Raw genomic sequence first — 110,608 nt, forward strand, 5'->3', positions numbered from 1 at the left:
AAGAGCGATCTCTATGTCAGCCCCACCTCGATGGCGCAGTTCCCGACCGGTCCGCTGCTGCCCGCCGGCCTGGTCGACCAGATCGCGGCGGTGCCCGGCGTCGCCGCGGTCAGCCCGTCGCAGATGGCCTTCGCCACCCTCGGCACCGGACGGGTGATGCTGCAAGGCTTTTCGCCGTCGGCCCGCGACACTCGAATGTCCATGCTGACCGACGAGGTCGCCGCGCGCCTGTCCGCCGGTGCGGGCGTGGCGATCTCGCGCGATATCGCGAAGTCGCTCGGCATCGGCGTCGGCGCGCGGTTGACCCTGCCCACCCCGACCGGCGAGCGCAGCGTCACTGTGCTGCAGGTGATTCCGTACTTCTCGGCCGTGTCCGGAGTCGTCATGATGGACCTCGACCAGCTGCGCACCTGGTACGAGCGCCCCGGCGAGACGATGGTCGCCGTGGAGTTCGCGCCCGGCGCGGACCGGGCCGCGGTGCGCGCGGCCGTCCGGCGGCTGGTACCGCCGGAGATCACCGTGGACACCGGGGCCGAGGCGGTGACCGCCGCCGCCTCCAGCATTCGGCAGGGCTCGGCGATGAGCAACGCCATCCTCTGGATCGTGGTGCTGGTGGCCACGGTCGCCCTGCTGAACACGCTCATGCTGTCGGTGCTCGAACGCCGCAGGGAACTCGGCGTGCTGCGGGCCATGGGCACCACCCGCCGGTTCCTCATGCGCTCGGTGCTGGCCGAGGCGGCCGGGATCGGAACGGTCGGCGCCGCACTGGGTCTCGTGGTCGGCGTCGCCGTCCAGTACCTGGCCACGATCGCCATGGCGCACGCGCTCACCATCGACATCGTCTACCGGCCGAGTCCGATGCTGCTGGTCTACGGTTCGCTCGCGCTGGCCCTCGCGCTGCTCGGCTCGATACCGCCCGCCCTGCGCGCGGCGCGGATGCCGATCGTGGAGGCATTGGCCGTCGACTGAAAGGCGTTGGCTACAAGGGCAACTGGGCGAACCACGACTTGAACTTCGACTGGGTCAAGCCGAAACCGGAGTCCGGTTGGGAGTCGGTGAGCGTCACCTTGGCGTAGAACAGGTAGCTCGATCGCGCCGGGTCGGATTCGAAGCTGACGACCAGGAATCCGTCCGGGAAGCCGCTGCCGGACTTCTGCCATCGATAGGTGGTGTAGGACTTGCCGCCGTTGCGCTCGGTCGACTTGGTGTTCGACGGCAGCGCGCGCGCCGCCGCCGCGGCGTCCTCGGGCGAGGCGAAGGCGACGGCGATGAAGTCGGGCTCGTTGATGGGCACGCCCCAGCAGTTCCAGCCGGTCTGCCACTTCGGGAAGGCGGGCACGTCGTCGTCGCTGGACACCTTGTTGTCGGACTTGGCCGTCTGCAGGAAGCAGGTCTTGTCGTGATAGCCCTTGCCGCTGCCGAATCCGAACTGGGTGTCCACACCCTGCGGCAGGATCTCCGGGAACGCCTTGGCGACGGTCGACGGCTCCGCGGGCGTGCCCGCCGCGGGCGGCTTGCCGAAGTCCAGCGGTGACGCCGAATCCGACTTTCCCAGTGTCGCTATCGCGACGCCCGCCCCGACGAGCACGACCACCACGATCAGCGCGATCGCCACGATGAGGCCGGTGTTCGAGCGACGAGCGGGCGGCGGGTATGCGGGGCCGGGTGGGGCGTAGCCCATCGGCTGCGGGAAGCCTTGCCCGACACCGGAATTAGGCGGCGAGTAGCCGCCCACCTGATTGACCTGCGAATACGGCTGCCCGACAGCGGCATTCGACGGCGCGGCCGCATAGCCGCCGGACGGCGGGAACTGCTGCCCCGCACCTCGAGTGGACGGGTACTGCGGCGGCGCGGTGTAGGCCGGGGCCGCTGTCGCGAGCGGCGTCGCGTACGAGGGCGCGGAGGCCGGGTACTGTCCCTGGCTCGGCGGCGGAGCCACCATCGTCGGCGCGGGCTGCGGGATGTATGGCAGCTGTGGCGTCTGACCGGAGAGGGCTTGCCGTGCGGCAGCGGCGAACTCGGCGCAGGACGCGAAACGGTGATCGGGGCGTTTGGCCATCGCCACCGCGATGACCGTGTCCAGCGCCTGCGGCAGGCCGGCCCGGCGCGCGGTCGCGGACGGCGGCGGCAACTGCAGGTGCCCGCGGATGATGTCGGCGGGGGCGGGCGCGTCGAACGGCGCGATCCCGGTGAGCAGCCAGTACAGCGCGCACGCGAGCGAGTACTGGTCGGAGCGGTGATCGAGGTGCGCGCCGGTCATCTGCTCCGGCGAGGCGTAGGCCAGCGTCGCGGTGAACATGCCGGTCTGCGTCAGGTGCGTGGAATCCTCACGCAGCCGGGCGATTCCGAAATCGGTGAGGAACACCCGCTCGCGATGGCCGCCGGTGGACCGGGCCAGCATGATGTTCGCCGGTTTCACGTCGCGGTGCAGCACCCCCATGCCGTGCGCGTAATCCAGTGCGCCCGCGACACCTTCGATGATCTGCACCGCGCGCTCGGGCGGCAGGTTGCGCGGATCGACCGTCGCCGCGTCGACCCCGTCGACGTACTGCATGGAGATCCACAGCTGATCGTCCTCGGTGCCCCGGTCATACACCGCGACGATATTGGGGTGATCGAGCTGCGCGGCCAGGTCGGCCTCCCGCTCGAACCGCGCCCGCACCTCGGTGTCGGTGAACAACTCGCGATTGAGCAACTTCAGCGCGGTCTGCCGGGGCAGCCTGGGATGGCGGGCCAGATACACCGATCCCATGCCGCCCTGGCCGAGCAGCTTCTCGATGGTGAATCCCGCGAAAACCTCACCGCTGGTCAGCAACGCATTCCCTTCAGGTCGACCGCGGCCCCCGGATGTCACGTCCGAGCGCGTCATACAGAGCTTGGAGCATAGCGGGTAACCCTGTGGCCACGCGGTTTCGAATTCTCAGGGAAAATCGGTGAAACTATGGAGGAGACCAGACGGCCTCACGCCCGGTTACCGATCGGGTCGACCCGATGAGCTAAATTTTGCACCGCCGACTGACAGCGATGACACGCAATGATGGTGGTGGGGAGGACGCGTGGTGAAGTCGACGGGAACAGGCTCCGCGCTGCGCGGTCTGCTGCGCGGCACCGCTGTGGTCGCAGTGCTCGGGCTGACCTCGTGCGCGCTGTTCCCCGGCGACCGGCACCACGCGGACCGGCCTGCCGTGGTCGTCGACACCGCCGGATCGTTTCGCCCCGGGCTCTCGGTCTCCATCCCCGACTCGCTCGCCGCCGACTTCACCCAGCTGCAACCCACTCTCGGCGGTCAGGTCGGCCTGGCGATCATGCCGGTCGGCGGCGGCCGGATGACCATCTTCGGCGACTGGACCAGCGGCATCGCCTGGTCCACCATCAAGGTCCCGCTGGCCATCGCCGCACTGCGGCACGACTCGGACACCAGCATCTTCGAAGACGCCGAGGCCGCGATCACAGTGTCGGACAACGATGCGGCGGAAGAACTCTGGCAATCGCTCGGCGACGGCATGGCGGCCGCGCAGGCGGTGCAGGAGGTGCTCGACGAGGCGGGCGACTCCACCACCGGCGTGGCCGGGCCGCGAACCAAGCTGGACTACACGGCTTTCGGGCAGACCGAGTGGACGCTGGCGAACCAGGTGCGCTTCGCCTCCCGGCTGCCGTGCCTGCCGCAGACCTTCAAGGTGACCGAGCTGATGTCGGAGATCACGCCCGACCAGGCTTGGGGGCTGGGCACTTTGGCGGGCTCGGCGTTCAAGGGCGGCTGGGGGCCGGACGACGACACCGGCATCTACACGGTCCGCCAATTCGGCGTGGTGCCGACGCAATCCGGGATGGTCGCCGTCGCCCTTGCGGCACAGGCCGATTCGGGCACCTACGACGACGCCACCGCCATCCTGAGCCGGATGGCCGTGCTGCTCGGCCGGCACCTGTCCGAGCTGCGCGGCGGCACCTGCGCGCAGTGAGCGTAGTGGTGCCCGAGACGCACTCCGCCACCGCGTGCTCCGACTTTCAGCACTGCGTGTTCCCACGCACCAGCGCTGCGCGTTCCGGCAGCGCCGCACGCCGCTCGGCCGGCAGCACTGCTCGGCTCAGCCGGGAGTGACCAGCCCCGATTCGTAGGCCAGCACCACCGCTTGCGCGCGATCACGCAGGTTCAGCTTCGAGAACACCTTGGAGACATGCGTTTTCACGGTCTGCTCGGCGACGAACAAGGACTCCGCGATCTCGGTGTTCGACATCCCCTTGGCGATCAACTCGAGCACCTCGCGCTCGCGCGGCGTCAGCGAGGCCAGCGCGGGCGCCGGCTTGGCGCGGGTGGCCGAGCGGCGACGGGTGACGTCGGCGATGAGCCGCCGGGTGACCGTCGGGGCGAGCAGCGCCTGACCGTCGGCGACCACCCGGACCGCGCGCACGAGCTCCTCGGCGGGCGCGTCCTTGAGCAGGAAGCCGCTCGCGCCGATGCTCAGCGCCTCGTACACGTAGTCGTCGATGTCGAACGTGGTGAGCATCAGCACCCGCACCGGCGGGTCGAATCCGGCGGCCAGGATGTGCCGCGCCGCGTCGAGCCCGTTCATCTCCGGCATGCGCACGTCCATCAGAACCACGTCGGGCCGCAGCCGTTTGGCCTCGGCGACCGCGATCTTCCCGTCCGACGCGTCCCCGACCACGCTGATGTCGGTCTGGGCGGCGAGCAGGGCACCGAAGCCCTGCCGCACCATCGCCTGGTCGTCGGCGATCAATACGGTTATTGCCACGGACCTACCCTAAGCGGACCCGCCCGAGGTCAGCGAGACGGATCAGTTTCCGGCCCCACCGAGCAGCACCGAGTCGAGGGTCACCGACATGTTCAGCGGAATGCGCGCGTGCACCTCGAATCCGCCGTCCTCCAGCGGGCCCGCGGTGAGCTCGCCGCCGACGGCGACGGCCCTGGCCTGCATGCCCGCGATGCCGTGGCCCCCGTTGCCGACGGGCCGGGCCACCGTGGCGGTCGCGCCGTTGCGGACGATGAGCTCCACGATCGGCCCGACGCGCAGGTGCACCTGGATCGGCGCCTCCGGCGCGTGCCGTGACGCGTTCGACAGCGACTCCTGGGTGATCCGGTACAGCGCGAGGCCCGCGCCGTCGGGGACGGTCTCCAACTGTCCGTCGATCGTCCACGCGATCCGCACGCCGGCGCGCAGCGCGCCCTCGAACAGCCCGGGCACGTCGACGGCCTTGGGCTGCGGGGTGTGCTCGGGGGCCTGGCCGTCGCTGCGCAGCACGCCGAGCATGCCGCGGATCTCGTTGAGCGCCTCGCGGGCGGTGGCGCCGATGGACTCGAATTCCGCACGGGCGGCGGGGGTTACGCCCTCGACCCGGTACGGCGCGGTCTGCGCCTGCACCACCACCAGCGACATGTGGTGGGCCACCACGTCGTGCAGGTCGCGGGCGATGCGCGCCTTCTCCTCCAGGATCGCCCGCCTGGCCCGCTCGACCTCGGTCTCCTCCTCCTGCTGCACCAGCTGCCTGCGCGACTGCAACAGCCACCGCACGAGCAGGCCGAACAACACCACCGCGCCGAGCGCGATCGGCCAACCCCACACCGAACTGGCCAGGTCGCCGCCCTCGTTCGACATCGTGGTGCCGAGCAGCAGCGAGGTCGCGATCCAGGCGACGCCGATGATCGGCACCGTCGCCCGCACCGCCACCGCGAGCAGCAGCACGAACAGCGACAGGATGTGCACGACCTGCATCGGCATGTCGTTGTTCGGCTGGTGCGGGATGGCCAGCGAGATCAGCATGCCCGAGCCCGCGGAGATCGCCCAGCCGAGCGCCGGGTTGACCCGCACGAGCAGGACGGGGAAGGCGGCGAGCGCCGCGAGGAACGGCTGCACCGCGATCGGCACCGCGTGGGTGACGTGCAGCGTCGGCCACGCCACGGTGAAGAAGATGAGGGCGACGAGCACCGTCGTGGCGTCGAACCACATTCGCCCGTTCATCCGCTTGCGCTGGGCACGGATCTGCTGCTTCATAGCTACGACCCTAGAAAGTCCAGCGTGCTGCCACGTCATACCCCCGGGTGATTTCGCACCCCGTACCCAGGTGCGAGGCCGCGACCGGGCTCACCCGCGAGCGGTGGCACCGAAACCGGTCTCCGGCGTGAGGCCCGCGAGCGGGGCGGATTCCTAGCGTCTAGCCCATGAGCACACCGACCACCGCACGGCCCGCGACGACGCGGCCGGCACCGGCCGCAGGCGCCGCCGATTCCGCCACCGCCACAACCGGTTTCGTGACGCGCCGGGCCGCCGCGCTGACCGCGGCGGCCCTGACCACCATGGCCGCCACCGTGTTCCTCGCGCCCGCCCCGCACGCCGCGGCGGCGAGCGCGTCCGCGCCGGTGGAGAGCGCCTTGGCCGGCGCGGCGATCACCGAGCTGACCTCGGGCGGACCCGGATCGCTTGCCGCCATCCCGGACGACTTCCCCGCCGAGTTCGGCTACCGGCCGAGCACCCTCGACGGACTGGTGGTGAACCCGCAGGGCGACTGCTCGTCGCCGGTGACGCTGCCCGCGGAGTTCGAGACCGCGTGCAAGGCGCACGACCTCGGCTACGACCTGCTGCGCTACGCCGAGCAGCGCGGCCAGACGCTCGGCCCGTGGGCGCGGCAGGCGCTGGACAGCACCCTCGATCGGCACATGCACGAGTCGTGCGAGAGCCGGGTCGATCCGTTCTCGCGGGCCCGATGCAACGCCATGGCCACCATCGCGAGCACCTTCGTCGACCTGAACTCGCGGCGTCAGGGCTACGGCGCCCCGATCGCCGAGTCGGGCTTCGGCCTGGCTCAGGCGGGCTCGGCGAGCAGCTGGCAGTTGCTCGGGGTGATCGGCGCGGGAGTGGCCGGCCTCGGCGCGGTGCTCACGATGCGGAACAAGAAGCGGACTCGGCCGAACCCGATGCGGGTCGGCACGGCGGCACTGGGGGTTCAGGCATGACCAGCACACTGTCCCGACCGGCCGACGCCCCGGCCGACGGAGCCGCTTTCGGCTTCGAGGATTCGCGCGAACGAACACCGTTGCGCCGGGCCGACTCTCACTGGCGGCAGCGGGTCACCGCGGCGGCGCAACGGTTCTCACGGCCCCGCGTCGGCACGACGCTCGCGATCGGGGCGGGCACGCTGGCTTCGCTCGCGCCCGGTCTGCTGCCGCGTACGCCGGGCGCGCAGGCGATCCTGACCGGATTGCTCGTCGCGCTGGCGCTGGGCATAGCGGGGATCGTTCGATTCACGCTGCGGCGCTGCGGTTTCGACACCGATCGCCGGCTGTCGCGGCTTCGACGGCCCGCGCTGGTGGCGACGTCGGCCTTGGTCGTCGGCGCGGTCGCCCATGCGTGGCATTGGCAGAACATGGTGCGGGCGGCGATGAACACGGCCGCCGTCGGGGCCGACTACTGGCCCCGGTGGCTGATCGAGTCGGCGCTGATCGTAGGCGTGTTCGCCGGGATCGCCCGAGCGACGGGCTGGGCACTGCGCACACTGGGCTGGGCGCGCGGGGTTTCGCTCGCCGCGGTGGCGACGGCGTTCCTGTACCTCGTCGCGGCCCCGGCGCTGGTCGGGTGGCGGCAGGCGTCCTACGCCAGTGCCAATGCCGAACTGGATCCGGCTCTGGTGCAACCCTTCTCGGACACCAGCTCGGGCGGAGCGGGCTCCGAGGTGAGCTGGGCGTCGCTCGGCGCGGAGGGGCGCAAGTTCGTCAGCGGCCCGGGCCCGGCCCGGGTCTACGTCGGGGTGGAGTCGGCGCCCGACCTGGATTCCCGTGTCGCGCTGGCCGTTCGGGAGCTGGAGCGTTCCGGCGCCTTCCAGCGCTCGAACCTGGTGGTGATGGTGCCGACCGGCTCGGGCTGGATCGACGGCAACGCCGTGCGGGGCCTCGATCAGCGCTTCGGCGGCGACGTCGCGCTCGTCGGCCTGCAGTACTCCTACGCGCCGAGCTGGGTGACCTTCGTCTTCGGCCGCGACGAGGCGGTCGCCGCCGCGCGGGCGCTGTTCACCGCCGTCGAGCACCGGATCCGCGCGCTAGAGCACAAGCCCGCGCTCTACGTCTACGGACAGAGCCTCGGCGCCCTCGGCGGCAGCTCGGTCTTCGCCGACGACGCGGATCAGAATCGCCGCACCTGCGCCGCGCTGTGGGCCGGGCCGCCCGCCGGACAGGTGCACCGCGCCGGGGCGACCGTGCTGAGCAACAGCTCGGACCCGGTGGTGCACTGGTCCCCCGCGCTGCTGTGGCGCGCGCCGGACCTGACCGGCGCCCGCACGGACGCTCCACGGCCGCAATGGCTTCCGGTGGTCAGCTTCGTACAGACGACCGCCGACCTGCTCGCGGCCCTCGACGCGCCCGCCGGCCACGGCCACCGCTACGGCGTAGACCAGGGCACCGCCATGGGCACCTGCTGACGACGCCCGCGGCATAGAACATGTTCTAATTGTGCCCATGGCATTCGTCATCGACGTGACCGTAGACATCGACGCGCCCGCCGAACTCGTCTGGCAGGTGATCACCGACTTCGACCGCTACGGCGAGTGGAACCCCTTCGTCAGCGAATGCCGCAGCTCGCTGGTCCCCGGCGAGCCGATCGACATGCTGGTGCACCTCGGCTCTCGCCCGCGCCGTCAGCGCGAGTACATCCGCTCGCACACTCCGGGCCGCGAGCTGAGCTACGCGATGAAGCCGGTTCCGTTCGGCGCGCTGCACAGTCTGCGCTCACACACCGTCACCCCACTCGACGACGACCGCACCCGCTACGAGTCCCACTTCGAACTCGACGGCTGGCTGCACCCGCTCGTGGTGGCATTGCTCGGCAAGCACCTCCGGCGCGGCTTCGCGGGCATGACGGCGGGCGTCGAGGAACGGGCCGAGTCGCTCCGCGCGGGTTGACCCGCGCAGGCGGGCATGACCAACCCGAGCGCGGCGGCTGATTCCTTCCGCCTTGCACACCACGAGAACGTGTGCAGGAGCGCATTTTTCTATGGTCAGGCGCGCAGGAAGGCCAGCGCCGCGTCGAGTGCCGCGTCGGCGTAGGACTCCGTGAGGCCGCCGAGACCGAGGGACCAGCGGCTTTGGATGGGGCCGAGGAGTAGATCGGTGGCCAGTTCGAGGTCGAGGTCCTGGCGCAGTTCGCCGGACCGCACGCCGGCGGCCAAGCGGTCGGCGATGGCGGCGCGCTCGGGGAGCAGCAGGCGCTCGCGGTAGGCGGCGCCGATCTCGGGGTCCTGCTGGATCTCGATGTAGAGCGCGCGCAGGAACGACTCGAAACCGGGGTCGGTGAGCGCGGCGACCGAGCCGCGCAGCAGGGCGCGCAGATCGGCGGCGATATCGCCGGTGTCGGGGAGCGCGAGACCCTCTGGGCCCGAGTCGAGTTCGAGCATGGCGTCGAAGACGACCGCGCCCTTGGACGGCCACCAGCGATAGATGGTCTGTTTGCCGACTCCGGCGCGGGCGGCGATGGCCTCGACGCTGAGTTTCGCGTAGGGCAGTTCACGGATGAGCTCGGTGGCGGCGGCGAGAATCGCGGCGCGGGCGCGTTCGCTGCGGCGCGCGGCGCTGGGCGTGGCGGGCATGTGGTCAGGGTAACAGCAACGAGACGATACGTCTCGTATTGACATCCGGGCGCCGGCTAGGCATGATCGTCCAACGAGACGGGGCGTCTCGCGACGAAAGGATCATCCGCATGACCAGAACATGGTTCATCACCGGCGCCAACCGCGGACTCGGCCGGGCCTTCACCGTGGCCGCGCTCGCCGAGGGTGACCGCGTCGTCGCGACCGCTCGCGACCCGCGCTCCATGGCCGACCTCACCGATGAGCGACTCACCGTGCTGCCCTTGGACGTTCGCGACCGCGACGGCGTGATCGCCACCGTCGACAAGGCTTTCGCGCTGACGGGCGCCATCGACGTGATCGTCAACAACGCGGGCTACGGCCTGGTCGGCGCGATCGAGGAACTCACCGAGGCCCAGATCCGCGACCAGATGGACACCAATTTCTATGGCGCGCTGTGGGTTTCCCAGGCGGCCGTGCCGCACCTGCGCGCACAGGGCTCCGGCCACATCGTGCAGATCTCGACCGTCGGCGCGGTCGGCAGCCTGCCGCTGTTCGGCCTGTACAACGCCAGCAAGTGGGCGCTGGAGGGCTTCAGCGCCTCGCTCGCCGACGAGTTGCGCCCGTTCGGCATCGCGGTCACCCTCGCCCAGATGGGCGGCTTCGACACCGACTGGGCCAAGACGAGCATGAAGTTCGGCACGGCGCTGCCCGCCTACGAACAGGTGCGCACCGGCATTCTCGGCATGCCGGACTACCCGGACCCGAGCGCGCCGCCGCCCGCGTCCGACTACGAGTCCGAGTGGAAGGAGGCGGCACCGGAGGTCGGCGCGGCCGGACTCATCGCGCTGGTGAACGAGGCCGATCCGCCGGTCCGCAAGATCATCGGACCCGGCGCGCACCAGATGGTCGCGATGGCACTGGACCAGCGCCGCCAGGACTACTTGAAGGACCCGGAATTCACCTGGCCGGCCTGACGATTCGGGTTCGGCCGATCGCACGGCGTCCGGATTCGCTTGGCGGCCTGATGATTCGGATCGCTCTGGCCGTCTCACGATCCAGTGCACCGGGTGGGCACTTCACCTACTTCGTCGGGACTTCACAGCCGGTTTCGGTGCGAAGTCCCGACGAGGAGGTGCGAAGCCCGTCAGGCGATGGGGCCCCGGGCCGCCTCATAGGCCGCGCCGACGCGGTAAAGCCGGTCGTCGGCCAGGGCCGGGGCCATGATCTGGAAGCCGACCGGGAGCCCGTCGTCCTTGCTCAGGCCGGACGGGACCGACATCGCTGGGTGGCCCGCCAGGTTGGTCGGCAGGGTGCACAGGTCGGACAGGTACATGGCCAGCGGGTCGTCGACCTTCTCGCCCAGCTTCCACGGCGTGAACGGGCTCGTCGGCGAGACCAGCACGTCGACCTGCTCGTAGGCCTTGTCGAAGTCGCGCGCGATCAGCGTGCGAACCTTCAGCGCCTGGCCGTAGTAGGCGTCGTAGTAGCCGGCCGACAGCGCGTAGGTGCCGATCATGATGCGGCGCTTCACTTCCGGGCCGAAGCCTGCGGCCCGGGTGGCCGCCATGACCTGCTCGGCGCTGTGCGACCCGTCGTCGCCCACGCGCAGCCCGTAGCGCATCGCGTCGAAGCGCGCCAGGTTCGACGACACCTCCGACGGCATCACCAGGTAGTAGGCGGACAGGCCGTATTCGAAGTGCGGACAGGACACCTCGATCACCTCGGCGCCGAGATCCTTCAGCACCGCGACGGCGGCGTCGAACGACTCGAGGACGCCCGGCTGGTAGCTGTCGGAGTGAAGTTCCTTCACCACACCGACTTTCACGCCGCTGAGGTCGCCTTTGGCGCCCTCGCGGGCCGCCGCGACGACCGGCGGCACGGGCACGTCGCGCGAGGTGGAGTCGCGCGGGTCGTAACCGGCGATCACCTCGTGCAGCAGCGCGGTGTCCAGCACCGTCCGGCCGCAGGGTCCGCCCTGATCCAGCGAGGACGCGCACGCGACCAGGCCGTAGCGCGAGACCGTGCCGTAGGTCGGCTTGGTGCCGACGGTCGCCGTCACCGCGGCGGGCTGGCGGATCGAGCCGCCGGTGTCGGTGCCGATGGCCAGCGGGGCCTGGTTCGAGGCCAGCGCGGCCGCGGAGCCGCCGCCGGAGCCGCCGGGGATGCGCGTGGTGTCCCACGGGTTGCGGGTCGGGCCGTAGGCGGAGTTCTCGGTGGACGAACCCATCGCGAACTCGTCCATGTTGGTCTTGCCGAGGATGGGGATGCCCGCCGCGCGCAGCCGGGCGGTCAGCGTCGCGTCGTAGGGCGACACCCAGCCCTCGAGGATCTTCGACCCACAGGTGGTCGGCATGTCGGTGGTGGTGAAAACGTCCTTGAGCGCCAACGGAACTCCGGCCAGCGGCGAGGCGGGCGCGGTGCCGGCGGCGAGCGCGGAGTCCACCGCGGCCGCGGCCTCGAGCGCCTGCTCCCCCGCCACGTGCAGGAAGGCGTGGTACTCGCCGTCGACCTCGGCGATCCGATCCAGATGCGCGCGGGTGACCTCCACCGAGGACACCTCGCCGCCGTGGATCTTGCCGGCGAGCTCCGCGGCGGAAAGCCCGGTCAGCTCAGTCATTCTGCCTCTCCCAAGATCTGCGGAACCACGAACTTCTGGTCCTCGGCCGCGGGCGCGCCGGACAGCGCCTGACCCGGCGTCAGGCAGGGCACGACCACGTCGGGCCGGGTCACGTTCGTCGTCGGATTCGGGGACGCGGTGGCCGGGACATCGGCGGCGGCGACCTCGGAGATGGATCGCACGTGGCTCAGGATCGAATCCAGCTGGCCGGCGAACTGATCGAGTTCGGCTTCGGACAGCGCGAGCCGGGACAGCCGGGCGAGGTGTGCTACCTCGTCACGGGAGATGGCGGGCACCGCGGGACCCCTTTCGGCTTCGGTTTCAACAGTTCACATCGCGTGACCACGACGTAATCGCGTAGACAAGCACCGCTCTCGCAGACAAGCCACACAACCCGTACAGCCTAGCCAGTGACGGTGCGGCCGCAGCCGCCGCCCATGTCGGAGCTCGGCGGTAGGCTGGTCTCGCGGCGCACGGCACCGATTCGGTCGCGCCTTGTGCCGATCTCCACCGGCGCGGTCCGACGACACGGTTTCGCGAACTAGCTCGACACGCCGTATTGTCACGAAATCGCCGCGTGGCGTACATCACTGGTGTTACTTCGGGTCGATAACCCGGCCCCAGGGGTGTAAGTATTGCGTGACCCGGGTATCCGTTCAGAGCCTCGGCCGCCCTAGGAAAGGAACGCACGTGTCGTATCTGCTCCGCGTGCAACTTCCGGATCGACCGGGAAGCCTCGGCGCTCTCGCGCTCGCCCTCGGCTCCGTCGGCGCCGACATCCTCTCGTTGGACGTGGTGGAGCGCGGGGCCGGTTTCGCCGTGGACGATCTCGTGGTCGAGGTGCCGCAGGGCGCGCTGCCCGACACGTTGATCACCGCCGCCGAGTCGATCGGCGACGTGCGCGTCGACTCCATCCGCCCGTACTCCGGCGTGCTGGACACCCACCGCGAACTCGAACTCATCGACCAGGTCGCCAGCGCCAAGGACGACCGGCTGCAGGTGCTCGTCGACGGCGTGCCGAGGGTGCTGCGCGTCGGCTGGAGCACCATCATCGACATGGGCCCGCAGGGCGCCTACCGCGTGGTCGGCAGCCCGAGTGCGCCGGAGACACAGGCGGGTTCGGCACCGTGGATGCCGCTGGAGAAGCCGGCCATTCTCGACCCGGAGTCCGAGTGGGTGCCCGAGATCTGGCGCGACATGGACACCAAACTCGCCGCCGCGCCGCTCGGCAACACCGGCAAGGTGCTGCTGCTCGGCCGCCCCGGCGGCCCCGATTTCCGCCCGTCGGAGGTCGCGCGCCTCGGCTACCTCGCAGGCATCGTCGCCACCGTTCTCGGCTGAGTCGTTCGTTTCAGGCCGCCAGGTCCAGCCGCAGGACGGTGAGGAGTTCGCCTGCGGGAGTACGCCAATCGCGCTCGGGGGCGCGCACGAAACCGAAGCGGTCGTAGATGCGGCGGGCATCGGTCATGGCCGGCATCGTGGTAAGCGCTACGGCACCGAAGTTTTCGGCCCTCGCGGTGTCGATCACGGTGCGTACCAACGCCGTTCCCGCCCCCAGTCCGCGGGCCGTCTTGGCCACGGCGAGCATGCGGAACTCGAGCTCGCCGGGCAGCGCGATCTCCGCGTAGGGCGTGCCGGGCCGGGCGACGGTGAGCGAGCCGACGACTCGATCGGCGTGCGTGGCCACCAGGATCTGCGCGGACGCGCCGCGGTGCGCGGTGTCGGCCAGCTCGGCCGCGTACGGGCTACCCGGGCGGACGAAACCCTCGCCGACATAGACCTCGACTGTCAGCTCCGCCACCGCCGCGTACTCGTCCGCGCGGGCCGTGCGGATCACCAAGCCCGCGTTCCCCGCGCCGCTACCTGCCTTGTCCATACCCGGCATCGTGCCATTCGACGTAGAACGGTCTACGTCACACATGCACCTCAGGAACCGAGACCGGCCCCGACGATGCGCCAGCGCTCCGGCTTGCCCGCCGGGTACGCGACGGTGAGGACGTCGCCGATCGCCGGCCAGGCGTTCACGTCCCAGGCGAAGCGGCCGTAGACGACGGCGCCCTGCACCGTGGGGCCGGTCACGTTGCCGGTGATGGTCACGTACTGCTCGCCGGTCAGGTCGTGCGGCCGCGGGCTCACTCCGGTGATGTAGAGCGTTCCGGTCTCCGCCTGCGCGGGCGGTCGCGTACCGCGCCCGCGCAGATAGATCGCGACCGTACCGACCAGGGCGACGATCATGATCAGCAGCATTCCGAACTCCAGCATGCCCGCCATGCTATTGCCCTCGGCGGACGAACCCGCGCCTACACTGCGGCGATCTCGCTGGCGCCGTGCTCGGTGCGGCGCACCTGCCAGACGGCGCTGCGGGTGCGCGACGAGCGGCCGTTGCCCCGATCGATCAGGGCGCGGTTGTTCGTGGTGTAGATCAGTTGGGCGCCACGGGAATTGGTCTCCGGGTTCTGGAACAGCTGGATCAGGCGGTCGGTCTCCTCGGCGGGCAGGTGCGCGCCGAGGTCGTCGACGGCCAGGACGCGGCCGGAGTCGAGCGCGTCGAGCATGGTGGGCAGGGCGCGCAGCAGCGACAGCGTCGCGGTGGATTCGTCGGTGATGTCGAAGGGGTTGTCGATGCCGTCGTGCACGAGGCCGAGGCCGACGCCGCGCCGGGCGACCATCCGCGCGTACAGGGCGTCCCTGGCGGCCTGCATATTGGTCAGCTCGCGCTCGAGCAGCACGGGTGTGAGTCCGTTCTCCCGCAGCAGCCGGTCGGCGACGTCGGGCGAGGTGGCGCACAGGTCGATCTGCTCGGCGAGCGCGGCGATGTCGGCGTCGAGGTCGCGCAGGTAGTCCGCGTACATGGGGTCGTTGTCCGCGATGAGCAGGTCGGTGAGGCCGAGCCCGGCGGTGCGCAGCAGCAGGAGCAGGCGGGCCGCGTTCTCCGGCGAGCGGGAGAGGTGGCCGCCGAGCCGATGCGCGACGGCGGCCGGATCGGCCGCGCCGAGTTGCACCTCCAGCATCGACTCGAACCAGCGGTAGGCGGGCACCAGCGCGTCGGCGTACATCTGCCCGGCGAGGCTGAGCAGCAAGGCATTCGGGCGCACCAGCGGAACCAGCGCGGCGATCCCGTAGCGGGCCGCCTCGAACATCGGACCGATCTTGATCTGTTCTCCGTTGCGCTCGAACACGATTCGCTTGCGCGAGCGCGGCTGCGTGTGCAACCACTCGGCCGTCACGTCGGCGTTGTCGAGCCGGAAGCCGTAAGTGTAGGGCACCCCCTCCGCGACGAACGACGCCACGAATTCCGAAGGGCGATCGGCAAACCCGAGGTGCGGCGACCGCACGGGGCCTGCATAGGGATCCCAGCCGGTCACCGAGTGCAGCACCGCGTCGCGCATCTGCGCGAGCGCGTCGATCAGGTTCGTCTTGCCCGCCGCGGCGGCGCCGTGGATCGCGGTCACCGGCACCGCCACCGGGCCGCCGCCCTTGGTCAGCCGGAGTTCCTGCTCCTCGGCCAGCGATCTGTGATTGGTCACCTGAAAACTGCGCAGCATCCCGCCATCCTGTCGTCTCCGCTGCGCCGCCTCGACAGCAGGGCCGAGCGTCGGCGCCCGCCGTCGGCGGCCGGAGCGCGCCGATCCCCCTACGAAGACGCTGGTGACGGGTTAGCATGCAGGACGCCACGACTCGTTCGTGTGCCGTCGGAAACGTTCGAAACTGATGGGTAACGATAGGTATGACGGTTCGTAGTCTCGTAGTCCGAAGCTCCGTCGCCGCCGCCCTCGGGTTGGGGTCGATGGTGGTCGTCGCGCCGCAGGCCATCGCCGATACCTGCGCGGACGGCACGGCGCGCATCTTCGCCGCCAACTCGGAGCCACGCTGCCAGACCGGCACCGCGAGCTACAGCACCGAGACGATCACGAAGGTGTGCTCGATGAACGGGGCCGATGTGGTCGCCGAGGCGACCTACCTGACCTCGAGGAAGAAGACCGTCACCACCACCCTCGAGCTGAGCAACGGACGCTGTGGCCGGCTCGAGGTCTCCGGTCAGCAGAGCGTCACCGTTACGGTGACGCCGAACTGAGCCTGCGGCAAGCTCTTGCGCACCCGGGTTCACCCCGGGGACGCCGTCCTTCCCTCGGTGGTGTCAGCGCCCACGCAGCAGCAGCGCGCTGTCGCCGAACTCGTGCCAGAGATACCCCGTGTCCAGCGCCGCCGAGTAGGCCTCGTGCACGGTCGCCTCACCCGCCACCGCCACCAGCAGGTCCAGGTGTGAGGCGCCGGGCGCGTGCCAGCCGGTGATGAGGCCGTCGACCGCGCGGGCGGGATGGTCGGCGCCGAGGACGAGTTCGGTCCAGCCGCTCGCGGCGTGGACGCGGCCCGCGGGGTCGGCCGCGCTCTCCAAGGCCCGGGTGACCGTGGTGCCGACGGCGATGACGCGTCCGCCCGCGGCCTTGGCGTCGTTCACGGCGCGGGCGGTCGAGTCCGGCACGACGAAGCGTTCGGGGCTCGGCGGCTCGCCCGCCTCCGGCGAGGACACCCCGGTGTGCAGGGTGATCGGCGCGAGGCCGACGCCGGCGGCGATCAGGTCGAGCACGAGGCGCTCGGTGAACGGCCTTGCCGCGCTGGGCATCTCCGCGCTGCCGGGAATGCGGCCGAAGACGGTCGAGTGGTAGGACGCGGACCAGCGTTGCGGCACATAGGAATAGGTGATCGGGTAGCCGTAGACCTCCAGCAGGCGGCGCGGATCGACGGTGAGGTCGGCGATCCACAGGCGGCGCCCACCGGGCAGCCAGGGTTCGCGAAGGGTGGCACGCGCGCCCTCCGGTAGGCGAATGGTCGTGCCCGCCGAGAGCTCGTCGGTGGGATAGGGCGTCCGCGTGGTGGTGCGGACCTCGACCACCCAACCGCCGTCGTCCAGCCACGTCGCGAAGTGCAGGGCGATCGGCCCGTCGGCCATCCGGCCGTCGACGGCGGCGGCCAGCGTCGCCGAATTGTTCACCACTACAAGGTCTCCCGGCCGCAGGTGCGCGGGAAGTTCGCGAAAACGCGCGTGCGTGAGACCATCTCCGGCGACGAGCAGGCGGACCTCGTCGCGGGCAAGCCCGCGCGCCTCCGGCGGAGCGACCGCATTGCGTTCGGGCGGCAGGACGAAAGAGCGCCGCGCCAGCGTGACCGTCATGCGACGCGCCCCGCCGCGAAATCGGTTGCGGCATACCGCGCGTTCTTCGGTCTCTCGTGCAGCAGGCGCAGCAGCGCGGGCACCACCGTGTCGGGCTCCGGCCGGTCGGAGATGTCGTCGCCGGGGAAGGCGGCCTGGTGCATCTCGGTCCGCATATCGCCGGGGTCGAACGCGTAGATGGACAGCTCGGGATGCTCCGCGGCGAGGATGGCAGTGAGCTGATCGAGCGCGGCCTTGGACGAACCGTAGCCGCCCCATGCGGGGTACGGCTCGACTGCGGCGTCGGAGCTGATGTTCACGACGCTGCCGCCCGGCGTGAGCAGCGGCAAGGCGAGCTGTAGCACCGCGAGTGGGGCGAGAACGTTGGTGCGGTAGACCAATTCGAGTTCATCCAGCGGATATTCGGCGAGCCGGACGAGCGGGCTGGGGCCGAGCCTGCTGGCGTTGTTCACGATCAGCGCGAGTTCGCCTGCGTCGCTTATTGTTTCAGCCAACCGAGCACGGTGCGCCGGATCGGTCACATCGCCGGGAACCGCGACGAATGGGACGCCCAGCTCCTCGGACACCCGCGCGAGCCGCTCGGCGCGACGGCCGGTGCCGATGACTCGCCACCCGCGTTGGACGAGTGCGCGGGTGAGCGCCAGCCCGAACCCGGCGGACGCGCCGGTGATCAGTGCGGTGGGACGCGCCATGAGAACCTCCTGGTAGTTGCCTACCGCTCAATCCTCATACCTGAAGTGAACTTCAGGTCAAGCACCGTTCGCCGACAGCGGATTCCACCGGCGCGCTTACTCTTCCGCCTCCTGCGCAGGCGTCACCGCCGCGGGCCCCGACTCCAGCAGCAGCCGGAAGCCCGCCTCGTCGAGGATCGGCACGCCCAGTTCCTCCGCCTTCGCGGCCTTGGTCCCGGGCGAGTCACCGACCACCAGGAACGACGTCTTCTTCGACACCGACCCGGCGGCCTTGCCGCCGCGAATCAGAATGGCCTCCTTCGCGCCCTCGCGGGTGAACCCGTCGAGCGAGCCGGTCACCACGATCGTCAGGCCCTCCAGGGTCCGCTCGATGGTCTCGTCGCGTTCGTCGACCATGCGCACGCCCGCCGCCCGCCACTTGTCCACGATCACGCGATGCCAGTCGACGCCGAACCACTCCGCGACCGCGGCGGCGATGGTGGGCCCGACACCCTCGGCGGCAGCGAGCTCCTCGACCGACGCGTCCTGGATCCGGTCCAGGCTGCCGAACTCGCGGGCGAGCACCCGGGCCGCGGTGGGCCCGACGTGCCGGATGGACAGCGCGACCAGCACCCGCCACAGCGGCCGATCCTTGGCCTCGGCCAGCGCCTCGAGCAGCCGCCCGCCGTTGGCGGTGAGCCCGCCCTCCTTGTTGGTGAACAGCGTCGTGGTGAGCAGGGCCGCCTCGTCGAGGTCGAACAGGTCGCCCTCGTCGGCGATCGCGTGCGACTTCAGCAGGTCGACGGCGGCCTCGGCGCCCAGTGCGTCGATGTCCATCGCGTTGCGACTGGCGACGTGGAAGACGCGCTCGCGCAGCTGCGCCGGGCAGAACTGCTGGTTGGGGCAGCGGATATCGGCGTCGCCGACCTTCTGCGGGGCCAATTCCGTGCCGCATTCCGGACAGTGCGTCGGCATCACGAATTCGCGCTCCTCGCCGGTGCGCGCGTCGACCACGGGGCCGAGCACCTCCGGGATCACGTCGCCCGCCTTGCGAATCGTGACCGTGTCGCCGATGAGCACGCCCTTGCGCTTGACCTCCGAGGCGTTGTGCAGGGTGGCCAGCGAGACCGTCGAACCCGCGATGGAGACCGGCTCCATCACCGCGAACGGGGTGACCCTGCCGGTGCGGCCGACGTTCACCTCGATGTTCAGCAGCTTGGTCGTCGCCTCCTCCGGCGGGTACTTGTAGGCGATGGCCCAGCGCGGGGCGCGCGAGGTGGCGCCGAGGCGACGCTGCAGCGCCATCTCGTCGACCTTGATCACCTGGCCGTCGATCTCGTGCTCGATGTCGTGGCGGTGTTCGCCCCAGTACTGAACGCGTTCGATGACGGCGTCGATGCCCTGCACCAACCTGGTGTGCTCGGACACCGGCAGACCCCACGCGGTCAAGGCGCGGTAGGCCTCGTGCTGGGAGGCCGGGGTGTAGCCCTCGATGCGGCCGAAGCCGTGGCAGATCATGCGCAGCCTGCGGCGCGCGGTGACCGCCGGGTCCTTCTGCCGCAGCGAGCCCGCGGCGGTGTTGCGCGGATTGGCGTAGGGCGGTTTGCCGTCGGCCACGATCGCGGCGTTGAGTGTCTCGAAGTCCTCGAGTCGCATGTACACCTCGCCGCGGACCTCGAGCAGGGACGGGATCGGGAACTCGTCGGTGGGCGTGAGCTCGCCGGGGATATCCTCGATGGTGCGGGCGTTGAGGGTGACGTCCTCGCCGGTGCGGCTGTCGCCGCGGGTGGCGCCGCGCACCAGCCTGCCGTTCTCGTAGATCAGGTTCAGCGCGACGCCGTCGATCTTCACCTCGCACAGATAGTGCAGGTCCGGCCCCGTCTCGGCCGCCACCCGGCCCGCCCACGCACGCAGCTCGTCGACGGTGAACACATTGTCCAGCGACAGCATCCGCTCGAGATGCTCGACCGCGGCGAAGTCACTCGCGAACCCGCCGCCGACCAACTGCGTCGGCGAGTCCGGCGTCCGCAGATCGGGATGCGCGTCCTCCATAGCCTGCAGCCGCCGCAGCAACGCGTCGAACTCGCCATCGGTGATGATCGGCGCATCCCGCACGTAGTACCGGAACTGATGCTCCCGCACCTCATCAGCCAGCCGCTGCCACTCGACGCGCTCCCGCGCCGACGCCTCCCCCTCACTCCCCACACCACTCTCACTCACCCACCGCACACTAGCGCAGCCCCCCGACAACCCCCACGCTCATTCCCGCACGTCGCCGCAGGTCGACGCCTTATCCGAGTACGCTGCCGCGATCGGGCACCCTATTCGGCGCGCCGCACGAAATCAGGCCGCATCATCAAATCGGCCACCGCGGCACCCAATTCACGCCGCGCCCACGCCGCTAACCGGTCTCGTATTTCAGTAGTACTCGCAGCCGGACTGCCGCCGAGCCACCTCCGTCTGGCCATGGACAACAACGCGGCCCCGGCCGTCGCCACGTCCGAGTCGACCGCGAAAGCGACGAAGGCCGCCACGGTCTGAGCTTCGATCAGATCCGGACACCGCTCTAGCTCACGAATGAGAGGGTGATCATCGGTGACCAGCACCTCCGCGTGCGCGTATACCGCAGCGGCGACGACGTGCCGGTCTTTCCGATTGACCAGCTTCGGAACGTCTGCTTCGAACCCTTTGGGCCACTCGACCTGAGCGTCCGGAAACGCCTTCGTCATGGCACCGAACAGCGCGGAGCGGCCGGTGTCGCTCATGGAGTCCGGCAGATGACGGCCGACTTCGGCCAAAACCTCCGCACTCCAGCGAACCTCGTAGAGTTCCGCCTCCGCCAGTGATAGGAGGACATCGCGGTGGCGGGCTCCGACGAGGACGTTCGCGTCGAGAAAGGCTCGAAACGGCACCGGCCGACTCTACTCAGAACTGGTCGTCGTACAGCTCCGATTGCCGGGAAATGTTCGCGACCTCGTCGAGTGCCGCGCGCTGTTCTCGCTTGCGCTGATCTCGGTAGTCGAGGAGAGCCCGCAGCGGTATCCGGCGGTGCGTGCCGCGGTACTCGGCCGGCAGGGTTCCATCATCGACCAAACGGCACACATACGTCCGCGACAGACCGAGCAGTTCGGCGGCGGCGGAGGTCGTGACCAGCTCGTCGACCGTTCCGATGGCAACGCCCCGGCCGGCGCTGAGGTGATCGAGGATCGCGAGGAACGCGTCGCGCACACGCGCCGGAACCTCCATCGGCACACCGTCGATGACGACGGTCGATTCAGCCGCACCACGGGTACGCACGGATGCCAGGGCCTCCCGTAAGCCGTCGCGAACCGCACGAGAAAGATCCGGTTCCAGGTGAGACACCGTCATCACATACCTCCTCCCGGCCGAGTTGCCACCCGCCAACAATGCACCCTAAACGACATAAACGCAACTACCCGATCGGCGCGACAGCCGTAGCCTCGAGGATTCACACTGGATGACGCGTCAGCTCGGCGGGGGTGCGCCGAACAGGGGCGGCTGGTCAGGCTGGTTCGAAGGTGAGGGAGTCGGGGTCTTCGGCGTAGGCGCGGGCTACCTCGGTGGTGAGGGTGAGGGCTTTGCGGGACCAGGCGAGGGGGGTGGGGGCCAGGCCGCAGGCGGGGGTGACGAGGATTCGGGTGGCGAGGGTGGGGCGGGAGAAGCCGAGGCGGTCGATGAGGCGGACGCCGGGTTCGGCGATGTCGCGCCAGGTGGGTGGGGTGGCGGGGGCGGTGGTCGGAGTCAGGCCGAGGGCAAGCTGTTTGCCGGAGTCGAGGAGTTCGCCGATGCTGTCGAGGTCGCGGGTGCCGATGGTGGCGACGTCGAAACCGATTGCGGCGGCGGCGCTTCCGCGCAGGAAGGCGAGGGCGGGCGGCTCGGCGCAGCTGTGCACCAGCACGGGTGCGGACTGGCTCGCGATCATCGCGTCGAGGATGGCCAGCGCCTCGGGTTCGGGGATCGCGGGGACGCTGTCGAGCAGGCTGACGCCGCGCAGCGAACCGTCGAGTACCGCGGTGAGCGACGGTTCGTCCAGTTGCAGAACGATATCCGCGCCGAGCCGCCGGCGAACCTCGGCGACATGGTTCGCCACCCCCTCGGCGAGGGACTCCGAAAGATCGCGCAGCGCACCGGGATCGGTGATCGCGAGGTGACCGCTCGGCAGCTCGACCTGCGCCGCGAGCGTCAGCGGCCCGGCCGCCTGCACCTTGATCGGCCGCCCGCTGCCCGCCGAACCGGTTGTCTCCCAAGCCTCTTCGAGCGCATCGAGGTCCCCGCGCAGCAGGTCGCGAGCGCGCCGGGACACCGCGCCCGGCCGAGGGGCGAGCCGATACCCGCGGGTGGTGGTGTCGAACCGCATGTCGACCAGCAGAGCCGACATGCGGCCGATCATGTCCGCGCCCACTCCGCGCCCCGGAAGCTCCACCAGATGCGGCAGGTCGGGCAGTTCACCGAGGATGGTGGTCGCGGCCTCGCGCGCGTCGGTGCCCGGCCACGATCCGACGCCGGTCGCGATGCCGCCGCGCAAAGGGCTCGGCGCATCGGTGACGGGCTGATCCTCGGCGTCGCTCACTGGGTCGATTTCCGTGCCTCTCGCGTTGTGGTGCACCGTTGTCCGCTTCCATCGATCGTAGTGCGCGCACCCGAGCCGACTCGGGACCCGATCAGTCTGCGCGCCAAGCTGATTCGCCGATCACCCGCGAATCGTCGTCGCAGGACACGGCATCGCGGCGCGAGGCGGTTTCATCGTGTTGCGGCGGCCTCGGTTTGGCTGCCGATCGGCGCGCTGCCGGCACCGCCGGTCGCCGAGATCGTACCGCTGCCGATCACCATGTCCCCCAGCTCATCCGGCCGATACAGCACCACCGCCTGACCGCGCGCGACACCGGTCAGCGGCTCACGCAACCGCACGGACAGCCCGTCCCCGACCGCCTCCGCGATCGCGGGCGCCGTCCCGCCGTGCGCGCGCACCTGCGCGACGCACTCGATCGGCCCGTCCGGCGCGACGCCGGAGGTCCAGATCGCGCGCTCGGCCCCGATGGTCCACACGTGCAGGTCCTCGACCGAGCCGACCCGCACGGTGCCCGAGTCCGGATCGATGCCGGTCACGTAGCGCGGCTTGCCGTCGGCGGCCGGCCCGGGCAGCCCGAGCCCCTTGCGCTGGCCGATGGTGAACCCGTGCACGCCTTCGTGTTCGGCGAGCTTCGTGCCGTCGGCGTCGACCACGGCGCCGGGCCGGATGCCGATCTTCGCGCCGAGGAACGCCTGAGTGTCGCCGGAGGGAATGAAGCAGATGTCGTGGCTGTCCGGCTTGTTCGCGACGGCCAGCCCGCGCTCGGCGGCCTCCTCGCGGATCCGCGGCTTCGGGGTGTCGCCGACGGGGAACATGGCGCGGGCGAGCTGCTGCGCGTTCAGCACCGCGAGCACGTAGGACTGGTCCTTGTCGGCGTCGACGGCCCGGCGCAGCACGCCGTCCTCGAGCCGCGCGTAGTGACCGGTGACCACGGCGTCGAAGCCGAGCGCGAGGGCGCGGTCGGCCAGCGCGGAGAACTTGATCTTCTCGTTGCAGCGCAGGCACGGGTTCGGCGTCTCGCCTGCCGCGTAGGCGGCGACGAAATCGTCGATCACGTCCTCCTTGAAGCGATCGGCGAAATCCCAGACGTAGAACGGGATTCCGAGCACGTCGGCGGCCCGCCTGGCATCGCCCGCGTCCTCTTTCGAGCAGCAGCCACGCGACCCGGTGCGCAGCGTGCCCGGCGACGCGGACAGCGCCAGGTGCACGCCGACCACCTCATGACCGGCGTCGACCGCGCGCGCCGCCGCCACCGCCGAGTCGACACCACCACTCATCGCGGCGAGTACCCGCATCAGACACCTCCCTTCGCACCGGCCAGACCCGCGGCCCTGGCCCGTTCCACAACCTGGGGCAGCACCTCGAGCAACGCGTCCACATCGGCGCGAGTCGAGGTGTGCCCCAACGAAAAACGCAGCGACCCCCTGGCCTGCCACGGTTCGACGCCCATCGCGATCAACACGTGACTCGGCGACGCGACGCCCGCGGTACACGCCGAGCCGGTCGAACACTCGATCCCGGCCGCGTCGAGCAGCATAAGCAGCGAATCCCCTTCGCAGCCCGGGAAAGTGAAGTGCACGTTGCCGGGCAGCCGCCGCTCACCGGGCGGGCCGTTCAGCACCGCGTCGGGTTCGACGGCGCGCACGCCGTCGATCAGCGCGTCCCGCAGTTCAGTTAATTCCGCTGTGCGCGTAGATAGTTCGATCGCCGCCTGGTGCAGCGCGGTGGCGAGGCCGACCGCGGCCGCGGTATCCGAGGTGCCCGAACGCAGGTCGCGCTCGTGCCCGCCGCCGTGCAGCAGCGGCACGCAGGGCACCTGCCTGCCGAGCAGCAGCAGGCCGATGCCGTGCGGCCCGCCGACCTTGTGCCCGGCGAAGCTGGCCGCGGACAACCCGCTCGCGGCGAAGTCGATCGGCAGCTGGGCCGCGGCCTGCACCGCGTCGCTGTGCATCGGCACGTCGAATTCCTGTGCCACCGTGGCCAATTCGCCGATCGGCTGAACGGTGCCGACCTCGTTGTTGGCCCACATGATGGTCACCAGCGCGACGTCGTCGGGGTCGGCCGCCAGCGCGGCGCGCAGCGTGCGCGGCGAGACGACGCCCTCGGCGTCCACCGGCAGCCAGGTCACCCTGGCGCCCTCGTGCCGCTCCAGCCACTCGACCGCGTCGATCACCGCGTGATGCTCGACCGAGCTGACGATGATCCTGGTCCGGCGCGGGTCGGCAGCCCTGCGCGCCCAGAAGATGCCCTTCACCGCCAAATTGTCGCTCTCGGTCCCGCCGGAGGTGAAGATGACCTCCGAGGGCCGGGCGCCCAGATCGGCGGCGATCGACTCGCGCGCCTCCTCCAGCGTCCGCCGGGCCGCGCGGCCGGAACCGTGCAGCGACGACGCGTTGCCCGCCATGGCGAGCGCAGCCGTCATCGCCTCGATGGCGGCGGGCAACATCGGTGTGGTGGCCGCATGATCGAGGTAGACCGTATGGGCGGCCCCACCGTGGACCGGACCCGAGAAACCCGCCTTCATGACCAATCAAGCCTATCCCAGCGTTGACCTGCGCATCTTGGGGGTGCCCCCTCGCTGCCTACGTTTCACCTTCGATGCGCAACCCCTTTGTCGCCTTCCGATATTCCCGCCTGTCCGCGCGTTCGAGCGATCGACCAGCGTGTCCCGTGTCGCGCGCACAACCTCTTTCGCGGCGTCGACTCGCTGACGCACACCCCCGCGAGTGAGACCTGCGTCTCTTCTCGACCGACCGCAGGGTCGCGATGTCACAGCCGACCAGGCCGCGTCGTCTACCCAGCAACCACGCAGGAACGCTGCGGAGAGAACAAAGGGAAACCAATGAACGTCGCTTACTACATCGTCGGTGTGCTCGCAGCCCTGTGGATCGGGTTCTCGGGCTACTCGCTGGCCACCAAGAAGCAGTTCGTCGTGGAGCCGCTCGAGCAGTACGGCGTGCCGCGCTCGCGGTGGAACTGGCTGGCACTGGCCAAGGCGGCCGGCGCGCTCGGCCTGATCGTCGGCTTCTTCCTCCCCGCCATCGGAGTCGCCGCCGCGATCTGCTTGATCGCCTACTTCCTCGGCGCCTCGGCGACCGCGATCCGGGCCCGCTCATACCAGACCGCCGTCTTCCCGGTCCTGTACCTCGTCCCCGCCGCCGCGACCCTGATCCTGCAACTCGCTCGGTGACGCGAGAACCACCAGCACAACAGCCGCAGGCCAATGGCCCGCGGCTGTTGGCCGTCGGCCGAACTGTTCTCGGCACTCGCCGACGTCGTCCGCCATCTCGAGATCCCGCACCGTCGGCAGGAACCACGCAAGGCGACGGCGAATCGACGTCTCGCTATTCGGCTGTGGCGTCCGCCCGCCGCTCCCGCCGCAGCATGGGCCGCCGACGATTCGGCCTGCGGATCTCCGGCGCGTCGGCGGCGATCGACGGGTCCTGCACGCGGGTGTTCCCCGCCGCGATCCACCCGGCAGCCACGCCGTGCCGCGACAGTTCGGCCCCGCGGATCGCGGCCTCGCAGCGACGGGCCAGATCGCGGCGATCGGCGCCCGGCTGCTGCACCGGCTCGAGCACGACCTCGGCGACCATGCCGCGCGAGCGCAGGACCCGGCGGGCGGATGAGGCGAAGCTGTCATCCCCGACGAAACCCGGTACCGTGCACTGGTTTCCGTGCCGATCCAGGTAGCGCAGCCGCACCGGCTGCACCGGGGTCGCGGTGTCGATCGCGGCCTGGAACAGCGCGGGCCGCATGCGGCCGTACGCCCGGCCGCACCAGGTGGTCCCCTCGGGGAACACCGCGATCCGGTCGCCCGCCGCGAGCCGGGCGCCGACCTGGGCCACCACGCCGGGCAGCGCGCGCAGCCGCTCCCGCTCGATCGGGATGACCCGCATCAGCGTCGCCAGCTTGCCGAGCACCGGCCAGTCGACCATGTCCGCGCGCGCGACGAAGCCGAGCGGCTGCACCGCGGCGAGCGCGACGATATCGGTCCAGCCGATGTGCCCGACGACGACCATGACGCCCGTGCCCGATGGCCCGTAAACGCAACGCGCGGTGCCGCCCTCATCGACAGCACCGCGCGCGTTCGGGTCGATCCGGCGATCGACGGTCCGCAATTCCATTCCGAGACAACGCAATAGCGTCCGCGCGTACCCCCGCTGAACGGTCTCGCGCTTGCCTTGCGGCGTAACCACATTCACCACCGGGAAGCTGATCAGCAACCCGGCGACGCCGAGCAGCCTGCCGATGGCCCGGCCTGCACCGATCTCATCGACCGTCTCTATGCAGCCGGGCCCGCAGGGGCTCGACGGCATCCACGCGTGTGCGGTGGCCTGTGCGGACGGCGCGTCGAAGACCACGATCCTCACCGTCCCCCGTCGAAAGTCGCTGCGGCATCCTGTAATCGGTTGAGGTAGCGGGTGTTGATGGTGTCGAGGCCGAGGATCGCGACGAAGTCGGCGACGCCGAAGTCCGGGTCGTGGGCGGGTTCGCCGCAGATCTCCGCGCCGAGGCGCAGATAGCCGCGCAGCAGCGGCGGCAGCTTCGGGCGCGCGGGCGGGGTCAGGTCGTCGAGGGTCTTGCCGTCGACGAGCACCGGCCGCAACGGGTGCACCCGCTGTTCCGGATCCGAGCCGTGCCTGCCCAGGAGCAGGTCGCGCACGCCGCGCACGTTCACGCCGGGTTCATCGGCGGGGCTGTCCTGCATCGGCACCGACACGCAGCCCATCACCCAGTCGTAGCCGGTGAGCTGGATGTAGTGCAGGATGCCCGCCCACATCAGCGTCAGCACCGAGCCGTTGCGGTGGTCGGGAACCACACAGGCGCGGCCCATTTCGACGATCCGCCGGCCCGCCGGGTCCAGCTGGGTCAGATCGAACTCTGTGGCCGTGTAATAGCCGCCTGCCGCGGCGACCCGGTCCGGCGGCAGCATCCGGTAGCAGCCGACGAAATCCTCGGTGAGTTCGTCGCGGACCAGCAGGTGGTCGCAGTGCTCATCGAATCGGTCGGCATCCAGACCCGTGCCGTCGTCGGGAATGTGGAATCCGGGCTCGCCGGCGAACACGCCGTAGCGCAGGCGCTGCGCCGCCGCGCGGTGCTCGGCGTCGGACGAGACGACCAGCGAGTACCGTGACCGTTCCACCCCGGAGTGCGTCGAGCGCGCCGGGGCTGTCAACACGGACGTAATAGTCATATCGCTGATGAAGCCAGCCCGACACTGCGCCGGAGCGACCTCGAAGTGTCGCCCGGATGCCGGTTCGGTGAACGCGACCGAGATCACACTCGGCGTTCATCGCGGCGTCGCGCGCTGTTCGCGCCGGGGCGTTTCCGGCCCTCGGCGCGAGCATGGTCGGATACGCGAAAGCCGCATCGCGCGGATGCGGCTTCCACTGATGAACGGGCGCTAAGCCGCCGTTCTCTCCGATACTCGTGACGGCTCGGCGGTCTTGGCCACCTCGGCGAAACCGGGGCGGCCAGTGCCGATGAAGGCGACGAGCCAGGAGGCGACCGCGGCGAAGCGGTTGCGGAACCCGACCAGATAGAACAGGTGCACCGCGAGCCACATGACCCAGGCGATGAGGCCGCGGAAGGTGATCTTGTCGTTCAACTTGGTCACCGCGCTGAACCGGCTGATCACCGCCATGCTGCCCTTGTCCCAGTACTTGAACGGGGTGCCCGGCTGCTTCTTGCGGCGAATGATGTCGGCGGCGTGCCTGCCCTCCTGCATGGCCACCGGCGACTGGCCGGGGTAGCCGTTCAGAGAGGTCATGTCGCCGATCGCGTAGATGTCGGCGTAGCCGCCGACGGTGAGGTCGGGATTGATCAAAAGCCGTCCGGCACGGTCGGTTTCGACGCCGGTGGCCTCGGCGAGGACCTTGGCGAACCCGCCGACCTGCACACCCGCCGACCAGACGATCGTCTCCGCCGCGATGCCGCGCTCGACGCCGCTCTTGTCCTTGACGGTGACCTTGCCGTGCTCGATGTCGGTGACGAAGGTGCCGAGCAGCACGTCGACGCCGGTGCGGGTCAACGACTTCTTCGCGTACTCCGACAGCCCGCCGCCGAACGGGGGCAGCACCTCGCCCGCGCCCTCGACCAGGGTGACCGAGACCTCTTGGTGGTAGTACCTTTTCGCGAGTTCCTTGAGCTGGCCGGCGACCTCGACGCCCGTGGCGCCCGCGCCGACGACCACGAAGCTCAGCAGCCTGCGCCTGGTCTCCTCATCGGCGCCCTGCGCCTCAGCGAAGACCCGCTGAATCTGCGCGCGCAGCAGTTTCGCGTCGTCGATGGTCTTGAGGGAGAACGTCTTCTCCGCGAAATCGTCGCGGCCGAAGTAGGACTGGCTGGCGCCGGTCGCGGCGATCAGCGAGCCGTAGCGGATGCGGCGCTGCTCGCCGTCGTGCTCATAGGTGACGATCGCCTTGTCGGGGTCGATCGCGACCACCTTGCCGAGGCGCACGTCGGCCTCGCGGTGGCGGCGCAGAATGGAGGCGATCGGCGGCGCGATCTCCTCCGATGCCAGCACACCGGTCGCTACCTGGTACAACAACGGTTGGAACAGGTGCTCCGGCGTGCTGGAGATCAGCACGTAATCGATACCCGACTTGGCAAGTTGCTTCGCGGCGGAGAGCCCGCCGAACCCCGACCCGACGATGACGACACCCGCGGTTTCGATTCCCGCATCCACGTACTGCATGACAGCCTCCTTCTCTCATTACCAACCGTCATCGGGAACGAAGATATTTCAGGAGTTAGGGCGCATAATTCAGATGACTATTATCTCGATCCGTCATTAATCGGAGGCGCTGTGGAACTTCGGCAGCTCACCTACTTCGTCGCCGTCTGCGAGGAGCTCAGCTTCAGCGGGGCGGCGGCGCGATGCTTCATCTCCCAGTCGGCGATCAGTCATCAGATCTCCCGGCTCGAGCGCGACCTCGGCGTGCAACTGTTCGAGCGCTCGACAAGATCAGTGGTGGCCACCGACGCCACCGCACGGCTACTTCCCCTTGCGAAGCAGATGCTGAGCCTCGAGTCCGCCATCCGGGCCGCGGTGCGGACGGTCGGCCCGCGGATCCGGCTCGCCGCGAACATGTCCTTCGCGACGCGCTCGCTCTCGGCGATCGCCGGCGCCCGCGCGACCCATCCCGAGGCGGAGATCGAGTTCGTGATCAAGCCGTTCCGGCAGCGCATCACCGCGGTGGCCGACGGCGACTGCGATCTCGCGCTCATCCGCGGCAGCGTCGACCAGCCGGGGCTCGAGGTCGAGCAGCTGTGGGTGGAGGATCTGGTGATCGCGACGTCGAGCGCGCACCCGCTCGCCACCCGGGAGACGGTGACGCTGTCGGATCTGAGCCGGTACCCCTTGCTGCTACCGCCGGAGCAGGAACAGGTGCTGCTGCACACCGTGATTCGGTCCGCGTTCGCCGAACTGCCCACCGGGCCGACCTTCGGCCCCCCGATTCCGCCCGACCACACCGCGACCATGGAACTGATCAACCGGCCCGACGCGTGGACGGTGCTCTACGCGGAGAGCCCGACCGAGGGGCTGGTGGTATTGAAACTGGCCGAGCACAAGTTGCGGATTCCGGTGTCGGCGGTGCTGCGCAGCGATGTCCGGCGATCGCCGATCCTGACCACCCTGCTGTCGGCGCTGCACCGCACCTGAGCGACCCCGAGCGCGGCTCGGGGTCGCTTGTCGCTCAAGCGTTCTCGCGGGCGAAGCTTCGCGCGCCGATCACCATGAGTACCAGGGCCACCACCACGGTGATGCCGGTGCCGAGATAGACGTCGGCGCTGCCGAAGTCACCGCGGAACAGTGCCCGCGCGGCATCCACCGTGTGCGAGAAGGGATTCGCCTTCGCGATATTCCGCAACCAGGTCGGCCCGACCGCCATCGGCAGCAGGATGCCGGACAGCAGCATGACCGGCAGCGTCACGCTGTTGAGCACGGAGGCGAGCGTGCCCTCGTTCCTGGCCCACAGGCCGAGCGCGTAGGACGCGGCCGCCAGGCCGGCGGCCATCACCGCGATCAACAGCACCGAGAGCACCAAACCCGTTGGGTCCGGGCGCAAACCGAACGCCAGCACCGCGACGCCGACCAGCACCAGGGCCTGGACGATCAGCACGACCATGTCCTTGAGCACCCGCCCGAGCAGCAGCGCGCCGCGGTCCGCCGGCGTGACCCGTTGCCGCTCAACGACTCCCGCGCGCAGCTCGGAGATGATGTTGAAGCCGGCGTAGAGCGAACCCATCAGGCCCGTCTGGATAACCAGTGCGGGCGTGAGGATTTTCCACGAGTCGACGTCGCCGAGCGCGGGGCCGAGGCCGTTGATCAGCGGGCCGAACAGCACCAGATACAGGACCGGTTGGGACAGGCCGATGATCACCCACATCGGGTTGCGCAGGTTGGTCCGCAGCTGGGACCAGAAGATCAGGCCGGTGTCGTGAGCGAACCTCATGCTGGATTCCCTTCGCGCAGTGATCGTCCGGTGATGGTGAGGAAGACGTCGTCGAGGCTCGGGCGTTTCACGGTGACCGCGCCGGCCGTGATGCCGCGCTCGTCCAGGGCGCGCAGCAGGGGGACGACGGCGGCGTCGCCGCGCTCGACCGTCAGGTGCAGCAGCGTCGCGCCCGCGTGCTCCGCCCGGACACGTGAGCGCACGTCGAGCACCGCCTCGGCCACCTCTAGCGCGAGATCGGCCTGCCCGTCGGCGATTTCGAGGCTGACCACGTCGCCGGAGATGCGGCGCTTGAGTTCGTCCGGGGAGCCCTCGGCCACGATGCCGCCGTGGTCCATGACCAGCAGCCGATCGCACAGCGCGTCGGCCTCCTCCAGGTAGTGCGTGGTGAGCACGACCGTGGTGCCTCGATCCCGCAGTCCGCGAGTGTGTTCCCACAGGTTGGCCCGGCTCTGCGGGTCGAGGCCGCTGGTCGGCTCGTCCAGGAAGATGAGGGTCGGGCCGTGCACGAGGCCGAGCGCGATGTCGACGCGGCGGCGCTGGCCGCCGGACAGTTGAGCGCACTTGCGGCCGGCCAGTCCGTCCAGGTCCAGTGCCTCGAGCAGTTGCTCGGCGCTGCGCACGGCTTCCGCCTTGCCGAGGCCGAAAAGCCTTGCCTGGAGGACCAATTCGTCGATGACGAGTTCGAGGTCGTTGGTCGTGCCGCCCTGCGCGACGTACCCGATGCGGGCGCGCACGGCCCTCGGCTCGGTGCGCAGGTCGGCGCCGGCGATGGTCGCCTCGCCCGCGGTCGGGGCGATCAGCGTGCTGAGCATCCGCAGGGTGGTGGTCTTGCCCGCGCCGTTCGGGCCGAGCAGGCCGAGGATCTCGCCGTCGTGCACGGCGAAGTCGACGCCCTTGACCGCCTCGACGGGGCCGGTTCTGGTCTTGAAGGTTCGAGCGAGGCCACGCGCCTCGATGACCGCGGTGCGGGTGCGGTCACGGGCGGTGTCGATCGTTTTCATACCGCTGACGGTAGGAAGGATCGACCCGATAGTCAAGCTTTACTATTCAGGCTTGATTAGGATTGGCGCGGCGCTTCGTCGCGCGGCGTTTTCGGGTCGAAGTTGCCGTCCCACACATCGAGTACCCCGGATTCGATGCGCTCCAACGTCTTTCGCGACCACTCCAGGTCGGCCCTGAGGTGCGCGGCCTGTAGCGCCATCGCGTCGGCCACGTGATACGGCTCGGCCTCGGCCGGGTCGCCGGTGCCCGCCAGGATCCGCGTCACCTCGCGCTCCGCGAAGAGCAACTCGGCCTCGAACTTCAGAATCCGGCTGCGCAACGCGGCCACCACGTCCTCCTTCGGGGCCGCCGGGAACAGCGAAACCGCCGCGAAATACGGGTTTTTCGGCTGCTCGGCGGAGAACAGCGACTCCCGCAGCATCTCCCCGAACTCCTTCTCCCCCTCCGGCGTCAAGCGGTAGGTCGTCCGCTCCGGCCGAGCCCCCTCCTGCCCCACCCCCTCCACCGCGATCAACCCATCCCGCTGCAGCGTATTCAACGCCCCATAGATCGACCCCGGCTTCACATTCGCCCAATCCTCCGCATGCCAAGACAACAACTCCCGCCGAACGTCATACCCATGCACCGGCTGCAACAACCGAACAATCGCCAGCACCAACATCCGAGTAGTAGGCACACCCATACCCGCAGGCTATCCCACCCCCAACCCACCCCCCGAAACGCAAACGGCCCCGGGCGAATACCCGGGGCCGTTCGGTCACGCCGGACCTATGTCGGCTGTCGTGCGACCGATGGCGGAGTGGCTCAGGCCTGCCGGTCCGCGAAACTCGCGTCCACATTGATCGCCCCGGTAAGCCGCCAAACACCACGTTCGAATATCAGATCACCCGACACGACGATCGGCTGCCTGCTCTGATGCGCACGGATCGCCCGCAGATATTCGTTGCCGGTCAGCGAGACATGCACCTTTCGAGGACGGCCGTCCACATGAGTGGACAACACAATGCTGCTGACCTCCTGATCGTCACCGAAATCGTCACGATTGAGCGTGCGCACTTGTGCGGAAACGGCACAGCCGGTGAGCCATCGTCATGTGGCGGCATTGGCTCACCCAGACGACTTGTCGCGGCGGCCCTCATCATCGTGAACAGCGCCTCCAGCGTCGTCTCCGCCTGCCGGAACGGGATTGTCGTCGGTCATCTCTTGGTCGAGTCGCACGAAGAAGAGATCGCCACGATGCGATCGGCCAGCTGGGCGGCGTCCCAATCGTAGATAGTGGCAAGGGCTTGCAGAGTGTCGCGAAACCGCCCGGGAAAGTCGACATAGTCGGTAGCCAACGGCAGCATGACACGGCCGAGCAGGCCGTCCTTCCCCGGAAGCCGCCAAATCTCCTTCACACCTTGATCCCGCACCTCGAGTTGCCAATCGTGGCTCGCAAGATACTGAGAGACGGCAGGAGGCGACAAAGTCGACGCAACCTCTTGAAGAGCGTCAAGCGGAACCTTGTTCACCACTGACCCCCTTCGCCGATTACCCGCATGATGCCCTCGAGACTGCCCACGTCGAACAAGGTGCTTCTGGGCAGTGCGGATGACGCCGACTCCATGACAACGCTTCCACTCTCATCGACGTCGACCATGCGGCCCCTCCCGTTGCTACCAGCACTTGCCCCGCCTACGACCTCGCAAACAATAGCTGGCTGGCGATTCACCCGACAACGAACAGTGGCCCCGACCGGGTTACCAGTCGGGGCCACTGTTTCGGTGTGCGCGAGGCGCTCAGCCCTTGTGGGACTTGACCGCTTCGGTCAGTTGGGGGGCTACGTTGAAGAGGTCGCCGACGATGCCGTAGTCGGCGATGTCGAAGATGGGGGCCTCTTCGTCCTTGTTGACGGCGACGATGGTCTTCGAGGTCTGCATGCCGGCCCGGTGCTGGATGGCGCCGGAGATGCCGAGGGCGATGTAGAGCTGCGGGGAGACGGTCTTGCCGGTCTGGCCGACCTGGAACTGGCCGGGGTAGTAGCCGGAGTCGACGGCGGCGCGCGAGGCGCCGACGGCGGCGCCGAGGGAGTCGGCCAGCGCCTCGACGACGGAGAAGTTGTCGGCGGAACCGACGCCGCGACCACCGGAGACGACGATGGACGCCTCGGTGAGCTCGGGACGGTCACCGGCGACGACCGGCTCGCGCGAGGTCACCTTGACCACGCCTTCTTCCTGCGCGGGCACCTCGACGGTGACCTTCTCGCCCGCGCCGGCCTGCGCGGACGCCTCGATCGCGCCGGGGCGCACCGAGATGACCGGCACGTCGCCGTTGGCCTTGGCGTCGACGGTGAACGCGCCACCGAAGATGGAGTGCACGGCGGTGCCGTCGGACTTCACGTCGATGACGTCGACGAGCAGGCCGGAGCCGATACGGGCGGCGAGGCGGCCCGACACCTCCTTGCCGTCGGCCGAGGCCGCGACGATGACGGCGGCCGGGGAGACCTGCTCGGTCAGCGCGGCGAGCACGTCGATTTTCGGGGTGAGCAGGTAGTTCTCCACATCGTCGGACTCGGCGATGTAGATCTTCTCCGCACCCGCCGCGGCGAGCGCGTCGGCCAGCTTCTCGCCGGTGCCGGCGGCGCCGAGCACGACGGCGGCCGGCTCGCCCAGGTTGCGGGCGGCGGTCAGGAGCTCGGTGCTGACCTTCTTCAGCGCACCGTCTGCGTGCTCGACGAGCACAAGTACTTCTGCCATTTGTGTTCTCTCCTAAGCAGTCTCAGGTCCAGGGCGAGACGGGCGACGATCGCGAAGCGCTCGTCCCGCCCGGCCGCGTGCGGGCGGACCCGCACTGGCGCAGCGGAATCAGATGATCTTCTGACCGACGAGGTACTGGGCGATCTTGGTGCCGCCGTCGCCTTCGTCCGCGATCTTCTCGCCCGCGGTGCGCGGCGGCTTCGGGGTGGCCGCGGTGACGGTGGTGCCCGCGTTCGCGACACCGACGGTCGAGGCGTCGACGCCCAGATCGGCCAGCGTGAAGGTCTGCACTTCCTTCTTCTTCGCGGCCATGATGCCCTTGAAGGACGGGAAGCGCGGCTCGTTGATCTTCTCGGTCACGCTGACGATGGCGGGGAGGGTGGCCTCCAGCTTGAAAACGCCATCGTCGGTCTCGCGCTCGCCGGTGACCTTGTCGCCGTCGATGGTGAGCTTGCGCAGGTGGGTCAGCTGCGGCAGACCCAGGTACTCGGCGATGATGGCCGGCACGGCACCCGCGCGACCGTCGGTCGCCTCGTTGCCCGCGATGACCAGCTCGACGCCCTCCACCTGGCCGAGCGCGCTCGCCAGCACCCACGCGGTCTGCACGGCGTCGGAGCCGTGGATCGCGGGGTCGTTGATGTGGATGGCCTTGTCGGCGCCCATGGACAGCGCCTTGCGGATGGCCTCGGTGGCCCGGTCGGGACCGGCGGCCAGCACGGTGACCTCGCCGCCCTGCGCCTCCTTGATCAGCAGCGCTTCCTCGACGGCGCGCTCGTTGATCTCGTCGAGGACGGCGTCGGCCGCTTCGCGATCGAGGGTGTAGTCACCGTCGGTCAGCTTGCGCTCGGACCAGGTGTCGGGAACCTGCTTGATGAGTACGACGATGTTCGGCATCGGTCTTCGTCGACCTCCTGTTCTGGTTACACGTATGAAGTGGTCGCACGAGCGGCGCCGTACGTCCGTGTGAGTAGCTCAGGGCGTGACACTACCCTACGTTAAGTTACCCGTGGGTAACTTATCCGCTTCTCTCTCACAACGCCAGACCCGGCGATATCGTGCCGGGTCGGAGGCCGCCCCGGCGACCCGCGCCGCGCGGCGCATCGTGACTGGGTAGAGCCGTCCCGGTGACCGGGTGCGGGTATTCCGCGAACACTCGGTACCAGTAACGTCGGAACGATGAGCGAGGCTGTGATCCCTGCCGCACTGCACGACCCGACGGGCATGACCGGCGCCCCCGAGACGACCGTCGAGGCCGTCGAACCGCTGCCGTTGACCGGCGAGCGCACCGTCCCCGGCATCGCCGAGGAGAACTATTGGTTCCGCAGGCACGAGATCGCCTACGCCCGCCTGCTCGACCGCTGCGCCGGAAAAACCGTGCTGGAGGCCGGATCCGGCGAGGGCTACGGCGCGGACATGATCGCCTCGGTGGCAGGCAAGGTGACCGGCGTCGACTACGACACCGGCGCGGTCGAGCACGTGCGCGCGCGGTACCCGCGCGTGGAGATGATCCAGGGCAATCTCGCCGCCCTGCCGCTCGACGACGCCTCGGTCGACGTCGTCGTGAATTTTCAAGTCATCGAACATCTTTGGGACCAAGCTCAGTTCCTCCGGGAGTGCCTGCGGGTACTGCGGCCCGGCGGCGAGCTGCTGATCAGCACGCCGAACCGCATCACCTTCTCGCCGGGTCGCGATACCCCGCTCAACCCGTTCCACACCCGCGAGTTGAACGCCGCCGAGCTGACCGAGCTGCTGGTCGAGGCAGGCTTCGAGGTCGAGCGAATGATCGGCGTGCACCACGGCCCCGGCCTGAAAGCGTTGGACGCCAAGCACGGTGGGTCGTTCATCGACGCGCAGATCGAGCGCGCGCTGGCCGGCGAGCCGTGGCCCGCCGAGCTCACCGCCGACGTCGCGGCCGTCACCATCGACGACTTCGTGCTGATCGCCGAGGACATCGACGCGAGCCTCGACCTGGTCGCCATCGCGGTGAAGCCTTGAGCAGCAACGCTGTTCCCGGCCAGTTCACCCTGGTCCTGCACTCACACCTGCCCTGGCTGGCCCACCACGGCCGCTGGCCGGTCGGCGAGGAGTGGCTCTACCAATCCTGGGCGGCGTCCTATCTTCCCGTCGCCGAGGTGCTGAGAACCCTTGCCGCCGAAGGGCGTTCACACCTGCTGAGCCTCGGCATCACACCGGTGCTCGCGGCCCAGCTCGACGATCCGCACTGCCTGTCCGGCATGCACCACTGGCTCGGCAACTGGCAGCTGCGCGCCGACGAGGCGGCGACGGCGGGCAACGTCGCGCTCGGCCGTCACGAACATCGTTTGGCCACAGCGGCTTTGGCGGATTTCGAGCAGCGCTGGCGGCACGGCGCCGCCCCGGTCTGGCGCGAGCTCATCGACGCCGACACGATCGAGCTGCTGGGCGGCCCGCTGGCCCACCCGTTTCAGCCGCTGCTGGAGCCGCGACTGCGCCAGTTCCAGCTCGCCGAGGGCCTGGGCGACGCGCGGCACCGCTGGGGCCACACACCCACCGGCATCTGGGCTCCCGAGTGCGGCTACACGCCGGGCATGGAGGTCGGCTACGACGCCGCCGGTGTGACCCATTTCATGGTCGACGGACCCGCGCTGCGCGGCGATACGACCCTGGGGCGGCCGGTCCGCGACGCCGAGGTGATCGCGTTCGGGCGCGACCTCCAGGTGAGCTACCGGGTGTGGTCGCCGAAGTCCGGTTATCCGGGACAGAGCGCTTACCGTGACTTTCATCACTATGACCACGCGACCGGCCTCAAACCGTCGCGGGTCACCGGCAAGACCGTGGCGGGTCCGGACAAGGCCCCCTACGACCCGGAGCTCGCGGCCGCGGCGATCGTGCGCGACGTCGACGACTTCGTTCGCACGGTGCGCGAGCGGCTGATCAGCGAATCCGCGCGGATCGGCCGACCCGCGCTGGTGGTCGCCGCGTTCGACACCGAACTGTTCGGCCACTGGTGGCACGAGGGTCCGCAGTGGTTGGCCCAGGTGTTGCGGGCGCTGCCGGAGGCGGGCGTCACCGTCGGCACGCTGGCCGACGCGCGGGAACGCGGATTCGTCGGCGAGCCGGTGCCGCTGGCGGATTCGTCCTGGGGTTCCGGCAAGGACTGGCGGGTCTGGGCCGGTGATCAGGTGCGCGACCTGGTCGAACTCAACGACGACATCGTGCGGCTCACCCTCGACACGGTCGACAAGATGCGCGCCACAGAGCCCGCGCTGCGCGACCACGTCGCCGACCAGTTGCTGCGCGAGGCCATCCTCACCGTGTCGAGCGACTGGGCGTTCATGGTCAGCAAGGACTCCGCGGCAGGCTACGCGCGCGACCGGGCGCATCAGCACGCGCACGCCGTGCGGGAGATCGCCGCCGCCGTCGGAACGGGTCAACTCGCGAAAGCACAGCAGTTGGCGGCAGGATGGGGGGCGGCTGACGGACTCTTCCCCGGTGTGGACGCGCGACGACTCGGGAGCGCCGGGTCCGGAGGCTTCGCCGCGGCCGTCGAGCACGCCGCGTCCAGCGCAGAAGGACATGCATGAAGATCTTGATGGTGTCGTGGGAGTACCCGCCGGTCGTGGTCGGCGGGCTGGGCAGGCACGTGCATCACCTGGCGACCGAACTGGCGGCCGCGGGCCACGAGGTGGTCGTGCTCGCCCGCCGCCCCTCCGGCACCGACTCCTCGACCCACCCCACCCACTCCTTCATCGCCGAGGGCGTGCTGGTGGTCGCGGTCGCGGAGGACCCGCCAGTCTTCGACTTCGGCGAGGACATGCTGGCCTGGACGCTGGCCATGGGGCACGCGATGGTGCGCGCGGGCATCGCGCTGGGCAAGCCGGGCATCGGCGACGGCTGGGCGCCCGACGTGGTGCACGCGCACGACTGGCTGGTCGCCCACCCCGGCATCGCGCTGGCCGAGTACTACGACGTGCCGCTGGTCTCGACCATCCACGCCACCGAGGCGGGGCGGCACAGCGGCTGGGTCGCGGGCAAGGTGAACCGGCAGGTGCACTCCGTCGAGTGGTGGCTCGCCAACGAATCCGACGCGCTGATCACCTGCTCGTCCTCGATGCAGGACGAGGTGGAGCGGCTCTACGGCCCGGAGCGCGTGCCGATGACGGTGATCCGCAACGGAATCGACGTGGGCGCGTGGACCTTTCGGCCGCGTGCCCCGCGCACGGGCCCGCCGCGGCTGCTCTATGTCGGCCGGCTCGAATACGAGAAGGGCGTGCAGGACGCGATCGCCGCGCTGCCGCGCATCCGTCGCGCGCACCCCGGCACGACGCTCACCATCGCCGGCGTCGGCACCCAGTTCGAGTGGCTGCGGGAGCGCGCCCGCGTGCACCGGGTCGCCCGCGCGGTGAACTTCGCCGGTCAGCTCGACCACTCCGAGCTCCTCGGCTGGCTGCACGGGGCCGACGCCATCGTGCTGCCGAGCCGCTACGAGCCCTTCGGCATCGTCGCGCTGGAGGCCGCGGCCGCGGGCACGCCGCTGATCACGTCGTCCGCGGGCGGGCTCGGCGAGGCGGTCATCGACGGCGTCACCGGCGCGTCGTTCGCCCCCGCCGACGTCGACGGCCTGGTCGAGGCGGCCCGCGCCACCCTCGACGACCCCGCCGCCGCCCAGGACCGGGCCTACGCCGCCCGGGAACGCCTGACCGCCGATTTCGCGTGGGACGTGGTGGCCGCGGAGACCGCGCAGGTCTATCAGTCCGCCAAGCGTCGCGTGCGCAACCCGCTCGGGCGTCCGACGATCGTCGAGCGTCCGCTTCCCGAGCGCGACCCGAAGTAGGCCGACTCGCCGCCGCGCGTGAAACCGTATCCAGCGCAACGGTTTACACCGACTGGTCGGAACCGTCGGTGCGCACGACCGCCCGCGGTCAGCGCTCAGGCTTGAACACGAACAGCTCGCCGATGCGCGTGGCGACGATGACCTCGCCCTTGGGCCCGATCGAGGTGCCGGTGGTGCTGCCCTGTGCCTGGGGCAGGACGTCGGAGTCGATGGTGGAGCCGGTCTTGGTGTCGAAGGTGATGAGGTTGAGGCCCTCGCCGATCGCCGCCGCGGTGTAGCCGGTGCCGCCCGCGGTCTGCACGGGCGTGCCACGCAGGTCGAGATCCTTACGCTCCCAAGCGATCTCGGGCGCGTCGCCCCGGTCGCGCAGGGCGAGCAGGTAGCCCTCGTCGCCGGACGGGATGATCAGGCCGTCGCCGGACACCGAGATGCCCCCGCGCGGAGCCCAATCCAGCGGCTGCACCCACTTGGTGCGTCCGTCGGCGGCGTCGACGGCGATCAACCGCTTGCTGTTGTCGCCGACGTAGACGGTCTTGCCGTCGGCGGACAGGGTCGGGCTGGTGGCGCTGCCGCCGGACAGCAGGTCGGCGCTCCACTCCTGCTGAATCTTGTTGTCCGCGTAGCGCAGAGCCACCAAGGCGGCGGTCGGCTTGCCCGGCTGCCAGACCGTGACGAAGAAGCGTCCGGTGTCCGCGTCGACGGCCGAGATGTTGGCGACCGGGCACTGCGGCTCACCCACCCGGCACTCGTCGAGGCCCTGGCCGGCGGCGGGCCAGTCCAGGCTCGGATGGTCCAGGAAGTCCGGCTGGCCGAGCAGCTGCACCGTGGAGACGACGCGCTGGCCGGTCTGCCGGGAGAGCACGTCGACCTGGCCGGTTTGGGTGACGGTCAACAGGTTTCCGTCGCCGGTGAACTGGGTGGAGATCGGGGTGCCCGCCACCGGCGTGCGCCAGCGGGGCTGCCCGAGGTAGTTGAAGGACATCACCGCGCCGACGTTGTCGTGGTCGTCGCCGATGTAGACATTGGTCATGCCGTCCACCACCGACGGCGTCGCGATCGCGGTCGGGCCGAGCGCGTTGCAGAAGCGCTTGCGGCCGGTGGCCATCTGGAACGAGTAGATGGTGCAGGTCGGCGTGTTCGTGGTCAGAAACATCTGGCCGTCGGGGCCGATGGTGACCGGCTCGGCGATCGGGCCGCCGATCGGGCGCGACCAGCTCAGCGCCACCTTCTTCGCGCCGACCACCGGGCTCGTCCCGCCGTTGCGGCCGTCGTGATACGCGGCGGGCCAGCCCTTGCCGGGGCCGACGGCGATGTCGTCGACGTCGGTGCCGCACCCGGCCACTGCCAGCGCGCCGACCGCGGCCAGCGACGCGAGGACCCGCACCCGGGACGGTCGCCACATGGAACTAGCCAGTACGCCGCTTCGCACCTGCTGCACTCCTGTCGTCGTTTCCGCTCGCACGAGACTAAAGCGTGCCGACCCACAGCTCGGGAGCGACCCGGTTCGGGTGTAGGCGTGTGGATTCGGGAGCGCCGCCCGCGGCGCCGCAGTCACTGTACGGTAGGCCGCCGCGCGCGGGCGCGCGTCCCGCCGTTGCGGTTCGCGCGGCCCGTACCCGCGTGCGCGGATCGCGCTCGAACGCGCCCGTTATGCTCTATCCGTCGCCGCCGCGGTGGCGACGAGCCGTAGGACCACGACAGGAGAACCGTTCGTGACGAGCATGTGGGGCGCACCGTTGCGCTCGCGCTGGCGGGGGTCGCGCCGCCGGGATCCGCAGCAGGCGCGCTTTCTGACCATGGCGTCGCTGCGCTGGGTGCTCGCGAACCGCGCGTACACGCCCTGGTACCTGGTGCGTTACTACCGGCTGCTCAAGTTCCGGCTGGCCAATCCGCACATCGTGCTGCGCGGCATGGTCTTCCTCGGCAAACGGGTGGAGATCCACGCGACCCCCGAGTTCGGCCGGATGGAGATCGGCCGCTGGGTGCACATCGGCGACGGCAACGCCATCCGCTGCCACGAGGGCTCGCTGCGCATCGGCGACAAGGTGGTGTTCGGCAAGGACAACGTCGTCAACACCTACCTCGACATCGAGATCGGCGAGTCGACCCTGGTCGCCGACTGGTGCTACATCTGCGACTTCGACCACAAGATGGACGACATCACGCTGCCCATCAAGGATCAGGGCATCGTGAAGAGCCCGGTGCGGATCGGCCCCGACACGTGGATCGCCGCCAAGGTGACGGTGCTGCGCGAGACTCGCGTCGGGCGCGGCTGCGTGCTGGGCGCGCACGCCGTCGTCAAGGGGGAGATCCCGGACTACAGCATCGCGGTCGGCGCGCCGGCCAAGGTCGTCAAGAATCGCAAGGCCGCCTGGGAGGCCAGCGCCGAGGAGCGCGCGAAATACCTTGCGGCCCTGGAGGATATCGAGCGTAAGAAGAACGGCGCGAAGACCGCTTAGCGCGGCGTTCCACCCTCCGCCGCCTCGAATCGCGGCGGCTGTCGGGCCGCTTCGGTAGGTTCTGCGGCTATGAATCGCTATGCCGCACTGTTGCGGGGAATCGCGCCCAGCAATCCGAACATGAGCAACGAGAAGCTGCGCGGCGTGTTCGAGGGGCTCGGCTTCGAGAAGGTCGCCTCGGTGCTCGCCAGCGGCAATATCGTCTTCCGCAGCGAGGAGACCGACGTCGGCGAGCTGGAGGAGCGGATTCAGCAGGCGCTCAACGCCGAACTCGGCATCGCGGGCGGCACGATCATCCGCAGCCACGACGAGTTGCGCGCCCTGCTCGACACCGACCCGTTCCCCGGCCTCACCCACGGCCGCGGGACCTACCTCGTCGCGACCTTCCTCAAGAACCGCACGACGAAGCCGCCCAAGCTGCCCGGCCAGCCCGACCCGCTCACCCGGGTCGTCGGCTTCGACAAGGCCTGCGCCGCCTTCCTCGCCGTCATCGACAACAGCGAGCCCGGCAAGACCCCCGACTTCATGAGCTGGCTCGAGCAGACCTACGGCAAGGACATCACCACCCGCACCTGGCTCACGGTGCAGCGCGTGGTCAAGAAGATGGAGGTCTGACGGCGGTGCAGAGGAACGCCGTCGGCGTGCGGCCGATTCGCGTGATCACCAGGGTGAACGGCTGCGTCCCTTGCGGTTTGAGGGTGCGGCGGAGTTTGTCGGGATCGACGTCGACGCCGCGAACCAGGATCTCCAGCGGCCCGCAGTCGTGGCGGCGGAGCTCGGCGCGCAGGGTCTTCTCGCGGTAGTCGAGTCGATCCACCACGCGGAAACCGCGGGTTCCCGGCGGGACGGTGTCGCCCGTCAGATAGGCGATACGCGGATCCAATTGCCACAGACCGTGTTTCGCGGCGTAATGCCGGACCAATCCGGCGCGGACGACCGCGCCGTCGGGATCGATGATCCAGTCACCCGGGGCCCGCTCCGGAATCTCGTCGGGCTCGGCGTCGGTGAGGGTGAAAGACGTTCCGGCCGAAGATATTACCGACGCGCGACGGGTGACCGCCGGATCGGCCAGACCCGCCGACCACAGGCACGCCTCGCGCACCGCGCCGTCGAGGGAGACGACCTCGACCTCGCCCGGCCAGTCCAGTCGGTCGAAATCCAGTCCGGGAGCGCACTTCACGGCGATATCGCGGCCGGGGTAGGCGGCCAGCAGGTCGGGCAGCGGCGGCTGGAGCTTGGCCGGGTCGTGGGTGCGTTTACCGTCCGCACGCCGCGCCGGATCGGCGACGACGACGGTGCCCGTGCTGACCGACACGAGGGCATCCGCCTTGGCCAGCAATACATTTCGGCGCCCGGCGAGATTGTGCGCGGCCATCGACAGCCGCGCGTCATCCAGGTCGCTGCCGATGACCGCGGGGCACACCTGGGACAGCTCGGCCAGTTCCGCGCCGATCGAGCACGTCACGTCGTGCACGGCCCGCCCGGCCAACCGGGCGGCCCGCCGCCGGGCGACCAGCGTCGGGGTCGCCTGCTGCAGGGCGTCGTCGGTGAACAACCAGTTCCCCGCGTCGGCGAGCTTCGCGCCCGCCTTGCGCCGCAGGCGCACCGTTTCGACGAGCGCCGCCGCCCGGTCACCGTGTGTGCGCCGCACCCGCTCCAGATCGCGCAGGTGCGTCGCCTGGGTCAGCTCCAGCCGGTCCACCTCGGTCAGCGCGGCAGCGCCCGCCGGACTGCCGAGGAAGGACACATCCGCCCGGCTGAAGCCGTAGCCCACTACTTACTTGGCGGAGGCGCTGAGTTCACCCGCCCCGCCGGCTCCGCCGGCTTCCATCCCCCTGGGCTTCACGCCGGTGATCATCGCGTTGTAGAAGAACTGCCGCGGCACCACCCGGCGCATGACGTTCTCGTCCAGCCAGCTCAGCCGCAGCCACGCCTTGTACATGGCCATCCGGTAGCCCATGGTGAGCTTCTCATCCGGCACGGCGGCCTCGAAGGTCCGCACCGGCCAGCCCCACAGGGCGGCGGCGAACTCCTCGGTGCTGGCCTTCACGTCGACGGCGCCTGCCGAGGTCGCCATCCGCTCCAGCTCGGACGGGTCGAACGTGTGCAGGTCGACGACCGCCTCGAGCGCCGCGGCCCGCGAGGACTCGTCGAGCTCGGTCTGCGGACGCCGCCACCCGGACAGCTGCGGCAGCTTGGTGACGGTCGTGGTGGCCTTCCAGGTGATCCGGCCGAGCCAGCGCGCGTAGAAGTTGCCCGCGGTGGTCGGCTCGCCCGCGAAGACGAAGCGCCCGCCCGGCTTGAGCACGCGCAGGCACTCCTTGAGCGCGAGCTCGACGTCCGGGATGTGGTGCAGCACCGCGTGGCCGCACACGAGATCGAAGGTGTCGTCCTCGTACGGGATGGTCTCCGCGTCGGCGACCCGGCCGTCGACGTCGAGGCCGAGGTTCTCCGCGTTGCGCAGCGCGACCTTCACCATGCCCGGCGACAGGTCGGTGACGGAGCCGGACTTGGCGACGCCGCCCTGCATCAGGTTCAGCAGGAAGAAGCCGGTGCCGCAGCCGAGTTCGAGCGCGCGCTCGTACGGCAGCGGGGCGGGGCCGACGGCCGCGTCGAACCGGCCGCGGGCGTAGTCGATGCAGCGTTCGTCGTAGGAGATCGACCATTTGTCGTCGTAGGTCTCGGCTTCCCAGTCGTGATAGAGCACCTGGGCGAGCTTCGTATCCTTGCGAGCTGCTTCGACCTCCGCCTCGGTGGCGTGCGGGTTAGGCGCGGGGTCGTCGGGACGTACCGTCATGGAGGCCAACCTTACATAAACACTCCGATCCGCCGCGCCGTCGACCCTCGGTTTGCGGCCGCCACTGGACCGACGGCCAAATAGGAACGTGTTCCTATCTGGTCGTCTTCGACAATCCGCTGCTCAGCACCTCGCACACGGCGCCGGGAAGATCGGGTCGGACACCGCTCAGCGACCGACGAAAGCCGCCGAACCGGGCCCGTCGGCGAGGTAGGACTCGGTGCCGATCCGGCGGTCCTCGGTGGCGAACAAACCTGACCATTCGGTCTGCGCGCGATCCAGTCCGTGCGGCCCCGCCTCGAACACGGCCTTCGCCGCGGCGAGTGCCCGCGCCGGGCCGTCGACGTACCGCCGCGCCCAGCTCAACGCCGAGGTGTAGACGTCGTCGGGCGCGACGACCTCGTCGACGAGTCCTAGCGCGTGAGCCTCCTCGGCCTCCACGAAGCGACCGCTGTAGACGAGATCCTTGGCCGGTCCCGGACCGATCAGCAGGGACAGCCGTCGAATCCCGGCGAGCGGGATGAGTCCGGCCTTGATCTGCGGCAGACCGAGCTTGACGTTGTCGCCGATGATCCGCCGGTCCGCGCCGAGCGCGAGCTCGAGCCCGCCGCCGAGGCAGTAGCCGGTGATCGCGGCGACCGTCGGCTGCGGCAGCCGGGCGAGGCAGCCGAGATGGCGCTGCAGATCGCTCGCCATCGCGCCGGCCTGGTCGCGGCTCAAAGCGGCCAGTTCGGTCAGGTCGTCGCCCGCCGAGAAGACCCGCTCGTCGCCGTAGAGCATGACCGCCGCGACCGTCGGGTCCTCGGCGACCGTCTCGGCCGCCTCCGCCAGCTCCCGCACCAGCTGCGCGTTCAGCAGGTTCATCGGCGGGCGGGCGATCCGCAGGACGGCGACGCGGCGCGCGGCATCGCCCTCGAGCAGATCCAGGGTCACGAATTCGGCCATGGGGCCTCACGCTACCGGGTCACGGACCGGCGCCTCACCGGCGGACGGATCCCTTGAGCCTGCTCGCATCCGGCAGATCGGCGAAGTAGCGCTGACCGTCCGGGAAGCTCAGCTTCTGCTGCCCGGCGACGTCGTCGAGGACCGGCATGATCGGCTCGATCACCACGTCGGCGGCGAGAATCTCGGCGGTGGAAGCGAATTCGCTGAGCGCCCGCAGCTGCGCCCAGGTGGGCGGCAGCAGGATGTCGGTGCCCGCCCGCCACCGGTCCAGCGCCTCGGCGGGCGTGCGCCACTGGACCTCCGCCGCCTCGGAGGTGGCGCCGTCGGCCGCCTGCCCCTCGGGCAGCACGGCGACGAAGAACCGGGTGTCGTAGCGGCGCGGCTCGACCACCGGGGTGATCCAATTCGCCCAGGGCCGAAGCAGATCCGCGCGCAGCACGAGCCGCTCGGCGGCGAGGAACCCGGCCAGCGACAGCTCGCGCCGCTCCAGCTTGCCGCGCGCCTCGCGGTAGCCCGCGGTGTCGCACACGACGCTGTCGGCGGTCGGACCGGCCAGCAGCACACCGCATTCCTCGAACGTCTCGCGCACGGCGGCGCAGACCAGCGCCTTGGCCCTCGGCTCGGTGACGTCGAAACGCTCTGCCCACCAGGCGGGTTCGGGCCCGGCCCACTCGATGTCGGCGGTGCCGTCGGCGGGATCGACGCCGCCGCCGGGGAATACGGTCATCCCCGCCGCGAACGCCATCGCGCCGACCCGGCGCTGCAGGAAGATTTCTGGGCCTGCGGCGCCGTCGCGCACCAGCATCACCGTCGACGCGTCCTTGGGCGCCCGGGGCTGAGAGTCAGGCTGCGCGTTTATCTCACTCACCCCTGCACCCTAACGCGCGCTTGGTAGGCGTCCGCGGGGCGGCGGGTCAGCGGGTGCGGTGCTTTCCGGCCCGGCGGGCGCGGCGGGCGAAGTAGCGGCCGTCGACCTTGTCGAGCGCGATGGCCTGACGGAAGGCGTCGCTGAGGTTCTCCGAGGTCAGCACGTCGGTGAGCAGACCCTGCGCGACGACCTCCCCCTCGTTGAGCAGCAGGCCGTGGGTGAAGCCGGGCGGAATCTCCTCGACGTGATGGGTGACCAGGACGATGGCGGGCGAGTCCGGGTCGGCGGCGAGATCGCCGAGCCGTTCCACCAGTTCCTCGCGGCCGCCGAGGTCCAGGCCCGCGGCCGGTTCGTCGAGCAGCAGCAGTTCGGGGTCGGTCATCAGCGCGCGGGCGATCATCACCCGTTTGCGCTCGCCCTCCGAGAGGGTGCCGTAGGTGCGATCCGAAAGATGTTCCGCCCCCAGGCTTTCCAGCATGTCGACGGCGCGGTCGGTGTCGACGTCGTCGTACCGCTCGCGCCAGCGACCGAGCACCGCGTAGCCCGCCGACACCACCAGATCGCTGACCTTCTCATCGCGCGGCACCCGGCCCGCCACCGCGGCGGAGGACAGGCCGATCCGCGGGCGCAGCTCGCTGATGTCGACCTTGCCGAGCACCTCACCGAGCAGGTGGGCGACGCCCGAGGTCGGGTGCATCTCGGCGGCGGCCATGCGGAGCAGGGAGGTCTTGCCCGCGCCGTTGGGGCCGAGCACGACCCAGCGTTCGTCGAGCTCGACCTGCCAGGTGACCGGGCCGACGAGCGTGTGGCCCGAGCGGCGAACGGTGACGTCGGTGAAGTCGATGAGCAGATCGGGATCCGGTTGCGGCACGCGGTCCATCTTGGCCCACCCGCCCGCCTGCTCGCCAACGCGGGCGGGTGCGAAAAGCGTGTCGCCGGCGTTCAGCGGCGGCGGTCCAGCGCGAAGAGATCGCGAAGCCGCTGGTCGTCGGGTTGGTCCGGATGATGATGGTCCTCATCGTCGGACTTGTGTAGGAGCCGGGCCACGATGAGGGCCAAGGGAACCGACAGGAGCACCCAGAGGGCGAGAATCACCAGCAGCGTCGTCATAGCTGGTCCTTCCTTCGGTCGGCAAGGACACGATGCCGATACAACGAGCTTCCGCCTGCGGAGTCCGGCGAGGGTAGGGCACAACGTCCTCGGTGAAGTTGCTCAAAAGGCATACCCCGATCGCACCCGCGCAACGCGCATTCCACGCAGGCGTTTTTCCGGTGATACGGCCTCGGGCGTCCGCGCTCGCGCAGCGCCGGCGAGCGCTGCCCGGCGCACCCTCACGACGATCGAGCGGGCACCGCGATCACCGTCATCGAGCCGGGCGCCACCTCGGTGAACCCGGCGTCGCGCACCGCCACCGCCGTGCCGCGCGCGACCTCATCAGCCAACGCCCTCCATTGTCGCGCATCGGCTTCCCTTACGGAGCAACAAAATTCCCGCTCCGCCCAACGCAGGGCGTCCCGCTCGCTCAGCGCGCCCGCCAGCAACATGCTGGCGTGGCCGACCTGTGCGGCGGCCTTGCCCAGCGTCATGCCCAGTGCCGAATTCACCCAGAGCACCGGCAGTTCCGGGTCCGGCGGCCCCGGATCGTCGTGGTCTAGGTCAGTGCCGCCGATCTGCAGGCGCTTGATCCGGGCATCGACGTCACCGACCGGTCCCGGCACGAGCGCGCGGGCCTGCGCGCCGTCGACCTCGACCGTGACGCCGTCCACCTCGTTCGCCGCGCGCCACTGGGCGCCGCGGGCCCGCCGGGTCACCTTGCGGATGCGCGAGCGCTTCCAGGCCAGATAGCGCTGCGCCCATTCGCCTTCCGGGCCGACCCGCTCGTCCAGGCACAGCGCGACCGACGCGGTCGCCGCCGCAGCGAGCAGCGCGCTGCGCGGCGGCGGGTCGACCTTGGGCAGGTGCAACACGATCTGCATGGCCTGCACCAGGGCCGGATCGTCGGGGTCGCCCGCGCCGCCGTAGCCGCGCGCGAGCTCCGCGTGCCTGGCGCGGAACCCCGCCACATCGAATTCGGCCGGGCTCGCCATGGCGTCCCGGACTTCGGCACCGCTGTCCGGGATGCTCGACATCACTCCACCTTGATCGTCAACGAAAACTTTTGCGCGGGTTCGATACCCTGCTCCCACGGCCGCAGATAGTCCATGGAGAGCGTGGTGATACCCGGGGCCTTACCGACGAAGGTCCAGACCGAACCGCCGCCGGAGCCGGGCGCGACCGGCACGTTCGGGTCCGGCTTGAAACCCGGATCGCCTTGCGCCTGAAGCAGATTCGTGTCCAGCCCGGCGATCTGCCACATATATCCGGTCGACGGGTTCGCGGGCAGCGTCACCACGAGGGTCTGCCCGACGGCGACCCGGCGTTCCTGTCCGTCGTCGGCCTCGGTCGCCGTCACCGGGGCCGGATCCTGACCCGAGGTGGGCGCGGCCGAGGAGCTGGTCTTCCCGTTCGACGAGCCGTTGTCGCCGCACCCGGCGACCGCCAATCCGAGCAGCAGCACAAGCAGAGATTTCCGCAACGCACCCTCCGATTCACGCCGACGATCTGGTCCGCGTCAGCCTACCGACGTCGCACGAGGGACCGGATCGGTGGCACCGGACATGCCGTGGCAGCGTGTCGATCGGCCTCGTGCTCGGCCTCGAAAAATTGGCAGTCGAGCTGTCGCCCCCGCCTAGTAGCATCGGCCCGGCAAAGGTCATCGGCGAAAGGGGTTCTGCACATGGACGACAGTCGCGAACGTGATCAGTTCGCCCGCATCACACTTCACTCGCGGGTGGAACACGATCGGCTACTCGTCGAACAGTACGAGAGCGGCCTTGTCTTCCGTCGCACGCAAATCGAGGACGGCCGCCATGAACTCGGCAAACTCGATGAGCGGTTGGGAGCCTGACATGACTGCCGCCATGAGCATCCGGGACGTACAAGAAGCGATGTCCGCGGACTACAACCGCTGGATGGGCCGCGTCGCCGAACTGGCGGACCAGGCCGCCACCGCAGGCGACGACTGGAACGAGCACGCGTTCCGCCATTATTTGGAGTCGCTGGAATACCTACCGAAACCGTGGACGCTGCCCTGGCCGGACAATCCGTGGCCGACGGGTCACTGATCGAGGGGCACGCGGCGGAGTAGTCCGTCGCGGGCGTCGGCCGCCTCCACCTCGTGCCGGGTGACGCCGAGGACGTAGAGCACCGCGTCCAGGAAGGGGTGCGACAGGGCGGCGTCCGCGATCTCGCGCAGGGCGGGCTTGGCGTTGAAGGCGACGCCCAAGCCGGCCGCGTTGAGCATGTCGATGTCGTTGGCGCCGTCGCCCACCGCGACGGTCTGCTCCATCGGCACCCCGGCCTCGGCCGCGAACTTGCGCAGAGCGGTCGCCTTGGCGGCGCGGTCGACGATCTCGCCGACGACCCGGCCGGTCAGCTTGCCGTCCTTGATCTCCAACGTATTGGCCTGGACGAAGTCCAGCTCGAGCTCGTGCGCCAGCGGCTCGATGACCTGACGGAATCCCCCGGACACCACGCCGCAGCGGAAGCCGAGCCGCCGCAGGGTGCGAATGGTGGTGCGCGCACCGGGGGTCAGCTCGATCCGCTCGGCCACCTCCTCGATCACCGACTCGTCCAGTCCGTCGAGCGTCGCGACCCGCTGCCGCAGCGACTCGCCGAAGTCGATCTCGCCGCGCATGGCCGCCTCGGTGACCTTGCGGACCTCGTCCTCGACGCCCGCGTGCGCGGCGAGCATCTCGATCACCTCGCCCTGGATCAGCGTCGAGTCGACGTCGAAGACGATGAGGCGCTTGGCCCGCCGGGCCAGTCCGGCCCGCTCCACCGCCACGTCGACCCGTTCGGCCACCGCGACCTCGGCCAGCGCCGTACGCAGCCGGGAGTCGGTGTCGGCGCCGGTGTCGGTCGCGGTGACCAGCAGCTCCATCCCGGTGACCGGATAGTCGGCGATTCCGCGAATGGTGTCGATATTCGCGCCGAGCGCGGCCAGCTGCCGCGACACCGCGCTGAACGCGTGCGCGGTCACCGGCGCGCCGAGGATGACCACCGCGTGGGTGGACATCGGCTGCCTGCCGATGGCGGCGTCGACCTCCACGTCGACGTGCATGCCGACGGTGTTCATCGCCTCTTCGAGCTCTTCCTGCAGCGACTCGGCGTCGCCCGGACAGGTGACCAGCACGCCGAGGGTCAGCCGGCCGCGGATGACGACCTGCTCGACGTCGAGCAGGCTCACATGGTGCCGCGACATGGCCGCGAGCAGCACGGACGTCACGCCGGGGCGGTCGGGTCCGGTGACGGTGACGAGAACGGTGGTGTCGGCCAACTGAAGTACTCCAGGCTAGAAGTTGCGCTTGACCTCGTTGTCACGTCGCTGTCGGTACTGCACAAACGAGTGTGCACCCGCCGTGACCAGCAGGTGCACACTCGTCGTTGTCTCTTGTTCCTACTTGGTCGCCGCCACGGCGCCTTCGTGAACGTCGGTGGCGTGCTTACCCGAACCCCAGCCGACGTGCGCCTCGGCGCGCATCCGGTCGACCATGTGCGGGTAGTGCAGCTCGAAGGCCGGCCGCTCGGAGCGGATGCGCGGCAGCTCGTAGAAGTTGTGCCGCGGCGGCGGGCAGGTGGTCGCCCACTCCAGCGAGTTGCCGTAGCCCCACGGATCGTCCACCGTGACGACCTCGCCGTACCGGAAGCTCTTGAAGACGTTCCAGACGAACGGCAGCATCGAGGCGCCGAGGATGAACGCGCCGATGGTCGAGATGGTGTTCAGCGTGGTGAAGCCGTCGCTGGGCAGGTAGTCGGCGTAGCGACGCGGCATGCCCTCGGCGCCCAGCCAGTGCTGCACCAGGAAGGTGGTGTGGAAGCCGACGAAGGTCGCCCAGAAGTGCCACTTGCCGAAGCGCTCGTCCATCATCCGGCCGGTGATCTTCGGGAACCAGAAGTAGATGCCGGCGAAGGTGGCGAACACGATGGTGCCGAACAGCACGTAATGGAAGTGCGCCACAACGAAATACGAGTCGGTGACGTGGAAGTCCAGCGGCGGGCTGGCCAGGATGACGCCGGACAGACCACCGAAGAGGAAGGTCACCAGGAAGCCGAGCGACCACAGCATCGGCGTCTCGAAGGTCAACTGGCCGCGCCACATGGTGCCGATCCAGTTGAAGAACTTCACGCCGGTCGGCACCGCGATGAGGAAGGTCATGAACGAGAAGTACGGCAGCAGAACGGCGCCGGTGGCGTACATGTGGTGCGCCCACACCGCGATCGACAGCGCGGCGATGCCGAGCGTCGCGTACACCAGCGTGGTGTAGCCGAAGATCGGCTTGCGCGAGAACACCGGGAAAATTTCGGAGACGATGCCGAAGAACGGCAGCGCGATGATGTACACCTCGGGGTGCCCGAAGAACCAGAACAGGTGCTGGTAGAGCAGGACGCCGCCGGTCGCCGGGTCGTAGATGTGGCCGCCGAGGTGCCGGTCGTAGGCCAGGCCGAACAGCGCGGCGGTGAGCAGCGGGAAGGCGAGCAGGACGAGCACGCTGGTGACGGCGATGTTCCAGGTGAAGATGGGCATCCGGAACATGGTCATGCCGGGAGCGCGCAGGCAGACGACGGTGGTCAGCATGTTGACGCCGCCGAGGATGGTGCCGAGACCGGAGACTGCGAGGCCGAGGATCCACAGGTCGGCGCCGACGCCGGGCGAGTGCAGGATGTCGGTCAGCGGGGTGTAGGCGGTCCAGCCGAAGTCGGCGGCGCCGCCGGGGGTGATGAAGCCCGCGGTCGCCATCGAGGCGCCGAACAGGTACAGCCAGTAGCTGAACGCGTTCAGGCGCGGGAAGGCGACGTCGGGAGCGCCGATCTGCAGCGGGAGCACGATGTTGGCGAAGCCGAACACGATCGCGGTCGCGTAGAACAGCAGCATGATCGTGCCGTGCATGGTGAACAGCTGGTTGAACTGCTCGGGCGAGAGGAACTGCAGGCCGGGGCGCGCCAGCTCGGCGCGCATCAGCAGCGCCATCAGTCCGCCGATCATGAAGAAGCTGGTCGCGGTCACCAGGTACATCACCCCGAGCACCTTGGGGTCGGTGGTGGTGACCATCTTGTAGAGAAAAGAACCCTTCGGCCCGGTTCGTGCCGGATACGGCCGAGTCGCTTCCAACTGCTGGACTGGCTGAGGCTCTACCGCAGTCACTGATCCTCCTGAAGGTGCCTTTAGGTCGCTCCGCAGGCTCCGCTGCTCGCATCCGTGCCCATGTCGGGACAGACGACAGTTCGCTTGCGCTTCTGGAATCGTAAACCGTGCTGCCGCAGCGATCCGCACGGGTCCTACTCTGTGTCGTATTTCGTTGGTCGGGCTAGACCGACGGCATGGCGTTTCGGCGGTCCGGCCGGCTCGACGGCAGCGATGAGTTTCGTGTCTGGCCGACGTCTGTATCGGTGACCAGTCTTGCATCCAGTGTCCAGGAGACAGCCATGACCGAACAGAACCAGCCCAAGCCCGGCGATCCCTGCTGGGTGGAGCTCTACACCTCCGACGTCGACCGCAGCATCGCCTTCTACGGCGAGCTGTTCGGCTGGACCGCCGAGCGCGCCCCCGAGGAGCTCGGCGGCTACGTCACCTTCCGCAAGAACGGCCTCGCGGTGGCGGGGGCCATGGGGCACAACGAGGGTGACACCGACGCATCCGAGCAGTGGACCGTCTATCTCGCGAGCGACGACCTCCAGGCCACCGCGGACAAGACGGTCGCGCAGGGCGGGACGGTGCTCGTGCCGCCGATGCCGGTCGGCGATATCGGCGCCATGGCCGTCATCGGCGACGCGGGCGGGGCGGGCCTCGGTGTGTGGCAGGCGGGCGTCTTCGGCGGCTTCGAGACCGTCGCGCTGGTCACCGGCGGACGCTGGGGCGACAGTCACGGCACACCCGCCTGGTTCGAGCTGCACACCCGCGCCTACGACGCCGCGCTCGCCTTCTACCGCGACGTCTTCGGCTGGCAGGACGTCTTCTCTGTCTCCGACGCACCGGGCTTCCGCTACAGCACTATTCATGCGCAGAGCCCCATGCTCGGCGGCGTCCTCGACGCCTCCGCCTTCCTGCCCGACGGCGCGCCCGACAGCTGGGGCGTCTATTTCGGCGCCGACGATGTGGACAAGGCCGTCGCGAGGGTGGTCGAGCTGGGCGGCTCGGTGCTGAATCCTCCGGAGGACAGCCAATTCGGCCGCCTGGCAACGGTTGCCGACGTCACCGGCGCCCGGTTCAGCCTCGGCGGCGACAAGGCCTGACCACGCGGGCGCTGACCTCTCCCGCTTCGGCGCCGGGCACGCATGTACCCTCACCCGCATGCCGCTGAGCGCCTTCGTTCGCATCCGAAACCGCACAGCTTCACCCCGATCCGGCACCGCTGCACCGCGATCCGGCACCGCCGGCGTGGCGCGGCGCCGGACCGTCGCCGTCGCGGCGTTGTGCGCGACCGTCGTCGCGGCGGGCTGCGGCGGCAAGGCCGACGACGCGAGCAGCATCGTGCGCACCACCACGAATATCGCGGGGGCGGGCGTCGTCGGGCTGGAGCGCGACACCAGCAAGGCGTGCGCACTGCCCAGCGCGCCCGATCCGGCCGCGGGCAAGACCCGTTCGGTCACCCACGCGGCCGGCGTCTCCGAGGTGCCCGCCGACCCGCAGCGCATCGTCGTGCTCACCACCTCGGCCCTGGACGCGGTGTGCGCGGTCGGCCTGTGGGAGCGCGTCGTCGGCGCGGTCACCATGGAGGGGCCGAACCCGCAGCCCGCCTACCTCGGCACCGGAGTGCTGAAGATCCCCGGCGTCGGCACGGCCGCACAGCCCGACCCGGCGCTCATCGCCGACCTGCACCCCGACCTCATCCTCGGCGATATCCCCACCGCCACAGCGAGTTTCGACACGCTGCGGGCCATCGCGCCGACCGTGCTGGTCGGCGCTAACAACAGCTGGCAGGCCGAGTTCACCGCGCTCGCAGCGGGTTTGGGCCGCCGCGCGGCCGCGGACGCCGCGCTCGACGACTACCGCACCGCGGCCGCCGACGCCGGCAACGCGGTCGCCGCCCACCAGACCCAGGCCTCGATCATCCGATTCACCGCCGACACCGACCAGGTGCAGGGCGACAACAGCTTCGCCGGTCAGGTGGTCGGCGACGCGGGCGTGCAGCGGCCCACCGCCCAGCGCGGCCCGTCCTTCGACGTCACCCCCGACCAGTTCGCCACCAAGGTGGAGGGCGACCTCATCTACGTGATCCTCGCGGGCGAGGAGGGCAAGCGGCACGGCGAGTCGGTGATGCGCGGCGAGGAATGGAAAGCGCTCGGCGCCGCGACCGACAAACGCGTCTTCGCCGTGGACGACACCGTCTGGCACGGCAACGGCCTCACCGCCGCCCGCGCGCTGCTCGCCGATCTCACCGGCACGCTCAACGGCTTCGTCACCGATTGAGCCCGCTCCCCCTTGGGTGAGGTTTTCCGCACCCTGGGAGGTACCACCACCAGCGCTTGGGTTGCTGTCGAAAGGCCCGCTCGTAGCCGAGATTTAGAGGTACGCAACGCCTCATCACCGCGACTACGAGGGACGACCACCATGCACACGACGACCGAATCGCTCGCCGACAACCTCCGCCGGCTGCCCCTCGCGCGGCCCGTCGCCGAGGTCGATCCGCACGCGGTCGTGGCGTCCACCGCCGACTGCGTGCTCACCTACGGCGAGCTCGATCGCTGGTCCAACCGGCTGGCCAGGCTGCTGCTCGGGATCGGCGCCGACGCCGACTCGCGCGTCGCCATCGCCATCTCCGACGAGATCGAGTCCGTCGTCGCCGAGCGCGCCATCGTCAAGCTCGGCGCCACGCCGGTGCCCGCGGCAGCCGAAACGTTCCTGGGCGGCACCGCGTTCGGCGTGACCGTCAAGGCCCGGCGCGGCGAGCTCAGCGACGCCATCTCCTGGCTGGTGCTGGACGACCGTTCGACCTTGCAGCGCTACCTCGCCGGCTCGGACGCGCCCCTCACCGAACTCGAGCAGCTGCCCCGGTCGGCCTGATCCGGCGGCGCGTCCGACGACGTTCGGGCGCGCCGTCGCACGTTTGCTGAGCAATCTCCATCGGTGCACACGTCATCGGTTCAGAATGAATCTTGTCGCGAGCTGTGCGGCAGGGTACTACCACTTCCGCGCTGGCAGGCGGCGACTCCGCCGCAGCTGCGGGCGGTGAAAACGTAGGACTTTTCATGCAACAGCCTCCCCTCTCCCCCTTCGAGCCCGGCACGGCTCTGCCCGACGGCGCCTTCGCGCTCTCGGCGGCGCAGCGCGGCATCTGGTTCGCCCAGCACATCGCCGGCGACACTCCGATATCGATCGCCCAGTACGTCGAGTTGCAGGGGCCGATCGACCTCGACCTGCTCGCCGCCGCCGCCCGTCAGGCGGGCCGGGAGTTCGGCACCGGATACCTACGGCTGCTCGAGGTCGACGGCCATCCGTATCAATTCGTGGACACCACCCTCGACGACAACCTGGGCACGCTGGACCTGCGCGACGAACGCGATCCCGAGGCCGCCGCGCACGCGTGGATGCGGGCCGAGTACGAGGCGCCGCTGGACCTGACCGGGGATCGGCTGGTGCGCGTCGCGATGCTGCGGCTGGCCGAGGACCGCTGGTTCTGGTACTCGCGGATCCATCACCTCGTGCTGGACGGCATGGGCGCGCTGACCATGGTGCAGCGCACGGGCGAGCTGTACAACGCGGCGGTCGAGGGCAAGGAGCCGCCCGCCGCGAAGGCCGAGGACCTGCGCAGGATCGTCGAGGCCGATTCGGCGTACCGCGACTCGGAGCGTTTCGGCTCGGATCGGGAGTACTGGCGCGAGCATCTCGCGGGGATGGCCGACCCGGTGAGCCTGGCCGGCCGGACCGCCGAGGTGGACGCGCACCCGAGCCGGGTCTCCGGCGCGCTGCCGCGCGAGACCGCGGCGCTGCTGGACGCCGTCGCGGACGCGGCCGGGTCCGGCGTCGCGCCGACCGTGGTCGCGGCCTTCGGCGCGTACCTCGCCGCCATGACCGGCGCGTCGGAAGTCGTGCTGAGCCTTCCTGTTTCGGCGCGGACCACGGCGGTGCTGCGCCGCTCCGGCGGGATGATCGCCAATGTCGTTCCGCTTCGCCTGCGACTGACCCCGGCCACGACGGTCGGCGAGGTGATCCGGGCCGCGCAGGGCGAGTTGACCGGCGCGCTGCGGCGGCAGCGTTACCGGCAGGAGGACATCGTCCGCGATCTCGGCTGGTCGATGGACGAGGCCGCGTCGTTCGGGCCGTCGGTGAACTTGATGATGGTGGACACCAGGATTCAACTCGGCGCGGTCACCGGCCGGCTGCATGTGCTCACGTCCGGGTTGATCGATGACCTGTTCGTCAATGTGTACCCCGGTGTCGGCGGCGAGAGCACCCACATCGATTTCCAGGGCAACGGAAACCTCTACAGCGACGCCGAATTGGCGGCGCAGCATCGTCGGTTCCTGGCGTTTCTGCACGCGTTCCTCACGGCGGGGACCGAGGCGGCTCTCTCCACCGTGCCGGTCGTGTCCGATGAAGAGCAGGCGGAACTGGTGCCTGCCCGCGGCCCCGAGGGCGGCGCGCCCCGCACACTGCCCGAGATCCTCTCGGCCGGTGCGACTTTCGATCCCGACTCGGTGGCGATCCGCGCCGGGACGGCGGTACTCACCTACCGACGAGTCGACGAACACACCAACCGGCTGGCCAGGCTGCTCATCGCGGCAGGGGCCGGACCTGAACGCGCCGTGGCCATTTCGATCCCGCGCTCGGCGGAGTCGGTGCTGGCGATGATCGCGGTGGCCAAGACCGGCGCGGCGTTCGTGCCGATCGATCCGACCTACCCGGCCGACCGGATCGAGCACATGGTCGGCGACAGCGGCGTCGTCGCGGGTATGACGGTCGCGGCCGCGCGGAAGTCGTTGCCCGACAGCGTCGATTGGCTGGTACTCGACGACGAAGCGACCGTACGCGCGGTGCGCGAACAGGACGCGGCACGTATCACCGACGCCCAGCGGCTCGCCGCCATGCACCTCGACCAGGTCGCGTACGTCATCTACACCTCCGGATCGACCGGCTTGCCCAAGGGCGTGCTGGTTTCTCATCGTGGACTGGCGAATCTGGCCGTCGGCTCGGCCGCCGGATTCGGCGTCACCCCCGATGCCGTGGTGGCGCACGCCGTTTCGCCGAGCTTCGACATCTCGGTCGAGGAGATTGTGGTGACCCTCGCCACCGGTGCCACGCTCGCCGTCGTGCCGCCCGCCGCCTACGCCGGCGAGGAGTTGGCCGCGGTGCTGCGCGCCCACCGCGTCACGCACCTGAATGTCACGCCGGCGGTTGTCGGCTCGCTGGATCCCGCGACGCTGCCCGACCTGCGCACGATCATCGTCGGCGGCGACGCGTGCCCGCCCGGACTGGCGGCCGAGTGGCCGGGGCGCACAGTGTTGAACGGGTACGGGCCCACCGAGACCACGGTGACCGTGACATTGAGCGAGGCGCTGGCGCCCGACGCGCCGGTCACCATCGGCGGCCTCGTGCGCGGCGTCTCCGCGGTCGTGCTCGACCCCTGGTTGCGTCCCGTTCCCCCGGGCACCGTCGGCGAGCTGTATCTCGCCGGGGTCGGGCTCGCGCGCGGCTATCACCGGCGCAACGGGCTCACGGCGGAACGTTTCGTTGCCAACCCATACGCGAGCGGCACTCGGATGTATCGCACCGGTGATCTGGTGCGCTGGATCCGCTCCGGCGACCGTTGGGAGCTGGAGTACCAGGGCCGCAGCGACTTCCAGGTGAAGGTCCGAGGCTTCCGCATCGAGCTCGGCGAGATCGACGCGGCGCTGGGACGACATCCGGATATCGACTTCGCCATCACCCTCGGCGTGGAGACCGGTGCGGGCGCGACCGCACTGGTGTCGTACGTGGTGCCGAAACCCGGCGCCGAAGTGCACCCCGAGGCGCTGAAAGCCGCTGCCGGGGAGTCTCTTCCGGCCTACATGGTGCCCGCCGTGGTGACCGTGCTCGACAGTGTTCCGCTCACCCCGCTCGGCAAGGTCGACCGGAAAGCCCTGCCCGCACCGGATTTCAGTGCCCGGACGGTCGTCGGTCGCGCGCCGTCCACCCCACGCGAGGAGGCGCTCGCCGCGCTGTTCGCCGAGGTGCTCGGGCTGGAGACGGTCGGGGTGGACGAGAGCTTCTTCGCGCTCGGCGGCGACAGCATCGTGTCCATTCAGCTGGTGTCGCGGGCGAAAGCCGCCGGCCTCGGGTTCAGCGCGCGAGATGTGTTCGAGCGCAAGACCGTTGCCGCCCTGGCCGCCGTCGCCACCGAGGTGCGGGCGCAGGTGGTGCACGAACTGCCCGGCGGTGGGGTCGGCGCGGTCGCGCTCACGCCGATCGTGCACGCCATGCTGGAGCAGGGCGACGCCTGGGCACGGTTCAGCCAGGCGGTGCTGATCGGGCTGCCTGCCGGGTTCGGACGCGGGCGGCTCGTCGCGGCCGTGCAGGCGCTGCTCGACCACCATGATCTGCTGCGTTCCCGATTGCGGCGGGAGGCAGGCGGCTGGGCGTGGACGGTGGCCGAGCGGGGCGCCGTCGACGCCGAATCACTGATCGAGATGGTGGCCGACGGCGCTGCCGCGCGGGAACGCGAACTACAGCGCGCCGCGGACCTGCTCGACCCGGCCGTCGGGGTCGTCGCGCGCTTCGTGCTCATCGAGGAGCCCGGACCCGTGCTCTGGCTCGTCCTGCACCACCTGGTGACCGACGGTGTCTCCTGGCGCATCCTGCTGCCGGACCTGGCCACCGCCGCCATGGGCGGTGTTCTCGCGCCGGTCGGCACCTCGTTCCGGCGCTGGGCGCACGGGCAGGCCGAGCAGGCCCGCGAGCGCGCCGGCGAGCTGCCGATCTGGCGGGACATCCTGGCCACGCCCGATCCGCCGCTCGGCAGCGACCGCCTCGATCCGGCCGTCGATGTCGTCGCGTCCATGGCCTGTCACCGATCCGTCGTTCCCCCGGCGGTGGCGGAGATCGTGTTGGGCACCGCGCCCGACCGATTTCATTGCGGCGCAGACGATGTGCTGCTCGCCGCGCTCGCCATGGCGGTCGGCCGGTGGCGCGGGCGCACCGCGACCCTGTTCACCCTCGAGGGGCACGGGCGCGCGGAGGAGATCCTGCCCGGCGCGGACGTCGCGCGCACGGTGGGCTGGTTCACCAGCGTGTATCCGGTCGCTGTCGACCTGGCGGGCCTCGATCTCGCCGAGGCGTTCGCCGCGGGTCCGGCGGCGGGAGCCGCCATCAAGGCCATCAAGGAACAGCTGCGGAGGGTGCCGGACAAAGGCATCGGGTTCGGCATGCTGCGCTATCTCGACGCCGAATGCGCTGCGGCGCTGGCGGATAGCCCGACCCCGCAGATCAGCTTCAACTATCTGGGCCGCGCGACCACCGGCACCGAGGCGGAACCCTGGCTGCCGCGACACTTCGCGGCCACGCAGGACGATCGCGCGCCGCTGGCCGCCGTCGTCGACCTGAACGCCGTCCGCACCGACGCGGGCCTGGAGGTCACCTGGGCCTACGCGTCACGGTTGCTCGACGCGGACGACGTCGCTCGGCTCGCCGAGCTCTGGACCGAGGCCTTGCGCGCGCTCGCCGAGCACGCCGAGTCCGCGGGCGCGGGCGGCCGCACACCGTCCGACTTCGATCTCGTCACTGTGACGCAGCGCCAGATCGACGCCTGGGAGCGCGACTATCCGAATCTCGCTGACGTATGGCCACTTTCGCCACTCCAGTACGGTCTGCTGTTCCACGCGCTGTACGACTCGGACACCGCCGACGGCTACACCGTCCAGTCCCTGCTCACCCTGGCCGGCACCGTCGACGCGGACCGGCTGCGCGCGGCCGCACAGGCTTTGGTGGCCCGGCACGAGAACTTGCGCGTCGCGTACGTGGAGACCGACGACGGTCCGCGGCAGTTGGTCCTCACCGATGCCGAAATGCCCTGGCATTACGTCGATCTCAGCAATATCGAGGACGCCGATGTCCGGCGACGGGAACTAGACCGGGTGATCGCGCTCGACGCCCGGACCCGCTTCGAGCTGGACCGCCCGCCGCTGGTGCGCTGCACCCTCATCCGGACCGCCGCCGACGCGTACCGGTTCGTGCTCACCAATCACCATCTGGTGCTGGACGGCTGGTCGACGCCGCTGCTGGTGCGCGAACTGCTCGCGCTCTACGTCACCTCGGGCGACGCGTCCGCGCTGCCGCCCGCGCGTTCCTATCGCGAGTTCCTGTCGTGGTTGGCCGAGCGCGACGACGCCGAATCCGTTGCCGCATGGGCACAGTCACTCGCGGGCATCGATACGCCGACCCGCGCCGTTGCGACGCTGGCCGGCATCGAGTCGACCGAGACCGGGATGCTGTCCACCGACCTCTCCGCCGACACCGTCGCCTGCCTCGAGGCGACGGCCCGAGAATCCGGCGCGACCGTCAACACTCTCGTGCAAGCCGGCTGGGCGATGCTGCTCGCCATGCTGACCGGGCGCACCGACGTGGTGTTCGGCGGCACGGTCTCCGGCCGGCCGCCGGAGCTGGCCGGCGTCGAGGAGATGGTCGGCCTGTTCATCAACACCCTGCCCGTGCGGGTGCGGCTCGACCCGGCGGAGAAGGTGGTCGACCTGCTCGCCCGCCTGCAGGCGGAGCAGGCGCGGCTGATGGACCACCAGCACGTGGGGCTCGCGGCGATCCACCAGGCCGTCGGGCTGGCCGAATTGTTCGACACCCTCACCGTTTTCGAGTCCTACCCGATCGAGCGGGAAGCCCTCTCGCAGGCGCTGGACATCGCGGGCATGCGGGTGCTCGACGTCGAAGGCACCGACGCGACGCCGTACCCGTTGAACCTCATGGTGATTCCGCTGCACGGCCCGGACGGACGCGACACCCTGCGCGTCAGCCTGAAATTCATGGCCGATCAGCTCGATCCGGCGGCGGCGCGACCGCTGCTCGACCGGTTCGTCCGGCTGCTCCGGCAACTGGCCGACAATCCGCGCGCCCTCGTCTCGCAGGTGCAGTACTGCGACGACGCGGAACGTGCCGCGCTGCTTCCTGTTCGCGGGCCGGAGTCGCTGCCCGTGCGCACGCTGCCGGAGATCCTGGCCGCGGGCGCGGCGATCGACGGCGACGCCATCGCGGTCAGCGCGGGCGAGCTCACCATGTCCTACGGCGAGCTCGACGCCTGGTCGAATCGCTTCGCGCGGCTGCTGCTGAGCCGGGGCGTCGGGCGCGAGGTGTTCGTCGTGCTCGCCCTGACCCGATCGCTGGAGTCGGTGGTCGCGGTGTGGGCGCTGGCCAAATCCGGCGCGGCGTTCGCGCCGCTCGACCCGAACTACCCCGTCGAGCGGATCGAGCACATGCTCACCGACTCCAGGGCGCCCATCGGCGTGACGGTCACCGCGACCGGCGAGACGCTGCCGGGCAGCATCGACTGGCTGCTGCTCGACGATCTCAACACCATCCGCCGCGTCATGACGGTCTCCGACGCGCCCATCACCGACGAGGAGCGCGGCGGTCCGATCGATGTCGACCAGACGGCGTATCTCATCTACACCTCGGGCTCCACCGGCAAGCCCAAGGCCGTGCTGCTCAGCCATCGCGGAGTCGCGAATCTGGTCTCGACACAACGCGACTCGCTCGACCTCGATCCGACGGCGAGCGCGTTGCAGGTCGCCTCGCCCAGCTTCGACGCCTCGGTCTTCGAGCTGCTCACCGCGCACGGCGTGGGCGGCCGGCTGGTGGTCTCCCCGCCGGACGTCTACGGCGGCGCGGAGCTGGAGCGGCTGCTACGCGCCGAACGGGTGACCCACGCGGTGATCACGCCGTCCGCGCTGGCCACCATGGACCCGGCGGGCCTCGGCCACCTGCGGGTGCTGTCGGTGGCCGGCGAGGCCGCGACGCCGGAGCTGATCGAGCGCTGGTCGGCCGGCCGTCGCATGGTGAACCTCTACGGCCCGACGGAGTTCAGCATTTGGGCCACGGGGCCGGCGGAACTCGTTGCGGGCGAGGCGATCACCATCGGCGGGCCGATTCGCGGCGCGGCGACCATGGTGCTCGACACCTGGCTGCGCCCGGTGCCCGTCGGCGTCGCGGGTGAGCTGTACCTGGCGGGGCCCGCGCTGGCCCGCGGCTACTTCAACCGCTTCGCCATGACCGCCAGCCGATTCGTCGCCGACCCGTTCGGCGAGCCGGGCGAACGCATGTACCGAACCGGCGACATGGTGCGCTGGGTCGCGGGCGGCGACGGCTACGAACTGGAGTACCTGGGCCGCAGCGATTTCCAGGTCAAGATTCGCGGCCTGCGGATCGAGCTCGGCGAGATCGACGCGGTCCTCTCGCGCGACGAGCAGGTCGAGTACGCGGTCACCATCGGCCGCGCCGGGCCTGCCGGTGCGACGGTGCTGGTGTCGTATGTGCTGCCCGCCGAGGGCGTCGAACTGGACACCGAGCGGCTCAGGGAGCGGATCGCCGCCGAGCTGCCGGGGTACATGGTGCCCGGCTATCTCGTTGTGCTCGAGACGGTTCCGCTGACGCCGGTCGGCAAGCTGGACCGCGCGGCCCTTCCGGTGCCGGACTTCTCGGACGACCACCGGCCCTACCTCGCGCCGCGCACGCCGGTGGAGCGGGCGGTGGCCGAGGTGTTCGGCGAGGTGCTCGGGCGGGAGCGGGTCGGCGTCGATCAGTCCTTCTTCGAGCTCGGCGGTGACTCGCTCAGCGCGACCAAGGTGGTCGCCCGGGTCAACTCCGCCCTCGGTTCGACCATCGCCCTGCGCGATCTGTTCGACGCGCCCACCGTCGCCCTGCTGTCGGCGCGGATCGTCCCGGCCACCGACGGCAAGCCGGGACGCTTCGCGCTCGCGCCGCGGATCCGGCCGGACCGCATTCCGCTCTCCCCCGCGCAGCAGCGGATGTGGGTGATGAACCGGCTCGACCCCGCGTCGCCCGCGTACAACATCGCCGTGGCGTTGCGGCTGACCGGTGTGCTCGACGTCGACGCGATGCGCGGGGCGCTGGCGGATGTGGTGCGGCGGCACGAGAGTCTGCGCACGATCTACCCGGCCGACGCGACGGGTCCGCGTCAGGTGATCATGGATACCGCAGCGGTCGCGCCCGCGCTGTCCGTCGTCGGGACCGAAGACGGGGCGGCGCTGCGTGATCGGATCAATGCCTTGGCGGGCAAGGGATTCGACATCAGCCAGGAACCGCCGTTACGGGTGGGGTTGTTCCGGGTCGAAGCGGATTCGACTGTGAGAGAGCAGCGTTCAAGTTCGCTCGGTACCGGACCGGTGTCGTCGGGTGCGCTCGTCGGCGCTCCCGCGGTGGCGTCCGGCGCATCGGCGGGCCGGCCCGCCGTGGCGTCCGGCCGTTCCGCGAACGCGGTCACCGACGCGCCCGCTGTGCACGTTGTCGTGCTGGTGGTGCACCACATCAGCGCCGATGGCGCATCCATGGCGCCGCTCGCCGCCGATCTGGTCGCCGCCTACTCGGAGCGGATCTCCGGCGCGGACACCACGCGGGTACCACTGGCCGTGCAGTACGCCGACTTCGCGCTGTGGCATCGGGAGGTGCTCGGCGACGAATCCGACCCGGAATCGTTGGCCGCGCGCCAGATTCGATACTGGACCGGCACGCTCGCGGGCGCGCCGGACGTGCTGGAGTTGCCCGCAGACCGACCCCGGCCCGCCGTGCAGTCGATGCGCAGCGCCGACGTCGAGTTCACCATCGATGCCGAACTGCACCGCGCCCTGGTCGAATTCGCGTCGAAGCATGCCGCGAGCCCGTTCATGGTCGTGCACGCGGCGCTCGCCGTGCTGCTCGCCCGGCTCGGCGGCACCGACGACGTGGTCGTCGGGACGCCGGTGGCCGGGCGCGGCGAGGAGGCGCTCGACGACCTCGTCGGCATGTTCGTCAACACGCTCGTGCTGCGGACGCCGGTCGATCCGGCGGCGGGATTCGCCGACTTCCTCGACACCGTTCGATCGGCCGATCTCGACGCCTTCGCCAACTCCGACGTGGCGTTCGAACGGCTGGTGCAGGCGTTGAATCCGACCCGATCGACGGCGCATCACCCGTTGTTCCAGGTGTCGCTGTCGCTCCAGAACTTCCTAGAACCGGTCCTCGAGCTGCCGGGCTTGCGGTTCGAGCTGGAGGATTTCGACCGGCGCGCTTCGCAATTCGACCTGACCCTGGACCTGCGCGAGCGTTTCGACGCGGCCGGGCCCGCCGGGTTGTCCGGTGTGCTGACCTACGCGACCGATCTGTTCGACGAGGCGACGGTGACCTCGTTCGCCGCGCGCTGGCGGCGCGTGCTCGCGGCCGTCCTGGCCGCACCCGACACTCGGCTGGCCGACATCGACCTCCTCGACGACCACGAGCGCGCGACGCTGCTGCCCGTGCGTGGCCTCGAAACCGTCGGCGCCACAACGCTGTCCGACCTGCTCGCCGCGACCGTGGCCCGGCATCCGGATCGCCCCGCCGTGGTCGCCGCCGGGGACACGACGACCTACCGCGAACTCGACGCCCACGCCAATCGCCTGGCCCGGCTGCTGCTCGAGGCGGGCGCGGGCGCGGAAACCGTGGTGGCCCTCGGTCTTCCACGCTCCGCCGACCTACTGACCGGCGTGTGGGCCGCGGCGAAGATCGGCGCGGCCTTCTTGCCCGTCGACCCCAAACATCCGATCGAGCGGATCGATCACATGCTCACCGACTCCGATGCCCGGGTAGGGCTGACCATCGGCGCCTACCGATCGATGCTGCCCGACAGCACGCGATGGCTCGTCATCGACGACCCGTACTTCGTGCAGCGCTGGTCCGCCGCGAGCGCACGCCCGCTGCGGGACCGCGAGTTGCCGAGGCCGATCCGGCTGGACAATCCGGCCTGGCTGATCTACACCTCCGGGTCCACCGGCACACCCAAGGGCGTCTCGGTCACCCACCGCGGCGTCGCGGACTTCGTTGCCGCGCAAGGCGACCTGCTCGACCTAGACGCGGAGTCCCGGGTATTGCACGTCGCCTCACCGAGTTTCGACGCGTCGATCCTCGAGGCGCTGATGGCGTTCGGGTTCGGCGGTGCGTCGGTCGTCGCGCCGCCGACGGTGTTCGGCGGCGGTGAGCTGGCCGAGCTCATCCATGCCGAGCGCGTCACCCATGTGATGATCACGCCGTCCGCGCTCGCCACCCTCGATCCGGCGTCCGTGCCGGGCGTGCGGGTGCTCGCGGTGGGCGGGGAGGCGGTCGGCGCCGAGCTGGTCGAGCGCTGGTGTGCGGGACGCGACCTGCGCATGGTGAATCTCTACGGGCCGACCGAGTTCACCGTGGTGGCAACGGGTTCCGTGGTGCGTTCCGGCGCGCCGGTCACCCTCGGCCCGCCCATTCGCGGCGCGGCCGCGATGGTGCTCGATGATCGGCTGCATCCCGTACCGGTCGGGGTGCCCGGTGAGCTCTTCCTGGCCGGGCACGCGCTGGCGCGCGGCTACCACGCCAGACCGGGCTTGACCGCCGGGCGCTTCGTCGCGAATCCCTATGGCGCATCGGGGGAACGAATGTATCGCACCGGCGACCTCGTGCGGTGGACGCACGGCGGCGCGGGCGGGCTGACGCTGGAGTACCTGGGACGCACCGACTTCCAAGTCAAGGTACGCGGCCAGCGCATAGAACTCGGCGAGATCGACGCGGTACTCGGCCGAATGGACGGCGTCGAGTTCGCGCTGACGCTCGGCGTCACGGGGCCCGCCGGATCGACGGCACTGGCGGCCTATCTGGTGCGTGAACCGGAGGTCGAGGTGGACGTAGCGCGGGTGCGCGAGATCGCGGCGGACACGTTGCCCGCGTACATGGTTCCGTCCGCCTTCGTCGTGCTCGACGAGATCCCGCTCACCGCGGTCGGCAAGCTCGATCGAAAGGCTTTGCCCGCACCGCACTTCGGTGCCGAGGACGCCGAATACCGTGCGCCGCGCACCTCGACCGAGCAGACCCTGGCGAGCCTCGTGGCCGAGCTGCTCGGTCTCGACAAGGTCGGCGTCGACTCCTCCTTCTTCGAGCTCGGCGGCGACAGCATCCTCGCCATCCAGCTGGTATCCCTGGCGAAACAGCGCGGCATCGCCTGCACACCGCTACAGGTGTTCGAACATCGCACCGTGGCCGCGCTGGCCGCGGCCGTGGATGCCGCCGCCGGCGTCGCGGCCGAGGAGGTGGCCGCTGGACCGGCTCTGTCCCCGGACGTCACACTGGGACTGGACGTGGTGCTGCCCATCCGGCGGGACGGCACGGAGCCCGCACTGTTCTGCATCCATCCGTCCTCCGGAATCTCGTGGAGTTACCTGGGTTTCGCGCAACTGCTGCGCCCGGGTCGGCCGATCTTCGCCATGCAGGCGCCGGATCTCAGCGGCCGCGAGCCGACCCTGCGGTCCATCGAGGAGTTCGCCGACCGGTACGTGCGCGAGATCCGCGCGATCCAGCCGACGGGTCCGTACCACCTGCTCGGCTGGTCCTTCGGCGGGCTCATCGCCCACGCGGTCGCGGCCCGGCTGCAAACGGACGGGCACCCGGTCGGCCTTGTCGCGCTGCTCGACTCCGACACCGCCGACGTCGACGGCGCCGAGGTCGAGCAGCTCACGGCGGGCGCCTTCGTCAACAGCTTCGGCGCCGTCTTCGGGATCCACGACGTGCCCGCCGAGGCCACGGCGAGCGAGGCGGCCGCGCTCATCCGCGATCGGCTCGGCGGCCTGTCGATCGTCGACGCGGCCATGATCGAGCGGCTGACCGCCTCGTACAACGCGGCTGCGCGGGCCCGCGTGGGGTATCGGCGACCGGTATTCGACGGTGACCTGCTGTATTTCAGCGCCACCGTGGACAGCTCCGACATCGTCGGACCGGACGGCTGGCGGCCCTACGCGACCGGCGCAGTCGTCGACTACGACATCGAGGTCACGCATAACGAGCTGACCGCGCCGCACGTGCTGCCGATCATCGCGCGCGTGCTGGACGAACATCTGAAGGGACAGGCATGAACTCCGATCAGGGCGTTGTGGTCGAGGGGGTCGAGAAGTCGTTCGGCGCCGTAAAGGCCTTGCGCGGCGTAAATTTCGCAGCCGCACCGGGCGAGATACTCGGCATCCTCGGGCCCAACGGCGCGGGCAAGACCACCACGGTGAACATTCTGTCGACGCTCATCGCGCCCGATCGGGGGCGCGCCTTCGTCGCCGGGCACGACGTGGTCGCCGATCCGGCGGCGGTGCGCCGGTCCATCATGCTGACCGGGCAGTACGCCGCGCTGGACGACATGCTCAGCGGCTACGAGAATCTCGTGATGTTCGGCCGGCTGATGGGGTTGCGCAAGCGCGCCGCCCGGGCCCGGGCGGACGAGCTGATCGCCGAGTTCGATCTCGTCGGCGCGGCGGGCCGCCGGGTCGGCACCTACTCCGGCGGCATGCGACGGCGCATCGACATCGCCTGTGGTCTCGTCGTCCGGCCAGACGTCGTGTTCCTCGACGAGCCGACCACCGGGCTGGATCCCCGCAGCAGGCAAGGGGTTTGGGATCTGGTGCGCAGCTTCAAGAAGGCGGGCATCACCACCCTGCTCACCACCCAGTATCTGGAAGAGGCCGACGCGCTGAGCGATCGGATCATCGTGATCGATCACGGCGTGGTGATCGCGCAGGGCACCGCCGACGAACTGAAGTCGCGGACCGGCGGCAGCTACTGCGAGGTGGTGCCGCTGGACCTGAAGGATCTGGACGCCATCGCCGCGGCGCTCGGATCGCTGCTGCCCGAGGAGAATCGCGCCGCGCTCTCCCCGGACTCCGACCGCGTCACCATCCCGGCGCCGGACGGCGCGAAGACCCTAGCCGAGGCCCTGCGCCGCCTGGACGGGGCGGAGGTGGAGCTGGTGGACATCGCGCTGCGCAGGCCGTCGCTCGACGACGTATTCCTGCAGCTGACCGGGCATCTCGCGTCCACGGATGGGAAAACCGTTGACGCGGAGGGGGTCTCGTGACCGCGGGGGCGTGGCTGGCGGAGGCCGGAGCGACTCCGGACCGCGCCCGGCAGTGGTGGGTGCTCACCACTCGATTGATCGTTCCCTCGGTCAAGACCGGTGAGGTACTGACCTCGATCCTGGCGCCCGCGACCTTCACCGCCGGGTTCTACATCCCGCTGAAGACGGTGATGACGTTCGCGGGCACCGGTTTCAGCAGCTACGCGCAGTTCATGATGCCGCTGGTCGTGCTGCAGGCCGCCGCGTTCACCGCCATCTCGGCCGCGTTCCGGTCGGCTACCGACTCGGTGGCCGGGCTCAACCGGCGGTTCGGGTCCATGCCGGTCGGGCGTCTGGTCCCGGCCGCGGCGCGCATGTCCGGCAATGTGTTCCGGCTGGCGTTGTCGCTGTGCTCGGCCATGGTGTGCGGCTACGTGATCGGGTTCCGGTTTTATCTGGATGCCGCGCACACCGCCGGGTTCCTGCTGTTGTCGATGCTGATCGGCACCGCGTTGACGCTCGGCGCGGATGTGATCGGCACCGTGTCGCGCAGTCCGGAGGCGGTCACCCAGGCACTTGTGCTGCCGCCCTTGATATTCGGCATGCTGTCGGCGGGACTCGCTCCCGCGCGCCAGTTTCCGGGGTGGGTGCAGCCGTTCGTGCGCAATCAGCCGGTGTCGCAGTTCGTGCTCGCGCTGCGCGCGCTGGCGGGTGACACGCTGGGGAACGCGGGGCAGGTGTCGTGGTCGCTGATGGGGCCGTCGCTGGTCTGGATCGCCGCGATTCTCGCCCTGTGCATACCGCTGACCGTTCGCTCGAGCTCCGGGAGGGCGTGATGGCACTGCTGGCCGATCGCATCGAAGACAGTCGCGTCGACTCGGAGCGGGCGCCCGCTGCGCTGGTGCGGCACACGCTGATTCAGACGCAGCGGTTGCTGCTGCGCTGGGTGCGCAATCCGGTGACGCTCCTGGAGGCGCTCATCATTCCGTGCTTGCTGCTGATCATGCTGGAAACCGTGGTGGGCGGGCAGATTCGGAAGTTCACCGGCGACAGCGCGCTCTACGGTTCGGTGCCGATGGTCACCATCGCCGGCGCGGTCTCCGGCGCCGTCGCGTGCGGTGTGCTGCTCGGTCGTGAGCGGGAGGCGGGTCTGCTCGCCCGCTTCTGGGTGCTGCCGGTGCATCGGGCCTCCGGTCTGGCCTCCCGCATCCTCGCCGAGGGCTGCCGCATCCTCGCGGGCACGCTGGCCATCGTCCTGGTCGGCTACCTGCTCGGGTTCCGATTCCACCGGGGCGTCCTCGCCACCCTCGTATTCCTTTCCATCCCAGTGCTTTTCGGCCTGGCCTTCGCCACCGTCGTCACCTCGATCGCCGTCTTCACCGCCAAAGCCGCCCTGGTAGAAGGCATCACCATCCTGACCTCCCTGATGATGTTCTTCAGCACCGGCTTCGTCCCCCTGGCCGCCTACCCCCGATGGATCCAGCCCATAGTCCGCAACCAACCCATGTCCGTAGCCGTAGACGCCATGAAAGCCCTCGCCCTCGAAGGCCCCCTCGCCCGCCCCCTGACCCTCACCCTCCTCTGGTCCACCACCGCCATAACCCTCTTCGCCATCCCCGCCACCCTCGGCTACCGCCGCGCCAGCCGCCGCTGACCCACCCGACCTACTCTGTCTGCTTGGGGTGCCCCGACCCCGCGAGCACCACCCACAATGCGCCCTTCGGGATCAGGGCAGTACCAGATCCGCCCGCCCGCGGTGACTTCGTATTGCCACTGCTCCAGCGTGTCACCGCCGATCACCCGCGTGGCGAAGCGGTCTCGGAGACGGTGCTGCCTCGTCGGATTTTCCGGAGTGGTCGGACGCTCGGTGGTTCGGTCACCGGACCGAAGTCGTCATCCAACGGATCGGACAGTTGCTCGGCAAGGACGGGGTCGGCGAAAATCGCTGCGGTACTGCGCCATTCCACGATCGTCTGAGCAAGCACCGACCACTGCCCGAGTTCGGCCGAGGCCTGAAAGGCACGGGCGAAGTCCTTGACAAACCGGGCTTGGGCGTCCGGCGGCAGCACGTCCACCCAGGGGAATTCGTCCAGTAGAGCTTGCGCCGCGATATCGGCCGGCAAATGGACCAACACGTTGCGCAGCGCTCTTGCTGCGGTCACCGATCCCTCGGACGTCTCCTGGGCACGGTCTTCCCGAATCAGCAGCAGAGGCGCGCCGTCTCGACGTCGCACCCGCACGTCGCCCTGATCAGCGAGCTTGGCGACCGCCTTCGGGTCGCGCTGTAGCTCGCTCCACTGCACCTCAGTAACCATGAGTCCATTCTGAACTTTTTCAGAAGTCTTGCCAAGTCTTGGGACTACGCCGAGTCGGCGGACCAGAGCGCAGACGGCCAGGGTCTTGTGCGGCGCGCCCGGTGTCGATGTGGCTGTTCGGGCGTTCGTGGCGCAGAATGGGGGCCGCACGCGATGGCTCCCGGCGTTTCCCGCCTCGGTGACATGCATCGCTGCGACACAAGGTGTTGTGCTGCGCGGTCTTGTCACCCCCAAGGAGTAGTGTCCCGGGGAGAGAAGATCCGTCACGGCTGCGGGCTCGGGAAAGGTGTGGAGGCAGGATGAAACTGATCGATCGGGTATCGGCCATCAACTGGAATCGGGTGCCCGACGAGAAGGACGCCGAGGTGTGGGACCGGCTGACCGGTAACTTCTGGCTGCCCGAGAAGGTCCCGGTGTCCAACGACATCCCCTCGTGGGGCACGTTGACCGCCGACGAGAAGCAGTTGACCATGCGGGTCTTCACCGGCCTCACGCTGCTCGACACCATCCAGGGCACCGTCGGCGCGGTCAGCCTGATCCCGGACGCGCTCACCCCGCACGAGGAGGCGGTGTACACCAACATCGCTTTCATGGAGTCGGTGCACGCCAAGAGCTACAGCTCGATCTTCTCCACCCTGTGCTCCACCAGGGAGATCGATGACGCGTTCCGCTGGTCGGAGGAGAACCGGAACCTCCAGCGCAAGGCCGAGATCGTGCTGGACTACTACAACGGCGACGATCCGCTCAAGCGCAAGGTCGCCTCCACGCTGCTGGAGAGCTTCCTGTTCTACTCCGGCTTCTACCTGCCGATGTACTGGTCGTCGCGGGCCAAGCTCACCAACACCGCCGACCTGATCCGGCTGATCATCCGCGACGAGGCCGTGCACGGCTACTACATCGGCTACAAGTACCAGAAGGGCCTGGAGCTGGTCAGTCAGGCCGAGCGCGACGAGCTGAAGAACTACACCTTCGAGCTGCTGTTCGAGCTGTACGACAACGAGGTCGACTACACCCAGGACCTCTACGACGAGGTCGGCCTCACCGAGGACGTCAAGAAGTTCCTGCGCTACAACGCGAACAAGGCGCTGATGAACCTCGGCTACGAGGGCCTGTTCCCGAAGGACGAGACCGAGGTGAACCCGGCCATCCTGTCGGCGCTCTCGCCCAACGCCGACGAGAACCACGACTTCTTCTCCGGCTCGGGCTCGAGCTACGTGATCGGCAAGGCCGTGAACACCGAGGACGAAGACTGGGAGTTCTGAGCGGGAATGGCGCCCTCCGGCGCTTGCGTTGACACCGGCGTCAACGTTTAGCGTGGCCGTGACGGTCGCTCGGAGGAGGTCGGATGCTGATCGGTGAGCTGGCGCAACAGGCCGGCACGAGTACCCGCACCCTGCGGTACTACGAGCAGCACGGGCTGGTGCGGGCGCGCCGCTCCACCAACGGGTATCGCGTCTACGACGAGGCGGAGCTGCCGGTCGTCCGGAAGATCCGGACGCTGCTGGAGTCCGGTTTCGACCTCGACGAGATCCGTCCGTTCGTCACCTGCCTGCGCGCGGGCAACAGCTCCGGCGACGACTGCCCGGACTCTGTCGCGGTGCTGCGCCGCAAGCTCGATGAGGTGGACGACGCGCTCATCAGGCTGACCGCGCTGCGGGCGGAGCTGGACCGGCGGCTCGCCGGGGTCGAACGACCCACGCCCGCCTGCGAATTCGCGTGAACTCCTGTCCGGCGGCCGGTCTCGACAGACCGGCCGCGCGACCGTCGCTGCCCACGTCAGTCGAGGACACCGATGAAGTTCGCCATCAGTTTCAGCACACCGTATTACGGCACCGACCCCGATCGGCTCGTCGCCTTCGCCCGGCATGCGGAGGCGTGCGGGTTCGAGGGCATCTATCTTCCTGACCACATCGCGCTGTATCCGGGCGCGAAGGTGGGCGAGTTCGAGATGCCCGCGACCCTGCCCTACCCCGACCCGCTCGACTGCCTGAGCTTCGTCGCCGCGGCCACCGAGCGGATCCTGCTCGGCACGGGCGTGCTGCTGCTGCCCTACCGGCACCCGGTGGTCCTGGCCAAGCGCCTGGCGACCATCGATGTGCTCTCGCGCGGGCGCATGCGCCTGCTGACCGTCGGGCTCGGCACGATGCCGGGTGAAGCCGCCGCCACGGGCGTCGACTTCGCCAGCCGCGGCCGACGGGCCGACGAGGCGATCGACGTGCTGCGGCTGCTGTGGTCCGGCGGCGCGGCGGGCGTCAGCTTCGAGGGCGAGTTCTTCGCGTTCGACTCGCTGGTCAGCTTTCCCAAACCCGTTAACGTGCCGCATTTGCCGATCCACGTCGGCGGCTCCAGCCGGGCCGCGGCGCGCCGGGCGGGCCGCCGTGGCGACGGCTACTTTCCCGGCGGGATGCTCGGGCCGCACGAACGTGCCGTGCAGCTCGAGCTCGCTAAGTCGGAAGCCGTTGCCGCGGGCCGTGATCCGATGGCCCTCGAGTACACCCGCTGGGGATCGATCGACATGCCCGTGGAGCGCGTCGCAGGCCTCGCCGCGGAAGGAGTGACTCGAATCGTCCTCGGCAGCATAGATCCCGAGGATCTGTTCGACGAGATGTCGCGCTTCGCTGAGCGTTTCGATCTCCACGGCTGACCTGGTCGATCCGGCCGCCGCCTTGCACCGGGCGGCGGCCGTCCGCTGTAGCTCGACAGGCCACTGGTCGGCGCTTTTTTATGTGGGAATTCCATTTTGGATTGTTCCTGCTGCGGGGTGGCTGTCCGTAATTCGGCCAAACGGTAAACCTCCATTAGAGTCTGCTGCTTGGATGAGCTCGGAAGCGGATTCAGGGTTGCCGTCCGGCCGCTTTCCGAGGCATATACAGTGCAGCACCGCGATCACCCGAAGGGAACCCTCCGAGACCGATATCGGTCGATATTTCGGTCAGGTTCCAGAATCGCTGCCGCACTCGGTTCCAAAACAGACCACCTTCGTTAGCGACCCTTCGGAGATGCAGCAATGATGACTGGTTCGACCCTTCCCCGCAGGCTGTTGGCCCGCGAACTCCGCAAAGCCCGCGAAGCGGCGAATGTGAGTGCGGAAGCCGCGCGGACCGAAATCGGCGTCAGTAAACAGACGCTATGGCGGATGGAGAACGGTATACCGATCAGACTGAACCCGTTGTTCGTCAAGCGGTTGTGCGAAGTCTACGCAGTGGAGCCGGAACTCACCGGCATACTCATGACCCTCGCCGAGGAGGCGAAGTCGAAAGGGTGGTGGCACGCCTTCGACGGGGCGATCCCCACGAATTTCGGGGTGTTCGTGGGGCTCGAAGACGCAGCTCACCGCATCATTTCCTATCAGACGACGTTTCTGCCTGGAATGTTGCAAACCCAAGAGTACCGGCGGGCGATGCTCTGGATCGAATACCCGAACTCGCCCACCGAGGACGTCGAGGCGACCATCAATATCGCCGAGCTGCGGCAGGCGCGACTCCGCGACGACGCCAATCCACTGACGCTGGATGTATTCATCGATGAGTCGGCGCTGCGACGTCCGTGCGGCGGTCCCGACGCCATGCTCGCCCAGTTGCGACACCTCGCCGCCACCGCGGAATTGCCGAACGTTTCAGTTCGGATTGTTCCAACAACGGCGGGAACATATCGCGCTTTGACAGTAGGAACATTCGTTCTTCTCGAATTCCCGCCGCACCCCACCGGGTATCTCACCGAGCCGCCCGTGGTGTACGCACAAGGTTTTACCGGAGATCTGTATTTGGAGCGCCCCGAGGAGATTTCGGCGTATCGTAAAGTCTGCACAGACCTCAAGCGTCTGGCACTGGGTGAGGCAGAAAGCCACACTCTTATCCTCGACATCGCGGAGGAGTTCAAGAAATGACCATCAACACCACCAACGCTCGCTGGTTCAAGAGCTCGCACAGCACCGCAAAGAAAGACTGCGTGGAGGTAGCGCATCTCGACAACGGCATGGTCGGAGTCCGCGACTCCAAGAACCCATCCGGGCCCGCCCTCGTCTTCAGCCCGAGCGAGTGGGACGCCTTCACCGCCGGCGTGGCGGACGGTGAGTTCCATCGCGGGTAACCACCGCTGAACGCGAGACCCTCACTGCCAGTGGGGGTCTCGTCGTCGTTTCCGCGCGAGGCACCGATGCCGGCTCCAGCACCCCGACCACCGTCACAGTGACATTCGGCGACGCCGACACACAAACCCGCACCGCGAGAAGCGTTCCCACTTGAAGCCGGGCATCTTCGAGGTCATGCTCGGCCGGGTACTCGGCGCAACCACTGTCGATCGGAATCGGCGGCCCCACTCCGCGCGCTACACAACGAAGCCTGCCGCCCCCGATCGGGAGCGGCAGGCTACTAGCGTACTGCTCGAAACTAGTTGTCGCTGTAGGGATTCCGCAGGATGTGCAGAATCTGAGCAACGTCGGACCTGAGGTAGATCATGTTGGTCTCCACAGAAGCCATCCGAACATCCATCGCCTCGAATCGAGCATCCATGGCCTCGAATCGAGCATCCATGGCGTCGAACCGAACATCCATAGCCTGGAACCGAGCGTCCACAGTCTCGAATCGAGCATCCATCGCCTCGAACCGGCCATCCATCACGCCGAGCCGAGCGTTGATCTCCTCCTGACCGGCAACCAAGTTGCTGATATCGACATTCATCGAGATCAGCCTCGAGGCCACCGACCGACCGTCGAGGTCGCCGATGCTCGCGCGAATCCCCGCCATCCCGGCGTAGAGGTCATCGATCTTCGCGTGCACGGCGCCGAACTGTTCCTCGAATCGGGTCACCGTGACAGTATCGCGCGTGATCTGATGATCACGCCAGTACTCCAGATCGCTTACGCGCTGTTCCAGAGTCTTTCCGCTGGTACTCATGGGTCGAGCCCTCCCCTCATCCGTTACCGCGTTGTTATTTCGGGGAGATCGTATCCTCGGGCACCGGCACCGTCGGCCGATCGAGCGGCGGATTCGGAGATTTTTCGCCGAAAGCCGAAAACCGTTATCCCGCTAGGAACCTCAGCAATTCGGCACTGACAAACTGGGGGTTTTCCTCGACGAGCCAGTGTCCCGCGTTGTATACGTCAACCGCCCGCACGATGTTGGTGATCCGGGGCGCGACGGTGGATCGGATCCCGTCGAGCTGTCCCTGGGCGGTCATGAGCAGCGTCGGGACGTTGGTCGGGGCGGCCGCGACGGTGTCGCGCACATCCTTGTCCAGGGCGCGATAGAGCTCGAATCCGCCGGACAGCACCTCGGGCCTGCGGTAGGTGCGGGCGAACTCGTCCACCTCGGCGTCGGTGAACGGCGAGCGATCCGAGGTGCCGCCGAAAGCCGTTCCGCCGTAAGAGACTTGCGGGTAGAACAGCGCCAGGTAGTCGCGGACGTCGTCACCGACCACCGCCTCGGGCACCCGGCGCTGCGAATGAAAAGCGATGTGCCAGCTCAAGTTCCGATAGGCGGCGGCGTCGATCGCGGGTCCCGGCAGCGGTAGATCGAGATAGCCGAGGCGAGCGGTGTCGGCCGGGAACTGGCTGGCGTACTGGAACGCCACCGCCGCGCCGAAGTCGTGCCCGACGACGCGCGCGTCGCGCAACCCGAGCTTGTCGGCGATCAAGGTGTGCACATAGCGCGCCAGCGTCGCCTTGTCGTAGCCGCTCGGCGAGCCGGTGCTGTCGCCGAGGCCGGGCAGGTCTACGGCGTAGACGGTGTGCTGCTCGGCGAGCGCGGGCATGATCGGCCACCAGCCGAACCAGGTCTGCGGCCAGCCGTGGATCAACACGACCGGCGACCCGCTGCCGCCGGTCACGTAGTGCATGCGGACGCCGTCGACGTCGGCGAACTCGTGCCGGAAGGTCTTGGCGAACTGGGCGTCGTCCTTGGTCGCGACGGCGTAGGCGGGAACGTCGGCGGTCGAGGTGGCGCAGGACGCCGTACCGAGCGTGAGCAGGGCGGTGAGCAGAACCGCCGCGGCGTTCCGGAGGAAGCGGCGCGACGACGGCCGTGGTGCGGTAGTCATATGATCCTGTCCTGGAGAGGGCTTTTCGTGGTCAGCGCCCGGTCGCGCCGTCGATGAGTTCGCGGAGGATGTCGGCGTGGCCCGCGTGCCGGCCGGTCTCCTCGATCATGTGGGTGAGGGCCCAGCGGACGCTGGGGCCAGGACCGTCCGGCCGCGGAAGCGGTGCCCCGAGATCGGTGCACCCGTCGAGCACCTTGTTAGCGCGCGCGACGGTCTCGCGGTAACGCGCCACGACCTCGGCCACGCTGTCGGCCGGCGCGGCCCGAAAAGTCGTCTGCCAGTCGGTGACCTTCTCCCCGAGGAACATCGCGCGCTCCACGAAGGTCAGGTGCTCGAGCAGGCCGAGCAGGTTCGTGCCCGACGGCACGGCGGCCGTGCGCACCTGCGGCTCGGGTGCGCCGTCGACCTTCGCGACGATCGAGTCCCGGAGGTAGTCGAGAAATCCGCGCAGGGTCGCCGCCTCGCTGCCGCCGGTCCGGGGCGGCGGCGTATCGCGGCGGCGACGAGAAATGGTCGACATGGTGGTCTCCGTTCGAGAGTTCGCCGGGTCAGGCGATGCGGCGGATGAGCAGGATGTGGTCGACGACCTCGGCGGTGCGCCCGTCCGGACCGGTCGCGATCCGTGGAGCCGCTTCGGCGCGTTCGACCCGCCAGGTCGCCGGGTCCAGATCGATACCCGCGGCGACCTCGTGCGGAGTCGGGTACCGGACGTCGCGATCCTGATTCCACGACCACGGCGCGGTCGACCCGTGATCGACGACCAGCAGCACCCCGCCCGGCCGCAACGCGTGCGCGGCCGCCCGCAGAACCGTCGCCCGATCGAGATCGAAGGCGGTGTGCAGATAGTGGGCGCAGACCAGTTCGAACCGGCCCGTGGGAAAAGTCCCAGGCAGATCATGGCTTTCGGCGACGATCCGATCGCTCAGACCGTGCGCGCGAGCGAAGTTCGCGAGCCGCTCGACCGCGACGGCCGAGATGTCGACGGCGGTGACCCGCCACCCGTTCCTCGCGAGCCACAGCGCGTCACCACCGTCACCGCAGCCGAGGTCCAACGCATGACCGGCCGGTAAGCCCGTAACCACCTCGGCGAGACGGTAATTCGGCTGCGGATCGGTGGCGGCCGGTCGGGTCGCGTAGACGCCGTCCCAGAACGTGACCGCATCGGTGGTACTCATCGAGGCTCCTTCTGTCGATACGTTCAGTCTCGACAGCGGACTCCGTATTTGGCACGGAAAATTGCGGTTCTGGCAAGATGGTCGGCGTGGACCGCGAAACCGAAGACGTGCTCGACGTGGTGGGACCCCGGCTACGGGCGCTGCGTCGCGACCGCGGCATCACCCTCGCCGACCTCGCGGCCACGACCGGGGTGTCGGAGAGCACACTGTCCCGGCTGGAGAGCGGTCAGCGCCGCGCCACCCTGGAGCTGCTGCTCCCGCTGGCCCGCACCTACGACGTCCCCCTCGATGATCTCGTCGGCGCACCGCGCACCGGCGACCCCCGCATCCATCTGAAGCCGATCCGCAAACACGGCATGGTGTTCGTCCCGCTGTCGCGGCGACCGGGCGGCACGCAGGCCTTCAAGATGATCATCCCCGCGCAGCCGAAACCGCTGGAGCCGACCCCGAAGACCCACGAGGGCTTCGAATGGCTGTATGTGCTCAACGGCAAGCTGCGACTGGTGGTCGGCGAGCGCGACCTGATCTTGCCGCCCGGCGAGGCCGCCGAGTTCGACACGTCCCTGCCGCACTGGCTCGGCAGCGCCGACGGCGGCGTCGTCGAGCTGCTCATCCTGTTCGGCCTGCAGGGCGTGCGATCACACGTGCGCGCCGACCCGGCCAAGTCCTGACCGGCGCTCAGCCGATGGCGGCCAGGTACTCGCCGTAGAACAGCATCAGTCCGACGGCCGAGGAGATCCCCGCCAGCAGCCAGAACCGGATGATGACGGTGGTCTCGGCCCACTTGCTGAGCTCGAAATGGTGATGGAACGGCGCCATTTTGAACAGCCGGTTGCGCGTGGTCCGGAAGACGACGATCTGCAGCAGCACGGAGAGGATCTCGGCGAAGAACAGCGCGCCGACCACCGCCATGAGCAGCTCGGTGCGGGTCGTGACCGAGAGCCCGGCGAGCAGGCCGCCGAGCGCCAGCGAACCGGTGTCGCCCATGAAGATCTTCGCCGGCGCCGCGTTCCACCAGAGGAATCCGGTGCACGCCCCGACCCCCGCGGCACAGACCACCGCCAGATCGAGCGGGTCGCGGACGTTGTAGCAGCCCGCGACGGGCGTGGTCGCGCAGGCATTGGTGTACTGCCAGAAGGTGATGATCACGTAGGCGCCGAGCGCGAAGCTCATCGATCCGGCCGCGAGCCCGTCGAGACCGTCGGTGATGTTCACCGCGTTGGACCAGGCCACCACGAGGAAGGTGACTACGAGCAGGAAACCGGCCAGCCCGAACGACACGGTGGCCACGTCGCGGACGTCGGACATGTGCCTGCTGCCCGGGGTCAATCCGGTGCTGGCCGGAAACCGCAGGGCGAGTACGCCGAACACCACCGCGGCCGTGAGCTGGCCGATGTACTTGCCGGTCGCGGTCAGGCCGAGGTTGCGCTGCCTGCGGAGCTTGATGAAGTCGTCCAGGAAACCGACGACGCCCAGCGCCGTGGCCAAGCCGAGCACCAGCAGGCCCGAGACGGATATCCCCGCCGCGTCGTGCCGCATGCCGAGCAGATGCGCCCCGAGGTAGCCCGCCCACATGCCGACCAGGATCGCGATGCCGCCCATCGTCGGCGTGCCGCGCTTGGCCTGGTGGCTGGCGGGCCCCTCGGCCCGGATCTCCTGCCCGACCTTTCGCCTGGCAAACAGCTTGATCAGCAACGGTGTCAAGGTGATCGACACCGCGAGCGCGATCATCGCCGAGAACAAGATCTGTCTCATTCGCCCCTCATTCGGAAAGTCGGAGCAATTGAAACATCAAGGGGCGCGCTCTTTTTCACCGACCGGGTGATTCAGATGCCGAGCACCAGCTTGGCGGTGGTGAAGTAGATGATCAGCCCGGTGGCGTCCACCAGCGTGGTGACCATGGGCGCCGACACCACCGCGGGGTCGATCCGCAGCTTCTTGGCCAGCAGCGGCATGGTGCCGCCGATGGTGGCGGCCCAGCCGCAGATCAGCACGAGGGTGATGCCGACGACCACCGCGACGCGCGGGCCGACGAACAGCCCGCCGATCACCAAACCCGCTGCGGCCAGCATGGATCCGAGCACCAGGCCGACGCGGCACTCGCGCCAGATCACCCGGAACAGGTCGCTCACCCGCACCTCGCCGACGGCCAGCGCGCGCACGCACGAGGTGGCAGCCTGCGCCCCCGCGTTCCCGCCCGCGCCGATGAGCAGCGGAATGAACAGCGCCAGATGCGCGGCCTGCTGCAGCGTTCCCTCGAACATGTCGGTGACGCTGACCGTGAGCGTCGCCGCGAACAGCAACAGCAGCAACCACATCGCGCGGTAGCGGGCCAGCTGGAACACGCCCGCGGCCATGTAGTGGCCCTCCCACGGCGACGAGCCCGCCTGCCTGGCCACGTCCTCGCTGTCCGCGGCCTCGATCACCTCGACGGCGTCGTCGATGGTGAGCAGCCCGACGAGCCGGTTCTCGCTGTCCACCACGGGCATGTTGATGTCGTTGGTCTCGCGCATGAGCCGGGCCGCCTTCTCCGCGGAGTCGGTGGCGCGCGCGCAAACCGGTTCGGTCACAACGAGTTCGGCGATCATCGTGTCGGGCCTGCTGAGCACCAGCTCGCGCAGCTCGACGATGCCGGTCAGCCGCCTGCCCACATCGACCACGGGCAGCGTGTAGACGGTCTCGGCGTTGGCGCCCTTCGCGCGGACCATGGCCAGCGCGTCCGCGACGGTCAGGTTCTGCGGCAGCGCGACCACCTCGGGGGTCATGTACTGGCCCGCCGAGCCCTCCGGGTAGCCGAGCAGCGTGGCCGTCATCCGCCGTTCGCGCGGGCTGAGCCCGGCGAGCACCTTCTTGGCGACCTTGGCCGGGGCCTCGCGCAGCATGCGGGCGCGGTCGTCGGGCGCCATGCCCTCGATCAGGTCGCGGAAGCTCTGGTCCCGCAGGCCCTGGAGGATCTGCTGCTGGTCGACCGGTTCGAGTTCCTCGAAGACCGCGAGCGCCAGGTCCTTGTCGAGCAGCCGGAACGCCATGCCGGCCTGGACGGCGTCCATCCTGGCGAGCTGGTCGGCGATGATGTGCGGCGGGTGGTTGTCGAGCCAGGCGAGCGCGGCGTCGACGCGGTGGGTGTCGGCGATGTCCTGCAGCGATTCGGACAGCGACGGACGTACTTCGATGACATCGGTCTGCGACATGGGTGTCCTCAGCGATATGCGTGAGTGAATGGGGGCGCGAAGAGTCACACCGCGGGCGCCGGCCCCACTGTCGCTGACTACTCAGGAGTGCGAAGGGGCGACGCCGCGCGGCCTTCGACTGGGAGGTTCGCTGCGCATGGCAACCCCACCTCCTTCTCGTCGCTGCCGCAGACCGGACGGGCCCGCACAGTCCCTGAAACATTGATCGGACGCGAAAGCATCCCTGTGCAGAATACAGGCAATTCGGGGAAGTTCTCACCACGGACGATCGCCCTGGTCACCTCGGCCGTCGCCACCACGGCGTTCGCCGCGTCGCCACACGGTGTACCCAGTTGGGTGCGGGCTCGGTCGGCGCAGTGCACCGCCTACTCCGCACGCCAGCCGCGGATGCGCAAGGTGCCGCGGCCGAGCATGGCTCGGACCACCGCGACCTGGCGAGCGAATCCGGTTGCAGTGCAGCAGATCACACCGGCGGCGCGGGGTCGTACTGGATGAGCCTGCGGACCTCCCTTGCGCGATCGTCGCTCGACAACCGCCGTACGAGATGCAAAGCCATGTCGATGCCCGCGGAGACGCCCGCGGCGGTGACGATGTCGCCGTCGTCGACGAACCGGTCCTCGGGACGCAGCTCGATGCTCGGGTCCAGCTCGGTCAGCCGGCTGAGCGACTTCCAGTGCGTGGTCGCCGGGCGCCCGGACAGCAGGCCGGCCGCCGCGAGGACCAGTGAGCCGGTGCACACGCTGGTGATCAGCGGCGTCGTATCGCGCTGGGCGCGGACCCACGACAGCATCGGCTCGTCGGTCAGCATCGGCCGGGTGCCCATGCCGCCGGGGATGATCAGCACGTCGCGGCGGGGCGCGGTGTCGAACGAGTACTCCGCCTCGATCGTGAGACCCTTCGCGCACTTGACGGGGCCACCGTCCCGCGAGAACGTGAACGCCGTATAGCCGTCGTCGGGGAAGAATTGCGTCCAGAAGGCGAGCACCTCCCAGGGACCCACCGCGTCGAGCTCCTCGGTTCCCGGAAACAGCAGCAGGCCGATGGTGCGCGTCATTGTTGTCCCTCTCGCGTCGAGAACCGATCCCCGATCGACGTTAGCGGCCGAGGTGAGCGGCGGCCCGTGCCGAATCGTCACCATTTGTTAGCTCACGATTCTGAAACGAATCCGAGACCATGACGTAACCGGAGTTCGTTTGGCGTGCCTCCGGCGGACCGTGAACCATAAGACTCAGCCGAAAACCCGCTTGGAACAAGGCTTATAGCAAGCAGAACCGCCCGCGTCGATTCTCCGCCGCTGTCGAGAAGGTAACACCAACCAGGTGACGCGAGCATTAGCTACAAGTTAGCCTCAGGTATGACGAAAATACTGGCGTTCACCTCACCGGCACAAGGACACCTGTATCCGGTCGCGCCGGTGCTGGCGGAGCTGGTATCGCGCGGCCACGAGGTCACCGTGCTGACCCTGCCCGACAGCGAACAGGCCTTGGCGCAGTTCGGCCTCACGGTGCGCGCGCTGCCGCCCGCCCTGGCCCGCGACACCCTGCACGACTGGGCGACCACCGCGCGGATCCCCGCGCTGCGGGCCGCCTTGCGCGCGCTTATCGAGCGCATTCCGGAGGAGATCCAGGCCTTGCGCGGCGCGATCATCGCCGAGCGACCGGAGGCGCTGCTGATCGACCTCACCGCGCCGGGCGCGCAGATCCTCGCCGCGGCCAGCGGACTGCCGTGGGCGTCGTGGGCCTCGACGCTGCTGCCCATTCCGTCACGCGACGTGCCGCCCTTCGGCCCCGGCCTGCGGCCACGCGCTGACCTGCTCGGCCGGATCCGCGACAACACCCTGCAGTGGTTCCTCACCCGGCGATGGAACGAGGTGCTGCCGCAGCTCAATCACATGCGCCAGTACTACGGCCTCGACCAGTTGGACAACGCCGTGGACTACCTGCGACAGCCGCCCCTGCTGCTCAACTTCACCGCACCGCCCTTCGACTACCCGCGCGGCGACTGGCCGCTGTCGGTGCACCAGATCGGCCCCGGCCTGTGGGCGCCGGAGGCCGAGCCGCCCGCCTGGCTCGCCGACATCGATCGGCCGATCGCGCTGGTCACCTGTTCGACCGAGTTCCAGGACGACGGCAGACTCGCCCAGACCGCCATGGACGCGCTCGCCGACAGCGAGTTCTGCACGATCGTCACCACCGGCGCCGTCGACCCCGAGACCTTGACGGTCCCGCCGAACGCGCGGGCCGAATCGTTCGTGCCGCATCAGCTGATCCTGGACCGGGCCGACGTCGTCGTCACCCACGGCGGGCTAGGCATCACCCAAAAGGCCTTGGCCGCAGGCGTTCCCGTGTGCGTGGTGCCGTTCGGCCGCGGCCAGTCCGAGGTCGCGCGGCGTGTGGTCACCAACGAGGCGGGCACGTGGGTGTCCGCCAAGCGGCTCACCCCGGCCACGCTGCGCGCGGGCATCGACAAGGCGATGACGCTCCGGGCGGGCGCGGCGCGGGTGGCCGCCGGGTTCGCCGCGGCGGGCGGCACGCTGCGCGGCGCCGAGCTGCTGGAACGGCACTTCGCCGGCCACCCGATCGGCCACGGCATCTGGTCCGGCACCACCCCGACCCACAGCTCCCATCCCTACCCCACCAACGAGGTCGCCCCCCAGATAACCCGCGGCGAGCCGGACCCGATCATCCTGCCGCCCAACGATTCTCCGCCCTCCGAGGACCGCTACTGGACGACCTGGCAACGCCGCGATCGCTGAATCGCCGACGTTTCTAGCGCGCTACCCCGGTGGCGAAATTAGACGCAGGCGGCGTCGAAAGGTTGTCCGGTCGATCGGACCACGGGACAGTGGGCCGATTGGAGCAGGACAGCCAGGAGGGCGTTATGACTACTGCCGATCAGCCACGGTCGGGGTCGCAGGCTGTCGAGCGGGCGGTGCATCTGCTGAACTGCTTCGAGGGGGACGATCCGGAGCTGTCGATCAGCGAGCTCGCGCATGTGGCCGGGGTGCCGGTCAGCACGGCGCATCGGCTGGCGCAGGCCCTGGTGCGGGGGCGGCGGCTGGAGCAGGATCCGGCCACCGATCGGTATCGGATCGGGCAGGGGCTGGCGACCTTGGCCCGCCCCGCGTTGAACAGGCTCGGCATCGACGCGGCCGCGCCGCACATGTACGCGCTCGCGGCGGGGATCCAGATCACGACGAGTCTCAGCGTCGCCGACGCACGGGAGGCGGTGACGGTGTTGCAGGCGCGCCCGCCCGTGCGGTTCTGCACCCATCAACTGCCGCGGGCGCGGCAACCGCTGGGTTCGAGCGCGTCGGGGCGGGCGCTGCTCGCCCATCGGCCCGTGCCGGCCTATCCGGCCGCGGACCTGGATCTGGTGCGGCGCAAGGGTTTCGCGGTCGAGGAGTTCGAGGGCGTGGACGACCACATCCGGTCCGTCGCGGTGCCGGTGTTCGGCGCGGACAAACAGGTGTGGGGCGCGCTGAGCGTGCAGGCGCGTTCGGCGCGGCTGAACGACGAACTGGTCCGCGACATCCTGCCCGCCATGCATCGGATCGCGGTGCGGATCGGCGGGGTCGTGCAGAACGCCTCCGCCGCGGCGATATACCCGCGGTAATTCGACTCACTGCGATTTTCACAATGTGGAATGGCCGTTGTCTACGGCGATGCCGGGCAACACCATAGAAGGCCACGGGCACCGGATCCGGTCCCGCCACAGTTCACGGAAGTCTCGAAGAGTTGACACCTAACACGCTGATCCGCCGACGCGCGATCGACCTGATGCGGGTGCCGCACGGGATCTGTCGCCGCTGACGCCGGTTTCCCGGCCGCCTCCGCTCCGGCATTCCCATCTCTCTTTTCTGTTGTCGCCGTGCCCTTTCCGTGCCGCACGTGCTTGTCCGAAGGATTTCCACCATGCCCTCCTCCGCTCCCCCGCGGCGTGCACTGCGCGCCGTCGCCGCGGCCCTCACCCTGCTCACCAGCGTCTCCGTGCTCACGGGCTGCGGCAAGTCCGGGCCGGGCACCACCGTCGACGGAAAGACCGTGCTGCGCTATCAGGGCGCGACCGGCCAGGTCTCGGCTTACGAATTGGCGGAGGACCTCGGTTACTTCACCAGAATCGCGCTGCGCTGGGAGGGCGACACCACCAGCGGGCCGGCCAATATCCAAGCGGCGGCGACGAATCAGGTGGAATTCGGCAGCGCGTTCAACGGCGCGGTGGTGAAACTGATCGCGGGCGGGGCGAAGGTTACCTCGGTACTCAGCAGTTACGGCTCCGACGAACAGTCGTTCACCGGGTATTTCGTCCGCGACGACTCCGGCCTCAGGTCGGCCCGCGACCTGATCGGCAAGAAGGTCGCCGTCAACACTCTCGGCGCACACCACGAGTTCATCACCAGGGAGTGGCTGCACCAGCAGGGCCTGTCCGAGCAGGAGATCAAGCAGGTGGAGCTGACGGTGGTCCCGCCGGCCAACACCGAGGACGCGATCCGCAAGGGACAGATCGACGTCGGAGCCTTGGGCAGCGTGTTCCGGGAGACCGCGGTCGAGCGAGGCGGACTCCACCCGCTGTACACCGACACGGCGCTCTACGGCGCGCTCAACTACGGCACCTACGTCTTCCGCAACGACTACCTCGCCAAAAACCCGGAAGCCGTCAAGGATTTCGTGCAGGGCACCGCGCGCGCCACCCGCTGGCTGCAGCTCACGCCGCGCGAGGAGGTGCTCGCCCGGTTCACCTCGATCATCGAGAAGCGCGGACGCAACGAGAACACCGGCCTGGTGAAGTACTGGCGCAGCTCCGGACTGCCGACGCCGGGCGGGGTGATCGCCGAGAAGGAGTTGCAGATCTGGATCGACTGGCTGGTCCGCAACGGTGAGTTGAAGGAAGGGCAGGTGCGCGCCGCGGACCTGTTCACCAACAAGGACAACCCGTACGCCAACGGCACTTTCACCCCCACGAGCGGCCCGACCGGCGAGGCGGTGGCCGCGAAATGACCGCGAAACTCTCCCTGGCCGGCGTGCACAAGCAGTTCGCCGTCCGCGGCTCGAACGAACAGTTCACCGCCGTCGACGACGTTTCGCTGGATGTGCGCGACGGTGAGTTCCTCGTTTTGGTCGGACCGAGCGGATCCGGCAAGTCGACGCTGCTCGATCTGCTCGGCGGCCTGAGCAAGCCGACCTCCGGCGAGATCCTGCTGGACGGCGAGCCGATCACCGGACCCGGCCTGGACCGCGGCATCGTGTTCCAGCAGTACGCGCTGCTGCCGTGGCGCACGGCCCGCGGCAATATCGAATTCGGGTTGGAGGCAAAGGGTTTACGTCGCAAGGCGCGTCGTGCGGTCGCCGATGAGTACCTGGATCTGGTGGGGCTGACCGGCTTCGGTGATCGCTACCCGCACGAGCTGTCCGGCGGGATGAAACAGCGCGTCGCCATCGCCCGCAGCCTCGCCTTCGACCCGGAGGTGCTGCTGATGGACGAGCCGTTCGCGGCGCTCGACGCGCAGACGCGGGAGTCGTTGCAGGACGAGCTGTTACGCATCTGGCGAGCCACCGGCAAGACGGTGCTGTTCATCACGCACGGCATCGACGAGGCGGTGTACCTCGGCCAGCGGGTCGCGGTGCTGACCTCGCGGCCCGGCCGGATCAAGGCGGTCGTGGAGGTGTCGATCGACCGGGCGGCGGGCGGCGATATCCGTTCGTCCCAGCGTTTCCGGGACTACCGCCACGAGATCTGGACGCTGCTGCAGAGCGAGGTCCAGCGTGCGGCGTCGCTGGAGCGAGAGTCCTTGTCGGACAACCCGGACGAAGCACAGGACGAGAGGGTGACCCATGTCTAGCGCGGTGGACTTCACCGAACGTTCGATCGCGGTGAGCATCGCCGCGCCCGATCGCTCCCCCGCCGATCGGCCGGCGAGCCGGTCATCCGACGCCGGGGCACGCGCGCTCCGGGTGGTCGGCCGGTTCGGCTGGCGGGTGTTCAAGCCGACGATCGTCATCGCGCTGTTCCTGCTGCTGTGGCAGCTGGCCCCCACCCTCGGGCTGGTGGACGAGGTGTTCCTGCCGCCGTTCTCGGTAGTCGCGCGGGCCTTCGTCGACCTGGCCGCGAGTGGTGAACTCTGGACGCACCTCTCGGCCAGCCTCAGTCGGTCGCTCGCCGGTTACGTCCTCGCGCTGATCGTGGCCGTCCCGCTGGGCGTCTCGATCGCGTGGTACAAGCCGGTGGCCGATTTCCTGAATCCGATACTGGAGCTGTTTCGCAATACCGCCGCGCTGGCCTTGCTGCCGGTCTTCATCCTGATCCTCGGCATCGGCGAGACGTCGAAGATCGCCCTGGTGGTGTACGCGAGTGCGTTCCCGATCCTGCTGAACACGATCAACGGCGTTCGTACCGTCGACCCGCTGCTGATCAAATCCGCTGTCTCGCTCGGTCTCTCACCGCTGCGGTTGTTCCAGCGGGTGATCCTGCCCGCCGCGCTGCCGTCCATCTTCACCGGCCTGCGGATGGCCGCGGCGAGCTCGATCCTGGTGCTGCTGGCCGCTGAGATGTTCGGCGCCAGAGCGGGTCTCGGATATCTGATCACCGCGGCCCAGCAGAACTTCCAGATCCCGAACATGTACGCCGGGATCATCGCCATCTCACTGCTCGGCCTGGCCTTCAACGGCCTGCTCGTCGCGCTGGAACGCCGATTCTCGCGCTGGCGCACCGAACCGAATGCCTGACCGTCCGCTCGCGACACAAGGAAAACCATGTCTGATAAGCAGTTTCATCTCAATGCCTTCCTGATGGGCGTCGGGCACCACGAGGCCGCGTGGCGGCATCCGCGCACAGAGGCGCACCGCGTGCTCGACGTGCGGCACTTCCAAGAACTCGGCCGGATCGCCGAGCGCGGCAAGCTCGACTCGGTGTTCTTCGCCGACGGGCTCGCGGTCGGGCCGCGGATCGAGCGCAATACCCTCGCGGTGTTCGAGCCGATCACGCTGCTGGCCGCGATCGCCGCCGTCACCACGCATGTCGGGCTGATCGCGACCGCGTCCACCACCTATCACGAGCCGTTCGACCTCGCCCGCAAGTTCGCCTCGCTCGACCACATCAGCGGTGGCCGCGCGGGCTGGAACATCGTCACGTCGGCGGGCGCGGACGAGGCGTTCAACTTCGGTTACGACGGCGTCCCCGAGCATGCGCGCCGCTACGAGCGGGCGCAGGAGTTCGTCGACGTGGTCGAGCAGCTGTGGGACAGCTGGGAGGCGGACGCGATCGTGCTCGACTCCGCGGCCGGCGTCTTCGCCGACCCGGGCAAGGTGCACACCATCGACTACGACGGGCCGCGCTTCCGGGTCCGCGGGCCGTTGAACTCACCGCACACCCCGCAGGGCAGGCCGTTGCTGGTGCAGGCCGGATCCTCGGAGAGCGGAAAGGAGTTCGCCGCGCGGCACGCCGAGGCGGTGTTCACCGCGCAGCGGACGCTGGCCGAGGGGCAGGCGTTCTACCGCGATCTGAAGTCCCGACTGGCACGGTACGGCCGCGCGGCGGACGAGCTGAAGGTGCTGCCCGGCCTGGTGCCGTTCATCGCCGACACGACCGAGGAGGCGCAGGCCCTCGAGCAGGAGTTCACCGACCTGATCTCACCGGACTACGCCCTGCGCCAACTGTCGACCATGCTCGGCGTCGACCTCACCGAGCACGCGCTCGACGGGCCGCTGCCACCGCTGCCCTCGGAGAGCGATATCGAGACGCACAAGAGCAGATTCACGCTGGTCAAAGAGTTGGCGGCGAACGAGAACCTGACGATTCGGCAGCTGATCGGCAAGCTGGGCGGCGGGCGCGGACACCGGACCTTCGCGGGCACGCCGACGCAGATCGCCGACGAACTGCAGAGCTGGTTCGACAACGGCGCCGCCGACGGGTTCAACATCATGCCGCCGTATCTGCCCGGCGGACTCGAGGATTTCGTCGACCGGGTGGTCCCAATCCTCCAGGAGCGCGGGCTTTTTCGCGCCGACTACACCGCGAACACGCTGCGCGGGCACTACGGGCTCGGTCCGGTGCAGAGCAGGCACGCTCGGGAACGGGCCGAGGTGAGCGCATGACCGTCGACGTCCTCGTACTCGGCGGCGGCCCGGCCGGGACCTGGGCGGCGTTGCGGGCCGCGGCCGCCGGCGCCTCGGTCGCGCTGGCGGACAAGGGTTTCTGCGGTAGCAGCGGCGCGACCGCCGCCGCCGGCACCGGGATCTGGTACGTGCGGCCCGATCCGGAACTGCGCGAGCGGGCGATGGCGAGCCGGGAAGCGCTCGGCGGCTACCTCGCCGATCGCGACTGGATGGCTCGGGTGCTCGACGAGACCTACGCCAGGGTCGATGAACTCGCCGAGGTCGGGCGCTACCCCTTCCCCGTCGATCGCGCAGGCCGGCCGGTGCGCACCGGGGTGCAGGGGCCGGAATACATGCGGCGCCAGCGGATTCGGGTACAGCGGGCGGAGGTTCGCGTCCTCGATCACGCTCCGGCGATCGAACTGCTCACCGACGCCGACGGATCCGCGGCAGGTGCGCGCCTGCAACGGCTGGCGACCGGTGAGCTGATCGACGTCCCTTCGCGTGCCGTCGTTCTCGCGACCGGCGGGTGTGCCTTCCTCTCGAAAACGTTGGGCTGCAACGTCAATACGGGCGACGGCGCCCTGATGGCCGTGGAGGCGGGCGCGGAGCTGTCCGGCATGGAGTTCTCCAATGCGTACGCCATCGCGCCGGAGTTCACGTCGGTGACGAAGACGGCGTACTACTCCTTCGCGACCTTCTATCAGGCTAACGGCGAGATACTGGCGGGTGCGTCCGGCAAGAGTCGCTCACCGATCGCGCGGGCCTTGGCGAGCGGTCCGGTGTACTGCACGCTGGATCGGGCCGATGCGGAGCAACGCCGGGCGATGCGGCTCGGGCAGCCGAACTTCTTCCTCACCTTCGACCGGCTCGGCATCGATCCCTTCACCGATCGGTTCCCGATCACGCTGCTCCTCGAGGGCACCGTTCGGGGCACGGGCGGGGTCCGCGTCGCGGGCGCGGACTGCTCGACCAGCGTGCCCGGGTTGTATGTCGCGGGCGACGTCGCTACTCGCGAGCTGATCTGCGGCGGGTTCACCGGCGGCGGCAGCCACAACGCCGCGTGGGCGATGTCGTCGGGCAGCTGGGCCGGCGCGGGAGCGGCCGAATACGCTCGGCTACAGGGTGATTCGGTCGATGATCGGCAGCGGTTCGGCGCGGGCGGGGTCGGCCTCCGGCCTACCGGCCGGCCGGACGCCGAACTGCGCCCCGCCGACCTCGTCGCGGTGGTGCAGCGGGAGGTGCTGCCGTACGACAAGAACTATCTCCGCCACGGCGACCGGCTGCGGCCCGCGCTGGCGACGCTGCACGACGCGTGGCGGCAGGCTCGGACGAGTTTGACTCTCACACAGGCGGATCCGTCGAAAGTGCGCTCGGCCGCGGCGATGATCGCACACGCGCGCTGGATGTACACGGCGGCGCTCGCCCGCACCGAGTCGCGCGGCATGGCTCGTCGCGAGGAGTTCCCGGATATCGATCCGGCGCAGCACCATCGACTGATCACCGGTGGGCTCGACGAGGTGTGGACCGCGCCGGAGCCGGTGTTCCTGGCCGAGTCGCGGCTGGTGCCGGCATGATCGAACTGGTCTCGGCCGAGCGATGCATCGGGTGCGACAAGTGCGTCGAGGTCTGCCCCACCCGGGTCTTCGATCGCGGCGCGAACGGAATCCCCGTGCTTACCAGGCAAACCGACTGCCAGACGTGTTTCCTGTGCGAGGCGTACTGCCCCACCGACGCCTTGTTCGTCGCCGCGCGCACCGAACCACTCGCGCCGGACGATGAGCAACGCGACGAGCAGTACCTCATCGACCACGGCCTCCTGGGCAGCTACCGCAAGGCGCTCGGCTGGGGTGGCGGCCCGCTGGGCGCGCGGTACGCGATCGGCCCCGAGCTGCCGTGACATCGAGCGGACCATCAGCCGCCGGTGCGCACTCGCCGGGGCGCGCTACCGCGCCGCCGCGCGACGATCGTCCCAGCACGGGATGATTGACTAGGTTTGGGGCAAACACACGAAGGAGAGATCTGTGCGCTTCGGCATCTTCATCCCACAGGGCTGGCGGCTCGATCTGGTGGGCATCGACCCGGCGGACCAGTGGCGGGTGATGCGGGATCTCGCGCAACGCGCGGACGCCGGCGACACCTGGGAGTCCCTGTGGGTGTACGACCACTTCCACACCGTTCCGGTGCCGACCGAGGAGGCGACGCACGAGGCGTGGACGCTCATGTCGGCGTTCGCGGCGTCCACCTCGCGGATCCGGCTCGGGCAGATGTGCACCGCGATGAGCTACCGCAACCCGGTGTACCTCGCCAAGGTCGCCGCGACGGTCGATCTCGTCTCGGGCGGCCGGGTGGAGATGGGCATCGGCGGCGGCTGGTACGAACACGAATGGCGCGCTTACGGTTACGGCTTCCCCGGCGCGGGTGAGCGGCTGGGCCGGCTGGACGAGGGGGTGCAGATCTTCCGTCAGGCGTGGACCGAGGGCAAGGCCACCCTGGACGGCAAGCACTACCAGGTCGACGGCGCGATCGTGCGGCCACTTCCGTTTCAGGAGGGCGGGATTCCGCTGTGGATCGCGGGCGGCGGTGAGAAGAAGACGCTGCGGATCGCGGCGAAGTACGCCGCCTACACCAATTTCAGCCCCGCCCCGGACGAGTTCGCGCAGAAGTCGGAGATCCTGCGCGCCCACTGCGCCGACGTCGGTACGGATTTCGACGCCATCGTGCGCTCGTCGAACTTCAACGCGGTGGTCGCGTCCACCGAAGCCGAAGTCGAGGAGCGCCTCTCGGCGATCCAGGCCAAGCTGGCCACGGTGATCAGCGAGGATCAGGCGAAGGGTTTCGTGGACGGCATGTTCCGCCCCTCGCTCGCGGTCGGCACCCCGGAGCAGATCATCGAACGCCTCACCCCCGTCCGCGATCTCGGCCTCGGCTACGGCATCTTCAACTTCCCCGAGGCCGCCTACGACACCTCCGGCATCGAGCTGTTCGAGAAGGAAGTGGCTCCGGCCCTCGCCTGAACGTGCACGCCAGGCGACTGCCCGATCGGTGGTCGCCTGGCGCGTTCACGCAGCGGGAAGTCCGTTGGGACGACTGCTCTTGCCATCCCCGAGAACGATGAGTCCGCCACAGACCAGGAGCGCCCAGGCGGGGGAAGCGGGCACCGCGGTGGCCAGGAGTAGCGCCCAACCGAGCATGAGCCAGCCGATCCACCCCGGCACGCGCTGGTGGTGGCGTGTCGACCACACGATGTAGCAACCGAGCACCAACACCGGAACGCCGAAGCTGCCGAGCGAGATCCATAGCGCTTCCGAGCGTTCGAATTGGGCGAGCGTTGCCGACTTTTCGAGCGTGAAGGTATTCCACCAGCCGTCCGCCACAGCCTGCGACCACGTGTCGCGCACATCCAGTGGGGAAACGACGACGTGCACGACGCCGAAGGCGACGGCGATCCATCCGGCGATTCTCGTAGATCGGGCACCTCGCCAGCCAGAAGCGGCGCGCTGTTCGGTCAGTTCCATCTGTCCTCCACCTGCCCGGTCACGCGAGCCGCGTTACGAGACTGCCAGTTTCGATACTGTCAGTCTCGTATGATGCCAGCATGTCGAAACCGAAACAAGCGGGAGGTCGCCCTCGGGACGGTCGGGTAGATCACGCCATCGCCGCCGCGGTCAGATCCCTGCTCGGCGAACAGAGTTACGCGACACTCACCGTCGATGCCGTGGCCGCTCGCGCCGGGATAAGCAAGGCGACGATCTACCGGAGGTACGCGACCAAACAGGAGATGATCTTCGCCGTCTTGCTGCACGACCTGAACGAAGCCCCACCGGCCGATACCGGCTCGCTTCGCGGCGACATCACCGCACTCACCACCCGGATCGGTGACCAGCTCGCCCGGTCCGCGGCCGGTGTGATGGCGGGGCTGCTGGCCGACATTCATGCCGACGAGGCGCTGAGCGCGCGCTTCACCGATTCCTATCTGGCCGTGGAACGTTCGGTCATCACGACACTGCTGGACCGCGCTGTGGCACGCGGCGAACTACCCCACCGCCCGGACCCCGCCCTCGTGCACGCTCTGCTCCTCGGCCCCCTTTTCGCCTGGCAGATCATGCTGAACGAAGATCCAACCCGCACAACACTTCTCGCCGACGCGGTAGCACGAAGTGTCACCAACGCCCTGACCTCGGGCGCGCTGACAAACCCGGCAGGAATAGAGAAAGCCTCAGTGCGGCAATCGCACTGAGGCTTTCGTGGTAAGCGGCTCCTACAGCATGCAGGACACGCAACCCTCGACTTCGGTTCCCTCCAGCGCCATTTGGCGCAGGCGGATGTAGTAGAGGGTCTTGATGCCCTTGCGCCAGGCGTAGATCTGGGCGCGGTTCAGGTCGCGGGTGGTCGCGGTGTCCTTGAAGAAGAGGGTCAGCGACAGGCCCTGGTCCACGTGCTGGGTGGCGGCGGCGTAGGTGTCGATGATCTTCTCGTAGCCGATTTCGTAGGCGTCGTCGTAGTACTCGAGGTTGTCGTTGGCGAGGTAGGGCGCCGGGTAGTAGACGCGGCCGATCTTGCCCTCCTTGCGGATCTCGATCTTCGACGCCACCGGGTGGATCGAGCTGGTGGAGTGGTTGATGTAGGAGATCGAGCCGGTCGGCGGCACGGCCTGCAGGTTCTGATTGTAGATGCCGTGCTCCATGACCGAGGCCTTGAGCTCGAGCCAGTCGGCCTGGGTCGGGATCCGCACCCCGGCGTCGGCGAACAGCCGCGCCACCCGCTCGGTCTTCGGCTCCCATACCTGGTCGGTGTACTTGTCGAAGTACTCGCCGCTGGCGTACTTGGACTCGGGGAAGCCGCCGAAGTAGGCGCCGCGCTCCTTCGCGATCTGGTTCGACGCCCGAATCGCGTGGTACACAACGGTATAGAAGTAGATGTTGGTGAAGTCGATGCCCTCTTCGGACCCGTAGTGCACCCGCTCGCGGGCCAGGTATCCGTGCAGGTTCATCTGGCCGAGGCCGATCGCGTGGGACTCGTTGTTGCCCTGCTCGATCGAGGGCACCGAGTAGATGTGCGTCTGATCGGAGACGGCGGTGAGCGCCCGGATGGCGGTCTCGATGGTCTGCGCGAAGTCGGGTGAGTCCATCGTCTTGGCGATGTTGAGCGACCCGAGGTTGCAGGAGATGTCCTTGCCGACCTTGGCGTAGGACAGGTCGTCGTTGAACAGCGACGGCGTCGACACCTGCAGGATCTCCGAGCACAGGTTCGAGTGGGTGATCTTGCCCGCGATCGGGTTCGCGCGGTTCACCGTGTCCTCGAACATGATGTACGGGTAGCCGGACTCGAACTGCAGCTCGGCGATGGTCTGGAAGAACTCGCGCGCCTTGATCTTCGACTTGCGGATGCGCTTGTCGTCGACCATCTCGTAGTACTTCTCGGTGACGTCGATGTCGGCGAACGGCTTGCCGTAGATGCGTTCCACGTCGTACGGCGAGAACAGGTACATGTCCTCGTTCTTCTTCGCCAGCTCGAAGGTGATGTCGGGGATCACCACGCCGAGCGAGAGGGTCTTGATGCGGATCTTCTCGTCCGCGTTCTCCCGCTTGGTGTCCAGGAACCGGTAGATGTCGGGGTGGTGCGCGTGCAGGTACACCGCGCCCGCGCCCTGGCGCGCGCCGAGCTGGTTGGCGTAGGAGAACGAGTCCTCGAGCAGCTTCATGATCGGGATGACGCCCGAGCTCTGGTTCTCGATCTTCTTGATCGGCGCGCCGTGCTCGCGAATATTGCTGAGCAGCAACGCGACCCCGCCGCCGCGCTTGGACAGCTGCAGGGCGGAGTTGATGGAGCGCCCGATGGACTCCATGTTGTCCTCGATGCGCAGCAGGAAGCACGACACCGGCTCGCCGCGCTGCTTCTTGCCCGAGTTGAGGAAGGTCGGGGTGGCCGGCTGGAAGCGGCCGTCGATGATCTCGTCGACCAGCTTGCGCGCGAGCACCTCGTCGCCCGCGGCGAGGGTGAGCGCGACCATGCAGACCCGGTCCTCGAACCGCTCCAGGTAGCGCTTGCCGTCGAAGGTCTTGAGCGTGTACGAGGTGTAGTACTTGAACGCGCCGAGGAAGGTGGGGAACCGGAACTTCTTCGCGTACGCCTGCTGGAACAGCTGCTTGATGAACGGCCGGCTGTACTGGTCCAGCACCTCCGGCTCGTAGTAGTTCTCGTCGACCAGGTAGTCCAGCTTCTCGTCCAGGTTGTGGAAGAAGACGGTGTTCTGGTTGACGTGCTGCAGGAAGTACTGGTGCGCGGCCTCGCGGTCCTTGTCGAACTGGATCTCACCGTTCGGGCCGTACAAGTTCAGCATCGCGTTGAGGGCGTGGTAGTCCATGACCTCGGTGGTGTCCGCACCGCGCGTGGCGGCCTGCTCTAAGCGAGCCGTTTTTCCGGCCGGTGCTGTCGTCGTTGTTGCCAAAACAATCCCAATCCCTCTCGGACGCGCTCGACGTCCTCGGCGGTTCCCATGAGTTCGAAGCGATACAGGTACGGCACCCCGCACTTACGCGAGATCACGTCGCCCGCACAGCAGTAGGTATCGCCGAAGTTCGTGTTGCCCGCCGCGATCACGCCACGCAGCAGGGCGCGGTTGTGCGGATCGTTGAGGAACTTGGCGACCTGCCGCGGCACGAAATCCTTGTCGGATCTGCTCCCACCCAAAACGTGCCGACCGCCCCCGTAGGTGGGGACGATCAGCACGTAGGGTTCGTCGACGCGCAGCGAATCGGCGGTGTGCAGTGGAATGCGAGTCGCCGGGAGACCCAGCTTCTCGACGAAGCGATGCGTGTTCTCCGAGGCGCTGGAGAAGTAGACGAGCGCGGTCCCGGTGGACACGGTCACCTCTCCTCTCGGAGGAACGGAAAGCGGAAGCGGTCAGGCCGCCACGGTGGCGAGCGACTTGATGCGGTCGGGGCGGAAGCCGGACCAGTGGTCCTCACCGGCCACCACGACCGGCGCCTGCAGGTAACCGAGGGCCATGACGTAGTCACGCGCCTCGTCGTTCTCGGAGATGTCGACGACCTCGTAGTCCACCCCGGCCTTGTCGAGGGCCTTGTAGGTGGCGTTGCACTGGACGCAAGCGGGCTTGGTGTACACGGTGACGGTCATTGGTATCCCTCTTCTCCTTGTGCCTGATCCACAGCCTGTGATCCGTATGCAGTGCTTGTCGACCTTGCTGCGCAAACTCCTGGATCTGGCTTCGAATCCCCTGTTCAGCCCCTTCGGGCCGATGCTCACAGAGCGGGGTGCCATGCCGTCTTCCAGTACCGAAGACACTACACCTAGTGGCCGACAGATTCATACAACACGACATGTTGCGAGTCACAAAGATGAAATTCGACGGCGGTAAGTCCCTGGCCGCTCGATTCGCAACCCGACACGACCGTGGTGCAGATCACAATTTCGTACCGTAGCTCACTTCCAGCAAACTATCGGGACAGACGGAGAGGGCCACCTCCACCCGTGTGGAAATGACCCTCTGAATGACCGGTCGGGAAGCTTACACCGCGGCCAGCTCGCCCCGAGTGGCCTGCACCAGCTCGTGCACGGTGGCCGCCAGCGCGGTGAGCGCCTCGGCATCCTCGCGCGGGTGCGTCACGCCGAAGCGCTCGCCGATCGTGGCGAAGTGCAGGTGCGCGGACTCCACCACGCTCGCGCCGGCCACGCCCAGCGACTTCACCGTGTCGCCGTGCGCCCACTGCGCGGCGTTCGGGCTGATCGACGCGCTGATCACGGCGGTCGGCTTGCCCTTGAGCGCGCCGGCGCCGTACGGCCGGGAGGCCCAATCGATGGCGTTCTTCAACACGCCCGGCAGGGTGCCGTTGTACTCCGGGGTCGCGATCAGCAGTCCGTCGGCGGCGGCGACGGCGTCGCGCAGCGCCTGCGCGGCTGCGGGGACGACACCCTCGGCATCGAGGTCTTCGTTGTAGAAGGGGATGTCGGCGAGCCCCTCGTAGACGGTGATCTCCACGCCCTCGGGGGCGGTCTGCACGGCGGTCTCGGCGAGCTGCCGGTTGATCGAGGCGGCGCGAAGGCTTCCGACGAGAGCGAGGATGCGGGTCTGGGCCATGACGACTCCTGGTGTACTGAAGGTGTGGTGTCCGAACTTTCACAGATGACTAACCGGACCATGGTCCGATTACTTCCCTCGGAAATGGCGTGAATGCTGTGAGCTACCCCACACCCGATCTCCCCGCGCCTCGGGCGCGTCCGCTGCTCGGCGTCGGTGCGCCGCTGCCGGGCGCGGCCGGACCCACCGAGCGCGCCGACGCCGCCCGCAATCGGCAGCTGCTGCTCGACGCCGCTCAGCAGTTGGTGCGCGAGCAGGGGGTGGACAGCCTCACCATGGACGCGCTGGCCAAGCGGGCCGGGGTCGGCAAGGGCACCGTCTTCCGCCGGTTCGGCAACCGGTCGGGCCTGCTGATGGCGCTGCTCGATCACTCAGAGCGCAAAGCCCAGGAGGCGTTCATGTTCGGGCCGCCGCCGCTGGGGCCGGGCGCGGCGCCGGTGGACCGGCTCGTCGCGTTCGGCCGGGCGCGGCTGCTCGACATCGAGGTGGAGGGCGAGCTGTATCGCGCCGCGGAGGTCGGCGAGGCGGGCGAGCGCTACTCGGGCGCGCCGTACATGTTGCTCAAGGCGCACGTGTCGATGCTGCTGCGGCAGGCCGGGATGTCCGGCGAGATCGCGTTGACCGCGGACAGCCTGCTCGCCTCGCTCAGCGCCGCGCTGATCATGCATCAGTTGCGCGCGCAGGGGTATACCCGCGAGCAGATCGGCGACAACTGGGAAGCGATTGTGCGCCGCGTTGTCACAGGGTGAATCGACAGTAAAGTGGGCTGCCATGCGGAACCTGCGCGAACAGATCATCAGCGAGTTGGGCGTTCGACCGAGCATCGAGCCGAAGGAAGAGGTACGACGCCGGGTCGATTTTCTCAAGGACTACCTGAACGCCACTCCCGCAAAGGGTTTCGTGCTGGGCATCAGTGGCGGGCAGGACAGCTCGCTGGCGGGCAAGCTGTGCCAGCTGGCCGTGTCGGAGCTGCGCGAGGAGGGCGGCGACGCGACGTTCGTCGCCGTGCGCCTGCCCTACGGCGTGCAGTCCGATGAGGCCGACGCGCGCACCGCGCTGCGCTTCATCGAGCCGGACAAGACGGTGTCGGTGAATGTGCGGCCGAGCGCGAACGCGACCGCGGGCGAGGTGGCCTCCGCGCTGAAGATCGACAAGCTGCGCGATTTCGTGCGCGGCAATGTGAAGGCGCGGGAGCGGATGGTGATCCAGTACGCGATCGCCGGTCAGGAGAACCTGCTCGTCATCGGCACCGATCACGCGGCCGAGGCGGTCACCGGCTTCTTCACCAAGTACGGCGACGGCGGCGTCGATCTCACCCCGCTGACCGGGCTCACCAAGCACCAGGGCGCCGCGCTGCTGCAGGAACTCGGCGCGCCGGAGAGCCTGTGGTCGAAGGTTCCCACCGCCGACCTGGAGGACGACCGTCCCTCGCTCCCCGACGAGGAGGCCCTCGGCCTGACCTATCGCGAGATCGACGACTATCTCGAGGGCAAGGACGTCACCGACGAGGTCGCGAAGCGCATCGAGTCGATCTATCTGAATACCCGGCACAAGCGGACCGTGCCGGTCTCCCCGCTCGACACCTGGTGGCGCGAGTAGCCACCGCTCGTCAGGGCGTTCGCGGCCCCGGCGTCGCCGCCCGCTCGACTTCCGCCAGACGGCGGGCCAAGAAGCGGCGCACCTGCTCGTTCGGCGTGCGATCCAGCGCCGCACGGTAATTCGTCGCGGACTCCGCGTAGCGACCCGCTCGGCGGAGCAGGTCGGCGCGGGTGGCCGGGACGAGGTGCGCGGCGGCCAGTCGGGGATGGCCGGCCACCTCGTCGAGGGCGGCGAGACCGGCGTCGAAGCCGTGCAGGAAGCCCACGGCGATGGCGCGGTTCACCGCGACGATCGGGGAACCGGACTGGGCGAGCAGCGCGTCATAGCTGGAAACTATTGCGGCCCAATTGGTTTCCGCGAAGGTAGCGGCGGTGGCGTGGGCGGCGGCGATGCGGGCCTGAAGCAGGTAGGGGCCGTTACCGTCCGCCGCTGCCGAGACCAGACAGCGCAGCCCCGCCTCGATCCGGTCGCGATTCCACCCACGCCGGTCCTGCTCATCGATCGGCACCAGTTCGCCTTCGCCGCAACGCCGTTGGCTGCGGCGGCTGTCGTTGAGCAGCATCAGGGCGAGCAGTGCGCGCGCCTCCGGCTCGTCCGGCAGCAGCGCGCACAGCAGCCGCCCGAGCCGAATAGCCTCGTCGCACAACTCGTCTCGGATGGCCGCGGGACCCTCGGTGGCCGAATACCCCTCCGTGAACACCAGATACACGCAGGCGAGCACCGCGGGCAGCCGCTCCGGCAGGAGCTGAACGGGCGGCACCCGCAGCGGGATGCCCGCCGCGCGAATCTTCGCCTTCGCGCGGGTGAGGCGTTGCGCCACGGTGTGTTCCGGCTGCAGGAAGGCCCGCGCGATCTCGACGGTCCGCAAGCCGCACACCAGCCGCAGCGTGAGCGCGACCCGTGACTCCGGCGACAGGGCGGGATGGCAGCAGGTGAAGATCATGCGTAGTTGATCGTCCGGCACCGGCGTCACGTCGGGCTCCTCGTAGGGCGCGGCCGACCGGATCGCGTCGTATTCCTTGGCACCCCTGGCCGATTCGCGCCGCACCCGATCCAGTGCGCGATTGCGCGCCGCGGTGGTGATCCAGGCGCCCGGATTCACCGGCACGCCGCGCTCCGGCCAGCTGCGCAGCGCGTCGGCGAACGCCTCGTGCACCGCGTCCTCGGCCAGCCCGATATCGCCGACCAGCCGCGCGACGGTGGCGAGGGCCCGGCCGAACTCGGCACGGTAGATGCCGTCGATCGTCTCGGCCGGGCCCGTGCGCACGGTCAGAAACCGACGTTGACGATTCGGCGAACTTCGGTGCGTCCCTTGTCGCCTCGCGGAATCCGCTGCGCGAGCTCCGCGGCCTGCTCCCGGCTCGCCGCCGTGAACACGTACAGGCCGTCCACCACCTCGGCGCCCTCGGTGTACGGGCCGTCGGTCAGCAACAACTTCCCGTCCCGCTCGCGGACGACGGTCGCGGTCTCCGGTGGTTGCAGCGCCCCGGCCCCCTGAATCGCCGCGCCGGCATTTTCCGCGAACCGCTGATGCTCGACGGCCATCTTCTCCCACTCGGGCGTGCCGGGCGCGACGATATCGCCCTGCGGCTCCCACAGCAGCGCCGTCCACCAGTCGTCGCCCGGCACCGTGTGCGGCGACCACATCACCATCGGCCGCACCTCCACCGAACCGCGCGCCGCGGCCGGAACCTTCCTGGCGAGTTGGATCGCCTCGTCCAGATTCGCGCACTCGAAAACATAGAAGCCGCCTACGACCTCGGCCTGTTCGGTGAACGGGCCGTCGGTGACCAAGGTCTTCCCGCCGTCGCGGCGGACCGAGATCGCGGTGTCCGGCGGATACAGCGCCGCGCCGCCCGCGATCGCCCCGGCCGCCTGCTGCTCGAACTCCGCGTACTTCGCCACCCCCGCGTCGAACTCCGGCGTCCCCGGCCGGGCTCCCTCTCCGCCGCCCACCAGCGTGGCCAAATAGTGCATGGTCGCCAACCTTTCTCGAAGGGAGAGGCCCGATGCCCTTCCCTACCCAGACGACGAACACCGCACGGCTTTCTCTACACGGCGCGAAATATTTCTACTCCGGGTCGCGGATCAACCGCCCGCGAACGGCGGGAGAACGTCCACGCGCGGCGTCAACGCCGCCTCCGGGTCCCTGGTCAGCTCGTCGCCGACGAGGTAGGCGCACACCGCCAGCATCTTGTCGAGGTCGGCGCCGTACGAGGCGGACAGCGTCGAGCGCAGGTCGGCGACGGTCGCGCCGACGGGAAGGTCGAGGGTCTCGCGATCCTTGCCGACGGCGTCGGCGATGGCGGCGAAGTAGCGGATCTCAACCACCGATGGCTCCCATCGTGCGTTCGGGCGGGACGAAGCCCTCGGCGTCGATGCCGTGGCCCGCCCACTTGTTCCACATCGCGCCGCGCCACAGCGTGGCGAGTTCGGCGTCGTCCGCGCCCGAGCGCAGCGCCTGGCGCAGGTCGTACTCCTGGTCGCTGAACAGGCACGAGCGCAGCATGCCGTCGGCGGTGAGGCGGGTGCGGTCGCAGGTGTCGCAGAACTTGCGGGTGACCGACGCGATGATGCCGACGGTCGCGGGTCCGCCGTCGACCAGCCAGGTCTCGGCGGGGGCCGAAGGGTCGTCGCGGCCGGCCGCGGTGAGCTCGAAGCGCTCGCCGAGCACGTCGAGCAGCTCCGCGGCGGTGACCATGTTGGCGCGGGCCCATTCGTGGTCGGCGTCGAGCGGCATCTCCTCGATGAACCGCAGCGTGCACTCCTCGTCCAGGCACCACTGGAGCAGATCGGCTGCGCCGGAGAGCGTTTCCCGCATGAGCACGGCGTTGATCTTCACCGGGGCCAGCCCGGCGTCGCGGGCGGCCCGGATGCCGGCCAGCGCCGAGTCGAGTCGATCGCGCCGGGTCAGCTCGGCGTATCCGGCTCGATCGACGGTGTCGAGCGAGACGTTCACCCGGTGCAGTCCGGCGGCGGCGAGGCCGCGGGCGCGGTGCTCGAGTCCGACGCCGTTGGTCGTCATGGCCAGCGGCGTGCCGGGCACCTGTTCGTGGCAGCCCGCGATGATCCGTTCGAGGTCGCGGCGCATCAGCGGCTCACCGCCGGTGAACCGCACCTCCTGCACGCCGAGTTCGCGCACCGCCAGGCGCACCAGACGCACGATCTCCTCGACCGTCAGCAGTTCGTGCTGCGGTATCGCGGGCAGGCCCTCCTCGGGCATGCAGTACGTACAGCGCAGCGAACACTTCTCGGTGATGGACACCCGTAGATCCCGGGCGACCCGCCCGAATCGATCGAGCAGGAACGGCGTGTCGGGGCGGCCGTCGAGCGAGGGACGCCCGGAACGCACGGCAGGTATCCCCATCTCGACCAGAGTCACCCGTCCATTATGACCTCCGCGCGCTCGCGGTCAGCCGCGGAAGGTACGGAATCGCGCACCGCGCGCGGCACGAGTTTGTGAGGTTCCTACAAGCCGGACGGCCGATGTACCGCGCCCGCTGGACGTTAGGCTGGCCCACATGAATCCTCGGCCCGCCAGCGTCTCGGCCCGGCCCGTCGACGAGTACCGCGGCGATATCGAACAGCTGTTGCGTCCGCTGGCCGCGCGCTCGGCCGACACCGTCCCGGTGCCGCAGGCCCTCGGCAGGCAACTCGCCGAGGACGTCCGCTCGCCCCTCGATCTACCGGTGTTCCGCAACTCGGCCATGGACGGCTACGCGGTGCGGGCCGAGTCCGTCGCGGTCGCGCCGGTGACGCTGCCGCTGGCCGGCGTCGTCGCGGCGGGCAATGCCGGGCAGAACCCCTTGCCGCCCGGCGCGGCGATCAAGGTGATGACCGGCGCGCCCATCCCGCCCGGCGCGGACTGCGTGATCCCGGTGGAGGACGTGCGCGCGGGCGAGGACGCGATCACCGTCGAGCGTGGCCGCAGCGCAGGCGAATTCGTGCGCGAGGCCGGTACCGATGTGCGGACGGGCGACCTGCTGGCGCACGCGGGCACGCGGCTCGAGCCGCGGCACATCGCGGCCCTCGCCGCGGTCGGCCTGCCGAGCGTGTCCGTGTTCCGCCCCGTCCGGGCCGCGGTGATCACCACCGGTGACGAGCTCGTCCCGGCGGGCAGCACGCTGCACCCGGGACAGATCTACAACTCCAACGGGATCGCGCTGGCGGCCGCGCTCGGTGCCAACGGAGTCGAGGTCGTCTCGGTCGCGCACAGCACCGATGAGCCGTCGCAGTTCCGCAAGCTGCTCGACGCCGCGACCGGCGCCGCCGACGTCGTGTTCACCTCCGGCGGGGTGTCCAAGGGCGATTTCGAGGTCGTCAAGGACGTGCTCGAGCCGCTCGGCGGGCGCTTCGGCTCGGTCGCCATGCAGCCGGGCGGGCCGCAGGGGCTCACGGTCGTCGACGGGGTTCCGGTGCTCAGCTTCCCCGGTAATCCGGTCAGCACGATGGTGTCGTTCGAGGTGTTCGCCCGGCCGATCCTGCGCGCGCTCGCCGGGCTGCCCCCGGTCGACGGCTACCGCCTCCCGCTGCGCGACGAGGTGGCCCGGTCTCCGCAGGGCAAGCGGCAGTTCTTGCGCGGCAAGCTGATTCGCGCGGCCGACGGAGATCCGCCGACGCCGGAGGCGGTCGAGGTGGTGTCCGGGCCCGGGTCGCATCTCGTCGCGGGCATGGCGTGGGCGGACGTGCTGATCGATGTCCCCGCCGAGGCGACCTCGCTGCCCGCGGGCGCCGCTGTGCGAGTGTGGTCGCTGTGATCCGTTCCAGGAGTAATCGATGAGCGAGTTGTCCCATGTGGACGGCGAAGGCCGCGCCCGCATGGTCGACGTCAGCGCCAAGTCCGACACCACCCGCATCGCGGTCGCCGAGGGTGAGCTGCTGACCACCGCCGAGGTGGTCGCGCTGGTGCGGGCCGACGACATGCCGAAGGCCGACGTGCTGTCCACCGCGCGGATCGCGGGGATCGCGGGCGCGAAGAAGACCTCGGAGCTGATCCCGCTCTGCCATCAGCTCGCGTTGTCCTCGGTGAAGGTCGAGTTCGGCTTCACCGAGTCGAGCATCACCATCGAGGCGACGGCGAAGACCAAGGGGCCGACCGGTGTCGAGATGGAGGCGTTGACGGCGGTCGCGGTCGCCGGGCTGACGCTGCACGACATGGTGAAGGCGGTCGATCCGGCGGCGACGCTCAACGGGGTGCGGTTGCTCACCAAAGAGGGTGGCAAACGCGGACATTGGGTGCGTCCCGAGGCCGACGAGATTCATGAGGACGCCGCGGGCGATCCAACCGACTCTCCCGCAACCGAGATCGCATCACATGATGTGAAACATGTTGCGCCGGAAGCTATCTCGGGCGACCTTTGCGCAGTGGTCCTCGTCGCCTCGACGGGAGCCGCCGCGGGCACCCGCGTAGACACCACCGGCCCTGTGCTAGCGGAATGGCTTGCCGGGCTGGGCTTTTCAGTGCGCGGCCCGCTCGTCTACGCCGACGCCGACATCGCCTTCGGATTGGCCGACGCGCTGCGGCTCGAACCGGCACTGGTGATCAGCACCGGCGGCACCGGCGCCTCCCCCACCGACGCGACCCCGGAGGCCACCCTCGCCGTGCTCACCCGCGAACTGCCCGGCGTCGCGGAGGCGATCCGCCGGCGCGGCACCGCGAAGTTCCCCCTCGCCGCGCTGAGTCGCGGCGTCGCCGGGCTGGCCGGCCGGTCGGTGGTCATCAACCTGCCCGGCTCCCCCGGCGGCGTCAAGGACGGCATCGCCGTGCTGGAACCGCTGCTCGACCATTTGCTCGCCCAAGTCGCCGGAGGCGGAAACCATGACGACAACTGAGCCCGCCGTCCGGCTGGCGCACATCAGCGACCGGCCGCTCGACGCCGCCGCGGTCGAGGAGGCGGTGACCGGGCCGCACTACGGCGCGGTCGTGGTGTTCACCGGCAAGGTCCGCGACCACGACGGCGGACAGGCCGTGGCCGCGCTCGAGTACTCCGCGCACCCGGAGGCCGCGCGCTTCCTGCACCGGGTCTGCGCCGAACTGGCCGACTCCACCGGGCTGCCGGTCGCCGCCGTGCACCGCGTCGGCGCGCTGACCATCGGCGACGACGCGATCGTGGTGGCCGTCGCGGCCGCGCACCGGGCCGAGGCCTTCACCGCCTGCGCCGCGCTGGTGGACCGGATCAAGCACGAGGTGCCGATCTGGAAAAGACAACTCTTCGCCGACGGATTATCCGAATGGGTCAACGCTTGCGGTTAACCGATCCGTGACGCAAACCCCATGACGAATCAACACGCCGGAGATAGCGTTTTCGCACACGCAGTTCGCCGGAGGCGCGGGAGGACGCGATGGGTACCGATCAGGTTTTGCTGCACCGGTTCGTCATCTCTCAACTCAGTGCGGCCGGTCTCGACCGGGATCGGCTGATCCGCGAGACCGGGCTGCCCGAGTGGACGATGGCCGGCGACGACGTGCACCTGCCGAGCCACACCTTCTCCCGGCTGTGGGAGCTCGGCGAGCACGGGCTCGGCGATCCGGACGTCGCGCTGAATGTGGCCCGGCGCTACCGGCTTCCGTCGCTCGGCCTGTACGACTATCTGTTCTCCACCGCGCCGACGCTCGGCGCGGGTCTGGCGACCTGCGGACCCTACGTCACCGCGGTCACCACCAATCACCGCTTCGACCTGGTCGCCGAGTGCGAGGGCGAGGTGACGCTCTACCTCGACATGATCAAGGGCGAGGGCCGCGGCCGCGACCTCACCCAGCTGTGGGGGCTCGCCGCCGTGCTCAGCCGGGCCAGGCGGGTGGTCCGCGAACCCCTGGTGCCGCTGCGGGTTTCGCTGCGCCAGTCCGCGCCGGCCAAGGTGGAGACGTTCGTCGAGGTGTTCGGCACCACCGCCATCGAGTTCGACGCGCAGGTCGACGCCATGGTTTTTCGCGCCGCCGATATGGACCTGCCGCTGACCACCAGCGATCCGGTGCTCGCCGCGATCCTGCAGCCGCTCGCCGAGGCGCTGCCGCCACCGCCCCCGCTGGCCACCGCGTGGCCCGAGCGGGTCGCGGCGGCGCTGGCCGACGCGCTGGAGACCGGCGACGTCTCGCTCGATCAGGTGGCGCGCAGGCTGGCCACCAGTCCGCGCACGCTGCAACGCCGGTTGACGGAGGCGGGGACCACCTGGCGGCGGGAGCTGGACCGGGCGCGCACGGCCCGGCTCAGCGCGGCCGCCTCCAGTGGTCCGCTGAGCCGGTCGCGGCAGGCCGAGCTGCTCGGCTACTCCGACGCGGGATCGATGCGCCGGGCCGCTCGGCGGTGGTCGCAGTCGACCCGGGAGCGGCGGGCCGACCGGTTCGACTGAGCCGCACGGTCTCTGACTGAACCGCAGAGGTTTCGACTGAGCCGCACGCGTTATCAGTTGAGCCGCACGGCTTTTCGGCCTGGCCTCACGTTCTGAGGAAACGCGCCGCGATCCCCCAGAACGTGGCATTCTCGATCGTGCGGAAATCCCAGCTGTTGGCGACGGCGTGCGACTCCGCCACGATGCCGGAAACGTCGAAGTCGTAGCGCGTGGCGGTGCCCTTGGCCTCCAGCGCCTCGATCACATACGCGGTGGCGCTCTCCAGAGAATCTGACATGGAAAACTCCCATCGGTCGCAGAACGAAACATCTCGATCTGAATCGGTGCGCCGACCCGACAGCACGCGCGACATGTTCGCTCCATTGCGCACGTGCCGACGCGGCGGCCACCAGGACAGTCTCGTGTCCGCCCGTCGCCTCCGCCAGCACCGAACGCGCCAGTTTCGGGCCGAACGCGCCAAACTCGTCGATCAGTGCGGCGTGTAGCGCCAGACGCCCAGCAAGGTCTGCGGGTCGAGTACGTCGTCGGCGATCGTGTCCTGCAAGCGTTTCGTCGCCAGGTCGGGATCCATGCCCGCGCCGATCAACACCAGCCGGGTGGTGTGGGGCTCGCCGCGCGCCCAGTTCTGCGGCTCGAATACCAGGTGGCGGCCGACCAGGTGCATGCCGAACTTGCGGCGCTCGTCGGCGACGGCGAAGGCGGCGAAACCCTTGGCGCGGAACAGGCCCGGCGGCGGGTCCTCCAGGAAGGCGATCAGGGCGCGCGGGTCGAGCGGGCGCTCGCTGGTGAACGAGACGCTCAGGTAGTCGTCGTGCAGGTGCCGGTGGTCGGCGGGCTCGTGGTCGTGATCATGATCGTCGAGGAGCTCGTCGAAGCTCAATTGCTCTGCGACACGCGGTGTTTCGCGCAGCGGCTCGTCGAACAGGAGGTTTGGCGCGAGCCGGCCGTGCGTGGTCGCGTACACCGGCGCCGGGCCGACCAGCTCCGCGATGTCCTGCCGCAGCGCGCTCATGCCCGCGCCGGGCACGCGATCGGCCTTGTTGACCACGATTAGGTCTGCCAGCCGCAGATGCGTGAGCAGCTCGGGGTGGCGGGCGCTGCTCGCCGGGAACTGCTCGGCATCGACCACCTCGACCAGGCCGCCGTAGCGAATGCGCGGGTTGTCGCTGCCCACGACCATCCGAATGAGGTTGCGCGGCTCCGCGAGGCCGCTCGCCTCGACCACGATCACATCGATCTTCGCGCGCGGCTGCGCCAGGCGGGTGAACAGGTCATCCAGCTCGCTGACGTCCACGGCACAGCAGACACACCCGTTGCCGAGCGACACCATCGCATCGACCTGTCCGGCCACCAGCATCGAGTCGATATTGATCGCCCCGAAGTCATTGACCACCACGCCGATCCGCGTCCCTCGGCTATTGCGCAGTAGATGATTGAGCAGCGTAGTTTTCCCGGAACCGAGAAACCCCGCGACAATCACAACAGGAATCCGGTCAGCCACGCCGACCACCATACTGCGCGGCACGATCCCGCCGGAAAGGCGAATGCCGCCCGCCGGCCGAGAGGATCGACGCCGCCGTCGGCGCTCCTCTGCGGAACGATGACCTTCGCCGCCAACGCCTGAGCAGGGCGCCAGGTCCGCAGTGACAGGCCATTGTCCACACCGAAAGCTTCGAGCCGGCCGCATGAGCACGCTCGGCAGTTAGCCGTGATCTCGCTGCCCGACGACATGCCGCTCGAAAGCCGAGCGGCATCCGATGTCGGGTGGCGGTTCAACTCGATCGTCCGCGCTATTCGTCGGCAACGATGGACTCTGCCGACGAGGCGTAGGCCAGGTTTTGATCAGCCAGCGGTGAGGGCTTGTCGTTCATGCCGGGGGCGTGGCCGGCGTTGCCGCTGTCGTTCGACTCGATCGCGGCGCTCCTCAGGGAAGCGATGAGCTTGGCCGACGAGGCGTAAGCGGGGTCATCAACGCAGCGGTCACCACATCGTTGTCCATGCCGCGAACCTTTACGTGCCGCTCGATCGGCGGGGTACTCCTCGCCACCGCAGCCGCATGGGCATGGCCGGCGGCGAGTTCGAATCGCGCGGACGGAGGCCATGCGGCTGGAATGCCGAACGCCACCCGCGGACGGGTGGCGTTCGGGTTCGACGTCGGCGCTATTTGGCGGGGGCCATGAGCCGGGCGGCGAAGGCGTAGGCCAGGTTGATCAGTTCCGCGGTGACGAGGTTGTTGTCCACGCCGAGGGCTTTGGCCAGGGGCATGAGCAGGGTGAGCACCGAGTCCATGATCTGGCGGACGGCGGCCATGTCGGTCGACTCGTCCAGCGGTGACCAGCTGCCCGGTGTGGACTGCTGGGTGCCCGGCCACGGGGAGGTGCCCGGGTTGGTTTGGGCGCCCGGCGTCGAGGGTGTGCCCTGCCCCTGGGGTGCGGCTTGCCCCTGGGGGGCGGCTTGACCCTGGGGTCCGGTTTGGCCCGGCGGCACAGCCTGACCTTGGGGGCCGGTCTGACCCTGCGGTCCGCCCTGAACCTGTGGCGCCGCCTGACCCTGCGGCCCGAACTGCCCTTGTGGCAGGCCCTGTGGTGCGGGCTGTCCCTGCGGCGCGGTCTGACCTTGCGGCGCAGACTGATTGGGCGGCGCGGATTGGCTGTACGGTGCGGTCTGCCCTGGCGGGGCGACCTGGTCTTGCGGCGCGGACCGCCCCTCCGGCGCAGACTGACCTTGCGGCGCAGACTGGCCTTGCGGTGTGGCCTGGCCTTGCGGTGTGGCCTGGCCTTGCGGTGTGGCCTGGCCTTGCGGTGTGGCCTGGCCTTGCGGTGTGGCCTGGCCCGGCATGCCCTGACCTTGTGGTGTGGCCTGGCCCGGCATGCCCTGACCTTGTGGTGAGGCCTGGCCCTGCGGTGCGGCCTCACCAGGCGCGGCCTGTACGCCTCCGGGCGGCTCGGTCGACGCCGGATAAGGCTGCAATAGCGGCGAATTCATCTGCACCTGCGGCGCGGCTTGCTCCTGCGGGTCCGCCAAGGCCTGCAAACCCTGACCGCCCGCAGACGGTTCGGTCGACGCCGACTGCGACTGCGGCGCATCCAGTTGGAACTGCGGCATGACCCGCGGCCCGGCCAAAGCCTGCGGTGCCTGTGCACCCCCAAGCCACTCGATAAGCCCCGGATACAGCTGCAACAGCGGCAATTTCGGCTGCACCTGCGGCACGACCTGCCCCTGCGGCACCAGCCGCCCCTCCGGCCCGGCCGGCGCCGGCGGCACCTGCGCGACCCCCGGCGACTCACCCGACGCCGGCTGCGACAGTGGCGAACCCGATTGCGGCACCGCCTGACCCTGCGGCCCCGCCAAGGCCTGCAACCTTCGAACACCTTCAGCCGCGTCGATTGTTGCCGAATGTGGCTGTGATGGTGAGGAATCGGATGGCGACTGCGGCACCGCTCGGTCCTGTGGTGCCTGAGCGGCTCCGGGCGACTCGGCCGACGCCGCCTGCGACGGCAACTGCGGACGAGTCGGTTGCCCCTGCGGCCCAGCCAACACCTGCGACCCCTGGGTGCCTCCCGGCGACTCGGCCGACGCCGGATGGGACGGCAACTGCGGAGAGTTCGGCTGCCCCTGCGGCCCAGCCAACACCTGCGACCCCTGGGTGCCTCCCGGCGACTCGGCCAACGCCGGATGGGACGGCAACTGCGGAGAGTTCGGCTGCCCCTGCGGCCCAGCCAACACCTGCGACCCCTGAGCACCCTCAGGCGACCCGGCTGACGCTGAAAGTTGCTGCGACTGCGGCGAATCCGAGCGAGTCTGCTCGGTCGCCTGCCCCTGCGGCAGCGCTTGGCCCTGCGGGGGTGCGGCGGCTGGTGCATCCGCCGCACTGTTCGACGCCGAGTGTGGCTGCGGCGCGGTCATCGCCTGCGGTGCTGCTAGCGCGGGCGGTTG

The 110,608-nt window shown here is 69.3% G+C and carries 104 protein-coding genes; 46 read left to right on the forward strand and 58 right to left on the reverse strand.

The window, feature by feature from the left end; translation table 11 throughout:
• Positions 1 to 969, forward strand: a 969-nt coding sequence (locus ON39_RS23425; RefSeq protein ID WP_040737623.1) for an ABC transporter permease, incomplete at its 5' end; no start/stop codon positions are given.
• Between the two features lie 10 nt (positions 970 to 979).
• On the opposite strand, the gene ON39_RS23430 is transcribed toward ON39_RS23425, so the two are convergent.
• Complete coding sequence (locus tag ON39_RS23430) at positions 980 to 2,815, reverse strand: serine/threonine-protein kinase (RefSeq protein ID WP_051186952.1); 1,836 nt, start codon at positions 2,813 to 2,815, stop codon at positions 980 to 982.
• Positions 2,816 to 3,056: 241 nt separating this feature from the next.
• Between ON39_RS23430 and ON39_RS23435 the strand changes: the two genes are divergently transcribed.
• Complete coding sequence (locus ON39_RS23435; RefSeq protein WP_040737624.1) at positions 3,057 to 3,959, forward strand: serine hydrolase; 903 nt, start codon at positions 3,057 to 3,059, stop codon at positions 3,957 to 3,959.
• A gap of 126 nt (positions 3,960 to 4,085) precedes the next feature.
• Here the strand turns inward: ON39_RS23435 and ON39_RS23440 are convergent, their stop codons facing one another.
• Both ON39_RS23440 and ON39_RS23445 read right to left on the reverse strand, forming a co-directional pair.
• Positions 4,086 to 4,751 (reverse strand): response regulator, encoded by a 666-nt coding sequence (locus tag ON39_RS23440; RefSeq protein ID WP_040737625.1) that lies wholly within the window; start codon positions 4,749 to 4,751, stop codon positions 4,086 to 4,088.
• A 42-nt stretch (positions 4,752 to 4,793) separates the two neighbouring features.
• On the reverse strand, positions 4,794 to 6,008 hold the full coding sequence (locus ON39_RS23445) for a sensor histidine kinase (RefSeq protein WP_246002938.1): 1,215 nt from the start codon (positions 6,006 to 6,008) through the stop codon (positions 4,794 to 4,796).
• 167 nt (positions 6,009 to 6,175) lie between these two features.
• On the opposite strand from ON39_RS23445, the gene ON39_RS23450 reads away from it, so the two are divergent.
• The 3 genes from ON39_RS23450 to ON39_RS23460 are packed head-to-tail and all read left to right on the forward strand — an operon-like array spanning position 6,176 to position 8,905.
• Complete coding sequence (locus ON39_RS23450; protein ID WP_051186953.1) at positions 6,176 to 6,967, forward strand: hypothetical protein; 792 nt, start codon at positions 6,176 to 6,178, stop codon at positions 6,965 to 6,967.
• Positions 6,964 to 8,424, forward strand: a complete 1,461-nt coding sequence (locus tag ON39_RS23455; RefSeq protein WP_083894646.1) for an alpha/beta-hydrolase family protein — start codon at positions 6,964 to 6,966, stop codon at positions 8,422 to 8,424. Before ON39_RS23450 ends, ON39_RS23455 begins: the two co-directional genes overlap by 4 nt.
• Positions 8,425 to 8,461: 37 nt before the next feature.
• A complete protein-coding gene (locus ON39_RS23460) occupies positions 8,462 to 8,905 on the forward strand; it encodes an SRPBCC domain-containing protein (RefSeq protein WP_040737626.1) in 444 nt (147 codons plus the stop codon).
• 95 nt (positions 8,906 to 9,000) lie between these two features.
• Here ON39_RS23460 and ON39_RS23465 read toward each other — a convergent pair whose 3' ends face one another.
• The gene (locus tag ON39_RS23465; RefSeq protein ID WP_040737627.1) at positions 9,001 to 9,588 is read right to left on the reverse strand and encodes a TetR/AcrR family transcriptional regulator; all 588 of its coding nucleotides are present in this window, start codon (positions 9,586 to 9,588) and stop codon (positions 9,001 to 9,003) included.
• A 110-nt stretch (positions 9,589 to 9,698) separates the two neighbouring features.
• On the opposite strand from ON39_RS23465, the gene ON39_RS23470 reads away from it, so the two are divergent.
• Positions 9,699 to 10,544, forward strand: a complete 846-nt coding sequence (locus ON39_RS23470; protein ID WP_040737706.1) for an SDR family NAD(P)-dependent oxidoreductase — start codon at positions 9,699 to 9,701, stop codon at positions 10,542 to 10,544.
• Positions 10,545 to 10,714: 170 nt separating this feature from the next.
• On the opposite strand, the gene gatA is transcribed toward ON39_RS23470, so the two are convergent.
• The gene (gatA, locus tag ON39_RS23475) at positions 10,715 to 12,187 is read right to left on the reverse strand and encodes an Asp-tRNA(Asn)/Glu-tRNA(Gln) amidotransferase subunit GatA (protein ID WP_040737628.1); all 1,473 of its coding nucleotides are present in this window, start codon (positions 12,185 to 12,187) and stop codon (positions 10,715 to 10,717) included.
• A complete protein-coding gene (gatC, locus tag ON39_RS23480; protein ID WP_040737629.1) occupies positions 12,184 to 12,483 on the reverse strand; it encodes an Asp-tRNA(Asn)/Glu-tRNA(Gln) amidotransferase subunit GatC in 300 nt (99 codons plus the stop codon). Before gatC ends, gatA begins: the two co-directional genes overlap by 4 nt.
• Positions 12,484 to 12,877: 394 nt before the next feature.
• On the opposite strand from gatC, the gene ON39_RS23485 reads away from it, so the two are divergent.
• Positions 12,878 to 13,528, forward strand: a complete 651-nt coding sequence (locus ON39_RS23485) for an ACT domain-containing protein (RefSeq protein WP_014987212.1) — start codon at positions 12,878 to 12,880, stop codon at positions 13,526 to 13,528.
• Between the two features lie 10 nt (positions 13,529 to 13,538).
• Here the strand turns inward: ON39_RS23485 and ON39_RS23490 are convergent, their stop codons facing one another.
• The 3 genes from ON39_RS23490 to ON39_RS23500 are packed head-to-tail and all read right to left on the reverse strand — an operon-like array spanning position 13,539 to position 15,732.
• Positions 13,539 to 14,063 (reverse strand): GNAT family N-acetyltransferase, encoded by a 525-nt coding sequence (locus tag ON39_RS23490; protein WP_051186954.1) that lies wholly within the window; start codon positions 14,061 to 14,063, stop codon positions 13,539 to 13,541.
• A 50-nt stretch (positions 14,064 to 14,113) separates the two neighbouring features.
• Positions 14,114 to 14,449, reverse strand: a complete 336-nt coding sequence (locus tag ON39_RS23495; RefSeq protein WP_040737708.1) for a hypothetical protein — start codon at positions 14,447 to 14,449, stop codon at positions 14,114 to 14,116.
• 38 nt (positions 14,450 to 14,487) lie between these two features.
• Positions 14,488 to 15,732 (reverse strand): AAA family ATPase, encoded by a 1,245-nt coding sequence (locus ON39_RS23500; RefSeq protein ID WP_040737630.1) that lies wholly within the window; start codon positions 15,730 to 15,732, stop codon positions 14,488 to 14,490.
• A gap of 182 nt (positions 15,733 to 15,914) precedes the next feature.
• On the opposite strand from ON39_RS23500, the gene ON39_RS23505 reads away from it, so the two are divergent.
• Positions 15,915 to 16,262, forward strand: coding sequence for a hypothetical protein (locus ON39_RS23505; protein WP_146251153.1), 348 nt, complete (start codon positions 15,915 to 15,917; stop codon positions 16,260 to 16,262).
• Between the two features lie 63 nt (positions 16,263 to 16,325).
• Here the strand turns inward: ON39_RS23505 and ON39_RS23510 are convergent, their stop codons facing one another.
• The 8 genes from ON39_RS23510 to ON39_RS23545 all read right to left on the reverse strand — a co-directional run bounded on the left by ON39_RS23510 (position 16,326) and on the right by ON39_RS23545 (position 25,146).
• Positions 16,326 to 17,360: an S-adenosylmethionine:tRNA ribosyltransferase-isomerase gene (locus ON39_RS23510; protein WP_040737632.1), complete on the reverse strand. Its 1,035-nt coding sequence runs from the start codon at positions 17,358 to 17,360 to the stop codon at positions 16,326 to 16,328.
• Positions 17,357 to 18,052: an SDR family oxidoreductase gene (locus ON39_RS23515; protein ID WP_040737633.1), complete on the reverse strand. Its 696-nt coding sequence runs from the start codon at positions 18,050 to 18,052 to the stop codon at positions 17,357 to 17,359. The genes ON39_RS23510 and ON39_RS23515 overlap by 4 nt, the downstream gene beginning before the upstream one ends.
• Positions 18,053 to 18,148: 96 nt before the next feature.
• The gene (gene ligA / locus ON39_RS23520) at positions 18,149 to 20,251 is read right to left on the reverse strand and encodes an NAD-dependent DNA ligase LigA (protein ID WP_040737634.1); all 2,103 of its coding nucleotides are present in this window, start codon (positions 20,249 to 20,251) and stop codon (positions 18,149 to 18,151) included.
• Between the two features lie 101 nt (positions 20,252 to 20,352).
• On the reverse strand, positions 20,353 to 20,796 hold the full coding sequence (locus tag ON39_RS23525; protein ID WP_373283724.1) for a PIN domain-containing protein: 444 nt from the start codon (positions 20,794 to 20,796) through the stop codon (positions 20,353 to 20,355).
• Positions 20,797 to 20,956: 160 nt separating this feature from the next.
• Positions 20,957 to 21,400, reverse strand: a complete 444-nt coding sequence (locus tag ON39_RS23530) for an excisionase family DNA-binding protein (RefSeq protein WP_083894647.1) — start codon at positions 21,398 to 21,400, stop codon at positions 20,957 to 20,959.
• Between the two features lie 154 nt (positions 21,401 to 21,554).
• Positions 21,555 to 22,622 carry a methionine synthase gene (locus ON39_RS23535; protein WP_083894648.1) on the reverse strand — a complete coding sequence of 356 codons (1,068 nt, stop codon included), beginning with the start codon at positions 22,620 to 22,622 and terminating at the stop codon, positions 21,555 to 21,557.
• A gap of 170 nt (positions 22,623 to 22,792) precedes the next feature.
• Positions 22,793 to 23,917 carry a tRNA 2-thiouridine(34) synthase MnmA gene (gene mnmA / locus ON39_RS23540; RefSeq protein ID WP_040737636.1) on the reverse strand — a complete coding sequence of 375 codons (1,125 nt, stop codon included), beginning with the start codon at positions 23,915 to 23,917 and terminating at the stop codon, positions 22,793 to 22,795.
• Positions 23,917 to 25,146, reverse strand: a complete 1,230-nt coding sequence (locus ON39_RS23545) for a cysteine desulfurase family protein (RefSeq protein ID WP_040737637.1) — start codon at positions 25,144 to 25,146, stop codon at positions 23,917 to 23,919. The genes mnmA and ON39_RS23545 overlap by 1 nt, the downstream gene beginning before the upstream one ends.
• Before the next feature lie 318 nt (positions 25,147 to 25,464).
• Between ON39_RS23545 and ON39_RS23550 the strand changes: the two genes are divergently transcribed.
• The gene (locus tag ON39_RS23550; RefSeq protein WP_040737638.1) at positions 25,465 to 25,812 is read left to right on the forward strand and encodes a DoxX family protein; all 348 of its coding nucleotides are present in this window, start codon (positions 25,465 to 25,467) and stop codon (positions 25,810 to 25,812) included.
• 154 nt (positions 25,813 to 25,966) lie between these two features.
• Here the strand turns inward: ON39_RS23550 and ON39_RS23555 are convergent, their stop codons facing one another.
• From ON39_RS23555 to ON39_RS23565, 3 genes are all read right to left on the reverse strand, one after another.
• A complete protein-coding gene (locus ON39_RS23555) occupies positions 25,967 to 26,941 on the reverse strand; it encodes a lysophospholipid acyltransferase family protein (RefSeq protein WP_051186967.1) in 975 nt (324 codons plus the stop codon).
• 50 nt (positions 26,942 to 26,991) lie between these two features.
• Entirely contained in the window at positions 26,992 to 27,819 is an 828-nt protein-coding gene (locus ON39_RS23560) for a GNAT family N-acetyltransferase (RefSeq protein WP_040737711.1), read from the reverse strand.
• Positions 27,820 to 28,029: 210 nt separating this feature from the next.
• A complete protein-coding gene (locus ON39_RS23565) occupies positions 28,030 to 29,322 on the reverse strand; it encodes an NAD(P)/FAD-dependent oxidoreductase (RefSeq protein ID WP_051186957.1) in 1,293 nt (430 codons plus the stop codon).
• Between the two features lie 111 nt (positions 29,323 to 29,433).
• Here ON39_RS23565 and ON39_RS23570 point away from each other — a divergent pair, with 111 nt between their 5' ends.
• Positions 29,434 to 30,291 (forward strand): LysR family transcriptional regulator, encoded by an 858-nt coding sequence (locus ON39_RS23570; RefSeq protein ID WP_040737640.1) that lies wholly within the window; start codon positions 29,434 to 29,436, stop codon positions 30,289 to 30,291.
• Between the two features lie 34 nt (positions 30,292 to 30,325).
• On the opposite strand, the gene ON39_RS23575 is transcribed toward ON39_RS23570, so the two are convergent.
• The 7 genes from ON39_RS23575 to ON39_RS23605 form a co-directional block, all read right to left on the reverse strand.
• The gene (locus ON39_RS23575; protein ID WP_040737641.1) at positions 30,326 to 31,084 is read right to left on the reverse strand and encodes an ABC transporter permease; all 759 of its coding nucleotides are present in this window, start codon (positions 31,082 to 31,084) and stop codon (positions 30,326 to 30,328) included.
• Positions 31,081 to 32,088 (reverse strand): ABC transporter ATP-binding protein, encoded by a 1,008-nt coding sequence (locus ON39_RS23580; RefSeq protein ID WP_051186958.1) that lies wholly within the window; start codon positions 32,086 to 32,088, stop codon positions 31,081 to 31,083. The genes ON39_RS23575 and ON39_RS23580 overlap by 4 nt, the downstream gene beginning before the upstream one ends.
• Before the next feature lie 56 nt (positions 32,089 to 32,144).
• The gene (locus ON39_RS23585; RefSeq protein WP_051186959.1) at positions 32,145 to 32,771 is read right to left on the reverse strand and encodes a PadR family transcriptional regulator; all 627 of its coding nucleotides are present in this window, start codon (positions 32,769 to 32,771) and stop codon (positions 32,145 to 32,147) included.
• A gap of 122 nt (positions 32,772 to 32,893) precedes the next feature.
• A complete protein-coding gene (locus ON39_RS50130; protein ID WP_040737642.1) occupies positions 32,894 to 33,145 on the reverse strand; it encodes a hypothetical protein in 252 nt (83 codons plus the stop codon).
• A gap of 140 nt (positions 33,146 to 33,285) precedes the next feature.
• A complete protein-coding gene (locus tag ON39_RS50135) occupies positions 33,286 to 33,600 on the reverse strand; it encodes a hypothetical protein (protein ID WP_040737643.1) in 315 nt (104 codons plus the stop codon).
• A gap of 267 nt (positions 33,601 to 33,867) precedes the next feature.
• Positions 33,868 to 34,824, reverse strand: a complete 957-nt coding sequence (locus ON39_RS23600) for an electron transfer flavoprotein subunit alpha/FixB family protein (protein ID WP_040737644.1) — start codon at positions 34,822 to 34,824, stop codon at positions 33,868 to 33,870.
• Positions 34,825 to 34,932: 108 nt separating this feature from the next.
• Entirely contained in the window at positions 34,933 to 35,718 is a 786-nt protein-coding gene (locus tag ON39_RS23605; protein WP_040737645.1) for an electron transfer flavoprotein subunit beta/FixA family protein, read from the reverse strand.
• 327 nt (positions 35,719 to 36,045) lie between these two features.
• Between ON39_RS23605 and ON39_RS23610 the strand changes: the two genes are divergently transcribed.
• From ON39_RS23610 to ON39_RS23620, 3 genes are read left to right on the forward strand one after another with little or no spacing between them, the layout of a single operon-like run.
• Entirely contained in the window at positions 36,046 to 36,819 is a 774-nt protein-coding gene (locus ON39_RS23610) for a class I SAM-dependent methyltransferase (protein ID WP_051186968.1), read from the forward strand.
• Positions 36,816 to 38,387 carry a 1,4-alpha-glucan branching protein domain-containing protein gene (locus tag ON39_RS23615; protein ID WP_040737647.1) on the forward strand — a complete coding sequence of 524 codons (1,572 nt, stop codon included), beginning with the start codon at positions 36,816 to 36,818 and terminating at the stop codon, positions 38,385 to 38,387. Before ON39_RS23610 ends, ON39_RS23615 begins: the two co-directional genes overlap by 4 nt.
• Positions 38,384 to 39,637 carry a glycosyltransferase family 4 protein gene (locus ON39_RS23620; protein ID WP_040737648.1) on the forward strand — a complete coding sequence of 418 codons (1,254 nt, stop codon included), beginning with the start codon at positions 38,384 to 38,386 and terminating at the stop codon, positions 39,635 to 39,637. The genes ON39_RS23615 and ON39_RS23620 overlap by 4 nt, the downstream gene beginning before the upstream one ends.
• Positions 39,638 to 39,725: 88 nt before the next feature.
• On the opposite strand, the gene ON39_RS23625 is transcribed toward ON39_RS23620, so the two are convergent.
• Positions 39,726 to 41,039 carry an outer membrane protein assembly factor BamB family protein gene (locus ON39_RS23625; protein ID WP_040737649.1) on the reverse strand — a complete coding sequence of 438 codons (1,314 nt, stop codon included), beginning with the start codon at positions 41,037 to 41,039 and terminating at the stop codon, positions 39,726 to 39,728.
• Between the two features lie 310 nt (positions 41,040 to 41,349).
• On the opposite strand from ON39_RS23625, the gene ON39_RS23630 reads away from it, so the two are divergent.
• Together ON39_RS23630 and ON39_RS23635 are read left to right on the forward strand one after the other, a co-directional pair.
• On the forward strand, positions 41,350 to 42,096 hold the full coding sequence (locus ON39_RS23630) for an acyltransferase (protein WP_040737650.1): 747 nt from the start codon (positions 41,350 to 41,352) through the stop codon (positions 42,094 to 42,096).
• Between the two features lie 69 nt (positions 42,097 to 42,165).
• On the forward strand, positions 42,166 to 42,711 hold the full coding sequence (locus tag ON39_RS23635) for a DUF1697 domain-containing protein (RefSeq protein ID WP_040737651.1): 546 nt from the start codon (positions 42,166 to 42,168) through the stop codon (positions 42,709 to 42,711).
• Here ON39_RS23635 and ON39_RS23640 read toward each other — a convergent pair.
• The 8 genes from ON39_RS23640 to ON39_RS23670 form a co-directional block, all read right to left on the reverse strand.
• On the reverse strand, positions 42,692 to 43,870 hold the full coding sequence (locus ON39_RS23640; RefSeq protein WP_040737652.1) for a THUMP-like domain-containing protein: 1,179 nt from the start codon (positions 43,868 to 43,870) through the stop codon (positions 42,692 to 42,694). The two genes, ON39_RS23635 and ON39_RS23640, sit on opposite strands and share 20 nt — an antisense overlap.
• Before the next feature lie 3 nt (positions 43,871 to 43,873).
• On the reverse strand, positions 43,874 to 44,893 hold the full coding sequence (locus ON39_RS23645) for a class I SAM-dependent methyltransferase (protein ID WP_051186960.1): 1,020 nt from the start codon (positions 44,891 to 44,893) through the stop codon (positions 43,874 to 43,876).
• Between the two features lie 168 nt (positions 44,894 to 45,061).
• Entirely contained in the window at positions 45,062 to 45,838 is a 777-nt protein-coding gene (locus ON39_RS23650) for an enoyl-CoA hydratase-related protein (protein WP_040737653.1), read from the reverse strand.
• A 34-nt stretch (positions 45,839 to 45,872) separates the two neighbouring features.
• The gene (locus ON39_RS23655) at positions 45,873 to 46,643 is read right to left on the reverse strand and encodes an NUDIX hydrolase (RefSeq protein WP_246002956.1); all 771 of its coding nucleotides are present in this window, start codon (positions 46,641 to 46,643) and stop codon (positions 45,873 to 45,875) included.
• 109 nt (positions 46,644 to 46,752) lie between these two features.
• The gene (locus tag ON39_RS23660) at positions 46,753 to 47,586 is read right to left on the reverse strand and encodes an ABC transporter ATP-binding protein (protein WP_040737655.1); all 834 of its coding nucleotides are present in this window, start codon (positions 47,584 to 47,586) and stop codon (positions 46,753 to 46,755) included.
• A gap of 62 nt (positions 47,587 to 47,648) precedes the next feature.
• A complete protein-coding gene (locus ON39_RS48955; RefSeq protein WP_146251155.1) occupies positions 47,649 to 47,816 on the reverse strand; it encodes a transmembrane 9 family protein in 168 nt (55 codons plus the stop codon).
• A 221-nt stretch (positions 47,817 to 48,037) separates the two neighbouring features.
• Entirely contained in the window at positions 48,038 to 48,835 is a 798-nt protein-coding gene (locus ON39_RS23665) for an aminoacyl-tRNA hydrolase (RefSeq protein WP_040737656.1), read from the reverse strand.
• On the reverse strand, positions 48,835 to 49,281 hold the full coding sequence (locus ON39_RS23670; RefSeq protein ID WP_083894649.1) for a protease inhibitor I42 family protein: 447 nt from the start codon (positions 49,279 to 49,281) through the stop codon (positions 48,835 to 48,837). Before ON39_RS23670 ends, ON39_RS23665 begins: the two co-directional genes overlap by 1 nt.
• A 201-nt stretch (positions 49,282 to 49,482) precedes the next feature.
• Here ON39_RS23670 and ON39_RS48960 point away from each other — a divergent pair, with 201 nt between their 5' ends.
• On the forward strand, positions 49,483 to 49,653 hold the full coding sequence (locus tag ON39_RS48960; RefSeq protein ID WP_157195507.1) for a hypothetical protein: 171 nt from the start codon (positions 49,483 to 49,485) through the stop codon (positions 49,651 to 49,653).
• Between the two features lies 1 nt (position 49,654).
• Positions 49,655 to 49,870, forward strand: coding sequence for a hypothetical protein (locus ON39_RS23675; RefSeq protein WP_146251156.1), 216 nt, complete (start codon positions 49,655 to 49,657; stop codon positions 49,868 to 49,870).
• On the opposite strand, the gene serB is transcribed toward ON39_RS23675, so the two are convergent.
• Entirely contained in the window at positions 49,864 to 51,084 is a 1,221-nt protein-coding gene (serB, locus tag ON39_RS23680; RefSeq protein WP_040737658.1) for a phosphoserine phosphatase SerB, read from the reverse strand. The two genes, ON39_RS23675 and serB, sit on opposite strands and share 7 nt — an antisense overlap.
• A gap of 120 nt (positions 51,085 to 51,204) precedes the next feature.
• The gene (ctaD, locus tag ON39_RS23685; RefSeq protein ID WP_040737659.1) at positions 51,205 to 52,950 is read right to left on the reverse strand and encodes an aa3-type cytochrome oxidase subunit I; all 1,746 of its coding nucleotides are present in this window, start codon (positions 52,948 to 52,950) and stop codon (positions 51,205 to 51,207) included.
• A 281-nt stretch (positions 52,951 to 53,231) separates the two neighbouring features.
• Between ctaD and ON39_RS23690 the strand changes: the two genes are divergently transcribed.
• From ON39_RS23690 to ON39_RS23720, 7 genes are all read left to right on the forward strand, one after another.
• Positions 53,232 to 54,038, forward strand: coding sequence for a VOC family protein (locus tag ON39_RS23690; RefSeq protein ID WP_040737660.1), 807 nt, complete (start codon positions 53,232 to 53,234; stop codon positions 54,036 to 54,038).
• A 58-nt stretch (positions 54,039 to 54,096) separates the two neighbouring features.
• Positions 54,097 to 55,215: an ABC transporter substrate-binding protein gene (locus tag ON39_RS23695; RefSeq protein WP_083894650.1), complete on the forward strand. Its 1,119-nt coding sequence runs from the start codon at positions 54,097 to 54,099 to the stop codon at positions 55,213 to 55,215.
• A 141-nt stretch (positions 55,216 to 55,356) separates the two neighbouring features.
• Positions 55,357 to 55,809, forward strand: coding sequence for an AMP-binding protein (locus tag ON39_RS23700; protein WP_040737661.1), 453 nt, complete (start codon positions 55,357 to 55,359; stop codon positions 55,807 to 55,809).
• A 185-nt stretch (positions 55,810 to 55,994) separates the two neighbouring features.
• Positions 55,995 to 67,850: a non-ribosomal peptide synthetase gene (locus tag ON39_RS23705; RefSeq protein ID WP_040737662.1), complete on the forward strand. Its 11,856-nt coding sequence runs from the start codon at positions 55,995 to 55,997 to the stop codon at positions 67,848 to 67,850.
• Positions 67,847 to 68,836 (forward strand): ATP-binding cassette domain-containing protein, encoded by a 990-nt coding sequence (locus ON39_RS23710; protein ID WP_040737663.1) that lies wholly within the window; start codon positions 67,847 to 67,849, stop codon positions 68,834 to 68,836. The genes ON39_RS23705 and ON39_RS23710 overlap by 4 nt, the downstream gene beginning before the upstream one ends.
• Entirely contained in the window at positions 68,833 to 69,651 is an 819-nt protein-coding gene (locus tag ON39_RS23715; RefSeq protein WP_040737664.1) for an ABC-2 transporter permease, read from the forward strand. Before ON39_RS23710 ends, ON39_RS23715 begins: the two co-directional genes overlap by 4 nt.
• Positions 69,651 to 70,469, forward strand: a complete 819-nt coding sequence (locus ON39_RS23720) for an ABC transporter permease (RefSeq protein WP_040737665.1) — start codon at positions 69,651 to 69,653, stop codon at positions 70,467 to 70,469. The genes ON39_RS23715 and ON39_RS23720 overlap by 1 nt, the downstream gene beginning before the upstream one ends.
• A gap of 142 nt (positions 70,470 to 70,611) precedes the next feature.
• Here the strand turns inward: ON39_RS23720 and ON39_RS23725 are convergent, their stop codons facing one another.
• On the reverse strand, positions 70,612 to 71,130 hold the full coding sequence (locus ON39_RS23725; RefSeq protein ID WP_146251158.1) for a hypothetical protein: 519 nt from the start codon (positions 71,128 to 71,130) through the stop codon (positions 70,612 to 70,614).
• 299 nt (positions 71,131 to 71,429) lie between these two features.
• On the opposite strand from ON39_RS23725, the gene nrdF reads away from it, so the two are divergent.
• The 5 genes from nrdF to ON39_RS23750 all read left to right on the forward strand — a co-directional run bounded on the left by nrdF (position 71,430) and on the right by ON39_RS23750 (position 75,219).
• On the forward strand, positions 71,430 to 72,392 hold the full coding sequence (gene nrdF / locus ON39_RS23730; RefSeq protein ID WP_040737667.1) for a class 1b ribonucleoside-diphosphate reductase subunit beta: 963 nt from the start codon (positions 71,430 to 71,432) through the stop codon (positions 72,390 to 72,392).
• Positions 72,393 to 72,475: 83 nt separating this feature from the next.
• The gene (locus tag ON39_RS23735; protein WP_040737668.1) at positions 72,476 to 72,850 is read left to right on the forward strand and encodes a MerR family transcriptional regulator; all 375 of its coding nucleotides are present in this window, start codon (positions 72,476 to 72,478) and stop codon (positions 72,848 to 72,850) included.
• A gap of 72 nt (positions 72,851 to 72,922) precedes the next feature.
• Complete coding sequence (locus tag ON39_RS23740; RefSeq protein ID WP_040737669.1) at positions 72,923 to 73,774, forward strand: TIGR03619 family F420-dependent LLM class oxidoreductase; 852 nt, start codon at positions 72,923 to 72,925, stop codon at positions 73,772 to 73,774.
• Between the two features lie 363 nt (positions 73,775 to 74,137).
• Positions 74,138 to 75,016, forward strand: coding sequence for a helix-turn-helix domain-containing protein (locus tag ON39_RS23745; protein WP_040737670.1), 879 nt, complete (start codon positions 74,138 to 74,140; stop codon positions 75,014 to 75,016).
• The gene (locus ON39_RS23750) at positions 75,013 to 75,219 is read left to right on the forward strand and encodes a DUF397 domain-containing protein (protein ID WP_040737671.1); all 207 of its coding nucleotides are present in this window, start codon (positions 75,013 to 75,015) and stop codon (positions 75,217 to 75,219) included. The genes ON39_RS23745 and ON39_RS23750 overlap by 4 nt, the downstream gene beginning before the upstream one ends.
• Positions 75,220 to 75,518: 299 nt before the next feature.
• Here ON39_RS23750 and ON39_RS23755 read toward each other — a convergent pair whose 3' ends face one another.
• The 4 genes from ON39_RS23755 to ON39_RS23770 form a co-directional block, all read right to left on the reverse strand.
• Positions 75,519 to 75,908, reverse strand: a complete 390-nt coding sequence (locus ON39_RS23755) for a hypothetical protein (RefSeq protein ID WP_146251159.1) — start codon at positions 75,906 to 75,908, stop codon at positions 75,519 to 75,521.
• 241 nt (positions 75,909 to 76,149) lie between these two features.
• Entirely contained in the window at positions 76,150 to 77,166 is a 1,017-nt protein-coding gene (locus ON39_RS23760) for an alpha/beta fold hydrolase (protein WP_040737673.1), read from the reverse strand.
• A 31-nt stretch (positions 77,167 to 77,197) separates the two neighbouring features.
• Positions 77,198 to 77,686 carry a DinB family protein gene (locus tag ON39_RS23765; protein ID WP_040737674.1) on the reverse strand — a complete coding sequence of 163 codons (489 nt, stop codon included), beginning with the start codon at positions 77,684 to 77,686 and terminating at the stop codon, positions 77,198 to 77,200.
• A 28-nt stretch (positions 77,687 to 77,714) separates the two neighbouring features.
• A complete protein-coding gene (locus ON39_RS23770; protein ID WP_040737675.1) occupies positions 77,715 to 78,341 on the reverse strand; it encodes a class I SAM-dependent methyltransferase in 627 nt (208 codons plus the stop codon).
• A 77-nt stretch (positions 78,342 to 78,418) separates the two neighbouring features.
• Between ON39_RS23770 and ON39_RS23775 the strand changes: the two genes are divergently transcribed.
• Positions 78,419 to 79,012 carry a helix-turn-helix domain-containing protein gene (locus ON39_RS23775; RefSeq protein ID WP_211336338.1) on the forward strand — a complete coding sequence of 198 codons (594 nt, stop codon included), beginning with the start codon at positions 78,419 to 78,421 and terminating at the stop codon, positions 79,010 to 79,012.
• Between the two features lie 7 nt (positions 79,013 to 79,019).
• On the opposite strand, the gene mraY is transcribed toward ON39_RS23775, so the two are convergent.
• The 3 genes from mraY to ON39_RS23790 form a co-directional block, all read right to left on the reverse strand.
• A complete protein-coding gene (gene mraY, locus ON39_RS23780) occupies positions 79,020 to 80,096 on the reverse strand; it encodes a phospho-N-acetylmuramoyl-pentapeptide-transferase (RefSeq protein WP_040737676.1) in 1,077 nt (358 codons plus the stop codon).
• A gap of 71 nt (positions 80,097 to 80,167) precedes the next feature.
• Positions 80,168 to 81,532: a magnesium transporter gene (gene mgtE, locus ON39_RS23785; protein WP_040737677.1), complete on the reverse strand. Its 1,365-nt coding sequence runs from the start codon at positions 81,530 to 81,532 to the stop codon at positions 80,168 to 80,170.
• A gap of 463 nt (positions 81,533 to 81,995) precedes the next feature.
• On the reverse strand, positions 81,996 to 82,586 hold the full coding sequence (locus ON39_RS23790; RefSeq protein ID WP_040737678.1) for a DJ-1/PfpI family protein: 591 nt from the start codon (positions 82,584 to 82,586) through the stop codon (positions 81,996 to 81,998).
• Between the two features lie 300 nt (positions 82,587 to 82,886).
• On the opposite strand from ON39_RS23790, the gene ON39_RS23795 reads away from it, so the two are divergent.
• The 9 genes from ON39_RS23795 (at position 82,887) to ON39_RS23835 (ending at position 92,639) form a co-directional block, all read left to right on the forward strand.
• Positions 82,887 to 84,287 carry a glycosyltransferase gene (locus ON39_RS23795; protein WP_051186963.1) on the forward strand — a complete coding sequence of 467 codons (1,401 nt, stop codon included), beginning with the start codon at positions 82,887 to 82,889 and terminating at the stop codon, positions 84,285 to 84,287.
• 125 nt (positions 84,288 to 84,412) lie between these two features.
• Positions 84,413 to 85,147 (forward strand): IclR family transcriptional regulator, encoded by a 735-nt coding sequence (locus ON39_RS23800; RefSeq protein WP_040737679.1) that lies wholly within the window; start codon positions 84,413 to 84,415, stop codon positions 85,145 to 85,147.
• A gap of 299 nt (positions 85,148 to 85,446) precedes the next feature.
• Positions 85,447 to 86,529, forward strand: coding sequence for an ABC transporter substrate-binding protein (locus ON39_RS23805; RefSeq protein WP_040737680.1), 1,083 nt, complete (start codon positions 85,447 to 85,449; stop codon positions 86,527 to 86,529).
• Entirely contained in the window at positions 86,526 to 87,371 is an 846-nt protein-coding gene (locus tag ON39_RS23810; RefSeq protein ID WP_040737681.1) for an ABC transporter ATP-binding protein, read from the forward strand. Before ON39_RS23805 ends, ON39_RS23810 begins: the two co-directional genes overlap by 4 nt.
• The gene (locus ON39_RS23815) at positions 87,364 to 88,254 is read left to right on the forward strand and encodes an ABC transporter permease (protein WP_040737682.1); all 891 of its coding nucleotides are present in this window, start codon (positions 87,364 to 87,366) and stop codon (positions 88,252 to 88,254) included. Before ON39_RS23810 ends, ON39_RS23815 begins: the two co-directional genes overlap by 8 nt.
• 27 nt (positions 88,255 to 88,281) lie before the next feature.
• Positions 88,282 to 89,622 (forward strand): LLM class flavin-dependent oxidoreductase, encoded by a 1,341-nt coding sequence (locus tag ON39_RS23820; protein ID WP_040737683.1) that lies wholly within the window; start codon positions 88,282 to 88,284, stop codon positions 89,620 to 89,622.
• A complete protein-coding gene (locus ON39_RS23825; protein WP_040737684.1) occupies positions 89,619 to 91,199 on the forward strand; it encodes an FAD-dependent oxidoreductase in 1,581 nt (526 codons plus the stop codon). Before ON39_RS23820 ends, ON39_RS23825 begins: the two co-directional genes overlap by 4 nt.
• Positions 91,196 to 91,522: a 4Fe-4S dicluster domain-containing protein gene (locus tag ON39_RS23830; protein WP_040737685.1), complete on the forward strand. Its 327-nt coding sequence runs from the start codon at positions 91,196 to 91,198 to the stop codon at positions 91,520 to 91,522. The genes ON39_RS23825 and ON39_RS23830 overlap by 4 nt, the downstream gene beginning before the upstream one ends.
• Before the next feature lie 124 nt (positions 91,523 to 91,646).
• Positions 91,647 to 92,639: an LLM class F420-dependent oxidoreductase gene (locus tag ON39_RS23835; RefSeq protein ID WP_040737686.1), complete on the forward strand. Its 993-nt coding sequence runs from the start codon at positions 91,647 to 91,649 to the stop codon at positions 92,637 to 92,639.
• Positions 92,640 to 92,684: 45 nt separating this feature from the next.
• On the opposite strand, the gene ON39_RS23840 is transcribed toward ON39_RS23835, so the two are convergent.
• Positions 92,685 to 93,140 carry a DUF6463 family protein gene (locus ON39_RS23840; RefSeq protein ID WP_040737687.1) on the reverse strand — a complete coding sequence of 152 codons (456 nt, stop codon included), beginning with the start codon at positions 93,138 to 93,140 and terminating at the stop codon, positions 92,685 to 92,687.
• Between the two features lie 80 nt (positions 93,141 to 93,220).
• On the opposite strand from ON39_RS23840, the gene ON39_RS23845 reads away from it, so the two are divergent.
• Positions 93,221 to 93,862 carry a TetR/AcrR family transcriptional regulator gene (locus ON39_RS23845; protein WP_051186964.1) on the forward strand — a complete coding sequence of 214 codons (642 nt, stop codon included), beginning with the start codon at positions 93,221 to 93,223 and terminating at the stop codon, positions 93,860 to 93,862.
• A gap of 21 nt (positions 93,863 to 93,883) precedes the next feature.
• Here the strand turns inward: ON39_RS23845 and nrdE are convergent, their stop codons facing one another.
• The 4 genes from nrdE to ON39_RS23865 form a co-directional block, all read right to left on the reverse strand.
• On the reverse strand, positions 93,884 to 95,989 hold the full coding sequence (nrdE, locus tag ON39_RS23850) for a class 1b ribonucleoside-diphosphate reductase subunit alpha (RefSeq protein ID WP_051186965.1): 2,106 nt from the start codon (positions 95,987 to 95,989) through the stop codon (positions 93,884 to 93,886).
• Positions 95,990 to 96,027: 38 nt separating this feature from the next.
• A complete protein-coding gene (gene nrdI / locus ON39_RS23855) occupies positions 96,028 to 96,489 on the reverse strand; it encodes a class Ib ribonucleoside-diphosphate reductase assembly flavoprotein NrdI (RefSeq protein WP_040737721.1) in 462 nt (153 codons plus the stop codon).
• 39 nt (positions 96,490 to 96,528) lie between these two features.
• A complete protein-coding gene (nrdH, locus tag ON39_RS23860; RefSeq protein WP_040737689.1) occupies positions 96,529 to 96,762 on the reverse strand; it encodes a glutaredoxin-like protein NrdH in 234 nt (77 codons plus the stop codon).
• A gap of 391 nt (positions 96,763 to 97,153) precedes the next feature.
• On the reverse strand, positions 97,154 to 97,723 hold the full coding sequence (locus tag ON39_RS23865) for an NAD(P)H-dependent oxidoreductase (RefSeq protein ID WP_040737690.1): 570 nt from the start codon (positions 97,721 to 97,723) through the stop codon (positions 97,154 to 97,156).
• A gap of 143 nt (positions 97,724 to 97,866) precedes the next feature.
• On the opposite strand from ON39_RS23865, the gene ON39_RS23870 reads away from it, so the two are divergent.
• Positions 97,867 to 98,472, forward strand: coding sequence for a TetR/AcrR family transcriptional regulator (locus ON39_RS23870; RefSeq protein ID WP_040737722.1), 606 nt, complete (start codon positions 97,867 to 97,869; stop codon positions 98,470 to 98,472).
• 22 nt (positions 98,473 to 98,494) lie between these two features.
• Positions 98,495 to 99,322 carry an NAD(+) synthase gene (gene nadE / locus ON39_RS23875; RefSeq protein WP_040737691.1) on the forward strand — a complete coding sequence of 276 codons (828 nt, stop codon included), beginning with the start codon at positions 98,495 to 98,497 and terminating at the stop codon, positions 99,320 to 99,322.
• Positions 99,323 to 99,332: 10 nt separating this feature from the next.
• Here nadE and ON39_RS23880 read toward each other — a convergent pair whose 3' ends face one another.
• The 4 genes from ON39_RS23880 to moaA form a co-directional block, all read right to left on the reverse strand.
• Positions 99,333 to 100,589 carry an RNA polymerase sigma factor gene (locus tag ON39_RS23880; RefSeq protein ID WP_040737692.1) on the reverse strand — a complete coding sequence of 419 codons (1,257 nt, stop codon included), beginning with the start codon at positions 100,587 to 100,589 and terminating at the stop codon, positions 99,333 to 99,335.
• 2 nt (positions 100,590 to 100,591) lie between these two features.
• Positions 100,592 to 101,299: a YciI family protein gene (locus ON39_RS23885; protein ID WP_040737693.1), complete on the reverse strand. Its 708-nt coding sequence runs from the start codon at positions 101,297 to 101,299 to the stop codon at positions 100,592 to 100,594.
• Between the two features lie 111 nt (positions 101,300 to 101,410).
• Complete coding sequence (locus ON39_RS23890; RefSeq protein ID WP_040737694.1) at positions 101,411 to 101,653, reverse strand: MoaD/ThiS family protein; 243 nt, start codon at positions 101,651 to 101,653, stop codon at positions 101,411 to 101,413.
• Positions 101,646 to 102,704 carry a GTP 3',8-cyclase MoaA gene (gene moaA, locus ON39_RS23895; RefSeq protein WP_040737695.1) on the reverse strand — a complete coding sequence of 353 codons (1,059 nt, stop codon included), beginning with the start codon at positions 102,702 to 102,704 and terminating at the stop codon, positions 101,646 to 101,648. Before moaA ends, ON39_RS23890 begins: the two co-directional genes overlap by 8 nt.
• A 139-nt stretch (positions 102,705 to 102,843) precedes the next feature.
• Here moaA and ON39_RS23900 point away from each other — a divergent pair, with 139 nt between their 5' ends.
• From ON39_RS23900 to ON39_RS23915, 4 genes are all read left to right on the forward strand, one after another.
• Complete coding sequence (locus ON39_RS23900) at positions 102,844 to 104,079, forward strand: molybdopterin molybdotransferase MoeA (RefSeq protein ID WP_040737696.1); 1,236 nt, start codon at positions 102,844 to 102,846, stop codon at positions 104,077 to 104,079.
• A 19-nt stretch (positions 104,080 to 104,098) separates the two neighbouring features.
• The gene (moaCB, locus tag ON39_RS23905; protein ID WP_040737697.1) at positions 104,099 to 105,154 is read left to right on the forward strand and encodes a bifunctional molybdenum cofactor biosynthesis protein MoaC/MoaB; all 1,056 of its coding nucleotides are present in this window, start codon (positions 104,099 to 104,101) and stop codon (positions 105,152 to 105,154) included.
• Positions 105,141 to 105,575 carry a molybdenum cofactor biosynthesis protein MoaE gene (locus ON39_RS23910; RefSeq protein ID WP_040737698.1) on the forward strand — a complete coding sequence of 145 codons (435 nt, stop codon included), beginning with the start codon at positions 105,141 to 105,143 and terminating at the stop codon, positions 105,573 to 105,575. Before moaCB ends, ON39_RS23910 begins: the two co-directional genes overlap by 14 nt.
• Positions 105,576 to 105,664: 89 nt before the next feature.
• Entirely contained in the window at positions 105,665 to 106,672 is a 1,008-nt protein-coding gene (locus ON39_RS23915; protein WP_040737699.1) for an AraC family transcriptional regulator, read from the forward strand.
• Positions 106,673 to 106,757: 85 nt separating this feature from the next.
• Here the strand turns inward: ON39_RS23915 and ON39_RS23920 are convergent, their stop codons facing one another.
• The 3 genes from ON39_RS23920 to ON39_RS48965 all read right to left on the reverse strand — a co-directional run bounded on the left by ON39_RS23920 (position 106,758) and on the right by ON39_RS48965 (position 109,777).
• Positions 106,758 to 107,024, reverse strand: coding sequence for a hypothetical protein (locus tag ON39_RS23920; protein ID WP_246002940.1), 267 nt, complete (start codon positions 107,022 to 107,024; stop codon positions 106,758 to 106,760).
• 117 nt (positions 107,025 to 107,141) lie between these two features.
• Entirely contained in the window at positions 107,142 to 108,185 is a 1,044-nt protein-coding gene (locus ON39_RS23925; protein ID WP_040737701.1) for a CobW family GTP-binding protein, read from the reverse strand.
• Positions 108,186 to 108,832: 647 nt separating this feature from the next.
• Positions 108,833 to 109,777 carry a collagen-like domain-containing protein gene (locus tag ON39_RS48965; RefSeq protein WP_157195508.1) on the reverse strand — a complete coding sequence of 315 codons (945 nt, stop codon included), beginning with the start codon at positions 109,775 to 109,777 and terminating at the stop codon, positions 108,833 to 108,835.
• Positions 109,778 to 110,608 lie beyond the last annotated feature (831 nt).

The organism is Nocardia tenerifensis NBRC 101015, from assembly GCF_000308715.1.
Classification (GTDB): Bacteria; Actinomycetota; Actinomycetes; order Mycobacteriales; family Mycobacteriaceae; genus Nocardia; species Nocardia tenerifensis.

What these genes read in the sequence shown, in the direction of transcription:
- ON39_RS23445 (WP_246002938.1), bottom strand. Translation starts at nt 6,008, where the DNA reads ATGAAGCAGCAGATCCGTGCCCAGCGCAAGCGGATGAACGGGCGAATG.
- ON39_RS23450 (WP_051186953.1), top strand. Translation starts at nt 6,176, where the DNA reads ATGAGCACACCGACCACCGCACGGCCCGCGACGACGCGGCCGGCACCG.
- ON39_RS23455 (WP_083894646.1), top strand. Translation starts at nt 6,964, where the DNA reads ATGACCAGCACACTGTCCCGACCGGCCGACGCCCCGGCCGACGGAGCC.
- ON39_RS23460 (WP_040737626.1), top strand. Translation starts at nt 8,462, where the DNA reads ATGGCATTCGTCATCGACGTGACCGTAGACATCGACGCGCCCGCCGAA.
- ON39_RS23465 (WP_040737627.1), bottom strand. Translation starts at nt 9,588, where the DNA reads ATGCCCGCCACGCCCAGCGCCGCGCGCCGCAGCGAACGCGCCCGCGCC.
- ON39_RS23470 (WP_040737706.1), top strand. Translation starts at nt 9,699, where the DNA reads ATGACCAGAACATGGTTCATCACCGGCGCCAACCGCGGACTCGGCCGG.
- gatA (WP_040737628.1), bottom strand. Translation starts at nt 12,187, where the DNA reads ATGACTGAGCTGACCGGGCTTTCCGCCGCGGAGCTCGCCGGCAAGATC.
- ON39_RS23490 (WP_051186954.1), bottom strand. Translation starts at nt 14,063, where the DNA reads ATGGACAAGGCAGGTAGCGGCGCGGGGAACGCGGGCTTGGTGATCCGC.
- ON39_RS23495 (WP_040737708.1), bottom strand. Translation starts at nt 14,449, where the DNA reads ATGCTGGAGTTCGGAATGCTGCTGATCATGATCGTCGCCCTGGTCGGT.
- ON39_RS23500 (WP_040737630.1), bottom strand. Translation starts at nt 15,732, where the DNA reads ATGCTGCGCAGTTTTCAGGTGACCAATCACAGATCGCTGGCCGAGGAG.
- ON39_RS23505 (WP_146251153.1), top strand. Translation starts at nt 15,915, where the DNA reads ATGACGGTTCGTAGTCTCGTAGTCCGAAGCTCCGTCGCCGCCGCCCTC.
- ON39_RS23510 (WP_040737632.1), bottom strand. Translation starts at nt 17,360, where the DNA reads ATGACGGTCACGCTGGCGCGGCGCTCTTTCGTCCTGCCGCCCGAACGC.
- ON39_RS23515 (WP_040737633.1), bottom strand. Translation starts at nt 18,052, where the DNA reads ATGGCGCGTCCCACCGCACTGATCACCGGCGCGTCCGCCGGGTTCGGG.
- ON39_RS23525 (WP_373283724.1), bottom strand. Translation starts at nt 20,796, where the DNA reads ATGAGCGACACCGGCCGCTCCGCGCTGTTCGGTGCCATGACGAAGGCG.
- ON39_RS23530 (WP_083894647.1), bottom strand. Translation starts at nt 21,400, where the DNA reads ATGACGGTGTCTCACCTGGAACCGGATCTTTCTCGTGCGGTTCGCGAC.
- mnmA (WP_040737636.1), bottom strand. Translation starts at nt 23,917, where the DNA reads ATGCGGGTACTCGCCGCGATGAGTGGTGGTGTCGACTCGGCGGTGGCG.
- ON39_RS23545 (WP_040737637.1), bottom strand. Translation starts at nt 25,146, where the DNA reads ATGAAGGCGGGTTTCTCGGGTCCGGTCCACGGTGGGGCCGCCCATACG.
- ON39_RS23550 (WP_040737638.1), top strand. Translation starts at nt 25,465, where the DNA reads ATGAACGTCGCTTACTACATCGTCGGTGTGCTCGCAGCCCTGTGGATC.
- ON39_RS23555 (WP_051186967.1), bottom strand. Translation starts at nt 26,941, where the DNA reads ATGCCGTCGAGCCCCTGCGGGCCCGGCTGCATAGAGACGGTCGATGAG.
- ON39_RS23560 (WP_040737711.1), bottom strand. Translation starts at nt 27,819, where the DNA reads ATGACTATTACGTCCGTGTTGACAGCCCCGGCGCGCTCGACGCACTCC.
- ON39_RS23565 (WP_051186957.1), bottom strand. Translation starts at nt 29,322, where the DNA reads ATGCAGTACGTGGATGCGGGAATCGAAACCGCGGGTGTCGTCATCGTC.
- ON39_RS23575 (WP_040737641.1), bottom strand. Translation starts at nt 31,084, where the DNA reads ATGAGGTTCGCTCACGACACCGGCCTGATCTTCTGGTCCCAGCTGCGG.
- ON39_RS23580 (WP_051186958.1), bottom strand. Translation starts at nt 32,088, where the DNA reads ATGAAAACGATCGACACCGCCCGTGACCGCACCCGCACCGCGGTCATC.
- ON39_RS23585 (WP_051186959.1), bottom strand. Translation starts at nt 32,771, where the DNA reads ATGGGTGTGCCTACTACTCGGATGTTGGTGCTGGCGATTGTTCGGTTG.
- ON39_RS23600 (WP_040737644.1), bottom strand. Translation starts at nt 34,824, where the DNA reads ATGGCAGAAGTACTTGTGCTCGTCGAGCACGCAGACGGTGCGCTGAAG.
- ON39_RS23605 (WP_040737645.1), bottom strand. Translation starts at nt 35,718, where the DNA reads ATGCCGAACATCGTCGTACTCATCAAGCAGGTTCCCGACACCTGGTCC.
- ON39_RS23610 (WP_051186968.1), top strand. Translation starts at nt 36,046, where the DNA reads ATGACCGGCGCCCCCGAGACGACCGTCGAGGCCGTCGAACCGCTGCCG.
- ON39_RS23620 (WP_040737648.1), top strand. Translation starts at nt 38,384, where the DNA reads ATGAAGATCTTGATGGTGTCGTGGGAGTACCCGCCGGTCGTGGTCGGC.
- ON39_RS23625 (WP_040737649.1), bottom strand. Translation starts at nt 41,039, where the DNA reads ATGTGGCGACCGTCCCGGGTGCGGGTCCTCGCGTCGCTGGCCGCGGTC.
- ON39_RS23635 (WP_040737651.1), top strand. Translation starts at nt 42,166, where the DNA reads ATGAATCGCTATGCCGCACTGTTGCGGGGAATCGCGCCCAGCAATCCG.
- ON39_RS23645 (WP_051186960.1), bottom strand. Translation starts at nt 44,893, where the DNA reads ATGACGGTACGTCCCGACGACCCCGCGCCTAACCCGCACGCCACCGAG.
- ON39_RS23650 (WP_040737653.1), bottom strand. Translation starts at nt 45,838, where the DNA reads ATGGCCGAATTCGTGACCCTGGATCTGCTCGAGGGCGATGCCGCGCGC.
- ON39_RS23655 (WP_246002956.1), bottom strand. Translation starts at nt 46,643, where the DNA reads ATGCTGGTGCGCGACGGCGCCGCAGGCCCAGAAATCTTCCTGCAGCGC.
- ON39_RS23660 (WP_040737655.1), bottom strand. Translation starts at nt 47,586, where the DNA reads ATGGACCGCGTGCCGCAACCGGATCCCGATCTGCTCATCGACTTCACC.
- ON39_RS48955 (WP_146251155.1), bottom strand. Translation starts at nt 47,816, where the DNA reads ATGACGACGCTGCTGGTGATTCTCGCCCTCTGGGTGCTCCTGTCGGTT.
- ON39_RS23665 (WP_040737656.1), bottom strand. Translation starts at nt 48,835, where the DNA reads ATGTCGAGCATCCCGGACAGCGGTGCCGAAGTCCGGGACGCCATGGCG.
- ON39_RS48960 (WP_157195507.1), top strand. Translation starts at nt 49,483, where the DNA reads ATGGACGACAGTCGCGAACGTGATCAGTTCGCCCGCATCACACTTCAC.
- ON39_RS23675 (WP_146251156.1), top strand. Translation starts at nt 49,655, where the DNA reads ATGACTGCCGCCATGAGCATCCGGGACGTACAAGAAGCGATGTCCGCG.
- ON39_RS23690 (WP_040737660.1), top strand. Translation starts at nt 53,232, where the DNA reads ATGACCGAACAGAACCAGCCCAAGCCCGGCGATCCCTGCTGGGTGGAG.
- ON39_RS23695 (WP_083894650.1), top strand. Translation starts at nt 54,097, where the DNA reads ATGCCGCTGAGCGCCTTCGTTCGCATCCGAAACCGCACAGCTTCACCC.
- ON39_RS23700 (WP_040737661.1), top strand. Translation starts at nt 55,357, where the DNA reads ATGCACACGACGACCGAATCGCTCGCCGACAACCTCCGCCGGCTGCCC.
- ON39_RS23705 (WP_040737662.1), top strand. Translation starts at nt 55,995, where the DNA reads ATGCAACAGCCTCCCCTCTCCCCCTTCGAGCCCGGCACGGCTCTGCCC.
- ON39_RS23710 (WP_040737663.1), top strand. Translation starts at nt 67,847, where the DNA reads ATGAACTCCGATCAGGGCGTTGTGGTCGAGGGGGTCGAGAAGTCGTTC.
- ON39_RS23720 (WP_040737665.1), top strand. Translation starts at nt 69,651, where the DNA reads ATGGCACTGCTGGCCGATCGCATCGAAGACAGTCGCGTCGACTCGGAG.
- ON39_RS23725 (WP_146251158.1), bottom strand. Translation starts at nt 71,130, where the DNA reads ATGGTTACTGAGGTGCAGTGGAGCGAGCTACAGCGCGACCCGAAGGCG.
- nrdF (WP_040737667.1), top strand. Translation starts at nt 71,430, where the DNA reads ATGAAACTGATCGATCGGGTATCGGCCATCAACTGGAATCGGGTGCCC.
- ON39_RS23735 (WP_040737668.1), top strand. Translation starts at nt 72,476, where the DNA reads ATGCTGATCGGTGAGCTGGCGCAACAGGCCGGCACGAGTACCCGCACC.
- ON39_RS23740 (WP_040737669.1), top strand. Translation starts at nt 72,923, where the DNA reads ATGAAGTTCGCCATCAGTTTCAGCACACCGTATTACGGCACCGACCCC.
- ON39_RS23745 (WP_040737670.1), top strand. Translation starts at nt 74,138, where the DNA reads ATGATGACTGGTTCGACCCTTCCCCGCAGGCTGTTGGCCCGCGAACTC.
- ON39_RS23750 (WP_040737671.1), top strand. Translation starts at nt 75,013, where the DNA reads ATGACCATCAACACCACCAACGCTCGCTGGTTCAAGAGCTCGCACAGC.
- ON39_RS23760 (WP_040737673.1), bottom strand. Translation starts at nt 77,166, where the DNA reads ATGACTACCGCACCACGGCCGTCGTCGCGCCGCTTCCTCCGGAACGCC.
- ON39_RS23765 (WP_040737674.1), bottom strand. Translation starts at nt 77,686, where the DNA reads ATGTCGACCATTTCTCGTCGCCGCCGCGATACGCCGCCGCCCCGGACC.
- ON39_RS23770 (WP_040737675.1), bottom strand. Translation starts at nt 78,341, where the DNA reads ATGAGTACCACCGATGCGGTCACGTTCTGGGACGGCGTCTACGCGACC.
- ON39_RS23775 (WP_211336338.1), top strand. Translation starts at nt 78,419, where the DNA reads ATGGTCGGCGTGGACCGCGAAACCGAAGACGTGCTCGACGTGGTGGGA.
- mraY (WP_040737676.1), bottom strand. Translation starts at nt 80,096, where the DNA reads ATGAGACAGATCTTGTTCTCGGCGATGATCGCGCTCGCGGTGTCGATC.
- mgtE (WP_040737677.1), bottom strand. Translation starts at nt 81,532, where the DNA reads ATGTCGCAGACCGATGTCATCGAAGTACGTCCGTCGCTGTCCGAATCG.
- ON39_RS23790 (WP_040737678.1), bottom strand. Translation starts at nt 82,586, where the DNA reads ATGACGCGCACCATCGGCCTGCTGCTGTTTCCGGGAACCGAGGAGCTC.
- ON39_RS23795 (WP_051186963.1), top strand. Translation starts at nt 82,887, where the DNA reads ATGACGAAAATACTGGCGTTCACCTCACCGGCACAAGGACACCTGTAT.
- ON39_RS23800 (WP_040737679.1), top strand. Translation starts at nt 84,413, where the DNA reads ATGACTACTGCCGATCAGCCACGGTCGGGGTCGCAGGCTGTCGAGCGG.
- ON39_RS23805 (WP_040737680.1), top strand. Translation starts at nt 85,447, where the DNA reads ATGCCCTCCTCCGCTCCCCCGCGGCGTGCACTGCGCGCCGTCGCCGCG.
- ON39_RS23810 (WP_040737681.1), top strand. Translation starts at nt 86,526, where the DNA reads ATGACCGCGAAACTCTCCCTGGCCGGCGTGCACAAGCAGTTCGCCGTC.
- ON39_RS23815 (WP_040737682.1), top strand. Translation starts at nt 87,364, where the DNA reads ATGTCTAGCGCGGTGGACTTCACCGAACGTTCGATCGCGGTGAGCATC.
- ON39_RS23820 (WP_040737683.1), top strand. Translation starts at nt 88,282, where the DNA reads ATGTCTGATAAGCAGTTTCATCTCAATGCCTTCCTGATGGGCGTCGGG.
- ON39_RS23825 (WP_040737684.1), top strand. Translation starts at nt 89,619, where the DNA reads ATGACCGTCGACGTCCTCGTACTCGGCGGCGGCCCGGCCGGGACCTGG.
- ON39_RS23830 (WP_040737685.1), top strand. Translation starts at nt 91,196, where the DNA reads ATGATCGAACTGGTCTCGGCCGAGCGATGCATCGGGTGCGACAAGTGC.
- ON39_RS23840 (WP_040737687.1), bottom strand. Translation starts at nt 93,140, where the DNA reads ATGGAACTGACCGAACAGCGCGCCGCTTCTGGCTGGCGAGGTGCCCGA.
- ON39_RS23845 (WP_051186964.1), top strand. Translation starts at nt 93,221, where the DNA reads ATGTCGAAACCGAAACAAGCGGGAGGTCGCCCTCGGGACGGTCGGGTA.
- nrdE (WP_051186965.1), bottom strand. Translation starts at nt 95,989, where the DNA reads ATGGACTACCACGCCCTCAACGCGATGCTGAACTTGTACGGCCCGAAC.
- nrdH (WP_040737689.1), bottom strand. Translation starts at nt 96,762, where the DNA reads ATGACCGTCACCGTGTACACCAAGCCCGCTTGCGTCCAGTGCAACGCC.
- ON39_RS23865 (WP_040737690.1), bottom strand. Translation starts at nt 97,723, where the DNA reads ATGGCCCAGACCCGCATCCTCGCTCTCGTCGGAAGCCTTCGCGCCGCC.
- nadE (WP_040737691.1), top strand. Translation starts at nt 98,495, where the DNA reads ATGCGGAACCTGCGCGAACAGATCATCAGCGAGTTGGGCGTTCGACCG.
- ON39_RS23885 (WP_040737693.1), bottom strand. Translation starts at nt 101,299, where the DNA reads ATGCACTATTTGGCCACGCTGGTGGGCGGCGGAGAGGGAGCCCGGCCG.
- ON39_RS23900 (WP_040737696.1), top strand. Translation starts at nt 102,844, where the DNA reads ATGAATCCTCGGCCCGCCAGCGTCTCGGCCCGGCCCGTCGACGAGTAC.
- moaCB (WP_040737697.1), top strand. Translation starts at nt 104,099, where the DNA reads ATGAGCGAGTTGTCCCATGTGGACGGCGAAGGCCGCGCCCGCATGGTC.
- ON39_RS23910 (WP_040737698.1), top strand. Translation starts at nt 105,141, where the DNA reads ATGACGACAACTGAGCCCGCCGTCCGGCTGGCGCACATCAGCGACCGG.
- ON39_RS23915 (WP_040737699.1), top strand. Translation starts at nt 105,665, where the DNA reads ATGGGTACCGATCAGGTTTTGCTGCACCGGTTCGTCATCTCTCAACTC.
- ON39_RS23920 (WP_246002940.1), bottom strand. Translation starts at nt 107,024, where the DNA reads ATGTCGCGCGTGCTGTCGGGTCGGCGCACCGATTCAGATCGAGATGTT.
- ON39_RS23925 (WP_040737701.1), bottom strand. Translation starts at nt 108,185, where the DNA reads ATGGTGGTCGGCGTGGCTGACCGGATTCCTGTTGTGATTGTCGCGGGG.
- ON39_RS48965 (WP_157195508.1), bottom strand. Translation starts at nt 109,777, where the DNA reads ATGCCGCAGTTCCAACTGGATGCGCCGCAGTCGCAGTCGGCGTCGACC.